The organism is Streptomyces sp. NPDC006602, assembly GCF_042870385.1.
GTDB lineage: Bacteria > Actinomycetota > Actinomycetes > Streptomycetales > Streptomycetaceae > Streptomyces.
The window spans coordinates 1-94,464 of record NZ_JBIAHG010000025.1 but is presented as its reverse complement, the minus strand read 5'-3'; the positions used below and the strand labels follow the sequence as shown (position 1 = coordinate 94,464).

The following is a 94,464-nucleotide window of genomic DNA, read 5'->3' as shown; positions in this document are numbered from 1 at the left end:
CGCCCGTCGAATACGAGACCAACCACTACATGCAATCCACGAAACCCCAGGTCACAACCACAATCTGAGATCTCTACCGAACCCGGGGCGGTTCAGTTCCTAGAGATCAACGAAGCCAAGTCCAGCCAGTCGGGAAACGCAGCCTGGCGTTCGGCGTCTGAGGTGTAGGGCTGGTGGTAGGCCCACTCGTCGAGCAGAGTTCGGTGGAAGCGTTCGACTTTGCCGTTGGTCTGCGGACGCCAGGGCCTGGTCCAGCGCAACGCGGCTCCATCCCACCGACCGTAGGCAGCGCGCCGCCGGCCTCCTCGATACGCATCACACCCGTTTGTATACCCCGATGGGTATACTGCAGGTTGGATTCGAGAATACCCCCAGGGGTATTTGAGCAGGAGATGAGCATGGCGACTGCCCAACCGGCACTGACGGAGACGGATACCTCCACCCCCCATCAACTCCCCGGAGCACTGGGGAGGTTGGGGGGTCTGGGCCACGACCCGTCTGCGACTTGTGCTGGAGCTGTGGCCGGCCGTGATCGCGGGCCTCGGCGCGTTCGCGCCCCAGGTGACCTCCGCACTAGCGGGTGCCGGCTGGCAGGCCAACGGGTCGCAGTCGGTGCGGGTGCGCGAAACTGGCCCAGCGGCACTTCGGGGGCAACGCGTCGTCGGCGCTGCAGGCGGTCGTCACCACGGACAAGACCACGGACCAGCAGCTCTCGGATCCGGCGGTACAGAAGACGATCGCGAAGGCGACGGACCTGCTGAAGGCTGACCCGCGGATCTCCGATGTCGTCGCACCTCAGCCGGGCGCGACCATCAGCCGCGACGGGAAGACGGCGGTCCTCCTGGCGGGGCCGACGCCGATTCCAGCGACATGGTGCGTGCCGCCGACGACCTGAAGAAGTCGCTCGCCGCCCTGTCAGGCCATGGAATCACGGTCAACGCGACCGGTTCCTCGGTCATGTGGAGGGACTCCCCTCTCCGACTCCCTGCCGCCCAAGGAGATGCGCATCGTCCTGTCGTCGCCGTCCTGCTCGACGCCGCCCTCGTCCGCCTGATCCTGCTGCCCGTACTGCTCCGGCTCACCGGCCGCGCAGCCTGGCACACCCCTGCCTGGCTCAAGCGAGTCCTGCCCGACATCCCCTTCAGCCACGAGTAGCGAGCCGGGCATCCCCGGCCCTCACATGTCGGCGCACGACACCGCCGACCCGTAAGCCCACCCCGACAACACAAGGAGCGAGAACCATGTGTCAGAAGACCCTATGCCGAAAGTGCCAGAAGGCCACCTACCGCGGCTGCGGAATGCACGTCGAGCAAGTGCTCGCCGGAATCCCGCCGTCCCAACGCTGCACCTGCGCCAAGGACTCCGCACCTGCCGGGAGTCTCTGGAAGCGCATCCTCGGCCGCGGCTGATGGGTGTGTCAATTTAGCGGCTGATCTTGGTTGTTGAGTGGTCAGTTGTGCTCGGGCTCAGGCGGTCCTCGAAGGCGATCTGGAACACGTTCAGGGGTGCCTTCCAGCGCATGGTCCACCGCTTGCGGCCCTAGAGCTGTCGGCTACTGCTCGCCCAGACTGGTGGCGCGTTGATCCACCTCAATGTCCGAGCGCCGTACGCCGGTGAATCGTGTGGGCCGGAAGGCCCCAAGGAGGTCCTGCTCCTGATCGGTTGTGATCTCGGCCGCGACCAGACGTCCCAGAATCGGCGCCAGGGTGACCCCGCTGTGCGAGACGAGGCAGTAGACGCGGGACTGCGGGGAGGCATAGCCGGCGACGGTGTGGCCGTCCGCGGGCAGTGACCGGAAGCCGATGCGCAGGTCGATTTCCGGTGCCCGGCCCGGGTCGGGCAGCAGTGCGGAGAACCGTCGGGTGAGAGTGCTTGCGATGTCCCCGTCCGCGGACGGCGGGTCTGCCGGATCGACGTGAGCGTTCAGATCGAGAGCCTGCAGGACGGTATGCCCGCCAGCCTCGGGGCGGAGGTTGAGGCCGGGGCTGTGGATCACGCAGCGCAGGTCGAGTTGTGGTGACCTGGCGTACCCGAGCAGGCCGACGGTCTGCGCTCCGCGACCGGCATCCGTCACCATGGGAACGTCGATCCCGGCCCGTGCGGCGAGCCGTTCTGTCCAGCGGCCTGCCGCCAGGACGACTCGATCGCCCGTGCAGACCTCGCCTCCGGCCAGGGAGACGGATACTCGGTCAGGCCCATCGTTGATGGCTACGACCTCGCCGATCGAGAACGTGGCTCCGTGCTGCTCGGCGTCCGCCAGCAGGTTGTTCACGAAACGGTCCGGCAGAACGTATCCCTCGCTGGGGAAGTGTGCGATGGACGTGACGGTCGCCGGGATGCGGAGGCCGCCTGCGGTCCGCGCCGCTTCGTTGGGGGTGACCCAGCGTGCGGGGTAGCCGAGTGCCTGCAGTCGTTCCACGTTGTCGGCGAGCCGCTGCTCGTTTGCGGCGTCCGCCCACTGCAGCGCTCCGCTGGGGAAGTACGACGGTGCGCCGCGCAGTTGCCCGGCGAGCCTGGCGTGCTCCTCCATCCCTGCGAGGTTCAGCCGGTGGTAGTCCGGGTCGGGCTTCCGGCTGGAGTTGGTCCAGGCGAAGGTGGTCGCGGTCGTGCCGGTGCCGGCTCCCCGCTGATCGAGCAGGAGAACGTCCTCGCCGGCGACGGCAAGCTGCCTTGCGACGCTCACGCCCAGCACGCCGGCACCGACGATGATGACCTTCATTGTGTGTGCGCATCCTTTCTGGCAGCGGCACGCTGCTCACTTGGCGGGGACGGGAAGCTCCAGGAAGAACTCGGCGGTTCCCGGACGGACGAGGGTAGTTACCACCTCGACGGTGCTGCCGTCATCGGCACGCAACTCCCTGCGCCTCATCAGCGCGGGCGTTCCGGTCTCACTGTGCAGCAATGCGGCGTCGTGCTCGTCGAGGGCCACCGGGTCGAGGTAGAGCCGCATCGAGTCGATCGGTACTCCTTTGCGCTGCAGATACGGGAGGGTGACGAGGTCTTCGAGGTTCTCGTTCAGCAGGTCGGGGGCGGCCGCGAAGAGGACGACGTGCCGCTCGATCGACTGCGGCTCCTCGCGTACGTTCAGTTTGCGGCGGACCAGTTCCACTACGGCCGTGTCGGCGGAAGCGCCAGGGAGGGGCAGGATGGCGTCGGTGGCCCTGACGATCCGCGCGGAAACGACTTCGTGTCTGCCCGGCGCGCCCTTTGTGGCTGCCGCAGGGGTGACGAAGTTGAGCAGATTGATCTGCCGCGTCACGTCCGCCACGAACGATCCGTGGCGCCGCTGGCGGATGGCGAGCCCCGCCTCGGCCAGGTCGTTGAGGACGCGTTGGGCCGTGGCACGACTGACGCCGTACTCGGCGGAGATATCCATCTCGCTTGGCAGACGCGAGCCAGGCGAAAGGGCCCCGGAAAGGATCTTCGCCTCGAACTCTCGCCTGATCTGTACATAGAGTGGCACGGTCATGGTTAGACCGTACATTTACTGGATTGACTGGTCGGAGTGAGCTGACCAGCCCAGTCTTCAGCGTCCGAGCCCCATGGGCGGGGTGCGGTTCCCGACCTGTCCCGCGCGGTTGCCGGGCAGGTTCGACGGTGACCACGGAGCCGAGCCGACGACGGTACGGGCGCGGCTGCGCCTGAAGCCTTCCGGACCGCCGATGATGGGCGATCGGCCCCGCCTTCCACCGATTCGCTGAAGACACGCTGGGCCCCGTACCGGCCGGCGCCGTTCCCACGGTGGAGATCCGGCAGTCGAGCGCCAGAGGGCCGGACCCTTGCCTGATTCGTCATGTCGGTCTCCCGCCTGATCTGCCCTCTAGACCGTACAATTAGGCAATTGACCGGTCAATAGTGCCGGTACCGCGGCAACAAGATCCCAAATCCCTGGACCCTGGCCAACCACGCCTGACGGCACAGACCGTGGAGAGCCCGGTGCGTGGAAACGCGCACGCCGGGTTCGGCGAGCGGCCCGCAGAAACGGACCGGTGGCGACACCGGCACCGCGCTGCGGCCGACTCAACCACCCCGGTGCCCAGTTGCGCTTCACCGAGTCGACGGGCTGCGGCTGACTTGCTTCGCGACCAACACGAAGGGTGGCCAGCTCGCCGATCTCGAACTACGTCACCGCAGGCGGGCCCGCTGCGAGGACCGCATCCGAGGCTGACTGGAGATCGTCTCCCTCGCACTCGACCTCCTCGCCTGGATGCCGATGCTCGCCCTGACCGGCAAGACCCGCCGCTGGGAGCCCAAGAAGCTCCGCCTGCGGCTGTTCTCCGCCGCTGCCCAGCTCGTCACCATCAGCCGTCGCCACCGGCTCCGCTTCACGACCCGATGGCCCTGGACCGACGAGATCACCCGGGCAATCGACCGGCTCAACGCCTTGCCGAGCCCGGCTGACCCGCCCCACCGACCGCCCCAACCCGCACCACCCCACCGGGAAAGTGGAACCCGGCGCCCACCCGACGCGACGACCGGGCCGTCAACCTGCCCCAGCATGGAGAGACCGCACCTCGCAAACACAGAGTCCCCGTCAGCACACCAACGAGGACTCATGAACGTTCTGCGTTTGACGATGGCCCGCCACGGGGCTGCACTGGATTCATGGATGCTGCGCGACTCCGTCCCTAGGGAGAGCAGCGATGACAACCATGGAGACGTTCAACCTTCTGCAGCCGTACAAGATCGCCGAGGAGACTTTCGTCATCCCGTGGGCCCTCGAGGCCCCGCCGGTCGGCCACTTCCCGATGAACTCGATGGTGATCCGGGGAGCCGAACCGGTCCTCGTGGACACCGGGGCGCCCGCAGTGCGCGCCCAGTGGCTGGAGGCAGCCTGGTCCGTCGTGGATCCCCTGGACGTACGGTGGATCTTCCTCACCCACGACGACCGCGACCACGCCGGCAACCTCCTGGCGGTCCTCGCCGAATGCCCGAACGCGACCCTGCTGACGACATGGTTCTCCATCGGCCGCATGGCCGAGGAGTGGGAGACCCCCGTCAACCGGTGCCGCTTCATGACCGACGGCGACACGATCGACGCGGGCGACCGCACCCTGGTCGCCAAACGACCGCCGCTGTACGACAACCCCACAACCCGCGCCCTCTTCGACCCGAAGACCAACGTCCTGTGGGCCGTCGACACCTTCGCCACGAACGTACCCACCCCGATACCGGACGTAGCGGCGCTGTCCGCGGACGAATTCCACGACGGCCAATTCTTCGGCGGACGCCTGGTCTCGCCCTGGGTCGCGTTGCTGGACACCCAGAAGTTCCGGACGGTCGTGGACGACTTCCAACGCCTGAACGCCGAGGTCATCGCTGGCTGCCATTCCCCGGTTCTCCACGGCCCCAAGATCTCCGAGGCCTACGACCTCCTCCGCCAGCTCCCCGAGATCCCCCCGTGGGCAGAGTTCACCCAGGCCGACCTGGACCAGTGGATGGCGGTCGCCGAGAGCTCGGTACCACCGGAACAACCACGACCGTCGGGGACGTGACTGTGGCCGTGGCCCTCTAGATGTGCTGTCCGGACAGCTTGGTGACGCGGCTGGCTCGGGTAGGGCTGCAGGACGCTTTCCTCGGGCGCCCCGCAGCCGCTGTAGCTGCTCCGGGGTCCTCGGGTCGTGCCGTCTTCCCGCTCACCCCTGACGGTGCGATCGATGAAGAACAGCAGGCCCGTCGCACGGTCGCCTACCAGCTTGCCGCCTACGACGGCCTGCCGTGCCGTTCGCTTGTCGGCGGCCGGCGCTCTGGAGACCCCCGACGAGGGCTTGGACGCGGAACGCGCCTGGGCCCCGCACAGCGCCGCACTCTTGTCCAGCCCTGGTCTTCACCGCGTGTGCGCTGCGGGCCTGCGCCGGGGCCGATGCGTCGAGAGCGGTGTGGCGTTGGGTGCCTCAGGGTGTGACGGCCCGGCGCTCCAGGGCGCTGTAGGGGGTGGGGCCCAGGACCAGGGGTCCCATGGCACCCGCTCGCCCCCCTTTCGAGTGGGTGGCCGCGCAATGAGGGGTAGGCAGGCGAGTCCCCCGTCGTCTGCCTACCCCATGCGTGCTCCCCGAGAGGCGTTCGGTCCGAGGGGGTGTGCGCACTGGACTGGGCACTCGCGGCCCGAATGATCACAATCCGCGATTCAGGGCTGGGGGACATGCGAGCATCGTGAGTCTTCGCCATCTTCGAACATGCAGTTCGGAGGCTTCTGGCGTGGCGCTCGCTCGGGATACTCATGCTGATCTCGGGCGGGAGTCTGCGGTCTTGATCATCCGTTATGTCATCGGTCGAGGCTGTCACATTTGGGTCATTGAACCCAACCCGGCCAGCCGGGTTGTTAATGTCAAACAGCCGCTCGCGGCGGCGCGGCCCGAAGGGCATATCAGCCCCCAGCGTCATCTCCCGGTGCGGTACGCTCTCGCGGCCCACGGCCGGCGACGGCGTCCGCGAGGGACGCAGCCAGGTCTCCGTTTGTATGTAGCGTGCGGAAATGACAAGAAGCGAGCGCATCGCGGACCAGCTGGACCGGCACTGGCACAAGAACCTGCGGCCGCGGCTGCACGGTCTTGCCGATGAGGAGTACTTCTGGGAGCCGGTGCGTGGCTGCTGGAGCATCCGCCCACGGGGCACGTCGGCCGCACCGATGTCGGCAGGTTCGGGGGAATGGACGATGGACTCCGCGTCCCCTGACCCGGTGCCGGCGCCGGTGACCACGATTGCCTGGCGGCTGGCGCACATCATCGTCTCCTGCCTGGGCTATCGGGTCGGATGGCACTTCGGCGGCCAGGACGTCGACTCCCAGACATTCGCCTACGCGGGGACCGCTGACGAGGCGCTGAAACAGCTCGATGAGATGTATGGGAGATGGAACGCGGGGGTCCGCGAGCTCTCGGACGCTGACCTGGAGAATCCGCCCACGGTGGGTCCCGAGCGGTTTCCCATGGAGGGCATCGTCCTGCACGTCAACAGGGAGCTGATCCATCACGGCGCCGAGATGTCCCTGCTGCGCGACCTCTACCGCTGGCAGGACGGAGCCGTACCGCGCCGAATATGACTTTCCGGTAACCGGCGATCGAGCTTCGGAAACCTACGTGGACTCCGTGACGCTTCGTGGCTGCGAGCTTCAGTGATGATCGAGGTGGGTGTGCGGGGTCTGCTGGCGGACCGCTACCAGTTGCAGGAGCCTCCGACCAGATCCTCGGGCGCCCTGTGGCGGTCAGACTGCTGCGTGCCGAAGAGGCAGCGGACGAGCGATTCCGCCTGGAGGCGCAGACCGCGGCCCGGCTCAATGGATTCGGTCGGTCTCCGATGGTGAGGACAGCGTGATGCCTGGGCTCCTCCAACCGCCTCCCCGCCCAGACTCTGAGCGGGGTCGCCTCCCTCGCGCTGCTGGGGATGCTGTTCGAGGTGGGCGCGGTGGCGGTACAGCCGTAGCAGTGGCTGCCCGGCGTGCAGCATCAGGCCGATGCCCACCACCGGCAGCCCCGCCGCGGCGATCCGCGGCGCGCGGAACCGTCGTCGTGTACTTGGTTCAGCCGATGCGCTCCAACTGTCCGTCAGCGCCCGGCGGGAACGGCCTTGGCCAGGCGGGCATAGACCACAACGTTCGCCTGGTAGCCGGTCGCCTTGGTGTACCTCCCGCCGCAGGTGATGACGCGTAGTTCCGGCTGCTGTGTGGCGCCGTAGACGAGCTCGTTGGGGAAGGCGTTCTTCGAGTGGACCTCGACGCCGTATACGGAGAACAGCGCCGTGCTGCGGTCAGCACGTCTGACGGCGATGGTGTCGCCCTTGTGCAGAGCGCCCAGGGCGTAGAAGACTGCCCGCCCCCGCGGGGTGTCGACGTGCCCGGCGATGATGGCGTTCCCGGTGCTTCCGGGACGTGTGCCGTCCTGGTACCAGCCGGCCAGGTTGTTGTCTCCTTCCGGCGGTGTCTGCAGATGCCCGGTCTGGTCCGCCTCCAGGCCGATGACCGGTGCGTCGACGCCGATGCTCGGGATGCGGATGGCCGTAGGCGGTGAGGGTGCCATCGGCATCACGGACGGTGCTGGCACCTGGATGGATCGCACGACGGCCTGCGCGGCATCGGGCAGGGGTGGCGCCTCGGTACGTGTGCCCGCGTAGATCGTCCAGCTGCCGGCCGTGAGCGCGGCGGCGGCCGCAGCGAGGCCTGCGCGGGTGCCGTGCGAACGTGGCCTTGCGCGCAGGGGGCGCCTGTCCGATCGCGCCCCCTGTCCCTGGCCCGTCAGAGCCGGGCGCCGGCGGCACCGCGGCGGCGCAGCAGAACCGCCCCGCCGACCAGCCCAGCCGCGGCAAGCCCTCCGCCGCCTACCATCTCGGCGGTGCTCAGTCCGGACACCGCGCCACCGGCGCCGGCCTTCACCCCGTCTTTGAGACTGGTGGTTGGCACGAACGCGGTGGTGGTGGGGAAGAGTTCCTTGCCGCACGTAACCTCGGCGCTGATCCGGTCGACGGTCACGTTTACGGTTCCCTGACGGAGCGTCACGACTCGAGTGCCCGCCGGCGTCGTGAACGTTGTACCGGCGCCATCGGCGTCGCGGATGACGCCGTTCGTCTGGACGACCTGCAGTTGGCCGACATCCGCGCAGGCGATGATGTCGCCGTCCTTGAGTATGAGGCTGCCGCCCTCGGTACGGCCCGTGAACGGTGTCGCCCTCGTGCTCGGGGTTCCGTCCGCGTATGCGGGGCTCGCGAACGTCACGGTCGCCGCGAACGCTCCGGCCGCTGCCAGCGTGGCGGTGTACCTCGCTGTCTTCCTCATGGTCACCGCGGACATTGGTCCTCCTTACGTGGCGAGGTCAGCGGGCTTTCGCTGACACCTTCACCCCCATGAATCCCCCGGGCATATCTGGATGTATATAGACCGATCGGGTGTTTCTGCTTGCCACTTCCGCATGTCGCGGTGACATCGCGGTCAGGGTCCGTCGGGTCCGCTCGTGTCGGCTGCCGCCCTCCAGGGTGCTCGCCGAAGCAAATCGGTCAAGTGCGTGGCGCGTAACCGCGCTGATGCCCAGGAGTGGCGGATGACGGTCCCCAGGCCGCTACCATCACGGCATGATTACGGCTTGGTCACCCCCGCGCATGGTGCGGGCCCGTGCATCTGCGGGTCCGTTGCTGCGCATGCTGGCCATGGCCGTACTGCTGTTCGGCGTCGTGTTCACGCACGGACTGCACGTCGAGAACGTCAAAGGCCACCTGGTGACCAGCGCGGCAGCGCCCGCGCAGGTGCTGTCCGAGGGCGCCTTCGACGCCACGGACCCACAGGTCCTGTCCCAACGTGCCGCGATAGGCGAGCGGCATGGAGGTCATGACCCTGCGCATCACGGTGAGTACTGCCTATCCGGCCAGCCACAACAGGGACCGGTGCTGACACCGCCCTGCTTTGCAGCGTCGGTTAGCGAATCCACTGCCGTCGGGCCTGCCTCGGTCAAGCGCGGCCAAGGCGAGCCGGTTCAATCTGCCGCGTCGTCGGCGGCCCTGAGACTGTCCGTGGTCCAGCAGGTCTAGAAGCCGCAGTTCTCCCCTTCCGGCTGCCCGGGCCACGCCCCTCTGACGGGCGATGAGAACGGTTCGCCGACTCGCGCGACACGACCACCAGTACCCCGCACACCTCGACGGGGACCCGGCGCTGCTTGGTCGACGCCCCTGCCCCCCACCCATGCCTGCCCGCTTCCCTCTGCCTTGGCTGCCGCCGGGCCGACCCCGGGCGCACGGAGGACCTTTGCCGACCAGCTCCCGCATGCCCACATACGCCCCACGGACCGTGGCCGACACGCGCCGACCGCGCCCACTCGCCCGTCTGCTGCGGGCCGCCCTGCTGTTGCGGGCCGCCCTGCTGTTGCTGATCGGCCTGTGCGCCGGCGTACACGGACCTACCGGCGATCCGCACCAGCCGGCACCTGCCGTCACTGTGGCCTCGGCGCCGGTTGCGAGCGACGGGGCGCCCCACGGCCCGCACCGCCACCACGGGGACGCGGAGTGTGCCGACGAAGCCGTCCGTACGACCGACCACGTTGCTCAGCAGCCACCTACCGGGGCCGGAACGGCAGCGCTCGTCGGCCTCTGCGTGGCGCTGGGACGGCCGCGAACACACCGCCGTCCCTACCGATTCCGCACAAGACATACGGGCAGGACCGCACTCGCCCGCACCTCCCGCTGGCGCATCTAGACCTCTCGCCCGCAGCCGATCCCGTACAGGCTGCCGCGCCACGGCTCCACACCCCCGGACGGGACCGACCGTCCCGCGTGTGGCCGTAGCGCGAGATGAAACACGCACCGCGCATTCATCGAGCGAGAGCGAACGAGATGCAGTCACTGACGAACACCGCCGCCACGCCCGACCGGTCCGCCCTGTCGGCACTGGTGGGCAACACCCCGCTGCTGCGGGTGTCCAAACCGCTGACACCGGCAGACCGCGGCTTCTGGGCGAAGCTCGAGGGCTTCAACCCCGGCGGCATCAAGGACCGGCCTGGCCTGCACATGGTGGAACGGGCCCGCGCCCGCGGCGACCTGCGCCCCGGCGCCCGGATCATCGAGTCCACCAGCGGCACCCTTGGCCTCGGCCTCGCCCTGGCCGCAATGGTCTACGGCCACCCGGTCACCCTGGTCACCGACCCCGGTCTGGAGATGTCCATGACCCGGCTGCTGACCGCCTACGGCGCCCAGGTCAATGGGGTCTTCGAGCCCCATCCCACCGGCGGCTGGCAGCAGGCCCGTCGCGAGCGCGTTCAGCAGCTGATGGCGCAGCACCCAGGCTCCTGGTGCCCGGACCAGTACAACAACCCGGACAACACCACCGCCTACACCCCGCTCGCCCTGGAACTGGCAAGCGAACTCGGCCACCTCGACGTCCTGGTGTGCAGCGTGGGCACCGGCGGACACTCCGCCGGCATCTCCCGTGTGCTGAAGCAGCTCTACCCCGACCTGAAGGTAGTCGGGGTCGACACCATCGGCTCCACGATCTTCGGCCAGCCGGCCCGGCCGCGGCTCATGCGAGGTCTGGGATCGAGCATCTACCCCCGTAACGTCGCCTACGACGCCTTCTCCGAGGTCCACTGGGTGGCCCCGGCCGAGGCGGTGTGGGCCTGCCGTCAACTGGCCACCTCGCACTACGCCACCGGCGGGTGGAGCGTGGGTGCGGTCGCCCTGGTCGCCGGATGGCTGGCCAGCACTCTGCCCGCGGACACCCGGATCGCGACGATTTTCCCCGACGGACCGCAGCGCTACCTCGGGACGGTCTTCGACGACGCCTACTGCGCCGCCCACGGGCTGCTGGACTCACCGCCCGCGCCTGAGCCCGAGGTGATCGGGCGCGTGGACGAGAAAGAAGTCGCTCGCTGGACCCGGTGCACCAACGTGGTCGACCCGCTCACCCTGACCCAGCCGTCACAGGAAACCGACGTGCTCGACGTACTCGACCGGGAGGAAGGGGCCGGCGAGAGCGCCGGGCTCGGTCACCGCGACGCTGTGGAGGAGAGCCGGTGAAGGGCACCCTCGCTCAGGTACGCACCTACGAACGCAGCGTCCAGCTGCTGATGGTCAATCAGTTCACCATCAACCTCGGCTTCTACATGCTGATGCCCTACCTGGCCGCCCACCTGTCCGGCACCCTCGGACTGGCCGGCTGGGTCGTCGGACTCGTCCTCGGCGTACGCAACTTCAGCCAGCAGGGCATGTTTCTCGTCGGCGGGACGCTCGCCGACCGGTTCGGATACAAGCCGTTGATCGTCGCCGGATGCGTGCTGCGCACGCTCGGCTTCGCCACACTGGGGCTGGTCGATTCACTGGCCGCGCTGATCGCCGCCTCCGCGGCGACGGGGCTCGCCGGGGCGCTGTTCAATCCGGCGGTCCGGGCGTACCTCGCCGCGGATGCGCGGGAGCGCAGGGTTGAGGCGTTCGCGCTGTTCAACGTCTTCTACCAGGCCGGGATCCTGCTGGGCCCGCTCGTCGGCATGGTGCTGACAGGAGTCGACTTCCGCGTCACCTGCCTGGTCTCCGCCGGGATCTTCGCACTGCTGTCCATCGTCCAGATCCGGGCGCTGCCCACCCGCCGGGCCGACGACAGCAAGGCCAAGGAGAACGACCGGGAGGGCGTACTGGCCCAATGGCGCGGCATCCTCGCCAACCGGCCGTTCCTGCTGTTCTCCGGCGCCATGATCGGCTCGTACGTCCTCACCTTCCAGGTCTACCTCGCGCTGCCACTGGAGGTACGACGGGTCGGCGGTGACGGCGAGTTCGGCACAGCGGCGGTCGCAGGGCTCTTCGCCGTCTCCGGACTGAGCACCATCCTCGGCCAGACGAGGGTGACCGCGTGGTGCAAAGCTCGGTACGAGCCGGGCCAGGCACTGACCCGAGGTCTGGCGGCCATGGGCCTGGCCTTCGTGCCTCTGCTGCTGTCTACCGCCCTGCCCGCCCTCGATTCCGGTGTAGGCCTGTGGCTGTTGGCCGCGGTGCCGCCCACGCTCGCCGCGCTGCTCCTGGCGGTCGGCACAATGATCGCCTACCCCTTCGAGATGGACACCATCGTCCGCCTCTGCGGTGACCGTCTCGTGGCCACGCACTACGGGCTGTACAACACGATCTGCGGCATCGGCATCACCCTCGGGAACCTGCTCACCGGCGCGGCCCTCGACGCCGCCCGCGAGGCCGGGATGCCGGCGCTGCCGTGGATCTCGCTGTGCGCGCTTGGCCTCGCCTGCGCGGCCGCCCTCTACGCTCTGCACCGCACCGGGCGACTGGCGACCCCGGCGCCCCAACCGCAGCCGGCCGTCGCCTGATCCACAACCGTTGCGGGACCAGGGGCGGGCGCCGCACGGCGCCCGCCCCTGCCGGGACGTGCCAGGTCGCCGGCGCACAGGAGGCATGCAGCCAACAAAGCTTCCGACGGCAATCCTTGTGGCTAGGACTCGCACGCGGCACCGGCGGACCGATCGGCGAATACCTCGGTGCACGCCTTCGTGCTGGAGGGCGACTACTCCCGGGGCGTCCGCGCCGCTCAACTTCTTCGGCCCGCTGATCTTCCTCACGGACTCCTCGAAGTTCACGCTGCCCGTGGGAATCCGCTTCTTCCAGAGCCTGTACCAGACCGACTACGGCACCCTCATGGCAGCCAGCTGCCTCACTGTGGCCCCGGTGATCCTGCTCTTCCTGGTCGCCCAGAAGTTCTTCGTCCAGGGCATCGCCACGACGGGTGGCAAGGCCTGAAAGGAAACGCTCGGTAACCGTGTTGCCGTCACGGGGCAGCTAAGTCATCCGATCACTCGCTCAACTTTCTTTGCTGTACGCCCCGTTGACAGTAACTAACGGTCCATCGGACCATCAGACATCCGATGAATGGGAGCCGCTCATGAGTACGTATCCAAGACGGCAGGTTCTGGGGGCCGTGACGGGTGTGACAGCCGTGGCCGCTCTTCCCATCGCCCTGGGTACCCAGGCGCAGGCCGCAGAGCCGGTCGCCGGGCAGGCGGGGCAGTGGGTTCCCGTTCCCGACCCGGTACCCGTCCCGCTCGACGCCCTCTTCGACAACGACGGCATCGACACCGCCACCGCACGCGGCGGCGACTTCGACGGCTCGGGCTACACGTTCCCGGGCGAGGAACTCCCCGCCGGCCGGGTCGAGGTCGACGGCGTCCCCTTCCTCTTCCCGTCGTCCGCCGCGGGCGCCAAGAACAACGTGGTCGCGCTCGGCCAGCGCCTCGAGCTGCCCAAGGGCCGCTATCTGTCGGCCCTGTTCCTCACGGCGGGCAGCTACGGCAACGCCTCCGGTGCGGCCACCGTGCACTATGCGGACGGTTCGAGCACGACCGCCGGACTCGGCGGTTCCGACTGGTACTCGGGGGGCGGCTCACTGTCGGCCGCGTACCGCTACGCGCCGGACGGCACCAAGGACGAGCACCGCGTCGGGATCGGCACCTCGGAGTTGTGGATGGATCCTCGACGGGAGGCGATCGCGCTCACGCTGCCGACGACCAACCCGGCGGAGGCCGGCAAGTCGTCCCTGCACGTCTTCGCGCTCTCCCTCCAACCGGTCGCCCAGGGGCGGGCACTGGCACTGCGGGACGCGCACTCCACGAACTCGCTGCTGGAGTCCACGGGCGCCCAGAGCGTCGAGGCCACCGTCGTCAACGCGGGCACGGTCGCCGTCCTGGCGGCCGACGACGTGTCGGTGGGCGTGGAGGTGCCCGGAGCCCGCACCGTCGAGCCCGCCCGCGTCCGCCGCCTCGACCCCGGTGAGCAGTCCCGCGTCCGCGTCGGCATCCGCAACCGCACCGGCACCGCGCCCGGCACCACGCAGGACGGCACGGTGACCGTCAGCGGACGGGGCGCGCAAGTCGCCTCCAGGAAAAACAAGTTGACCCTCGGTGTCGCCGACTACCAGCCCACCGACGCTTCGCTCACCGGCCATCAGGCGCCGTACTGGTTCCAGGGCGCCAAGTTCGGCATCTTCATCCACTGGGGCGTCTACTCGGTGCCCGCCTGGTCGCCCGTCGGCAAGCAGTACGCCGAGTGGTACTGGAACCACATGCAGGACCCGGCGAACGCCGTCTACGCCTACCACCGGGAGAAGTACGGCGAAGACTTCGCCTACGACGACTTCATCCCCCAGTTCACCGCGGAGAGGTTCGATCCACGGGCGTGGGTGGAGCTGTTCCGGGACGCGGGCGCGCAGTACCACGTGCTGACGTCGAAACACCATGAGGGCTTCGCCCTGTGGGACACGAAGGTCTCCGACCGCAACTCCGTGAAGATGGGACCGAGGCGCGACCTGATCAAGGAGCTCTTCGACGCCTCCAGGCGCTACACGCCCGAACTCCACCGCGGCCTGTACTTCTCCATGCCCGAGTGGTTCAACCCGGACACCCCGTGGATGGGCCACGCCCCGCGCAACCCGTACACCCTTCAGCCGGAGCCGTACACCGGATACACCGCGGGCAAGGATTTTGTGCGGGACTATCAGGCCCCGCAGATGCTGGAGCTGATCCACGGCTACGACCCGCAGCTCATCTGGTGCGACATCGGCGGTGCCAACGACAGCCTCCGTGTGCTCGCGGAGTACTTCAACCACGCCAAGAACCGCCGCCGGCCCATCGAGGTGACCGTCAACGATCGCTCGGGCATCGGCTTCCACGACTTCACGACCCCCGAATACACGACGTACGAGAACACGGTCGTCGCGAAGTGGGAGTCCAGCCGCGGCCTCGACCCCTTCAGCTACGGCTACAACCAGGCGACGCCCGACGACGCCTACATGACGACCGAGGAGGTCGTGCACAGCCTGGTCGACATCGTCTCCAAGAACGGCAACTTCCTCCTCGACATCGGGCCGCGTGCCGACGGCACCATCCCGGAGATCATGCAGACCCGGCTGCGTGAGACGGGCCGCTGGCTGCGCACCAACGGCGAGGCGATCTACGACACGACGTACTGGTCCCGCATGGCACAGCTGGGCGAGGACCTGCGGTTCACGGTCCGGCAGAACGAGGCGTTCTACATCCACTCGCTGGCCCGGCCGGGCGCGAAGCTCACCGTCGAGGCCCCGGTGCCGATCCGCGGAGGCGACAAGGTGACGATGCTCGGCCACGACCGCCCGCTGACCTGGACGGTCAACAACGGCTCGCTCGTGATCGACGTACCCGAGTCGGCCCGGGGGGCGGGGCAGTACGTGTGGGTGTTCAAGGTGGAGTGGCAGGGTTGAAGTTCCCCGTGATCGTGGACAGCGGGTGGTTACGCTGCGGGGGCGAACGACCGCTCAACCATTCACGCGTCGCCGACAGGGACCGGCAGTCAAGAGCCCTTGGGGAAGGCGCAGTCCGGGTGCCTCCCGGGCTTATTGTTCGGCTGCCTCCGCATGGCGGTCGCTGTCCATCGTCGGTGCTCCAGTGACGGCCCGGCATCCACGCACCCGACGGGACAGCAGCCGCTTGCCTGTGTCGTCGATCAGCACGCAGTGGTGATGGGTCTTCCCGGCGTCGATGCCAAGCCCAGATCACTGTCACTCGCTTCTCCGGCGGTCGTACTCGTACAGGTACCACGGACGACCTCGCGGTCGAGTCCCTACTGAGCGATCAGTGCCGCAATTCCTAATGAGCAGCTTCGTCGTCGTGGGGGCCGGGCGGCGAATCCTGGGCAGCCACAGACGGCAGAGAACTGAAAGCCACACCCGCACCCCCTGGGTGAGCCAACCCTACGAATGGCTCGCTCATCCCGATCAACAAGGTAGGGAGAACTGAGTGGCCGTTTGACAGCCTGGCATGGCCTACGCCGACTTCAGGCCCCGGTACTGCGAATGTATGGTGTCGCGGTGGCATGCCTCTTGCGGTCTTTGCCGCCTTCCACTTCACTGTGCGCGTCTTCTGGTTCTTGGTTTCCCGCTGTTCGGATGCAGCGCACCCCATCGTGCGGGTCTGTGCTGCGCGCTCACACCGAAGGGAGCAGTCGCGATGGGTGAGCATCAGTTCGGTCGCTTGCAGATCCCTGAGGAAACCCAGCTCCAACGGCCTTTGCCAGGAGAGGGCTCGACCGCTGATCTGACTGCAAGCCGTACTGCCGACGCGCGGTACGAGATCTACTGGGTCCCCTTCCCGTTCCGGGGACGGCACGGGCCCAGCAAGGATGCGTGAACTTCTTCACGGCGGCGCCGCCCCCCACCAGTTCCCTCGACAACCAGAGGAGCGCGACTCCATTAAGGCCTTGCTGAGGCGGCGGGTTCCGCAGCGTGAGGTTCCCCCGCTGCGCGGGAGTGGCTGACTAGGGCCTGTCCGGCGGATCTTGCCGGACAGGCCCCTGGTCCCTGGGGAAGGCTCAGCGTTTGAGCGTGAAGGTGAAGTCGCCGGAGAGCTTGCCGCTTAGCCGGACTGCCGACACGAGTTTCCCCTCCGTGATCAGTTTCTCGACCTCGGCCCGCGAAAGACCGCAACCTTCAGCGATCAATCGCGCCGGCCGGACAGGGATCCGCGCCGCAAAGCGGACCGAGACGTCGATCGCCTCGCGGTCCAGGTGGTCCGATCCGCCGGTGTCGAGGCGCCAGGCGTTGTCCCAGTCGAGGGCGATGCGATTACGGCGCCGCACGGCCGGATCCTGGAGCAACTCGGCTGTCAGGCCAAGGTCGTTGGCGTGCAGGCGGTCCAACAGCTCAGGCCGTACGGAGCGCACATTCACCCGCTCCAGGACCGTGAGCTTCGCGGTCTCCCCGCAAGACATACAGAGCACGAGGAGCCAGGCGTCGAGGAGCTTGTGGTGTGCGTTGACGCGAAACTTACCGTTTGCCCGGAAGCGTTCGGACGCGCACGTGTGGCAACGGCGGAGGACGAGAGGCAGGCAGGTGGGCATGACAACCCAGTTGTTGAGCACAGAAGTACACCGGTTTCAGTGAGAAGACCGCAGCAGAAAGGAGCGCGGCGCACATGTGCGACGCGCGACGAATCAGCACTCGGGAGGTCTCACAGGGTGTACAACGGCACGTCCTTGCCTAGACGACTGGTTCGGCAGCACGGTAACGGCGCATAGCGGCGCTGCTCCACTGGATTTTCGGGCGCCTCACCGCCAGGTTCTGGCCGGCGGATCATGGGCGGAGCCAGAGTCGGATCGAGGCAATGGTGACGGTGCCGTGGAAGACGTAGGCGCGCTTGTCGAACCTCGTCGCGACGGCCCGGAAGTTCTTGAGGGCGTTGATCGTCCGCTCAACTTCGTTCCTCCGCTTGTAGATCGTCTTGTCGAAGCCGGCGGGCCGACCGCCCCTGCTGCCCCTTCGCTGCGCATAGGCGGCAGAATCCACGATCTGAGCAGCTGGTGTCGTCATGCCCGTCATCCTGCCTGCCACCACTGACAACACCCCGGGCGAGCTGCCGCCCGGATCCCTGCCGAGGGGCTGCGGCCGGTCCTGAGCGTTGGGTTGCCAGATCACCGGCTCGCTGCTCACCAGCCGTGCCGAACGCATGCACCGGTCTCGCGACAAGCAGATCGAAGCGTGTGCCGCCATCCTGGCTGGACCCGGCCGCCGCAGCGGTCGGGCGCACCCGGGCAACCGCCTACTGAGGCTTGGTCGCGATCTGGATCAGGTTGCCGCAGGTGTCGTCGAAGACGGCGGTGGTGACGGGGCCCATCTCCAGGGGCTCCTGGGTGAAGCGGACGCCGAGGCCGCGCAGGCGCTGGTACTCCGCGTTCACGTCGTCGACGGCGAACTGGGCGAGTGGGATGCCGTCCATGACCAGCGTGTCGCGGTAGGTCTTGACGGCCGGGTGGCCGGCGGGCTCGAGTAGCAGTTCGGTGCCGTCGGGCTCGTCGGGCGAGACGACGGTCAGCCACCGGTCCTCTTCGCCCACGGGGACGTCGTGCTTCTTCACGAAGCCGAGGACCTCGGTGTAGAAGTGCTCGGCCTTGGCCTGGTCGTCGACGAAGACGCTGGTCAGGTGGATCTTCATGGTGTGCTCTGCTCCGGTCCGGATGTGTTGCGCACGGGCCATCGCTCGGCGATCTGTCGCAGCGGGTCTGTGTTGAGGTCGTGAAACTTGTAGCGGCCCTCTCGCCTGGTCTCGACGAGCCCGGCGCCCTCGAGCACGGCAAGGTGCTGGGAGACCGCCTGGCGTGAGATGCCGAGCTGGTGCTTCATGCTCAGTCGGGAGCAGATCTCGAACAGTGTCTGTCCGGACTTCTCCGTGAGCTCGTCGAGGATGGTGCGGCGGGTGGGGTCGGCCAAGGCTCTGAAAAGGTCATCGGCCACAACCACTTGATAGGCAAGTGTTCACTTGCCTATCAAGTGGGAGATGCTACGGCGCCCCGAGGTGGCCCCGTCCAGCCCCCTTCGCGAGCGCACTCAATCGTCCGCACTCAATCGTCGGTGACATGGGCGCGCACGGCCGGAGGGCTCGTCTCACCGCTGCGTGGATGCTTGGGGCTTCCGGCACGGGGGAGGGCTCCGGCAGAGGTGGCCAGAGCCGGCACCGGTTCCGAATCGGGCGACCTGGGGTCGGCGGGAGCGTGACCGCTGCCCTTCGGCTCCCGCCGACGAGGCCCCGGGCGTATTCGTAGCCTCAGCGCCAGTCGGGTACGCCCGCGACGGGCGGCAGGTGGGCTTCGATCTTCGCTCGCACCTCCCGCATCACGGAGACGATGCGGACCTCGTGTTCCCGGGTCAGCCGGGCTACCGGGACCGAGCAGCTGATGGCGTCGGTGGCCGGTGCGTCGTACCGCAGGGCGAAGCCGAAGCCGGCGATACCGGTCACCGTCTCCTCGCGGTCGATGGAGTAACCGCGTTCGCGCACCTGGGCCAGGTCGGAGAGCAGCGCGGCACGGTCGGTGAGCGTGTTCTCCGTGAGGGTCGTCAACGGCCCGTCCGGGATCGGCAGTTCGTCGTCGGGGCGCTCGGCGAGCAGCGCCTTGCCGAGGGCGCCGGCATGGGCAGGGACGCGGCGGCCGACGCGGCTGATGGTGCGCAGGTACTCGTGGGACTCACGAGTGGCGAGGTAGACGACGTCGGGGCCGTCGAGCCGTGCCAGGTGGATCGTCTCTCCGAGCGCGTCCGACGCCTCGTCGAGGTACGGCCGGACCGCACGGATGCGCCGGTCGCCGTCGAGATAGCTGGTGCCGGTGAGCAGGGCGCGGATGCCGATGCCGTAGAGGGAGCCGGTGGCGTCGGTGCGGACCCATCCGCAGTCGACCAGGGTCTGGAGCAGCTGGTACATGCTGCTGCGCGGCACGCCCAGTTCCTCCGCGAGCTGGTCCAGGCGCGAGGGGTGCTCGCCCCGCGCGGCGAGCAGTTCCAGCAGCGCGACGGTCCGGGCCGCCGACTTCACACCGCGGACACCTCTCACCTCCGACATGGGCCCATCGTAAATCCGCGTCAATCCGGGTCTGCCCGACCATTGACCGACTTCGTTCACCAATCTAACCTCCATCTGCATACGTAGACGCCATCTGCATACAGGGATGAGACATGACAGGGATCAGCGCGGAGGTCGCAGGGGTCGCCCAGCGACTCCGTGACGGCATGGCGAGCGGGGTGCTGTCCTTCCCCCTCACGAGCTTCCGGACCGACGGCAGCCTCGACCTGGACGCCTACCGGGCGTACCTGGCCGACCGGTTGGCCACCGCACCCGGCGCGGTGTTCCCGGCCTGCGGGACCGGAGAGTTCTTCTCGCTGGACGAGGACGAGTACCGGGCGGTCGTGCGGACCACCGTCGAGGTCGCCGACGGACGGTTGCCGGTGGTGGCGGGCATCGGCTACGGCTGGGCGCAGGCGCTGCGCTTCGCCCGTATCGCGGAGGAAGCCGGCGCGGACGCCGCGCTGGTACTGCCCCACTACCTGGTCGGGGCCCCGCAGGACGGTCTGGTGGAACAGCTGCGCCGGATCGCCGAAGGCACCCGGCTGCCACTCATCGCCTACCAGCGCGGCCAGGTCGCGTTCACCGCCGACGGCCTGCGCCGGATCGAGCGCATCCCGACCGTCATCGGCCTCAAGGACGGCCACAGTGACCTCGACCGGCTCCAGCGCCTCACGCTCGCCGCCCCCGAGGACTTCCTCTTCTTCAACGGCGCCGCCACCGCCGAGATCCAGGCCCGCGCCTACGCCACCGTCGGCGTCCCCGCCTACTCCTCCGCCGTCCACGCCTTCGCCCCCGAGATCGCGAACGCCTTCTTCGCCGCGCTGCGGGACGGGGACGACGCGGGCGTGACCAAGCTCCTGCGTGAGTTCTACGTCCCGCTGGTCGAACTACGTGACCGGGTGCCGGGCTACGCCGTCTCCCTGGTCAAGGCCGCCGCCCGGCTGCGCGGCTTCCCCGTCGGGCCGGTTCGCGCCCCGCTCACCGACCCCGGCGCGACCGACCTCGCCGACCTGGAGAAGGTGCTGGACCACGGCCTGAGCCTGGTCGACGCCCTACGACGACCCGCTTGACGAACAGGGGCACCCCTCGCGCCCGTCCGACGAGCCCCGCGGGTGCGCACGTCGTGCCCGCACGATGACCGATGTCCAGGACCGGACGGATGTCCCGGACCGGGCCGGGTGCAGAGAAGCCTGTGGTCCCCAGCAGCCCCCGGGCCGCCACCCAACCGTCTCTCCTCGCTCCTCCCGTGGGCCGGTACGGCGACAGTCCGCCGCCGTAAACCGCCCACACCACCCCTCCCGCACAGCCACGCGGCAGCGCCCTGCCGCTCCTCCGTGGCGTGCTGCCGATCACGCCGCACACCGATCGGACCGCCCCCACAGTCGGCGCCGCCTCCGACTGCTCACTCAACAGTTCAAAGGGGAACTGCATGCCTCTCCTCGTAGTCGGGATCAGCGTTCTGGTTCTGCTTCTCCTCATGACCAGGCTGAGGCTCAACGGCTTCGCGGCCCTCCTGCTCGTGGCGGTCGGTGTCGCACTGGTCCGGGGAATCCCGGTGGCCACCATCCCCGACGTCCTCTCCGAAGGCATCGGGGACCAGATCGGTGACACCATGCTCACCATCGGACTCGGCGCCATGGTCGGCCGTGTCATGGGAGACTCCGGCGCCGCACAGCGGATAGCCGGCAAGCTCCTCGACGCCTTCGGCCCGCGTTGGGTCCAGGTGGCCATGGTGGTCACGGCCATGCTGATCGGCGTGACCATGTTCTACGAGGTCGCTTTCATCATCATCGTGCCGATCGCGTTCACCCTGGTCAGGGTCACCGGAACGAAGCTGCTGTGGGTCGGCCTGCCGATGTCCATCGCCCTGTCCACCATGCACAGCTTCCTGCCGCCGCACCCCGGCCCCACCGCCGTCGCCGCCACCTTCCACGCCTCCGTCGGACTGACGCTCTTCTACGGTCTGTTCATCGCCATTCCCGCCGGCGCGCTCATCGCCCTCACCTGGCCCCGCCTTCCGTTCATCAAGGCGATGAACCCCTCCATCCCCAAGGGCCTGGTCAGCGAGCGCGAGTTCACCGACGAGGAGATGCCCGCACTGGGCTGGTCGCTGTTCGTGGCGCTCTTCCCCGTGGCGCTGATCGTGGCCGCCGCCGTGACCGACATGGCCACCTCCGGCGAGAGCCCGTTCCTGCACTTCGTCGCCTTCATCGGCTCGGCACCGATCGCGCTGCTGCTGACGCTGTGCCTGGCCATCTGGGCGTTCGGGCCGCGGATCGGCCGAAGCCTGGAGGACGTCGGCGCCTCCTGCACCTCGGCGGCCCAGGCGATGGCGATGATCCTCCTGGTGATCGGCGCCGGCGGGGCCTTCAAGAACGTCCTCGTCGAAGGCGGGATCTCCGACTACATCAAGGACGCCACGGACGGCTGGTCCATCTCGCCGATCGTCCTTGCCTGGCTCGTCGCCGTCATCCTCCGCATAGCGCTCGGCTCTGCGACGGTCGCCGTCGTCACGGCCTCCGGCGTGGTGCTGCCGCTCCTGGCGGGCAGCGGGGTCCACCCGGAGATGATGGTGCTTGCCGTCGCCTGCGGTTCCATCGCGTGCTCCCACGTCAACGACCCCGGTTTCTGGCTGTTCAAGGAGTACTTCAACCTCTCAGTCATCGAAGCGATCAAGGTGCGTACCACGTATACGACGGTGCTCGCCGTCCTCGGCCTGGGGGGCGTCCTGGTGGCCGAGTGGGCCCTCGACGTCCTCAGCCTGTAACCCGACTCATCCATGACACAAGGGACTTCGACCATCATGAGCAGTCAGCCGACCGTCACCGAGTTCGCCGTCTACCCCGTCGCCGGCCGCGACTGCATGGAGCTGAACCTCTCCGGCGCCCACGGCCCGTACTTCACCCGCAACGTCGTCGTCCTCAAGGACTCCGAGGGCCGTACGGGACTGGGGGAGGTGCCCGGCGGCGAGAAGATCACCCAGACCCTCCGGGACGCCGAACCCCTCGTCCTCGGGGCGAAGGTGGGCGACTACAAGCGCGTCCTGCGCGAGATCGGCGACCGTTTCGCCGACCGCGACGCCGGTGGTCGGGGCGCCCAGACCTTCGACCTGCGGACCACCGTCCACACGGTCACCGCCGTCGAGTCGGCGCTGCTCGACCTCCTCGGGCAGCACCTCGACGTCCCTGTCGCCGCGCTCCTGGGCGACGGCCAACAGCGGGACGCCGTACGCGTGTTGGGCTATCTCTTCTACGTCGGCGACCCGGACCGCACCGACCTGGAGTACGTCCGCGAACCGGACTCCCCTGTGGAGTGGTACCGCATCCGGCACGAGGAGGCCCTGACCCCGGAGGCGATCGTCCGTCAGGCCGAGGCGGCCTACGATCACTATGGGTTCCGGGACTTCAAGCTCAAGGGGGGTGTCCTGGAGGGTGCCGCGGAGGTGGCGGCCGTACGCGCCCTCAAGGACCGCTTCCCCGAGGCCCGGATCACCCTCGACCCGAACGGCGCGTGGTCACTGCGCGAGGCGATCGAGCTGTGCCGACCCCTGGTCGGCACGCTCGCCTACGCCGAGGACCCCTGCGGAGCCGAAGGCGGCTACTCCGGACGGGAGATCCTCGCCGAGTTCCGCCGCGCCACCGGCCTTCCCACCGCAACCAACATGATCGCCACCGACTGGCGCCAGATGACCCACGCCCTGGCCCTCCAGTCGGTCTCCATCCCGCTGGCCGACCCCCACTTCTGGACCATGCAGGGCTCCGTACGCGTGGCGCAACTGTGCAACGCCATGGGCCTGACCTGGGGCTGCCACTCCAACAACCACTTCGACATCTCCCTGGCCATGGTGACCCACTGCGGCGCCGCGGCCCCGGGCGAGTACAACGCCCTGGACACCCACTGGATCTGGCAGGAAGGGCTGGAACGGCTCACCACCGCCCCACCGCGCATCGTCGGGGGAGAGATCGCCGTCCCGGACGGCCCGGGACTGGGCGTCCGCCTCGACATGGACCGGCTCCTCGCGGCCCACGACCTCTACCGGGAAAAGGCGTTGGGGGCACGCGACGATGCCGTCACCATGCAACACCTCATTCCTGGCTGGAAGTTCGACAGCAAGCGCCCCTGCCTGGTGCGATAGACACCTGCCGAGTACCCGTACGTCGTTCCGGCATGGTGGCCGGCCGGGCCGACCCCGTTTTTTGTCTTGCGGTCCGGTCAGCCAGAGCTCCTCGGCCTGCCCGAGGGCATGGGCACGTATCGCTGGAACTGAGCCCCCGAAGTCCGAGGAGCACCCGGACCGTCCACCTCCCCGAGATACTCCGCCCGGAGTCGCGCCCACACTTGTCCAGTCAGCGCACAAGGAACCAGGCGGCTCCTCGGCGGCCGGCCACGGCTTCGAAGCCGCTGTGTCAGTCCCTCCCATCCACATCGGCGCAGCCTTGCTCGGCCACCTCGATGTTCAGACCACCCGCGGCTACGTAGCCGTCTTCGACGAGGACGTCATCGCCCACTACACCGAGTTCCTCGACCGCCGCCGGGCCATGCGACCGCCGGCGGAATACCGGCTGCCAACCGGCGAAGAGTGGAGCGACTTCCAGGAACACTTCGACAAGCGCAAGGTCGAGCTCGGCTCCTGCGGACGCCCCTACGGCACGCCCTGCGCGCACGAGCGCGCGTGCATCCGCTGCCCGATGCTGTCGATCAACCGCAAGATGCTGCCCCGCCTCGACGAGCTGGAGGCCGACGTGCTGGCCCGCCGCCAACGAGCGGTCGACAAGGGCTGGCGTGGTGAGGTCGAAGGACTCGACCTCACCCTGAGGTTCCTGCGCAGCAAGCGAGCCCAGGGCCACCGCACCGCCAGGATGGGCAGGGTGGACCTGGGTATGCCCACCCTGCCCCGGCAGCAGGTCGGCTCTAGGCGGCCCACTGGCTGATCGCCTTGGCGCTCTCAACCTGACGAGCGGTCTCGCCGGACAGGTCGGCGGTGAGCGTGCGCTGCTGCGCGCTACAGGCCCGTGGCACCGTTCGATGAGGGCGCCGGATCGATCCGCATCGTCGCGGCGTGTGCCGCGGGGCTCGCGGCGAGGACGCCGGCCGCCTGTCCGTACTTGTTCCGGTAGGCGGCGTCGATCTCGGAGGTGGGCCTGGTGTCACGGGTTTCCAGGAGGACGTCGCGGGTGACGGCCCCCACCCGGATCTGTCCGTGGCTGTGCTTCTGGGCCGCCTGGTACCAGCGGGAGCGGCCCCCTCGGTAGGCGCGGACATACAGCTCGCCACCAACCAGGACCATACCGATCTCCACGCCAAGGTGACCGTCGTCCCCGGCGGATAGGACGAGGGATTCGGACCCGGTGAAAAGGGCGAGATCCTCGGGTGTCCAGGTGGTCATCGCGGCACGTCCTCCGTCCGGTCGGTGCTCGGTTGCTGGGTGGTCCATGAGGTGAGGATGCGCAGGGCGTCGTGGGAGGGGCTGCCGGGTTCGGCGGTCAGGATCATCAGGCGCTGTCCGGAGCCATCGGGGCTGGTCCAGGTGTCGCAGTCGAGAGTGAGGTCGCCCACCAGGTGGTGGCGGTAGTGCTTGGTGCTGTAGCTGGCACTGTTGACGCGGTGTTCGGCCCACCAGGTGCGGAAGTCGGGGTCCTGGAGGGACACTTCGCCGACGAGCTGGGCGAGGTCGGGATCGTCGGGGTCGGCCGCGGCCTCCATACGCAGCGCGGCGACGGCTTCCCGGGCGTCGTGGGCCCAGTCCTGGTGCAGCTGCCGGACCACCGGGTTCGTGAACAGCAGCCGCATGTAGTTGCGCCGGTTCGCCGGGAGGGCGGCGAAGTCGGTGTAGAGGGCTACGGCTGCGGGGTTCCAGGCCAGGATGTCAAGGCGTTTGCCAAGCACGAGCGCGGGGGTTTCGATGAGCTGGTCGAGCAGACGCCGCATGGCGGGACGCAGGCGCTGGGCGGGTCGGCGGCGGCGCGGGCGGGCGTCGCTTCGGCCGGCGAGTTCGTAGAGGTAGGTCTCCTGGTCGCCGTCGAGGCGCAGGGCGCGGGCCAGGGTGGTTAGCACGGGTACCGATGCCCGGACGCGGCCCTGTTCCAGTCGTGTGTAGTAGTCCACGCTGATGGCGGCGAGCTGGGCGACCTCCTCGCGGCGCAGTCCGGCGACTCTGCGTGCGGAGTCCGGCTCGGGAAGGCCGCACTCCTGCGGTGTCAGCTGGGCCCGGCGGGCCTTGAGGAAGGCGCCCAGCGCCCGGGAGTCGGAGTCTGCAGTCATGCTCTTAAGTGTCATTGCGCCGCGACGGTCACGGCACATTTGTGAGGGGGCAAGTTCTTTCCCAGGCAGAAACCTGGCTCTCCCGCTCGTAGGGAGACTGACAGAACGTGGATGTGTGCCCGGCAGGGTGCGGGCCCCCGGAGTCCGCCGCGCCTGTGCGTTACGACACGTCATCACGTCCCAGGGAGAGTTCCTCATGGCCCAGACCACCGTCAGCTTCGATAGCGCCGGCATCCCGCTCGCCGGCCACCTCTACACCCCCGACACTCCGGCGTCGGGTCCGTGGCCGGCGCTAGTGGTCGGTCACCCCGGCACCAGCGTGAAGGAGCAGACCTCCGGCACCTACGCGCAGCGGATGGCCGAGCGCGGGTTCGTCACCCTCGCCTTCGACGCCGCCTACCAGGGCGAGTCCGGCGGCCTACCCCGTGGCCTGGAAGACCCCGCCCAGCGGGTGGAGGACTTCAAGGCCGCCGTCTCCTACCTCACCACCCGCGACGACGTCGACGCCGACCGCGTCGGCCTGCTGGGCATCTGTGCCTCCGGCAGCTACTCGCTGGCCGCCACCGGCGGCGACCACCGCGTCAAGGCCGTGGCCACCGTGTCCACCGCCGAGCCCGCCCGCCAGTTCCGTCTCGGCGCCGACGGCACCCAGGACCCGGCCGTCTTCCAGGCCCTGCTGGACACTGCCGCAGCGGCCCGCAGCGCCGCCGCACGCGGCGAGGACCCCGGCACGATGACAATGTTCCCAGAGACTGCCGAGCAGGCCCGCACGCTTGGCGGCCAGCACGGTGTCGAAGGCTTCGAGTATTACTGCACCCCGCGCGGCCAGCACGAACGCTCCGCGAAGACCCTCGCCTGGGAGAGCATCGACAGGATGGCCTTCCACGACGCCTTCTTCGCGGTCCCGCTGATCGGTCCCCGCCCCCTCCTCCAGATCATCGGCGAACGCGCCGTCACCGCCTGGATGGCCGTCGAGGCCCACCAGCGCGCCACCGGCCCCAAGGAAATCCACTGGATCAAGGGCGCCAGTCACGTCGACCTCTACGACAAGAAGGAGTACATCGACCTCGCCATCGACAAGCTCACCTACTTCTACACCACCCACCTCATCACCGGCTGAGGAGCACTCCTCTGCGGTGGATAAGGACCTCGAGGGCGTACGATCTGCGCGCCCTCTCGGCGAGCCGCCTGATTACACGAGGTCGCCAGTTTCACACCCCTCCACGGCCGCCGTGGAGGGGTACTCATCCCAGGTCCGGCCATCGAGTAGACGGCCGCCTGCCTTCGGGGCCAGCCCGCCGACCTGCTTGAAGAACAGGGCCACCCGGAGATCGACACACCGGTCTCGAATGTCGCGGACCCAGGCCAAGTCCAGCGATCGGTGAGCCGAGCCGCTCTCGCCGCCGACGATCACCCAGTCGATCCCCGACAGCTCCAGGGACGGCACCGGCCCCTGGCGCACGCCGCCTGATCACTGCGCCGGTCGGCCCCCGGCAGTTGAACAAGGTCCGCGTCCCGCGTCTGGGACCGGGAGACCGCGCACCCGGCCCGATCGCGTGCGCGCGGACAAGTCCGCCACACCCACGACCTGGTCCGCCAGTTCGCCGGCATGCTCGACGCCCGCGATGCCGCACCGCTGCCCGGCTGGCTCGACCAGCTCGCTTCCAGCGGGCTGGCACCCCTCGCCGGCATTGCCACAGCCCTGCGCGAAGACCAGCAGGCGGTCGCCCAGGGGATCACCACGCCCTACAACTCCGGGGGCCTGCGTGGTCAGCAGCCGGTCCCGGTGTCCATTGCGTCAGGTCGTGCGCCTCGCGGAGTGCTCGCGCGGCGCGGCACCGATCACCTCGGTGGCCTCGGTCTCGATCAGCTCAGGGAGCATGCACCGCCATCGGACGCACGCCCCGGGCAGACGCCCGCGCGTTCCGGGACCCTGCCCGGCTACACCACTTCATGGGACGCGAGCCCAGGTGCCGGCGCAGCGAGAAATCCCCTTGCGCAATGGTCAAGAGTCGTTGACCATTGCTCGCATGCCTGCCGATGAGCTTCCCGAGACGTTTCACGTCACCACGGACGAGCAGTTACGCGCCGTCTCCAATCTCACGCGTCACCGGATCATGGCCGTGCTCCGCTTCGAGCCGGCGACGATTACGCAGATCGCCGAGCGGGTGGGCCTTGCGAAGGGGAGTTCCAGCTATCACGTGCGGCTGCTGGAGCGGGCCGGCTTGGTGAAGGTGGTGCGGACGCGGAAGGTGCGGGGGGTCACCGAGCGGTACTACGCGATGGCCGCGCGGGCGATCGTGCTGCCGGACCCGGGCGAGGGAGGGCCGGATGTGCTGATGCGGCATGCGGTGGCGGATCTGGAGGCGTCGCCGGTGGATGGCGAGCGGCATGTACGGATGGCGCATCTTCGGCTCACCGAGGAGCAGTTCGCGCAGCTGGGGGCGCGGCTGCAGGCACTGGCGGACGAGTACCGGGAGCTGTCCGATCCGTCGCTGCCGGACGCGTCACTCGTCTTCGCACTGTTCCACCCGGCACCGCGCGACCAGGCGGACGGGGACGCCAAGTGACCTCAGACGTTCGAAAGTTCCCGACCGGGTTCGGACGGCTGTGGACTGCGCAGACGGTGTCCTCGCTCGGTGACGGGGTGTCGCATGCCGCGCTGCCCCTGCTCGCGTTGACATTGACGCGGGATCCGATGGCGCTCGCCGTCGTCACGGCCGCGGGGACGCTGCCGTGGCTGCTCTTCGGGGTGCTCGGCGGTGCGCTGGTGGACCGCTGGGACCGCCGACGCACGATGTGGGTCGCGGACACGGCTCGCGCGGTGCTGCTCGCGATACCGGCGGCGGCGGCCGTGCTTGACGTGCTGAGCATTCCGTTGCTCGCGGCCGTCGCCTTCCTGCTCGGCCTCGGCGGACTCTTCTTCGATACGGCCGCCACGGCCTATCTGCCGGATCTGCTCCGCCGCGACCCCGCACTCTTGGAGCGCGCCAACTCCCGCTTGCGCGGCGCCCAGACCGCCATGTCCGGCTTCGCGGGGCCCCCTGCGGGCAGTGCGCTGCTCGCGCTCGGGCGGGCGGTTCCGCTGCTCGCCGATGCGGCGTCGTTCGTGCTCTCCGCACTGCTCGTTCGTACGCTGCCCGCCATGCCCCGGCCCGTGCCGGAGGTCCGCGAGTCGCTGCTTCGGCAGGCGCGGGCCGGGGCCTCGTACGTCTTCCGGGACCGGTTGCTGCTCGGGCTCGCGCTCCGCCCGGCGGTCGGGAACGTCGCCTTCCTCGCTGTGGAGACCGTCCTCGCCCTCTTCGCGCACGACCGCCTCGGCATCGACACCTACGGCTTCGGCCTGCTCCTCACGGCGGAGGCCACCGGCGGCCTGCTCGGTGCAGGCATCGCCTCCTACCTCGGCCGACGACTCGGCACCGGCACCGCACTGACTTGCACAGCCGCCGTCGAGGGGCTTGCCATCCTGGGCCTGGCCGCTGCCCCGAACCCGTACGTGGCCGGGCTGGCGCTCGCCGTCTGCGGGGCCGGCATGGGCGCCACGATGGTGCTCGGGCCCTCCCTCCGGCAGGCGATCGTCCCGGCCCACCTCATGGGCCGGGTCGCTTCCACCTCCCGCATGCTGGCCATGTGCGCCGCCCCCATCGGGGCCTTCCTCGGCGGCTGGCTGGCCACCACCTACGACATCCGCACCCCGCTCTACGCCGCCGCCGTCCTCCTCCTGGCGATGACGGCCATCACGGCATCCATGACCAGCAACCGCCGGGTCGAAGCGGCGCTGCGTGCCGCCGCCCCGGCCGACCGTCCAGATCACCCGGCATCCAAGGATCCCGCCCAGGAGAGTGCACCCGACTTGTTGTGACGCCTGCCGCGAAGGCGACACAACAAGTCGGGAGCCAGGCCCCGCGGGGCGCAATGAGAGGCCCGGTCGGTCGGGTGTGCTGGCCGTCATCCTCATCGTCCTCGGCGTCCGGATCCCGGGACGAACTCCTGCCCGGCCACCTCTGCCCAGGCGTGTGCTCTCAGCCGTGCTGGTTGAGAGCACGGGTCAGGTCCCGGTTCGCCGCCCGTGCAGTGTCGAGTTCGGCCCGCCGTTCCTCCAGGGACCGGGCCAGCTCGACGGCGTGCTGTTCGAGGTAGGTGATGAAGTCGAACTGCGAAGCGACTTGTCGCGGGGAAAGCCGGCGGCCGTGATGCGGCGCTCTGAGCGGCGCCGGGCGCGGTCGTCGCACTCATGAGGGGAGGGGGTCGGGGCGAATCCGGGTCGAATTCGCCGCAGGCTGGGGAAGCCGGGTTCGTCCCGCGCCAGGGTGACGGCCACCGGCGGCGGGGTCGCCCCAGTGGGCATAGGGAGGACCGCAGGCCCTCACCACGGCAGGCGTCAGCCACCGTGCCGAGTGCTACACGGACGCCGACCGCCGCAACGCCGAAGCCGCCCGACGCCACTGGGCCGGAGTGCCCGGCGTCCGGAGGCGGACGTCGGGCACTGTCGGACTCCGGCGGAGGGATTACCCCGCGAGTTCCTTGGTGATGCGGTCGAGCATGAACGCGGAGGACTCGAGGGCGCGTTCTTCCCAGGCGAAGACGCAGGCGGTGGCCACGCCGTCGAAGTTGAGTTCGCGGAGTGTGCTGAAGAAGGCGTTCCAGTCGACTTCGCCCTGGTCGATGTCGAGGTGCTGGTGGATGCGGGCGGTGGTGCCGGGCGGGTTGAGGATGTAGCGCAGGCCGGAGGAGCCCTTGTGGTTGAAGGAGTCGGCGATGTGGACGTGCTGGAGCTTGTCGCCGGCGTGGCGCATCATCGCCGCTATGTCCGCCGTGGGGTCCGCGCCCGAGAGGTGGAAGGAATGGGGTGCGCAGTAGAGGTAGTTCACCCAGGGCTTGTTGATCGCGCGGACCAGGTCGACGGCGGGGGTGTTCTCCTCGCAGAAGTCGTCCGGGTGCGCCTCCAGGTTGAGGGCGATGCCCTCCCGCTCGAACAGCGGCAGCAGTTCCTCCAGCGAGCGCCAGAACGCGGCCTCGCTCTCGGCGGCCCGCTCGGGGCGGCCGTTGAACTCCGAGTTCATCAGGGGGCATTCGAGGTCGGCGGTGATCTCGATCATCCGCTTCCAGTAGCGGACGGCGGCCTGCCGCTCGGTCTCGTCGGGCGAGGACCACTTGTACAACGGCAGTACGGAGGAGAGCTTGACGCCGTGCGTGCGCAGGGAGTTCTTCAGCTCGGCGATCCGCTCGTCGTCGGCGCGCGGGTGCAGGAAGAACGGCATGAAGTCGTCGCGGGGCGACAACTCGATGTATTCGTAGCCGAGTTCGGCGACCGTGCGGACCATGTCGTCGATGGGCAGGGCGCGGAACATGTACGGGTCGAGGGCGATCTTCACGCGGCACCTCCGTAGAAGGCGGGTCGGGGCTTGAGGTCGGTGGCGATGACGTGGCCCGACTCCAGGGCCTCGACGGTCGCGCCAGTGATGACGGTGGCCGCGTAGCCGTCCCAGGCCGACGGGCCCGTGGGTTCGGTGTCGGCCGTCAGGTTCGCGATCCACTCACGGAACTCCGTGTCGAAGGCGTCCGCGAACCGGCCCACCCAGTCAGTCAGTACCTCCGTGCTGTGCTGACCGGCGCTGCGCAGGCCGACCGTGGCCGGGTCGGGCAGCCGGACCAGCCCCTCCTCGCCGACGGTCTCGCATTGGATGTCGTAGCCGTACTGGCAGTTGACGAAGACCTCCAGGTCGATGCGGACGCCCTTGGCGGTCTCGAAGAGCATGATCTGCGGGTCCTTGAGGTGCGCGAACCGCTTGCTGGTGGCGCGCGGGGTGATCACCTGGGTGGAGATGATCTCGTCGTCGAGCAGCCAGCGCAGTACGTCCACCTCGTGCACCGCCGTGTCCAGGGCGGCCATGGAGGACGTGTACGACTCGGGGACGGTCGGGTTGCGGTGGGCGCAGTGCACGATCAGCGGCTCGCCGATCCGACCGGAGTCGATGACCTGCTTCATCTTCCGGTAGCCGGCGTCGTAGCGGCGCATGAATCCGACCTGGACCAGGCGGCGGCCATGGGTCGTCTCCGCCTCGACGATCCTCAAGCAGTCCTCGGCGGTCGTGGCCAGCGGCTTCTCGCAGAAGACCGGTTTCCCGGCGGCTATCGCGTTCAGCACGTGCTCGGCATGGGTCGGGCCCCAGGAGGTCACGAGCACGGCGTCGACGTCGTCCGCTGCGATCAGGGCAGCGCCATCGGGCAGCACCCGGGCGCCGACCGGCGCCGCTGCCTCCTCGGCGCGGGCGGCGTCGATGTCGGTGACCGCGGTGACGCGGGCGCCTGTGACGGTGTCGGTGAGGCGCCGGATGTGCTCCTTGCCGATCCAGCCGGCGCCGATGACACCTACACGTACAGTCATGATCGTTTCCTAACTGGTTCCGACTAGGAGAAGCGCGCCCGGAGTTCGGCTTCGAGGGTTTCGAGGGTGCGGCCCTTGGTCTCGGGGACGTAGAGCTTCACGAAGGTGAGCGAGAAGACGCCCGCCACGACGAAGAGGAAGAAGGTGTTGGAGACTCCGATCCCGGAGACCAGGGACGGGAAGACCAGGCCGATCGCGAAGTTGGTCAGCCACAGCACCACGGCCGCGACCCCCATCCCGAACCCGCGCATGCGCATCGGGAAGATCTCCGAGAGCATCAGCCAGGTCACTGGGGAGATCGCGCCCTGCTGGAAGGCGAGGAAGGTGACCGTCATCGCGAGCACGGCGTACGCCCGGCCGTCGCCGGACGGCAGCGCCAGCGAGAACACCCCGATCAGCAACAAGGCTGCCGTCGTACCGATCTGACCGGTCATCAGCATCGGCCGACGGGGCACGCGGCCCAGCAGCCAGATGCCGACGAAGGTGGCCAGTACCGAGATGACGCCGTTGGCGATGTTGGCGGTCAGCGCGCTGTCGGCGGCGAAGCCCGCGTCGGTGAGGATCTGGGTGCCGTAGTACATGATCGTGTTGACGCCGGTGATCTGCTGCACGATCGCGATGCCGAAGCCCATGAACATCAGCTTGCGCAGCCACGGCGTGGACCTCATGTCCTGCCAGCCGCCGAGCTTCTCCTGCTCCTCCTTGACCGCGAGCGCGGAGACCTCGGCGAGCTCGGCCTCGGCCCGCTGCTGGGAGCGCACCTGCTTGAGCACGTCGAGAGCCTCGGTGAAGCGGGTCTGGGAGGCCAGCCAGCGCGGGCTCTCCGGCATGATCAGCATGCCGAACCACAGCACCACGGCCGGGATCGTGGCGAGCACGAGCATCCAGCGCCACACCCCGCCGGACTCTCCGCCGACCTGGGCGATGATCGCGTTGGAGGTGAAGGCCAGCAACTGCCCGCTGACGATCATCAGTTCGTTACGGGTGACCAGCGCGCCGCGCCGCTCGGCGGGGGAGACCTCCGCGAGGTAGACGGGCACGGTCACCGAGGCGCCGCCGACCGCGAGGCCGAGCACGAACCGGGCCACCACCATGACCGCGACGTTCGGCGCGAGTGTGCAGCCCAGCGCGCCGACGAAGAAGATCACGGCGAGGGTGAGGATCGTACGGCGCCGTCCTCGCGCGTCCGACAGCCGGCCGCCGGTGATCGCGCCCAGCGCCGCGCCGAGGAGCAGTGAGCTGGTGACCATGCCTTCGGTGACCGCGGTCAGACCGAGGTCGTCCGTCATGTACGGCAGGGCGCCGTTGATGACGCCGGTGTCGTAGCCGAAGAGCAGGCCGCCGAAGGTGGCGATGACGGTGATGACGCGCAGCCGCCGGGAGACGGCGGGCGGGGCGTCGTTGGTGAGGGTGGGGGCCTGAGTCGCGCCGTCCCTGACGTCCATGGTGGCCTCCTAGCGGTCGAGGTTCGGGCGTCGGGTACCCGTCAGCCCGCAGCCGGCCAGGTGCTCACGCGTGCTGACCGCGATGGGCAGCGGCACCTCGGGAGCGCACGGGTACAGGTCCTGCTCGACGATCACGAACAACTGGGCGTCCAGCTTGGCCAGTTCGGTCACCACGTCGGCCGGGTTCGGCACACCGGCCGGGGGTGACACACAAACTCCGCCCTTGACGGCCTCGCCGAACGACAGGTCCTCGGCCGCCACTTGGGCCAGCACCGCCGGATCCATCTGCTTGATGTGCACGTAGCCGACGCGCTCGCCGAAGCGGCGGATCAGGTCGAGGTTGTCACCGCCGCCGTAGGCCACGTGCCCGGTGTCCAGGCAGAGGTTGGTGTAGCGCGAGTCCGACTCGTTCAGCAGCCGTTCGATCTCCGGCTGGGTCTGGATGTGGCTGTCGGCGTGCGGGTGGATGACGAGGCGTACGTCGTACTCGTCGAGGAGCAGCTTGCCGAGCCGGTCGGCGGCCTTGCCGAAGCCGGCCCACTGCTCGGCGGTCAGCTCCGGCGACTCCGTGAACGCGCCGCTCTTCTCGTCCCGGTACATCGGCGGGATCAGGACCAGATGGTGGGCGCCCGCGGCAGCCGTCAGGGTGGCGACCTGGCGGACGTGGGTGAGCATGTCGCCCCAGGCTTCCGGCCGGTGCAGTGCGCCGAAGGCGGTGCCGCCGGAGACCTGGAGCCCACGGGCGTCCAGCTCGGCCTTCAGCCGCTGCGGGTCGGTGGGGAGGTAGCCGTAGGGTCCGAGTTCCAGCCACTGGTACCCGGCCGCGGCCAGCTCGTCGAGGAAGCGGGTGTACGACACCTGGTGTTCGTCCTCGGGGAACCAGACTCCCCAGGAGTCGGGGGCGGAGCCCAGGCACAGGTTGCCGGCGGTGGTGCGGAGCGGGGATGGCGCCGTTGCCATGGCGTGTCCTTTGGGGGGAGGGACGGGGGTCAGTGGGAGGTGGGGAAGTTGAAGCCGGCGGAGATGATCTGGGTCTGCTGGGGCCAGCGGGTGGTGACGACCTTGGGGCGGGTGTAGAAGCGGATGCCTTCGGGGCCATGGATGGGGTTGTCGCCGATGAGGGAGTCCTTCCAGCCGCCGAAGGAGTAGTACGACATCGGGACGGGGACGGGCACGTTGATGCCGATCATGCCGACGTGGATGTTGCGCTGGAATCGGCGGGCGGCCTCGCCGGAGGCGGTGAACAGGGCGGTGCCGTTGCCGTAGGGGTTGGCGTTGATCAACGCGATCGCTTCGTCGAGGGACTCGGCGCGCACGATGGCCAGGACCGGCCCGAACAGCTCCTCCTTGTACGCCTCCATCTCGGCGGTGACGTGGTCGAGCAGGGACGGGCCCGTGAAGAAGCCCTCCTCGTGGCCGTCGACCTTCAGCCCACGCCCGTCGACGACCACGGAGGCGCCCTGGGCGGCGGCGGTGCCGACCGCGTTCTCGACACGTTCCTGTGCGGCCTTGGTGACCAGCGGGCCCATCTCCGTGCCGGGCACGTCACCGGGGCCGACCTTCACCTCGCGGGCCTTGCGCTCCAGGACCTCGACCAGCCCGTCGGCGGCGTCGCCGACGGCGACGGCCACCGAGACGGCCATGCAGCGTTCGCCCGCGGAGCCGTAGGCGCCGGCCGTGATGTGGTTCGCGGCGAACTCCAGGTCCGCGTCCGGGAGAACGACGGCGTGGTTCTTGGCGCCGCCGAGGGCCTGCACTCGCTTTCCCTGCGAAGTGGCCTGCTCATGCACGTACTTGGCGATCGGCGTCGATCCGACGAAGGAGACGGCCTCGATGCCGGGGTGGGTCAGGATCGCGTCGACCGCGTCCTTGCCGCCGTGCACGACGTTGAAGACGCCGTCCGGGAGACCTGCCTTCTTGTACAGCTCGGCGACGAAGTTCGCGGCGGAGGGGTCGCGCTCGGAGGGCTTGAGGATGAAGGTGTTGCCGGTGGCGATGGCGATGGGGTGCATCCACAGCGGGACCATCGCGGGGAAGTTGAAGGGGGTGATGCCGGCGACCACGCCAAGCGGCTGGCGGAAGTTGTGCACGTCCACGCCACGCGAGACCTGGTCGGAGAAGCTGCCCTTGAGGACGTCGCCGAGGCCGCAGGCGAACTCCACGACCTCACGGCCGCGGGTGATCTCGCCGCGCGCGTCGTCGACGGTCTTGCCGTGTTCGGCGGAGATGATCCGGCCGAGTTCTTCCTCGTGGTCGACGAGGAGCTGGCGGAAGGCGAACATGACCTGGGTGCGTTGGGTGAGGGACGACTCCGACCAGGTCTCGAAGGCGCGGGAGGCTGCCTGGACCGCCGTGTCGACGTCGGTGGCGCCGCCAAGGACCACCTGGGCCTGCTCCAGTCCGGTGGCCGGGTTGAACACCGGCTGGGTGTTGGAGGCGGAGCCCGGGGTGAGGGAGCCGTTGATCCAGTGCTCGATGGTCTTCACGGTGCGGGTTTCCTTTGCGGGGACGGGGTCTTACAGGTAGTGGCGCTGGGTCTGCTTGTGGCCGGCGTAGGTCTCGTAGGCGGCCTGGGTGGTGCCGAGGGCGGAGACCTCGCTGACCGGCACGTCCCACCAGCCGTGGCCGGGCGGGTTGGGTCCGTAGAGGTCGGTCTCGACATGCACGACGGTGGTGCGGCTCGACGCCTTGGCCTTCTCCATCGCGGTGCGGAAATCCTCGACGGTGGCGGCGTGCAGCACGTCGGCGCCGAGCGATGAGGCGTTGGTGGCCAGGTCGACAGGGAGGACGTCGCCGTCGAGCTGGCCTGAATCGCCGTTGCGGTAGCGGTACTTGGTGCCGAAGCGCTGTGAGCCGAGCGACTCGGACAGGGCGCCGATGGAGGCGAATCCGTGGTTCTGGACCAGGACGATGATGACCTTCAGGCCTTCGGAGACCATGGTCACGATCTCCTGCGCCATCATCAGATAGGAGCCGTCACCGACCAGGACGACGACCTCGCGGGAGGGGTCGGCCATCTTGGCGCCGACGCCGGCGGCGACCTCGTAGCCCATGCAGGAGTAGGCGTATTCGACGTGGTAGGCCTTGGGGTCCCGGGCCCGCCACAGCTGCTGGAGATCTCCGGGCATGGAGCCGGCCGCGTTGATGACGACGGCGCGGTCGTCGAGGACGTCGTTGAGGGCGCCGAGGATCTGGGTCTGGGCGGGCAGGTCACCGGTGTTGCGGTCGGGGGCGAAGCACTCCTCCTCGATCTCCCGTGTGCGGGCGATGAGGTGACGGGTGCGCTCGCGGTACTCCGCTGGGACCTCCCAGTCCGTGAGTGCTCCGGCGAGGGCCTGGATGCCGAGCCGGGCGTCGGCGATCAGCGGTTCGGCGGCGTGCTTGACGGCGTCCAGGCGGGCGACGTTGAGGTTGACGAAGGTGACGTCGGGCCGGCCGAAGACGGTGTGGCTGGCGGTGGTGAAGTCGGAGTAGCGGGTGCCGATGCCCAGTACGACATCGGCCTCGCGAGCCAGCTCGTTGGCGGCGTAGGAGCCGGTGGAGCCGATGCCGCCGACCGCGTAGGGGTGGTCCCAGGGTACGGCGCCCTTGCCGGCGTGGGTGTCGGCGACCGGGATGCCGGTGGCCTCGGCGAACGCCCGCAGGGCGGTCTCCGCACCGGAATACACGGCACCCCCGCCCGCCACGATGAGCGGCTTGCGGGCGCCGCGCAACAGGCGGGCGGCCCGCTCGACGGCGGCCGGCTCCGGCACCGGGCGGCCCACGTGCCACACCCGCCGCCGGAAGAAGGAGAGGGGCCAGTCGTGGGCCTCGGCCTGCACGTCCTGCGGCAGCGCCAGCGTCACTGCGCCGGTCTTCACCGGGTCGGTCAGCACCCGCATCGCGGCCAGCGCGGCCGGGATCAGCTGCTCGGGGCGCGAGATGCGGTCGAAGTACTTCGACACGGCGCGGAAGGCGTCGTTGACGGTGACGTCGCCGCCTCGGGTGTCCTCCAGCTGTTGCAGCACCGGGTCGGCGGCGCGGGTGGCGAACATGTCGGACGGCAGTAGCAGCACGGGCAGCCGGTTGGTGGTGGCCAGCGCCGCGCCGGTGATCATGTTGGTGGAGCCGGGGCCGGTGGAGGCGGTGCAGGCGAAGGTGGCCAGCCGGTCGCGCATTTTCGCGTAGGCGACCGAGGCGTGCACCATGCCCTGTTCGTTGCGGGCCAGGTAGTAGGGCAGGTCCGCCTCGCCGGTGGTGGCGGCCTGCAGGAGGGCCTGCCCGATCCCGGCCACGTTGCCGTGGCCGAAGATGCCCCACACCCCGGGGACGAGGCGCTGTTCCTGGCCGTCACGCTCGCTGTACTGATTCGCGAGGAAGCGCACCAGGGCCTGCGCGGTGGTGAGTCGGACGGTGTTCATCGCTGCGTGAGTCCTTCGAAGGGAAGCCGGTCGTCGATGTCCTGGGACTCCCAGGTGGTGCGGACCCAGCCGTGGGCGGGGTCGTCGCAGATCAGCCAGGCGCGGTCCTGGCCGGGGCCGGCCATGGCGTTGAGGTAGTACAGGTCGTAGCCGGGCGCGGCGATGGACGGTCCGTGCCAGCCATGCGGGATCAGGACGGTGTCGCCGGAGCGGACCTCGGCGAGCACGTCGATGGGCCGCTCTTCGGTGCCGTAGACGCTCCCCCACGCTCGGCTTCGCTCGCGCGGGGGCACCCCCAGGTATCCGAAGCCGTTGCCGTCGCCGGCGACCTGGAAGTAGTAGATCTCCTCCAGCTCCGATTCGATGCCGGGGCGGGCCGTATCGTGCTTGTGCGGCGGGTACGACGACCAGTTGCCGCCGGGTGTGAGGACCTCGCAGACGAGCAGCTGGTCGGCTTCGAAGGAGCCGGGCAGGCAGTAGTTGTTGACCTGCCGTGAGCAGGCGCCGGCGCCGCGCAGTTCGACGGGGACGTCCTCCTTGGGCCCGTACCGAGCGGAGAGTGAGCTCCGCTCGGTACGGGCGGAGGGCAGCGCGAACAGACCTCCCTGCGCGCTGCTGATCAGGGCCGCCGACTCGGGCGGCAGATAGGCGAAGTCGGTGACCGAGGCGAACACGCCTGTCCTGCCTTCGAGTTCGAAGGTCCCGCCGTCCGTGGTGACGGCGCAGGAGCCGGTCAGCGGCAGGACCAGGAACTCGGAGTCGTGGGTGGACAGGGCGTGTGCCTCGCCCGGCTTCAGGGTCAGGATCCTGAGGCCGGAGTATCCCCAGCCCGCCGACTCGGGCGTGACCAGGACGTCGTAGGGCCCGTCGGCCGAAGTGCCCCTGGGCAGGTGGTATTTGTTGCTCACAGCAGGCTCACCGCCTTGTCCACCGCACCGGCCACGTCGCCGCCCGCGGGGTAGAGCAGGGAGCGGCCCACGACCAGGCCCTGCGCGGTGGGCTGCTTGAGCGCCTTGCCCCAGGACGCGAACGCCGCCTCCGGGTCGGTCACCTCACCACCCAGCAGCAGGGCCGGGAGGGTCGAGGAGGCCAGGACGCGCTCCATGCCGGCCACGACCGGGAGCTTGAGCCAGGTGTAGGCGGTACGTCGGCCCAGCCCGGACGCGATCGTGACGGACTTGACGACGGCGTCCGTCGACAGGTCGTTGCGGATCCTGCCGTCCTGCCATGCCGACATGAACGGCTCGACCATGGCGATGAGGTGACGGTCATTGAGCTCGTTGACGGCACGCGCGGTCTCGGACAGGGCGGCCGGGGTGGCCGGGTCGTCGAGGGCGATGCGGGTGAGCATCTTGCCGCCGTCGAAGCCCATCGCGGCGATGGTCTCGGCGTCGTAGCCGGTGAATTGGTCATCGATCTCGAACACCGAACCCGCCAGCCCGGCCCGGTTCATCGAGCCGAAGACGCTCTTGCCGTCCAGGACGCCGAGCAGGAGGAGGTCTTCGAGGATGTCGGCGGTGCCCAGCACGCCGGTCACGCCGGGGCGCTCCAGGGCGGTGCACAGGCGGTCCAGGAGCTCGGAGCGGTCGGCCATGGCGTTGGGGTCGCCGCCCACACCGTTGGCGCCGCGCGCGGGGTGGTCGGCGGCGATGATCATCGCCTTGCCCTGCTCGCCCAGCAGCGAGGTGGCCTTCACTCGGCGGGCGGCGGCGGCCGTGATGGCGCCGGGGTCGCCCACGCGGGCGGACACGATCCGGCTCAGCTTCTCACACTGCACGGGTCACCTCATCGAGCCTGGTGTTGACTTCGGCCTCGGTCGGCATGGCGTCCGAGCAGGACAGACGGCCGGCGACGAGGGAGCCGGCGGCGTTGGCGAAGGACACCGCGCGGCGGGTGTCCCAGCCGGAGAGCAGGCCGTGGCACAGGGCCCCGCCGAAGGCGTCACCGGCGCCGAGGCCGTTGACCACGTCGACCGGGACCGGGGGGATCTCGGCGACCGCGCCGCTCTGGTCCATGGCCAGGACGCCCTTCGGGCCCTGCTTGACCACCGCCAGCTCCACACCGGCGGCCAGCAGCGCCTTCGCCGCCGCGTAGGGTTCGCGCTCGCCGGTGGCGACCTCGCACTCGTCGAGATTGCCGACCGCCACCGTGCTGTGCCGCAGTGCCTGGCCGTACTGGGTGCGCGCGTGGGCGGGGTCGGACCAGAACATCGGCCGCCAGTCCAGGTCGAACACCGTCACCGCGCCCTTCGCCCGGTGCTCCAGTGCCGCCAGGGTGGCCGAGCGGCTGGGTTCCTCGCTCAGCCCGGTGCCCGTCATCCAGAACACCGCCGCGTCCCGGACCGTGCCCAGGTCCAGCTCACCGGCGGTGATGTCCAGGTCGGGTGCCTTGGGCAGGCGGTAGAAGTACAGCGGGAAGTGGTCCGGCGGGAAGATCTCGCAGAACGTCACCGGGGTCGGCGCGATGTCCGACGTACCGACGAAGCGGCTGTCGACGCCGTAGCCGGCCAGTGCGGTGCGCACGAAGTCGCCGAACGGGTCCCGCCCGGTCTTCGTGATCACCGCGGCCGTACGGCCGTACCGCGCCGCGGCCACCGCGACGTTGGTGGGGCTGCCGCCCAGGTACTTGCCGAACGAGGTGACCTCGGCCAGCCCCACGCCCGTCTGGAGCGGATACACATCCACTCCCACGCGGCCCATGGTCAGCACTTCGAACGGCATGACGCTGGTTTCCCTTCGTTCCGGAGACGCCGGTGAGGGCTCCGGGGAGCTGTCGCGGAAGAATTCCTGCCGCGCTCTACTAGCGCGCTCTAGTGCGAGTACGATGACCCCAGTCCAAATGTCATGTCAATAGGTTGTTGCCAGAAGATTTCGCGATCATCGCTAAGGTCGCGGGCGTCGGAGGGTGAGTTCACGGTGGATGCATCGGGCAAGCAGCGGCCCACGATGGCGGACGTCGCCGAGAAGGCGGGCGTCTCGCGGGCGCTCGTCTCGATCGTGTTCCGCAACCAGCCGGGCGCGAGCGAGGAGACCCGGCAGCGGGTGCTGCGGGTCGCCGACGAGATCGGCTACCGGCCCGACAGCGCGGCCCGGCTGCTGGCGCGTGGCCGCAGCCGCACGCTCGGCGTGATGTTCACCGTCCAGCAGACCTTCCACACGAACCTGATCGAGGGGATCTACCCCGAGGCCGAGCGCCTCGGCTACGAGGTCCTGCTGTCCGGCGCCACGTCGGGCCGCAGCGAGGAGAAGGCCGTGGAGGCGCTGCTCAGCCACCGCTGCGAGGCGGTGATCCTGCTCGGCTCCTTCGCCGAACCCGACTTCCTGGACGAGCTGGGACGCCGCACGGTCGCGGTCTCCGTCAGCCGCCGGGTCCCGCACGCGCACGTGGACTTCGTGCACTCCGCCGAGGCCAAGGGGGTGCGCCAGGCGATGGACCACCTCGTGGAGTTGGGACACCGCACGATCGTGCACATCGACGGCGGCCGCGGCCCCGGCTCGGCCGAGCGGCGGCGGGCCTACCGGGCGGCGATGCGCCGCCATGGCCTGGAGGCCGAGGAACGCGTCATCTCCGGCGAGCACACCGAGCAGTCCGGCATCGAGACCGGGCGTCTGCTGCTGACGGAGCGCGAGGAGGGGCGCCCGCTGCCGACGGCGGTCCTCGCGGGCAACGACCGCAGCGCGATGGGCCTGTTGATGTCTCTGACCCGTGCCGGCGTCGAGGTTCCGCGCGACATGTCCGTGGTCGGTTACGACGACAGCCATCTCTCCCACCTGATGCCGATCGGGCTGACCACCGTCCGCCAGGACGCGGGACTCATGGCCGAGCACGCCGTCCGGTACGCGGTGGAACGGCTGGAGGACCCCCAACGCGAGCCGCGGGAGGCCGTGGTGGAGCCGAAGCTGGTGGTACGGGGGACCAGCGGGCCGCCACCGAAGCGCTGACGCCGAGCGGCGGTCAGGCCGTCGTACGGGCCTGGGGTGCCGCCTCTGCCCGGACCGTTCCTGAGTCCTCGCCGGGGAAGGAGATGCCGCACAGTCGGCGGATCTCGTCCATCATCCGGAGCGTGGACACGGAGTCGTCCAGCGGCCGCAGCGGCGTCTGGAGCCGTCCGGCGCCGATGCATCGGGCCACCTCCGCGGCCTCGAAGTGCAGGGCGTCGTGGGCGGTGCGCGCTTCGCCGTACGACAGCGGTGTCCCGCCGCCCGCCGGGGTGAGGAGCACCTCGCCGGGTTGGTAGAAGGGGCCCGACAGGCTCAGTGGCGTGGGTTCCGGCGACCGTGGCCGTGGTGGGCGTGTCGCTGAACAGCGTGGTGTGGACGATGCCCTGGCCGCCGTCGGCGTCGCGGAGGAGGGCGGCGATCTGGCCGTTGACGCCCGCCGGGTGGGGCTGGGCGAAGGCCTGTACCTCCACCGGCTCGCCGAGGACCGACACGGCGAAGGAGAGCGGGTACGTGCCCAGGTCGAGGAGGGGCCCGCCGGCCAGGTCAGGGCGGAGAATGCGGTGGCCGCCCGCGAAGTGCTCGCCGTGGTCGGCCAGTACCGTGCGGATGTCACCGAGGACGCCCGCGTCGAGGATCTGCCGTACGACGTCGAATCTGGGCAGGAAGAAGGTCCACAACGCCTCGGCGCAGAACAGGCCGCGCTCCGTGGCCAGTCGGGCGATCTCCGCGGCCTGGGAGGCGTTGGGTGCGAGGGGCTTCTCCACGAGCGTGTGCTTGCCGGCCGTGAGGGAGATCCGGGCGCAGTCGAGGTGGGCGGTGTGCTCGGTGGCGACGTAGACGACGTCGACGTCCGCCGCCGCTGCCAGCTCCTCGTAGGAGCCGTACGCGCGCGGGATGCCGTGGCGGCCCGCGAACTCCTTTGCGCGGGCGCCGTCACGCGACGCGACGGCCGTGAAAGTCTGCCGGGTGTGGCGCTGCACGGAACGTACGAAGCGCTCGGCGACCCAGCCTGTGCCCAGAACACCCCAGCGCAGTATGGGCGCTTCCATCGAGGCCGGAGTGCGCGGGGAGGGAAGGGCGGTGGGGAAGACGGGCATGCTCAGACCTCCGGGACCTGGACGGCGACGCTGCGGCCCCCGTTCTTCATGGACGTGATGACAGCCTCGGCCACCGCGCTCGCCACCAGGCCGTCGTCCGCGGTCGCGAGTGGAGAGGGCGTGCCGGAGGCGACCGCGTCGGCCCAGGCCTGGAGTTCGAGGCGGTAGGCGTCGGCGAACCGGGGGCGCCAGTCGGCCGGGTAGCCGAGGGAACGGGCGCGGGCGGAGTCGGTGACGACGCGCGCGGGGTGGGCCAGGGCCAAGGTGCCGCGCTCGCCCACCACTTCGCAGCGGACGTGGTAGCCGTTACCGGCGTTGAGGAACACCTCGACGGTGGTCAGCGCGCCGTCAGCGGTGCGCAGCAGCATCAGTTGCGGGTCGCGCAGGCCAGTGGCCGTGCTCGTGGAGCGGGTGGCATGCCAGCTCACCTCTTTGATTGTCGAGTCGAGCAGCCAGGGCACAGTGTCGAACTCGTGGACGGCCGACCCGGTGATGCTGAGTTCGTCGGTGGCACCGGAAGCTGAGAAGAGGCCACGGCTGACACAGTGCAGCAGCAGTGGCGCCCCGCAGACACTGTCCGCGATCGCATCCCTGAGCTCGGTGTACGCGGGGTCGAAGCGGCGCATGAAGCCCAGTGAGATCAGCCGTCCGCCCGTCTGCCGCTCCTCTCGTACGACACGGACACATTCGGCCGGTGTGGGGGCGAGGGGCTTCTCGCACAGTACGGGTTTTCCGGCCCGTACGGCCGCGACGGTCAGATCGGCGTGGGTGGTGTCGTGCGAGGCGATGACGACGGCGTCGACCTCCGGATCGCCTATCAGGGCATAGGGGTCATCGGTCGCACGCGCCCCGGGGACGGCGTCCGTGACGGTGGCGGCCCGCTCCACGTCGATGTCCGCGACCATGGTGACCACGGCCCCGGAGACATGACGGTGCAGGGTGTTCACATGATCGGCGCCCATGTTGCCGGCGCCGATCACTCCGATGCGTACGGTGCTCCTGCGAGGCTTTCCCCATGTTGGCTTGGATGCCGGTGGGCGCCTTCGGCCAGGCGTCCTGGGAGCGGGGGCCTATGGCCGGACCGTGGACGCCCACCTGGCATGTGTGGACAGTTGACGCGTGCGCCGTTGTCAGGACGCGGCCGCCTCGCCCGTGGCCGCCACGGGTGCGGTGAGGTCGACCTCTTCGGGGAGTTCTTCGACGTCCACGCCGCGGACCTGGGCCAGTTCGTGTTTGAGTGCGGCGAGTTCGGTGCCGCCGGCCATGTGGTTGGTGAGTTCTTCGAGGGTGATCTCCCTGCGTTCGGCGGACAGTTCGAGGGTGCCCAGGCGCAGCACGCTGAAGTGGTCGCCGACCATGTAGGCGTGGTGCGGGTTGTGGGTGATGAAGATGACGCCCAGACCGCGCTCGCGGGCGGCGGCCACGTATTTCAGCACGACACCGGACTGCTTGACGCCCAGCGCGGCGGTCGGCTCGTCCAGGATCAGCACGCGGGCGCCGAAGTAGACGGCGCGGGCGATGGCCACGCACTGGCGCTGGCCGCCGGAGAGAGTGCCGATGGGCTGGTCGAGGTTGTCCAGGACGATGCCCATGTTGCGCAGCTCTTGGTCCGCGGTCTGTTTCATCTTCTCGATGTCGAGGCGGCGGATCGGCCAGGGGCCCTTGGTCATCTCGGAGCCGAGGAAGAAGTTGCGCCACACCGGCATCAGGGGCACGGTCGCCAGGTCCTGGTAGACGGTGGCGATGCCGCGGTCGAGAGCCTGGCGCGGGGTGGTGAAGTGCACCGGTCGGCCGTCGACGAGGAACTCGCCCTCGGTGTGCTCGTGCAGCCCCGAAATGATTTTGATGAGGGTGGACTTGCCGGCGCCGTTGTCGCCCAGGATGCAGGTGACCTGGCTGGGGCGCACGGCGAGGTCGACGCCGTGCAGGGCGCGGATGTTGCCGTAGGCCTTGCCGACGTTGCGCAGCTGGACGATGGGGCGGTCGGCGTCGTCGGGGACGGTGTCGGCGAGGACGGCACCGTGGGTGCCGCTTGCGTTGTTTGTCATAGAGGTCACCTCCGGGTCGCGGTGCGCTGGACCCACAGATTGATCAGGACGGCGCCGAGCAGCATCAGGCCGAGGAAGGCCTTGAACCAGTCGGGGTTCCAGCCGGCGTAGACGATGCCCTGCTGGACCATGCCGAACATGAACGCGCCGAAGACCGGGCCGATCGCCGAGCCGGCGCCGCCGGTAAGCAGGCAGCCGCCGATGACCGCGGCGGAGATGTAGATCAGTTCCTGGCCCACACCCTCGCCGGACTGGACGGTGTTGAAGGAGAACAGCTGGTGCATGCCGACGAACCAGGCGCCGAAGCCGACCAGCATGAACAGCGAGATCTTGGTGAAGGCCACCGGCACGCCGACGGCCCGCGAGCTGTCCTTGTTGCCGCCGACTGCGAAGGTCCAGTTGCCGTAGCGCGTGCGCAAGAGCACCCAGGTGGCGATCGCGGCGAACAGCAGCCACCAGAAGATGGTGATCTTCACCTGCACGCCGCCGATGTCGAAGCTGGAGGCGAAGACCTTCCTGGCGCTGTTGAAGCCGTCCATGTTGCTGATGTCGTCGGTGGCGACGTTGCCGGTGACCAGCTTGGTCACCGCGAGGTTCACGCCCTGCAGGATCAGGAAGGATCCGAGGGTGACCAGGAAGCTGGGCAGTCCGGTCTTGACCACGAGCCAGCCGTTGAGGAAGCCGATGCCCAGGGAGACGACCAGGGCGGCGATCACGCCGACCCAGACGTTCGTGGTCAGCTGGTAGCTGAGCATGCTCGCGGTGAGGGCGGAGGTGATCACGGCGACGCCGGCCGACAGGTCGAACTCGCCGCCGATCATCAGTAGTGCCACCGGGACGGTCACGATGCCGAGGGTCGAGGACTGGTAGAGAATGTTCGCCATCGAGCCGGCGTCGCGCACCGGCGGCGCCGAGATCAGGAAGAACACGTAGACGGCTGCGGCGCCGAGGAAGACGCCCACATCGGGCCGGGCCAGCGCCCTCAGCGTCAGGGTACGTTGCACAGTCCGGCCGTCGGTTTCCTTCGGGCCGGGGGCCGGCGGTGTGTTCACCGCCGGCTCGGCATGCTGGGCCGTGCTCATCACCGTGTCCCGTTCGCGGCGAACTTGGCGACCGTGTCGACGTTGGTCTTGTCAATGAAGGCCGGGCCGGTGAGGACGGGTGCGGTGCTGCCGCCGCTGAAGTTGCCGTTGGTCTTGTACAGCCACAGCGAGTCGACCGCCAAGTAGCCCTGCAGATACGGCTGCTGGTCAACGGCGAACTCGACGGTGCCGTCCTGGACGGCCTTCACCAGGTCCTTGTTGAGGTCGAAGGTGGCGAGCTTGGCCTTGCTGCCGGCGTCGGACAACGACTGGACCGCCGTCAGCGCGATCGGGGCGCCGAGGGTGACCACCTGGTCGATGGAGGAGTCCTGCGTGAGCTTGGCGGTGATCGTCGACTTCACCGACGGCATGTCGGTGCCGTTGACGTAGAGGGTGTCCGTCTTGCCGCTGAAGCCCTTCCTCAGGCCGGCGCAGCGGGCCTCCAGCGCGACCTGCCCCTGCTCCTGGATGACGCACAGGGCGTGCTTGGCGCCGAGTTGGTTCAGGCGCTGGCCGAAGGCCTGGCCCGCGATGTTCTCGTCCTGGCCGAAGTATTCGAGCATGCCGAGCTTCTTCCAGTCGCCGACGCCGGAGTTGAAGCCGACGACAGGGATGCCGGCGGCGGTGGCCTTGGCCACGACGTCCTTCATGGCGGCAGGCTTGGCGGCGGTCAGGGCGATGCCGGCGACCTTCTGGTCGATGGCGTTCTGCACCAGGTTGGCCTGGTTGCCCGCGTTGGGGTCGCTGGAGTAGACGAGCTTGATGTTGTCCTTGGCGGCCGCCGCCTGGGCGCCCTTGCGGACCAGGTCCCAGAAGGTGTCGCCGGGGGAGGCGTGGGTGACCATGGCCACTGTCATGCGCGGGGTAGTGGCCTTGCCGGCCGAGGCGGCCGCGTTGCCCTCCTCGGACTTCTTTCCGCCCGAGCTGCTGGAACAGCCGGCGGCCAGCAGGGTTCCGGCGAGGACGGTAGCGGTGAGAGCGGCGGCTCGATGGTTTCTGTGCATGTCCCTTGCACCTCGCTGTGCTTGTCGGGGTGAGTCTGTGATGAGCGGAAGCGTGTCCGGCGTCGGCGGTCGATGCCTGATCACCGAGAGACGACGCGGGTGCGCGGATGGTGTGTATGTGCCGTGCGTGGCGGCGCGTTCTTCTGCGGCGGTCCTAGGTGTGGACCACCTGTTCACGGCCTGGAGCGCTTTAGTAGCGCGCTCTAGTTGGAGAGACTATGGAGCCGCTCCGCAGGGATGTCAACAGGTATGTCAGGACGTACCAACAAAGTGTCCCGAATGAAATTGAGCCGCGGATCCGGCCACCGGGCGAGCGGCACCGACCACGCGGGTGGTCGTCTCGGGGAGCCGAGTACCCCATGTGTTCAGTAGGGCGGCGGCATCCCGCAGGCAGCCGGGGCGACTTCGGCGGCGAGTTCCGGTGCCGTCCAGCTAGGGCGCATATCGAGTCGTGATCAACTACCTGCTGCGTGGGCCGGTGGCGGCCGCCTGCGGCGACTCGCGTGAGATCATCCGTCCATGAGCAGCGACCTGGAAGTAAGCGCTCTGGCGATCAATGTTGTGATACCGCAGGCCCTCCGCTGGACGGACACCCGACGCGGTGAAGCGTTCACGCTGACCACACTCAACGTCCGGCTTCTTCCGGACGGTCACCTAGCCGTGAAGGCCTATGGCAGACCAGTCGGTGGTGGTCGGGGCGCATACGTCTCGTTCCCTGTCCCCGATAAACCCGAGCTGGCGGCCCTGGTCTCCGATGCTGCCAGCCGTGCCGGGGCGTTGTGGGCCGCCCATCGTGGTCTCGGCTGAGCCCAGTTCGACTCGACAGCGAACGGTGTCAATCCCAGATTTCGCCCTCACGGCGAGACCTGGGCCGGTAGACCTTCTTGCGTGATGCGAGTGCAACTGAAGGATGCAGAGTGGGAGTTCATCGGGCCATACCTGCCGATCGGCGAGTACGGCCCGTATCCCGAGCGGCTGCGGCAGCAGTTCGAGGGCGTGATCTGGCGGTTCAAGACGGGCGGGCAGTGGCGGGAGATGCCGACGGAGTTCGGCGCCGGGTTGACCGTCCACAACCGCTTTAGGCAGTGGCGTGACGCCGGGGTCTTCGAGGCTCTGCTGGAGGGCCTGATCACGGAAGCCGCGAAACGCGGTGAGGTGGACTTGTCCCTGGTCAGCGTCGACTCCACCACCGCCCGGGCCCACCACGACGCGGCCGGTATGCACCTCAACGAGGCCGTCGTCACCGCCCTGGAGAAAGCCGCCGCCGAGGAGGAGGAGAAGGCCAGGTCAAAGGGGCAGCCTCGGAGAACAAAGCGGGCAGGAGGCCGAAAGCGATCCCGTGCGGGAAGAACGAAGACGCGTCCGGCGTCGGCGGAAACTCCGGCTGAGGGCTGCCCTCCTCGGACGCTCCAGGGGCGGGCAGACCAGCAAGGTCCACCTCGCCGCCGACCGCAAATGCCGCCCGCTGGCGTTCATCCTGACCGCGGGCCAGGCAGCGGACAGCCCGCAATTCATCCCCGTCCTGAAGAAGGTGCGGGTACGCGGGCCCGTCGGCCGCCCCCACACACGGCCGAACGCGGTCGCCGGGGACAAGGTCTACTCTTCCCGCGGCAACCGCGCCTACCTGCGCAGACGCCGTATCAAGGCGGTCATCCCGGAGCCCTAGTGTCATTCGACGCGTCAGCCCTGCGCATGTCGACGCAGTGTCGCCGGCCGCGACAGCGCAGCACCTCCTCCAGTACGGATCCTCCCGTTCCGGGCGAGGTCGTCCTGGGCGTGGACACGCACGGCGAGGTTCATGCTGCCGCGGTGATCTCCCCGCTGGGGAAGGTCCTGGGCGCCGAGTCCTTTCCGGCCACGGCGGCCGGCCACCGTCGGCTGCTCCAGCCGCCGTCCCCGCCCCGGCCGCCGTCCGGTCCTCCGCCGGCGTCCCGGTCAGCGGGCCGCCGGAGCACAGTCGGCGCAGGCGGTTGGCGGCCAGACTCACAGCTCACCCCCACATGTCCACGCGCCCAGCCGCGCGCCGCACGTCCCGAGGACAGCTCACACAAGGCCACTGAGGGGGGCGCCCACTCTGAAGAGCCTCTCAGCGGCGCGTGCTTCCGCCGTCCGCGACGACGATCTGCCCCGTGATGAACGCGGCGTCGTCGGAGGCGAGAAACGCCACGACGCCCGAGACGTCGGCCGGCATCTGCACACGCTTGATGTTCTGCATCCGCACGGTCTGCTCGAAGAAGAACTCGCTCGTGTTCTCCGCGGCCGTGGCGGTCCGGACCAGGCTCGCCGCGACGCCGTTGACGGTGATGTGGTGAGCGGCGAGGTTGGCGGCCAGGACAGAGGTGAGTCCGTTCAGCGCGCCCTTGGCGGAGACATAGGAGACGAAGGGAGGCGGCGGAGTCCAGTAGCTCGACGACGTGATGTTGATGATCCGTCCCGCCCGCCCCGGACTCCTTCAGATCCGGCAGGAACGCCCTGGAGGCCAGGAAGGGACCGTCCACGTTGACGGCGAAGGTGCGACGCCACTCGTCGAAGGTCACGTGGTCGATATCGGCCGACAGAACGTTTCGCTCATCACCGGGCTGATCCAGCAGGATCTCGCGCCGTCGTCGGCCCAACTGACGTGGGTCGCCGACGCCTTCTTTCTTCCTGTCGCCGCGTTGGAACTGGGCTTCGGCGTGTTCGGCGACCTGTTCGGCCGTAAGCGTCTGCTCGTGGGGGGCGCCGCGCTCATCGCGGTCGGCTCGACCGTCGCGGTCCTGGTGCCGGGTTCGGGATACTCGACCGACACCCGGGTGTCGTTGCTGATCCTCGCCCAGCTTCTCAGCGGCATCGGGGCCGCGGCCATCTTCCCGACGAGCCTCGCCATGGTGGCGGCCGGCACCCACACCACCGCCACCCGCGCTCACGGCGTGGCGATCTGGGCCGCCGCGCTGTCGATCGGCGGTTTCCTCGGACCGCTGCTGGCGGGTCTCTCCACCAAGATCCACAGCGGCTGGGCCGGGAACGCGAACTGGCGCTGGGCCTACGTCGGTGTTCTGGTCATCGCCGTGGTGAGCGCGCTCCTGTCGCTGGCCATCGCCCGCAACTCCTCCGCGCCCGAGGGCCGGTCCCTCGACTGGCCGGGGCAGATCACTTCCGCACTCGGCCTGTTCGCTCTGCTCTACGCCGTGATCCAGGGCTCCGAGAGCGGCTGGGGGAGCCCGCAGATCGTCATCGCGTTCCTCGCTGCGGCCGTGCTCCTCGGGCTGTTCGTCTTCGTGGAGAACCGCGCGGACGCGCCGCTTCTTCTCCTGAGCGTCTTCAAGAACCGGGCGTTCGCCGTGAACTCGGTGGTCACCGTGATCGGGATGTTCGGCTTCCTCGCGATCATGTACTCCACCAGTATCCGTCTCACTATCGTCCAGGGAATCAGCCCGCTGAAGGCCACTGTCGCCTACCTCTTCTTCGGAGGCATCGGCCTTGTGCAGCTGCCCCTCACCTCCAAGCTGCTCGAGCGGTACAACGCCCGGAGGGTGCTCTTCACCGGCCTGGTCCTCATCGGCGCCAGCGGGCTGTGGTTCGCCGGCGTTCCGACGAGCGATCGGACACTGACCGCCATCGTCGGGCCGCTGATCCTCGCCGGCGTCGGCTCGGCGCTCGCCTTCGCCGCCATCAGCGCGGTCGCGGTCAACACTTTGCCCAACCACCTCGCCGGCATGGCGAGCGGCGCCACGAGCACGTTCCGGGACCTCGGGTTCGCGCTCGGCCCCGCGATCATGGGCGCTGTCGCGCTGAGCCAGGCCGCCAAGGAGATCTCCCGCAACCTGGCGGACAATCCGACCCTGAGCAAGGCCTACGCGGCTTTCCAGGCCGCTCCGGCCCATGCTCCCGCGGATCAGAAGCCGCAGCTGGAGGCGGCGGTGCACGCTGTGGGCTCGGGCCCGCTCGGCGCCAACTCGGTGCCGGGCAGCATCACTTCGCCGGACGGTCACGTCATCCCCTTCAACCCGCTCAAGGACGTCGCTTTCCACGCCCTCAGCAGCAGCTACTCCCTGGCGTTCGTGTTCGGTGGCGTAGGCCGCTCTGGTGGCGGCGGCGCTCACCCTCGTGGGCGGGCCCGGTGGCGTGGACCAGGCTCATCTCGACGACGACCCGCACACCCTCGACGGCTGACCGCCCGACGGGCACGCCGGCGCCGGGACAACCGGAGCGCTCGCCGCGACTCCCCGAAAGCGGTAGTCGCGGCGGGTTATGGCGTACAAGAGGCAACGATCGACAGACACACTCGGACAGGAGTCGCACCATGACCACGACACACCCGGGGACGAGCAGGAACGACATTCGCATACCGGCCACGGTCGCCGAGGCGGAGGCCGCTTGGCTCGTTGCGATCACGAAGGGAGACGAGGAACAGCGTGAACTCATGCTCCCCGACTGCGTGATCGTGCACGGCCCGGTCGGGAACGTCCATGAACGCGAGCGCTTCCTCGGCTACAACGCGTCCATGGGACCCACCGTCGAGGCCGAGACCAGCGAGGTGACCTGCCGGGAGCGGGGCGGACGGGCCATCGTGACGTGCTTCCAGAAGATGCGCATCCGGCGCCTGCCCGACCTGCCGCCGTTCCTGGTTCAGGCCGTGGCCACCCGGGTGTGGTTCTCGACCGACGAGGGATGGCGCCTCGGTCACATGCAGCTCTCCCGGCGGCAACCGCCGGCATGACGCGCATGACGCGCATGACGCGCATGACGTGCCGCTTTCCTCGCCCCGCGAGAGGTCACGAGGTGCGAATGGGGATGCCCGGCCTCCACCCGAGACTCCTGGACAACCCCAGTCCGCTCGCGACGAGCGAGGGAACGGCCGCCTGCAGTTTGATCGAGCCCGAGGCCACCACGACGGAGAGGGCCGCGACGACTTTGCCGCGGCCGTCGACGATGCGCGTCGCGACCGACTCGGCCCCTTCGCTCAGCTCTTCCTTGACGACCACCGTTCCCGTCGAGCGACAGGACGCCAGCTGGCCACGGAGTTGGGCCGGGTCAACGATCGTTCTGGGAGTGAAGCGTCGCAGCCTTCCGGCCAACACCTCATCGATGAACGCCGGACTGCTGTGGCTCAGCAGTACCTTGCCGACGCCCGAGCAGTGCAGGGGCAGCTGGCCGCCGACCTGTGAGGTCAGACCGACGGCGTTGACGGCCGACAAGCGCTCGATGATCACGGCCTGGTCGCCCTGGAGGACGGCCAGCTGCACATGCTGGCGAAGAGCCGTGTACAGGTCCTCCACGAACGGCTGCGCGGCGCTGCGCAGCGTCTCGGCGCGTGGTGCGAGGGTGCCGAGGCGCCACAGCGGCAGGCCGATCGCGAAGCGGTTGTCGCTGGTGCGTTCCAGCGCGCCCGCCTCCACGAGTTCGAGCGTCAGGCGTCTGGCGGTGGCGTGCGGCATGCCGGTGCGCCGGACCAGGTCGGCGAGGGTCAACTCGGTGTTGTTGGGGTCGAAGGCGAACAGCAGATCCCAGAGTCGGGAGCTGACAGTGCGTCCTGGCTCGTTCGCGCGAGGCATGGGCCTCTCCTTCATCCGGTGTGGCGCAGGTGACTCTACCTTCTATGTTCATTGGATGAATAAAGGTGTTCTTTCAGTGCGTACGTTGCCGGACTCTTGCAGGCAGCCAGTCACCACCTCGCCAGAGGTCAACGGGAGTGAAAGAGCATGATGACTACGGAAGCAGGCCCCAGGATCGCGATCCTCGGTGGCGGCATCGGAGGCCTCGCTGCCGCGGCCTTCCTCCGCGACAAGGGCTTCCACAGTGACGTCTACGAGCAGGCCGCAGCCCTCACCGAGGTCGGTGCCGGCCTGGTGATCGCCCCCAACGCCGCCCGCCTGCTCCGGCGTCTCGGCGTGCTGGACAGGTTCATCGAGCGCGCGGTGCAGATGGAGATCGGCTGGGAGTTCCGGCGCTGGGAGAACGGCACCGTCCTCTCCGCGGAGAACCTCCAGGACGGGTGCAAACGCCTGTACGGCGAGCACACCTACACCGCCCACCGCGCCGACCTGCTGAATGCCTTGAGGTCGGCCGTCCCCGAGGACTCGCTCCACCTCGGCAGGCGCTGCGTCTCGGTCGAGTTCGAAGGCGACCAGGCGGTGCTGCGGTTCGAGGATGGCGAAACAGTTCGCCCGGACATCCTCATCGGTGCCGACGGAGTCCACTCACGCGTGCGCAGCGCGATCGTCGGGCCGACTCAGGCCAGGGAGTCGGGCATCTGCGCCTACCGGGCCCTCGTGTCGGCGCGCAAGGCACCCGCATTCGCCAGGCGGCGCGCTCAGACCCTCTGGATCGGCCCCGACCGCCACCTCGCGCACTACCCGGTCTCCGGCGGGGAGTACGTCAACCTCGTCGCCTTCGCACCGGCCGGCGCGAGCAGCGTCGAGTCATGGACGGCCACCGCGACACTCGGGGAACTGCTCGACGAGTTCGACGGCTGGGATCCGCGTCTGGTGGAGCTGATCAGGTCGGCCGACACACCGGGACGCTGGGCGTTGCTCGACCGCGAACCTCTCGACAACTGGAACCGCGGCAACGCGACCCTGCTGGGCGACGCGGCTCACCCGATGTTCCCGTTCTTCGCCCAGGGCGCTGCCCAGGCGATCGAGGACGGCGCCGTCCTGGCTCTCTGTCTCGCGGAGGACCCGGACAGCCCGTTGACGGCCCTGGGACGCTACGAAGAACTCCGCCGACGCCGCACGGCACGCCTGCAGGAGATCTCCCACGGACGGTCCCACATCAACCACCTTCCGGACGGCCCCGAGCAGCAGGCCCGCGATCTGGCGTACTCACAGGCCGACCCCCTCAGGGCGAACGGCTGGATCTACGAGTACGACCCCGAGGTCGCCGTCTCGGCCTCGGTGTGAATCAGCCGCGACGCTCCGACCCGGCGGTCCCGGTCGACGGGTCTCGACCTTCCCTCGTCGAACAAGGCGTTGACCATCCAACGAACACGGCCATTGTCGTCCCCCGGGCCACACCCGAGACTCCGGTACGGACGGCCCGCGACATGGCCCTGGTCCCCATGACTCCAGTCGAACCCCTGCGTACGTCCCGAAGGGCGGATCACCCAATGGCACCCGCAACCGGTAGTGGGCTCGTCGTGCGAACCCTGCAGCGAGCCGGAGTCAACGTCGCCTTCGGCCTGAACGGAGCACACGTCGACGGCATCTTCCAGGACGCCATGGACGCCAAGCTCCGCATCGTCGACGTGCGCCACGAGATGAACGCCGGCCACGCGGCCGAGGGTTACGCACGGGTCACCGGGGACCTGGGTGTCGCCGTCGTCACGGCCGGAGGCGGCTTCACCAACGTCCTGACCTCCATCGCCAACGCCCATCTGGACCGGACCCCCGTCCTCTACATCGCCGGCTCCGGCCCCCTGGAGACCGACCAGATCAACGACCAGCAGGCCGGCTTCGACCAGGTCGCCATGGCAGCCCCGGTGACCAAGTTCGCGCACCGCGTCACCCGTACCGAGCTGGCACCGGCATCGCCCCGGCCGGTGGCGTCGACCGGATCATCGAGGCGCTCGCCACCGCCCGGCGGCCGATCGCTCTGGTCGGCAAGTCCTTCGTCACCGCCGAGGCGCGGGCCCACCTGCACGAGTTCGCCGCGCTTACGGGAGTGCCCCTCTTCTCCGACTGGGAGGGACTCGGGGCGATCGTCGGCTCAGAGCACCATGTCGGTCTCGTCCAGACCCTGGCCACTGTCCCCGAGGACGAGCGGCCCGACCTGGTCCTGCTGTTCGGGCTGCGCTTCGGACTGGCCACCCAGTTCGGCACGGGCGGACTGCTCCCGAAGAGCGCGCGGATCCTCCAGATCGACCCCGACGGCCGTGAACTCGGCCGCCTCCAGGAGGTCGAACTGGGCATCCAGGCCGACCCGGTCGGCACGATCGGCCTGCTGAACGAGCGCCTGGGCGACAGCCCCGTACCCACAGGGCGCGACGACTGGCTCACGACCCTGCGGGACGTCTCGGACACCCGGCGGTCCGCACTCGCCGCCGAGACCGAGGACCACGAGGACGCCGCGATCCACCGTTCCTAAAGACTGAGCGGGAGTGAGTCCTGTTGCCAGGACTGCTGCTCAGCCGGGTGTCCCGAACGGTGTTGGGCACCCTGGTCGCCCGCTTTCGCTCCACCACCGGGCGGCGCGCATCTGGTGCGGGGTCCGGGCGGGTGGGGGCGGGTTTCCTCACGCCTGCGGGTGTCCGGTCGGGCCTGGACGGTCCGATGCCCCGCACCATCACTCTGGTGATGCGGGGGCGGTGTCGTCCGTCGCCTGATCGGATGCCCGAGGGCGCGTCGCCCGACCGCGATGCTCGCCGCATCGTGCCGGGAAATCTTGCGAGTCGGTGTGGTCAGGGGCTTTTGCCAGTGCTGGGCACCCCAGCGGCTGGTGTAGGCCGGGTCGACCGCGACGACCGCCACGTTCTGTTCGGCGGCCATCGACACCAGCCGGGCCTTGAGCTTCGCGGTCGGGAAACGGGACAGCAGCCGCCTGAAGCGTTTGTTGCGGCCGTGCTGCTCACGGCCCTTCTCCGCCGCGAAGTCGAGGTCTTCGATGGCGATCGCGGCGGCCCCGCAGCGGCGGGTGTGGTGCAGCAGCCGGGTCAGCGTGTGCCGGATCTGCGCGTCCCGGTGCTCGGTGCTGCCCGACAGGTCGTAGAAGAACCGCTGGGGTTCGCCGACCGGGTTGCCGTGCACGTCCAACTGCCAGGCGGCGAGGTGGTCGTCGTTCATGTCCACCCCCACCACCCCCCGCGCCAGGACCGCCTGAAGCGGCAGGACGGGGGCGGCGGCGCGCTGCCAGGACGCGGTGACATACCAGCGGCCCCGGAGCACGTCGTGGTGGATGCGGTAGGCCACCGCCCGGTTCGCGGTGATCCGGTCACGCCACTCCTGACCGCGGTGCTGGAACCGTACGACCGCGTCGAGGAGGTAGCGGCCGTGCGGGGCGTTGGCCAGGTGGGCCAGCGGGGCCGGGAGCTTGACCGAGAGCCGGCCGGTGTCGGTGACACGGATGGTCTCGTTGCCGAACCGCTTGCCCGACTCCCCGTCCGCGGCCAGAAACATCCGCTCCGCCCGCCACCGCCGACGCCACGCCGCTGTATCCAGTCCGGCCGCCTCAAGGTGGTGGCGGGTGTTCGCGAGGCGTCTGCCGCCGCGCACCACCCGCACCCGGCCCGCCGCCCGGTCCGCCTCCACCACCACCAGCCGGTCCTTCAAGGTGTGCAGGCGGCGGGACTTGGCATGCCACTCACCCCGCGAGGCATACCCGCGCACCAGCCCCTCCCGCCTGTCGGCCTTGGCACCCAGCGCCCGGCGTCTGAAGGCCGAGCAGGTCCGCGAGCCGGGCGAGCGCCGCACGCCCGACGCTGCCCGCGATCGCGAGGACCGCGAGGCCGCCGAACAGCGGGCCGAGCTCGCCCTGAATCTCGTGCAGGAACGACGCTTCCTCAACGCCAGGGCCATGGCCGGCCGCCGCACGCTGTTCGCTAGCATCCCTGCCTATGACGATGCGGGGGTGGCGACTGGGTGTCGTGGCGGTGCTGGCAGCGATCTGTGTCTCCGGTCCAGAACGTCCGGCGGTCATCCGTACGGCGTCGGACCTCGGCCCCCTCCCGGCGGACCGCTACGACTTCACGCCGCAGGACCACCAGCGATCGCAGCGGGCATCGGCGTTGCTGGTCCGGCAGTGCATGGAGGAGCGTGGCCACCCGGACTTCCCGCTCGACCCCCGCTACCCCAGCGACCCCTTCGTCATGACCGTGGTGAGCACCGACTACGGCGCCCTGGATCTCGCCACCGCCCGCCGCTGGGGCTACGGCTGGGACCCGGAAAAGTCCCGGGCTTTCCGGCCGAAAGGCCGCCGGATGACGAACGCCGAGTATGCGGACTTCCCCGCCTGCAATGCCGAGACGAACCGGCGGCTGATGCGCGGCATCGACCTCAAGCGGGACTGGCTCTACGCAAGTACACGGGCGATCGAGGTCGACAAGGCGGTCAAGCGCGACCCGCGCCTCCGTGCGGCATGGGATGTGTGGTCCCGCTGTGTGGCAGAACAAGGATTCAAGCGCTATCCCGACCCCGTCGCGGCGTACACGGACACCGCCTGGCAGCGGGGCAGTGACGGCAACACCCGCCATACGCAGCGGGAGCGGGCCACCGCCGCCGCGGACGTCACCTGCAAACGCCGCCACCATACAGCCGAGCTCTGGCACGCTGCACGGGCGCGGAAGCAGGCCGTGGACATCACACGGCACCGCGACCGCTACGCCGCCGGACTGCAGGCGCTGCAGACATACCGATCCAACATCACCGAGGTGCTGCGAAAGCTCGGCCAGCGGGGCGCCGACGCAGGACGGTGAGTCCCGCGAGAGTCGACGGATACGTGGCCACCGCTCAGCCGACTGACCTTGAGCCCCACGCCCCCAGCGGCGCCAGCCGGCTGGGCAAGCGTGTGGCGCCCCCCATCCGTGGAACGGGACGGGCAGCGCCACACATCGAAACCGGAAACTTATCCGGGGAACGGCTTGCTCGCGTCGTCGTCAGCCTTGATGCACGCGTCGAGCTTCTTCTGGAGGGCGGCCGCGTCGTTGAGCGCCTTCTTGGCCGCCGCGATCTCCCCCAGCTGCTTCAGCTTCGCGGCCTTGGTCTTGAGGTTGGCGATCTGCTGGCGCAGCTGGCTCGTGTTGCAGGTGACGGAGGCCTTGACCGATACCTCGCCCCGGTCGGCCGACGTGGCGGCGTGAGCGGGCACAGAGGTGATGAAGAAGCCTCCGACGATGGCCGCAGAGACGGCCAGGACGGAAAAGCGCTTGGTCATGAGTTGTTTCCCCCAGGTAGGGCGTGCGTTGGTCGGAGTGGATCTTACAGACCGTTGTGACCCGCCAGTAACCGGAGGGGGTGAGGTACTCGACGCCCGTCTCCACAACGGGAGTTGCGTCACCGGCGCGGATTGGACTTTCGGCAGTGGTCGGACGGCGCCCGATGTCCGTACCGTCACCTCCGTGGACATCGCAATGATCAACGGTGAGACGGCGACCGGAACCGCCGTATCACGGCGGGTACTTGATCCCGGGGCCGCTCTCACAGCGGCTACCGCGGTGGCTGCCGGTCTGAGTGTGATGAACCTTTCGTGGGCCGTCCCGGCTGCCATCGCCGCGTTCCTGGCAGGACGACGACCTGGACGGACGGCGCCGACAGCGCTCGCGCTGGTCGCGATTCTCGCGGCCAGTGTGGTGGTCTTATCCGTCGTTCCTGCTTGGCTGCCCCTGGCCGGCCGGTTTGTGGCAGTGGTGGTTGCCGCCACGATGCTGCCATGGTTCGCGGGCCGGTTCTGGTGCCAGTATCAGCAGCTTGTCCGGGCCGGGTGGGAGCGTGCCGATCAGCTGCAACGCGAGCAGCAACTGATCGCTGATCAAGCCCGGTTGCGTGAACGGGCGCGTATCGCCCAGGACATGCACGACGTACTCGGCCACGACCTCAGCCTGATCGCCCTGTCGGCCGGCGCACTCAAACTCGCGCCGGACCTTGAAGAACATCACCAAAGGGCCGCCGGGGACATCCGAGCCAGAGCCGCGGCCACGGTGGAGCGTCTCGGCGAGGTGATCGGTGTCCTGCGGGAGGCGACCGACACAACGGCGATGGCCCCCAGCAACTCCAGCATCCCAAGTCTGACCTCCGAGGCTTCCGCGGCCGGCCTCACGGTGGAGTTGCGCATCGACGGCGAGGCGGACGACCTGCCGCCCGTGGTCGAACGGGCGGCTCACCGAGTCGTGCAGGAAGCTCTCACCAACGTTGCCAAGCACGCGTCCGGCGCGACCGCGACTGTCCGACTGACGCATACGGCAACAGAAACAAAGGTCGTCGTGGTGAACGGCCCGCCATCGTCTGCGGCCGACCAGCGGCTCCGGCCTCCCAGTGGAGGGCGTGGCCTGATCGGTCTCGAAGAACGTGTGCGGTTGACCGGCGGTTCGTTCGACCACGGCCCGCGCGACGGAGGTTACGCAGTCGTCGCGCGTATCCCGCACGCGCCCTCGCCGCCACCGCCGCTCACGCCGTCAGCCTCTCGTGGTGACGAGTTGCCGCAGGAACATCGCCGCGCTCGGCGCAGGGTCGGCCGGGCCCTGGTCGCCGCGGTCATGGTGCCCCTCGTGACGGGAGCGTTGCTGAGCGGGGCTCTCATGGGCTGGGAGACGCTGTCGGCGGCACAGTCGGTCCTGGACCCCCGCGACTATGCCCGCCTTCATGTGGGGCAAGATCGTGCCGAGGTGGAGCGTGTCCTGCCGGACCGGCAGACGAACCACCGACCGCTGACTGCCGAGCCGACGGGAGACGGCACAACGTGCGAGTACTACGCAATGACGGCCAACAGGTTCGACGACCGGTCCGGCGACGCCTACCAACTGTGCTTCCGGAAGGACACCCTGGTGTCCCTGGACACGATCACCCCGTGAGCGTTCGATGATCCGGGTACTGATCGCCGACGACGAGCCGATGATCCGTGCAGGGGTACGCGCCGTTCTCGCCACGGATCCGGACATCGAAGTCGTCGCCGAGGCCGTCGACGGGCACGAGGCCGTGGAGCTGGTCCGACGTCATCGTCCCGCGGTGGCCGTCCTCGACATCCGTATGCCGGGAATCAACGGCATCGACGCCGCCGCGGAGATCCACAACACAGTGCCGACCACGAGCGTCATCATGCTGACGACCTTCGGTGAGGACGACTACATCCTGAAGGCGCTCGGTGGTGGTGCAGCGGGCTTCCTGATCAAGTCGGGTGAGCCCGAGGAACTGATCACCGGAGTCCGTGCGGTGGCCGAAGGCGCCGCCTATCTGTCACCGAAGGTCGCGGCCCGGGTCATCGCGCACCTCGCCGCGACGGGCGTGGGCACCCTGGCCGGTCGGCGCTCCGCCGCCCGTCATCGGGTCGCCGCCCTCACCGCCCGGGAAAGAGAGGTACTGGCCTTTGTCGGAAGCGGCCTGTCCAACGGGCAGATCGCCCGGCGGCTCCACGTGGTGGAGGGAACGGTCAAGGCCCATGTGAGTTCCATCCTGGCGAGGCTGGGCGTCGACAACCGTGCCGCTGCCGCGGTGGTGGCCCACGAGGCCGGGATCATTCCGCCTCAGCCTTCCCAGCCGTGATGCCGCCGCCTGGGCAAGGGGCATGAACGCAAGCAGCACGGCCGCCACGATTGCGCCGCCGAGCGTCGCGCCGGCGAGCACATCGTGCGGGTAATGAACCCCCACCAGCACGCGCAGCAGCGCAGCGGCCCCGGCCATGGGCAGCGTGATCCAGGCGAGGCGGGGCCGCAGCACGGCAAGACCGATGGCCAGGCCGGCGGCCAGGGTGGCGTGGTTGCTGGGGAATGACCAGTCTGCTGCCCCGGGGCATTCCGCGACGGGTTCGGCGCCCGCGTGTACCGCACGGCAAGGACGCTCCTCGTCCACTACGAGCTTCACCGCTTCGCTCACCGCATAGGCAGCGAAGGTGCCTAGGCCGGTCAGTACGGATCCGGCGACCTCCCGCGTGTCTTTGCGGCGGATTGCCGTCCCCCACATCCAGACCAGCAACATTCCGAGGATCACAAGAGTGCCCTCGGTGGCCACTTCCAGGAGAGGGCCGAGCCACGACGGTGCATCCTCCGCCGCCCTGGTCACCGACCGGTACACGGACGCCGAAGCGCCACCCGTGACCTCGACAGGACCGGCCTGGCCCAGCCCTCCGGGGGACAGCCAAGTGACGACTCCTGCACCCACGCCCAGGACGGCCAACGCGCCGAGCAGCCGACCGGTTCGGACTTTCCTTCGCGGTTCTCGTTCCACGAAGCCCGAACGTAGAAGCGGGGACCCGTGAGGAACCCGAGCCGAACGGCAACAGCGGACCTTGCCGATCGTCAGGGTTGACCGCGACGGTCAGGCAGTCATGCGCCCGCGGGGGCGAGGACGATGTCGAAGCGCACCCGGCTCCACGTGCCGTCGAGGACGCGGCCGTCGGGTGTCGGCGTACCGGCGGGCTGCCGTTCGAACCGCTTGATCAGTGAGTCCTTCACGCCGAAGACGGTGTCCTTGCGGCCGATGGGGTCGCCCTCGGGGAAGATGTGGGTCACCAGCGTGCGCCCCCCTTCGTGGGACACCATGAAGTGGAGGTGGGCTGCGCGCAGCGGTGAGCGGCCGACCGCGTCGAGCATCTGGCCGACGGGTCCGTCGTCGGGGATGGGGTACGGCGTCGGGGTGAGGCCCCAGAAGCGGTAGCCGCCGTCGGCCGCGGAGAAGAGGTGCGCCCGGCCTGCGCGCTTGCCGGCCTCGTACTGCACGTCGTACAGCCCGTCCTCGTCGGCCTCCCAGACCTCGATGAGCGCGCCGGCGAGCGGGGTGCCGTCGGTGTCGGTGACGGTGCCCTCGACCCAGCAGGGCTCGCCGGGGGCACCGAAGGCCAGGTCACCGCCGAGTTCGATGGCGGGGGAGTCCTCGACGAAGAACGGCCCGAAGACGGTGGCCTCGGTGGCGCCCTTGTAGGCCTGGTTGTTGACGTTGATGGTCTGCATGCTCGCGCCGAGGGTGTCGGAGAGCAGGATGAACTCCTGGCGGACCTCGTCGGTGATGTGGCCGGCCTTGGTGAGGAAGTCGATCGCCGTCCCCCACTCCTCCTCGGTCAGCCGGACCTCCCGGATGAAGGAGTGCAGGTGCTTGACCAGGGAGGTCATGAGCTCTTGCAGCCGCGGGTCCTGGCAGGCGTCGAAGGAGGCCACGACGGTGTCGACGAGTTGCTGCTCGACCGCCTGCTGCTCCGGCGACACCTCGCGGTAGATGGTGCCGTGTGCACCGGCCTGGGCCGAGCCGGGGTTGACGTAGGTAGCCATGACGGCCTCCTTCAGATGATCGGGTCGCCGGCCCAGGCCGCCTTCAGCAGCGCGGTCAGGTTCTCGTCGGTGACGGGGGTGGGATTGTTGGCGGGGATCGCCTTCTTGATCGGCCCCAGCGCCTTGGCGCTGCCGCCCTCGGGCATGCCGTAGTCGCGCAGCGCCCTCGGCGCGTCCAGCACCTCGCGCAGGGTGGCCAGGCCGGCGCCGGCCTCTTGGGAGCCGAATGCCTGGGCGATACGGGCTTCCGCCTCGGGGGCGTGCGGGGCGTTGAAGGCCAGCACGTAGGGCAGCACGACCGCGTGGGTCTGTGCGTGCGGGAGGTTGAACATGCCGCCGAGGACGTGGCAGATCTTGTGATGCATCCCGGAGCCGACCGAGGCGAACGCGACGGCGGCGAGGTAGGCACCGTACAGCGTCTGCTCGATGCCCTCGACGCCGGTCGAGTCCTCGGCCACCGCCGGCAGACCGGTCGCGAGTGCGCGGATGCCCTCCTGCGCCAACGCCCGGTCGATCGGGTCGGCACGCGGTCCCCACATCGAGTCCACGCAGTGCGCCATCGCGTTCAGTCCGCTGGCCACGGTCATCTCGCCGGGCAGGGAGGTGAGCAGACCGGCGTCGTAGACGACCGACGCGGGCAGCACCTTGTCGTCCACGCCGGTGGTCTTGGTCTCGCCTTCGGTCAGGCCCCACACGTTGGTCGCCTCGGAGCCCGCGTAGGTGGTGGGCACCGCGACGATCGGCAGCCCGGTGGTCAGCGCCACCGCCTTGGCCAGACCCGTGGTCGAGCCGCCGCCGACGCTGACCAGGATGTCCACGCCCGCGTCGACCGCCGCCCGACGAGCTCGCCCGGCGACCTCGACCGGCACGTGCATCACGACCTCCTCGTGACGAAGGACGACCGGGATCTCCTTGGCGATCGGGTCGGCCAGCTCCTTCTCGCGGTCCGACGCGATCAACATGACTTTGGAGCCGCCGAGTGCCGCGACCTCCGCCGCCACGGCGACGGGTGACTCCCCGGCCGCGAACACCACGCGCTGGGGAAGGGTTTCGTGGGTGAACTTCATCAGGCCTCCGCCAGCCATTGCTTGCCTTCACCGTAGAGCTGCTCGACTGCTGTGCCGGTGAGGCCGGGAAGCCCGTCCTTCACCGTGAACCCCGCCTTGGTCTGCAGGTAGGCCAAGTGCCGATAGCCGGTCGGGAACCGGTTCAGGAGTTCCGGGGCCAACGTGAGCGAGGCAGCGGGGTCTACGACGTCGAGCCGGTCCTTCTCGTAGATCGGCTGCCGGCGCACGAGGGTCCAGCGCCCCTCGTGGCGGGAGAGGAAGTCGTAGAAGCGGCCGGTGCAGACGACATCGACCTCGACGCCGTCGACGCTCGCGCGCTGGTTGATGGTCATCTTCGTCTGGGCGATGGCCCGGTCGCCGACGATGTCCGCGGTGTGGCCGCCCAGGAAGTGGAGGATGCTGACGCCGTTCTCGAAGCCCTCGCGGCTGGCCTTGATGAAGTCGGTGGCGTTTCCCTGGAACCAGGTGGCGCTCATCCAGCCGTCGCGCGGATGCCAGACCGTGGCGAAGCGGTCCCAGTCCCCGGCGTCGCGCCACAGCGCCCAGTTCTCGAGGAGCTGCCGGATCTCGTGGCGGTCGTTGTCGGCCTGCGACATTGTTGACTCCTCGGAGGGGTGGAGATGCTGGTACAGGGGCGTCGTCAGACGGACCGGAAGAACTCCTCCAGCTCCCGGTCGAGTTGCTGAGAGGCCTCTGTTTCTCGGGCGTCCGCCAGCCATGCCGCTCCCACCGCCGGGCTGAAGGCCGCGGCAAGGCCCCACAGCCATGGGAGCACGGGCCGGGGGCGCGGCGCACGCCGTGTCACGTGCGCCGTACGGCCTCGCCGCATCTCAGATGGGGTAGTGGCGGGAGCCGGACTGGATGGTGATCCAGCGCAGCTCGGTGAACTCCTCCAGTGCGGCGCGGGAGCCGAAGCGGCCCCAGCCGCTGGCGCCGACACCGCCGAACGGCATCTGGGGTTCGTCGTGCACGGTGGCGCCGTTGATGTGGCAGATGCCGGACCTGATCCGGCGGGCCACGTCGAGGGCGGCGGCCGCGTCCTTGCCGAAGACCGCGGCGGAGAGTCCGTAGTCGGTGTCGTTGGCGACCGTGACGGCGTCGTCGGTCGAATCCACCTCGATGATCGAGACCACCGGTCCGAAGGTCTCCTCGGTGTAGATGCGCATGTCAGGCGTGACCCCGCGCAGCACGGTGGGGTGCACGAACAGGCCGTCGGCCGTGCCGCCGGCCAGGACCTGCGCGCCCTTGGCGCGGGCGTCCTCGATCAACTCGACCACGTGGTCGCGGGCGGCGCTGTGGACCAGCGGGCCGATCTGTGAGGCGGGGTCGCTCGGGGGTCCGACGACGAGCTTGGAGGCACGCTCGGCCAGGCGGGAGGAGAGCTCGTCGGCGACCGTTATGTCCACGATGACGCGCTCGGTCGACATGCAGATCTCGCCCTGGTTCATGAAGGCACCGAAGCTGGCCGCGGCGGCGGCCTCCTCCAGATCGGCGTCGGGGAGAACCAGGAAAGGCGCCTTGCCACCGAGTTCGAGCACGACACGGGTGAGGTGGCGACCGCCGAGTTCGCCGATGATACGGCCGACCCGGCTGGACCCGGTGAAGTTCACGCGCGTCACGGCGCGGTGGGCGATCAGCGCCTCGACGACGCTCGGACCGTCCTCGGGCGCGTTGCTGATGAGGTTGACCGCTCCGGCGGGCACGCCGGCGTCGTGCAGCACCTGGACGATGGCGGCCTGGGTGAGGGGCGTCTGCTCGGAGGACTTCAGCACCACGGTGTTGCCCCACACCAGCGGCCACACGATGGAGCGTACGCCGAGGATCAGCGGCGCGTTCCAGGGTGCGATGCCGACGACGACGCCGACCGGCTGACGCACGCCGAGGGCGGTGAGGCCGGGCACGTCCGAGGGGATGACCTCGCCGACGGCCGCGTACGCCTGGGCGGCCGCCTCGACGAGCATGCCCTTGGCGACGTGCACGTTGAAGCCGCACCAGGGGAGGGTGGCGCCCATCTCGCGGCTCATCGTGGCGACGATGTCGTCGGTGCGCTCGCCGAGCAGGACGGCGGCCCGCTCCAGGACCGACCGGCGTGCCGGCGGGAGGCTCGACCACTCCGGAAGGGCGGCCGCCGCCGCGTCCACCGCGAGGTTGACGTCCTCGACGGAGGCCGCCGCGACCCGCGCGATCGGTTCACCGGTCAGGGCCTCGGTCGTCTCGAAGTAGCGGCCGTCCCTGGCCGCGACGTGCTCGCCCGCGATGAGGAGGTCGCTGGTCCGGACCGCGCCGGACGGGGGAGCCTCGGTCTCAGTGGCTGACATGTGTTGCCTCATCTCAACAGCAGCGGCGATCGCCGCACGAACCCTGCGTGTCGAACTCTCCGCCCACGGCGGCATGCCCTGAACCCTCATGTCCGTTCATCGAACAGCCGCATGAGGGTTCAGGGCGGTCGGCCTTCCCGGGCCTCGGGCCTCTCGTGTCTCAGGCCGGCGGCATGCGCTTGGCCTGGTGCAGGTGCGCCAGGCGCCAGCCCTCCGCGGTCTCCTCCCACACCCGCGTCACCGCCTCCTGGACCGGGAACGGCGGGAGGTTCTCGTCGAAGATGATGTGCATCTCCTGGAGGCACGTGGTGATCGCGGTGGTGCCGTGCACCGTGATGCTGAGATTCTCGGCCTTCGCGAACACGTGGCGGCGGCGGGTCCAGGTGAAATGGGCGAAGGCCTTGCCGTCGTCGATCTTCCCGACCGGGCCGTGGACGCCCCGGAAGTCCGCCAGCATGAGGGCGGTCATCGCTTCTTCGCCCTCGGTGAGGGCCACGAGCCAGGCGGCCTCCGCCTGCTCGACCGCCTCGATGGTGCCGGTGGGTGCGGTGGATGTGGTGGACGTCGTTGTCGTCATAGGTCCAGCTCCAGGATCGGTGAGAGTGCTCGTGACGAGCACGTGGTGAACATGCCGTCGGCGCGCTCACGGTCGGTCAGGACGTCGTCGCGGTGATCGGGCTCTCCGGCGATCACGCGCACGATGCAGTAGCCGCAGATTCCCTGCTGGCAGGAGTAGGGGGCGTCGACGCCGGCCGCGAGCAGGACATCGAGGATGCTCTCGCCGTCCTTGATCTCGAACTCGCCGCCGGTCTTGGCGAGCCGCACCGTGAAAGCCCCGCCGGCCGTGTGGGCGGCGGCGTCCTCCACGGGGGCGAAGCGCTCCTTGTGAATCGCTTCGGCGGGCCATCCCGCTCCGAGTGAGGACGAGATCACGAAGTCCATGAAGCCGCCGGGACCACAGACGTAGACCACCGTGTCGGGGTCGGGCGGCCCGATGTCGGTGGCGGTGCTGAACCGCTGGTCGTCCGGGCCGTCGTCGAACCGGAGCCCGTTGGAGTCGGCATGGCCGTTCGTGGTGATGCAGGGCATCACACCGCTCATGGGGCCGCTGCTGGTGCGCCTGCTCGGCAAGGTCGCTCCGCGGGTGATGCTCGCCGCCGGTCTGGTGCTGACCGCGGCGGGGCAGCTGTGGCTGGCGTCGCTGCCCGTGAGTGACACCGGTCTGCTGACCCTGACCCCGGCGCTCATCCTCAGCGGCATGGGCTTCGGCCTGCTGATCGGGGCGCTGACCGCCGCAGCGGTGAACACCGTGCCGGTCGAGCTCAGCGGGATGGCAAGCGCCGTCACGACGTTGCTGCGCGGCTTCGGCCAGGCTCTCGGACCGGCCGTCATCGGCACCGTGGCGCTGACCTCGGCCGGGAACGCGCTGGCCCAGGCCTTGCCGCACGCCGGTCTGGCCGCCGCGCAGCAGCACGCGGTGCAGGCCGTTGCCGCCGAGGGAGGCCCGCTCGCCGTGGCCTCGGCGCCCATGGGACCGCGGGTAGGCGCGCTGGTGACGGAGGCGTTGACACATGGCTACAACCTCGGGTTCCTGGTCACCGCCCTCGCCTGCCTGGTGGCCGCCGCGATCAGCGTGCTGTTCCTGCGCGGCGGCCGCAGATCAGGCCTGGCCGTCCCCCTTCCCTGAGCAGTGCCGCGCGCACCTCGCTGCTGTGCTCGGCGGCCATGACCCTTCCGCAGATCGGCAACGGCCGGGCGGCGTGGGCCCGTCGGATCCCCCTCGGAGACCGAACAACGGTTACCGGCGACGGCCGAGCAGCAGCCCGCCGGCCGTCAGGGCCGAGGCGAGACCGAGGACGCCGACGGCGTGGGCCATGCTGCCGGTGGCCGATTCCAGGCCGATCAGGACGAGCGGGCAGATGAACTCGCCCGCGAAGAAGGCAGCCGTCCACAGACCGGTGCCGCGGCCCCGGTCGGCGTAGCTGAGCCTGGACATCGCGATGGTCAGCAGCGAGGGCAACAGCATGCCGGTGCCGAGGCAGTTGAGCACCGCACCGACGATCACGATCAGCGGGCTGTTCGCCAGAGCGATCACCACGAAACCGGCCGCGCACAGGGCGAACACCAGGGGCAGCCTACGGTCCGGGCTGCCGGACAGTCTGGTGAAGGCGATGGAACCGACCACGGTGGCGGCGCTGGCGACCGCGGTGGCCAGGCCGATGACGCCGGTGGACTTCACGCCCAGGTCGTCGAGCAGGTAGGACATCTCGACGGGCACGGTGTAGAAGACCATCGCGCCGAACACGGTGAGTGCGCAGATGCCCGCCAGCAGGCGCACGGGGAACGGCCTCTTCTCGCCCGCGGGTTCGGCTTCCGCGGCGCCGGCCGGCCTGGGCCTGGACAGGGTGAGCGCCATCGCGGGGGCCAGCAGCAGGCCCACGGCGTAGATCCAGAAGGGCGCGCGCCAGCCCGCCGAGCCGAGGGCGCCGCCGATGACGAAGAACGCGGTGGCGGAGATGGAGGCGCACATGGTCTGCAGAGCCAGGTAGCGTTCCCGCGTCCGACCGCTGTAGTAGTCGCCGATCAACGTGGTGCAGCAGGTCATGATGGCCGCCTCGGCGATGCCGACCAGCACCCGGCTGATCACGATGGCGCCGAGCGAGTCCAGCCACAGCGGGGCGGTACCGAGCAGCGCGTACAGAAGCGTCGCCGCGACCAGCAGCCGTACCCGGCCGAGGCGGTCCACGATGACGCCCGCGAAGGGGGCGAGCAGGGCGAGCGCGAGCGCGGGGATGGTCAGGACGACCGGGACGAGGGTCTTCACTCCGGGCACGATCGCGAAGTGTTCCTGCATCTTCGGCAGGACCGGCGCGAGGAGGACGGCGCCCAGCACCGGCAGACAGCTGCCCGCCATCAGGAGCACGGCGCGCAGCGGCCCCGCGCTCTCGGTATTCGGGCGGAGGCTGTCGGCGGGCGCGGGCGGGGAAATGGGTCTGGACATGCCGAACTCCACGGGTGGTGGCAGAGGTGCGGCGCCGAACCGCTGCGGCTGGGTCACGCAGCGGGGCACCGGCGCACCAGGGGGGACGCGCCCGGGACAGCGGGCGTCGGGGACTGCCCCGACTATGAGCCAGGCCGTTCCCGGCGACTACCCCTCACGTGATCGCACTGCCGGATCCTCGTCATCCGTGCCGCGGATGGGGTCTGCCCGCACGGCCGATGCCACGCGGGCGGCCGTGTCCCGCAGCCAGATGTGCCCGGTGTCGTGGGTGTGGACGGGGTGCCACCACAGCGCCTCGCGCAGGGGGACCGTCTCGTAGGGCGGCGTCATGATCCGTACCGGTGCGGTGCCGCGCAGGCGTTCGGCGAGGAGTGCCGGGACGAGGGCGATCCGGTGGGTGCCGGCGACCAGGAAGGGCAGCACCGTGAAGCTGTCGACGGAGACGCTCACCCGCGGTTCGATGCCGAGCATGCCGAGCTGGTGGACCGCCGGGGTGTCGTAGGCGCGCAGGTATGTCACCCACGGCAGGCGCGCCAGGTCGTCGCGGGAGAGGCGGTCGCCCACCTCGGGGTTGTCCTCGGCGACGAGGAATACCCAGCCGTCCTCGTACAGGTCGGTGACGGGGAAGTCGCTGATGATGCCGTGTGGCATGACCACGCCGTCCAGGCTGCTCAGCACGGCACCGGCCACCTCGGTGATGCGGGGCGGGATCTGGACGAAGCGCACGCGGACACCGGGCGCCTCACGGTCGAGGATCCGGGTGAGCTCGGCCCCGAAGACGGCCACCGCGTAGTCGCTGACGGCCAGGGTGAATTCGCGGGACTCCGTCGCCGGATCGAAGTCGGCCTGGCTGGTGAAGAGGCGTTCCAGCTGGTCGCAGACGGTGGAGGTGCGGTCGAGCAGTACTTGGCCGAGGGCCGTCAGTTCGTAGTGGCCTCCCACGCGGGCGAGCAGGTCGTCGTCGAAGTGCCGGCGCAGCCGGGCGAGCGCGCCGCTCATCGCGGGCTGGCTCAGACCGACGCGCCGGCCGGCCCTGGTGACGTTGCGCTCCTCCAGCAGGGCGCGCAGGGCGACGACCAGATTGAGATCAAGGCTTGCCAGGTTCACGGCGGCACTCCAGCGTGCGATGGCGTCGACAGGATAAGTCCGACGGATGACTGTCATCCGGATAATCGATTTCCCTTATCCCAAAGGCTGCGGCCAGATTAGTCCCATCGCAATCAGGAGGACACGTTCGTGAAACCCGCAGCCACGTCCGTCCCTTTCGCGGGACCTTTCGCCCTCGGTACTCTCTCCGCCCCTGACGGTATGCTGTTCCCCGCTCTCGTCACGCCGGACGGCCGCGCCCTCGACCTGCGCGCCGCCCTGGGTGAGCGGGAGCTGACCACCCGCACGCTCCTGGAGAGCTGGGCCGAGGCCACACCCCGCCTGCATGCCCTCGCCAGGGACGACAAGGCTGCCTGGCAGCCTCTCGGGGACCTGCGGGCGCACGCTCCGGTGGAGCCCCGGCAGGTCTTCCAGTCGGGTGCGAACTACCGGCAGCACGTGATCGACCTGGAGGTCGCTCACCGCGCCCCCGACGACCCCCGCACCGTCGAGGAGGCTCGGGAGGAGATCGCCGCTCTCATGGACCGGCGGGCGGCCGAGGACCTGCCGTACGTGTTCATCGGCCTGCCCAGCGCGATCACCGGGCCGTACGACGATGTACACCTTCCCGACTGGGCCGAAAAGCCGGACTGGGAACTGGAGTTGGCGGCCGTCATCGGTAAGCCCGGCTACCGGGTGTCCACGGACGAGGCGCTGGAGTACGTCGCCGGCTACACCATCGCCAACGACCTCACCGACCGGGCCACCGTCTTCCGCCGGGACATGCCCGCCATCGGCACCGACTGGCTGCGCAGCAAGAACGCCCCCGGTTTCACCCCGCTCGGCCCGTGGATCGTGCCCGCCGAGTCGATCGCCGATCCCGGAGATCTGCGGGTCACGCTCAAGCTCAACGGCGAGACCATGCAGGACGAGTCCACCAAGGACATGCTCTTCTCAGTCGCCAGGCTGGTGTCGTACATCTCCCGGACTTCCCGACTCCTGCCCGGCGACCTCGTGTTGACCGGCAGCCCGGCCGGCAACGGCATCCACTGGGGGCGGCTGCTGCGCGAAGGCGACGTCATGGAGGGGTCGATCACCGGTCTTGGCGTGCAGCGCACCCGATGCGTGGCCAAGGAGACGGGTTCATGAACCGGAACGACCCTGAGGGCGCGATCGCCGAGGCCGCCAAGAAGTACTCCAACTGGGGCCGCTGGGGCGAGGACGACGTGCTCGGCACCCTCAACTTCCTCGACGAGGGCAAGCGCCGCGAGGGCGCCGCGCTCGTCCGGCGGGGCATGAGTTTCTCGCTGTCGCAGCGGTTCGACATGGACGGCCCGCAGAAGGGCTGGCGGCGCCGCACCAACCCGGTGCACACCATGCTCGACACCGGCACCGACGCCGCCCTCGGCAACCAGGGCTTCCCGCACGGTATCGGCGGCGCCGACGACGTGATCGCGATGCCGCTCCAGTGCTCCACCCAGTGGGACGGCCTGGGGCACATCTTCGACCACGGCAAGGCGTGGAACGGCCGGGCGGCCGAGAAGGTCGTCACCTCCGACGGCGACCTGGTCACCGGCATCGAGCACATGGCGCCGCACGTCGCCGGGCGCGGTGTGCTGCTGGACGTCGGCCGCGTGATCGGCGACGACGGGGAGCTGCCCGACGGGTTCGCCGTCACCGAGGAGCACCTCACCCAGGCCGCCGCCGCCCACGGGGTGCGGGTCGGCCGCGGGGACATCGTCATCGTACGCACCGGACAGCTCAGTCGGGTCCGCCGCGACGGCTGGGGCGACTACGCGGGCGGCGCGGCACCCGGCCTGTCGTTCACCACGGCCGGCTGGCTGCACCGCACGGAGATCGCCGCGATCGCCACCGACACCTGGGGTTTCGAGGTCCGGCCAGGCGAGTTCGAGCACGCCTTCCAGCCCCTGCACCAGGTCGTCATCCCCAACATGGGCCTGCTGATCGGCGAGATGTGGGACCTCGACACGCTCGCCGCGGACTGCGCGGCCGACGGCGTGTACGAGTTCTGGCTCACCGCCGCCCCCCTCCCGATCACCGGTGCCGTCGGCTCGCCCGTCAACCCGATCGCCGTCAAGTAGCCCTCGCCCAGAGCGACATGAGGACAAAGGACTTCCCCATGAGAACACCCCGCACCGTCCTGGTCGTCGGCGGCGGATCGGCCGGCAACGCCGTCACGATCCTGCTGCGCCGGGCCGGACTGACCGTCGACCTCATCGAGGCCAGCGAGGACTGGAACGCCACCGCGGGTTCCGGCATCACCGTCCAGGGCAACGCCCTGCGGGTCCTGCGCGAACTGGGCGTGTGGGAGCAGGTGCGGGCCTCCGGGTTCGGCTTCGGATCGCTCGGCATCACCGGCCCGGACGGCACCGTCCTGCACGTCGTCGAGGACATCCGCACCGGCGGTGACGACCTGCCCGCCACCGTCGGCATGCAGCGCCCGCAGTTGCAGTGCATCCTCATCGACGCCGTCCGGGCGAGCGGCGCCTCGGTGCGCCTCGGCACCCGCGCCGAGAGCTTCGACCAGGACGCCGACGGCGTGCGGGTGCGTTTCAGCGACGGCAGCGAGGGCCGCTACGACCTGGTGATCGCCGCGGACGGCATGGGATCGAGCACACGAGCCGCGATCGGCATCGCCGACCGTCCCGTGCCGACCGGAATGGCCATCTGGCGCATCGCCGCTCCCCGTCCCGAGGGCCTGGAACGCACCGACCTCGCCTACGGCGGCCCCGCCTACATCGCCGGCTACTGCCCCACCAGCCGGGACACCATCTACGCCTACGCGGTCGAGGACAACCGCGATCGCGCGTCCATACCTCCCGAGAGCTACGCCGACGAGATGCGCAGCCTCGTGCAGGCCTACGGCGGCCACTGGACCGAGATCGTCAAGCACATCGACGATCCGGCGAAGGTCAACTACACCTGGTACCACCGGCTGCTGGTGGAGGGCTCCTGGCACCGCGGACGGGTCGTGCTGACCGGTGACGCGGCCCACAGCTGCCCGCCCACCCTGGCTCAGGGCGCTGCGATGTCCCTGGAGGACGCGCTGGTCCTCGCCGAGCTGCTCACCGGCACCGACGACTGGGACGACCAGCTGTTCCAGACGTACTACGAGCGCCGTATCTCGCGGGTGCGCCCGGTGGTGGACGCCTCCATGCAGATCGGGCAGTGGCAGCTCGACGGGGTCCACGACGCCGATGTGCCCGGCCTGGTCAACCGTATGTCGACCATGCTCAGGGACCTGCCGTGACCTCCCACCCGCCACCCGGCCACCAGCCCACGGCGAGCACCGAGCCGTACCCGTGGGCAACGGTCGATGTGCACGCCCACGTCCTGCTGCCCGCGATCGAGGCGCTGGTGGACGGCTTGCCGGGCCTCGCCGAGGCGAGAGCGCTCGACGCCCGCCGCAACGGACCCGCCGCGCTCGCCGTCAACGGGCCCATGGTGCGCGAGCGGATCCCCCGGCTCACCGACGCCGGTGTGCGGCTGGCCGCGATGGACGCCCAGGGCGTCGATGTGCAGCTGGTAAGCCCGTCCCCGTCGCACTACCACCACTGGACGGACGAGGCGACCGCCGACAAGGTGTGTCGACTGGCCAACGAGGGCACGGCTGCGCACTGCTCGGCCGCGCCGGACCGGTTGAAAGGGCTCGGCCTGGTTCCGTTGCACCAGCCCGACCTGGCCGTCCCGGCGCTCGAACACGCCCTGGAAGTTGGTCTGTTGGGCGTGGAGATCTCCAGCCACGCTCCCTCCTTGCCCGCCCTCGGGCAGGAGGGACCCAGCCGCGAGCTGTCCGACCCGGCCTACGAGCCCTTCTGGCGGCGGGCCCAGGAAACCGGCGCGGTGCTCTTCCTGCACCCGTTCGGCTGCACCCTCGACGAGCGGCTGGACCGGTGGTACCTGTCCAACACCGTCGGCCAGCCCACCGAGAACGCCGTCGCGCTGTCTCACCTCATCTTCTCCGGGGTCCTGGACCGCCATCCGGGACTGAAACTGATCGCGGCGCACGGCGGCGGCTACCTCCCCACCCACATCGGCCGCGCCGACCACGCCTGGTCCGTCCGCTCGGACGCGGGCGCGGACTGCGCCCACCTGCCCAGCAGCTACCTCAAGCGGCTCCACTTCGACTCCCTCGTCCACGACCCCCACGTCCTGCACGCGCTGATCGCCGCCGCGGGCGCGGACCGGGTACTGCTCGGCTCCGACTTCCCCTTCGACATGGGCACCGAGGACCCCGTCGGGGCACTGCGCGCCGCCCACCTGCCCGAAGCCGACTTCCACGCCGTACGCGGGGGCAACGCGGCAGCGCTGCTGCGGCTCGCCTGACCCCCACACAGGAGGAAACCCATCATGAGTGCACGTCTGCTGACCCACCTCCGCCACGTCGACCTCGCCGTACCCGACTACGACAAACAGCTCGACTTCTATGCCGGCGTCTGGGGCCTGAGCAAGGTCGCCGAGGACTCCGGCATTTCCTTCCTCGCCGCCGAGGGCAGCCCGGAGCAGTACGTCGTCCGGCTGCGCAAGGCCGAGGAGAAGCGCCTCGACCTCGTCTCCTACGGCGCCGCGAACCCGGCCGACGTGGACACCATCGCCGAGCAACTCCTCACGGGCGGTGTGCAGTTGATATCCCAGCCGGGCAAGGTCGACACCCCCGGAGGCGGCTACGGCTTCCGCTTCTTCGACGTCGACGGCCGCACCATCGAGGTCTCCGCGGATGTCGAGGCCCGGCAGCACCGCAGGATCGAGGAGAAGGAGTCGATCCCGGTCAGGCTGTCCCACGTCGTCCTCAACTCCCCTGATCTGAACAGGACTCGGGAGTGGTACGAGCGCCACCTCGGCTTCCGCCTGACCGACACCCTCAGCTCGCCGCACATGGGCGAGGTCATGCACTTCATGCGGATCTCCAACCAGCACCACTCGATGGCCGTCGCGCAGGGACCGCACACCTCCGTGCACCACGTCTCCTTCGAGATGCGCGGCATCGACGAGTACCTGCGCGGCACCGGACGCCTGCTGCAGGCCGGAGTCCACAAGGTCTGGGGTCCCGGCCGGCACACGGCGGGCGACAACACCTTCACCTACTTCCTCGACCCGCACGGCAACACCGTCGAGTACACGACCGAGCTCGAGGTCGTCGACGAGGACACCTGGCACCCGCATGTCTACGACTTCTCCCAGCCCGAGATCGCCGACCAGTGGGGCACGGCCAACCCGATGAACGAACTCGTCGCCAAGGAGTCGTTCAACGACGTCGACCCCGGCGTGTTCGTCGCCCCGCCGGTCTGACCCCCTTCGGTTCCGGGGGCGCGGCACGGCCTGTCCTGCCCTGACTGCCCGCCGCGCCCCCGGAACTTCCCGCCCCCGAGAACCCCGTAGCAACAGAGCCTGGAGCCGCACATGCGTTTCGCCGCGTACGAGCACCGACACCAGCGCCAGGTCGCCGTCGTCGGCGAGAACGGCCGCCTCCATCCGGTCCCCGGCGAGCGCACACTCACCGAACTGATCACAGAAGGCGCCCTCTCAGAAGCGGGGGCCACGGCCCTCGACGCCCCGGCCGGACCGCACGTCTCCCAGGTGCGACTGCTGGCGCCGCTGCGACCGGCCTCCGTACGGGACTTCGTCACCTTCGAGGAGCATGTCGAGGGCGTACGACGCTCGGTCGACGGTGCGAGTGGCGTGCCGGACGCCTGGTACACCGCGCCGACCTTCTACTTCACCAACCCCCACGCCGTGTTCGGGCCGTACGACGACATTCCCATGCCCCCGGGGTCCCAGGTACTGGACTTCGAACTCGAAGTCGCCGCCGTCATCGGCCGCGAGGGCCGTGACCTCACTCCCGAGCAGGCACGTGAGCACATCGTCGGCTACACGGTCTTCAACGACTGGTCCGCGCGCGACCTCCAGTCCGCCGAGATGAAGGTCGGCCTCGGACCCTGCAAGGGCAAGGACACCGCCACCACCCTCGGTCCGTACCTGGTCACGGCCGACGAACTGGAGCCGTACCGGGACGCCGAGGGCTTTCTGCGGCTGGCCCTGACCGCCGAGGTCAACGGGCAGGTGGTCGGCAAGGACCTGCTGTCCAACATGAGCTGGACCTTCGAGGAGATGGTCGCCTACGCCTCGCGCGGCACCCGGGTCGTGCCGGGTGACGTCCTGGGCTCGGGCACGTGCGGGAACGGCGGCTGCCTCGCCGAGCTGTGGGGGCTGCGGGGCGAGCGGACTCCGCCGCCGCTGGGTCCCGGCGACACCGTCACGCTCACCGTCGAGGGCATCGGCACGCTCACCAACACCGTCGTCCCCGGCGTCGATCCCGTGTCCCTGCCGGCCGGTCGGCGCCGCAGCCGGGAGCGGCCATGACGGGCCTGCGCTCCAAGCGGCTGCTGGGCAAGGTGGTCGTGGTCACCGGCGCGGCTCGCGGCCAGGGTGCCGCTGAAGCCGAGGCACTGACCCGCGAGGGCGCCCGGGTGATCGCCACCGATGTGACCGAGGCACCCGGCTGCCGCCGTCTCGACGTCACCAGCGAGCAGGACTGGGCCGATCTCGCCGCCGAGTTGAAGGAGGCGTACGGGCAGGTCCACGGCCTGGTCAACAACGCGGGCATCACCTGGCGGGCCCGTCTCGGCGACGTACGCCCCGAGGACTTCGACCGCGTCCACGCCGTCAACGTCACCGGCCCGCTGCTCGGCATCCAGCACCTCGCCCCGCTGATGCCGCCCGGCGCCTCGATCGTCAACGTCGGCTCCTCCGCCGCGCTCACCGCCCACTACCCGGTGGCGTACACCGTCAGCAAGTGGGGCCTGCGCGGGCTGTCCCAGACGGCCGCGCTGGAACTCGGACCGCGCGGAATCCGCGTCAACACGATCCACCCCGGCTACATCGAGACCGAGATGACCGCCTCCGCCGCCCCCGCCTTCCGCGAGGCCAACATCCGCGAGACCCCGCTCGGCCGCACCGGCACGGTCGACGAGGTCGCCCCGCTGATCGTCTTCCTGCTGTCGGACGAGTCGTCGTTCATCACCGGCGCGGAGATCCCCGTCGACGGCGGCCTCACCGCGCACGGCGGAGTCAAGTCCGTCTCGGACGCCCTGCGACCGGAAACCCCATGACCGACACCCTGGGCCGTGCCGCCACTAGAAGGGACCTTCGCAAGTGAACAAGGTCAGCGCCGGCGCCGCGGAGGCGGTCGCCGACATTACGGACGGCGCCTCGCTGGCCGTCGGGGGCTTCGGCCTCAGCGGCGTGCCCGAGGTCCTCGTCCGGGCGCTGTACGCACAGGGCGCGGACGGTCTGAAGGTCGTCTCCAACAACTGCGGGGTCGACGGCCGCGGCCTCGGCGTTCTGCTGGCCGCGGGCCGCATCGCCCGGGTGACCGGCTCCTACGTCGGCGAGAACAAGGAGTTCGCCCGCCAATACCTGTCCGGCGAGCTCGAGGTGGAACTGGTCCCGCAGGGCACGCTCGCCGAGCGGCTGCGCGCGGGCGGCGCGGGCATCCCCGCCTTCTACACCCCGGCCGGGGTGGGCACCCAGGTCGCCCGGGGCGGACTGCCCTGGCGCCATGCGGCCGACGGCTCGGTCGCCGTGGCCTCGCCGCCCAAGGAGACCCGCGACTTCGACGGCCGTACCTACGTCCTGGAGCACGGCGTCACCACCGACTTCGCCCTGGTACGAGCCTGGCGCGGCGACCGGCACGGCAACCTCGTCTTCCGTAAGTCCGCCGCCAACTTCAACCCGCTCGCCGCGATGGCCGGCCGCATCACCGTCGCCGAGGTGGAGGAGCTCGTGGAGCCGGGTGAGCTGCGGCCCGACGAGGTGCACCTGCCCGGCATCTTCGTCCAACGGGTCGTGGCCCTCACCGCTGGAGAGGCAGCCGACAAGCAGCTTGAGAAGAGGACGGTACGCACCTGATGGCCTGGACCCGCGACCAGATGGCCGCCCGAGCCGCCGCAGAACTCACCGACGGCTCCTACGTCAACCTCGGCATCGGCCTGCCGACCCTGATCCCCGGGCATCTGCCGGTCGGCGTTCATGTCGTGCTGCACTCCGAGAACGGCATCCTCGGCACCGGGCCCTACCCCACCGAGGACGAGGTCGACCCCGACCTGATCAACGCCGGCAAGGAGACCGTCACCCTGCTGCCCGGCGCCTGTTTCTTCGACTCCGCGCTGTCCTTCGGGATGATCCGCGGCGGGCACATCGACACCGCCGTCCTGGGCGCCATGCAGGTGTCGGCCGCAGGCGACCTGGCCAACTGGATGATTCCCGGAAAGATGGTCAAGGGCATGGGCGGCGCCATGGACCTCGTCCACGGTGCCCGGCGCGTCATCGTCCTGATGGACCACACCGCCAAGGACGGCACCCCAAAGATCGTCGGGGAATGCTCCCTGCCGTTGACCGGCGAGCGGTGCGTCCACCGCATCATCACCGACCTCGGCGTCCTGGACGTCACGCCTACCGGCCTCGCGCTCGTCGAGACGGCACCCGGGGTCACCGTCGAGGACATCCGCGCCCGCACCGGCGCGCCGCTGCACACCGACGCCGTCACGGCCGCCTGCTGATCCCCCCCGTCCCTTCATCCCGCACGGAGCCCCGAGATGACCGTCTTTCTCACCGACGCCGACGTCAGAGCCGCCTTCGACTGGGCCGACGCCATCGCGGCACTGCGCAGCGCCTACGCCGCACCGCCCGACGAGTCCCGCTTTCCGTCGCGCACGATGGCTCGCGGAGACGGCCTGTGGCTGCGCACGCTCAGCGGCGTGCCCGGCGACGGCGGCCCCATGGGGGCCAAGCTGATCGCCGCCTCACCCCGGCACCGGCGCGCCTCGTATCTGATCCCGTTGTTCGACCAGGAGAGCATGGAGCTGACGGCGCTCCTGGACGGCCACTCCATCACCGGTTTCCGTACCGCCGCCACCTCGGCGCTCGCCGCCGACCTGCTCGCCCCCACCGGCCCCCTGCGGGTAGCTGTGATCGGGTCCGGCTTCGAGGCGCAGAACCACGTCCGTGCCCTGGCGGCGACCCGGACGCTGTCGTCCGTCACGGTGTTCAGCCCCAACCCGGCCAGCCGCACCCGCTTCACCGGGGAACTCGCCGACCTCGGGCTGCCGCTCGCCGCCGCGGAGAGCCCCGAGGCGGCCGTCGCCGGTGCCGACCTGGTGATCTGCGCGGCCCGTTCCCGGGACGAGCAGCCGACCCTGCGGGAGGCTCCGGCCGGCATCACCGTCGTGTCGATCGGGTCCACCCTTCCCGAGCAGCGCGAACTGGCGACCGAGCTGATCGCCCGCGCCGAGGTGATCGTCGCCGACATGGTCGACGAGGTCACCGAGGACACAGGAGACCTGATCGCGGCGAGGAAGGCGGGCGTCGACCTCGCCGGGAAGGTGGTCCCGCTCGCCGACGTCGTCTCCGGTCGGGCGTCCGGCCGACCGGCGGACGACCCTGGCGCGGTCGTGATCTACAAGTCCGTCGGCTCGGCGGCGCAGGACCTCGCCGTCGCCGCGATGTGCGTCCGGCGGGCCGCCGGACTGTCCCTGGGCACCGAACTGCCCGTCACCATCTCCCCGGTCTCGAAGTGAGCGACCCCGTGAGCAACGCCGTGCGCAGAGAACTCGACGACCCGTCGCTGCTGAAGAGCGCCGCGTACGTCGACGGCACCTGGATCACCACCGACGCCACCCTCGCCGTACACAACCCGTCCACCGGCGACCTGCTGGCCGAAGTGCCGCTCCTCGACCGGGCGTGGACCACCGCGGCGATCGACGCGGCACACCGCGCGCTGCCGGCCTGGCGAGCACGTCCGGCCAAGGAGCGGTCCCGGCTCCTGCGGCGCTGGTTCGACCTGGTCACCGAGCACGCGGAAGACCTCGCCCGGTTGATCGTGCTCGAGGAGGGCAAGCCGTACCCGGAGGCCGTCGGCGAGGTCGCGTACGCGGCGTCGTTCCTGGAGTGGTTCGCCGAGGAGGCCAAGCGCATCCGCGGTGACGTCATGGAGGCGCCGGAAGCCTCGCGCAGGATCGTCGTCCTGAAGGAGCCGGTCGGTGTGTGCGCGGCGATCACCCCGTGGAACTTCCCCGCCGCGATGATCACCCGCAAGGCGGGGCCCGCGCTGGCCGCGGGCTGCACGATGGTTCTCAAGCCCGCCGAGCAGACTCCGCTGACCGCCCTGGCGCTCGCCGAACTCGCCGACCGGGCGGGCATCCCGGCGGGCGTGTTCAACGTGGTCACCGGTGACCCGCGCGAGATCGGCCCCGAGCTGACGGGCAACCCACTGGTCCGCAAGATCACCTTCACGGGCTCCACCGAGGTCGGCAGGCTGTTGCTGGCGCAGGCGGCGCAGACCGTGAAGAAGACGTCGATGGAGCTGGGCGGCAACGCGCCCGTCCTCGTCTTCGACGACGCCGACCTCGACGAGGCGGTCGAGGGCCTGATCGCCACCAAGTACCGCAACACCGGCCAGGCGTGCATCAGCGCCAACCGCGTCTACGTACAGGACGGGATCCACGACGCGTTCGCCAAGAGACTCGCCGAACGGGTCGGCGCCCTCGCCGTCGGCGACGGCTTCGACGAGGGTGTCCAGCAGGGCCCGCTCATCGACGAGGACGCGGTGGCGAAGGTGGAGTCCCACGTCGCCGACGCCGTCGCCCACGGTGCCGTGGTCCTGCACGGCGGCAGGCGCCACGCACGCGGCGGTCTCTTCTACGAGCCGACCGTGCTGACCGGCGTCACCGCCGAGATGGCCGTCACCCGCGAGGAGACCTTCGGCCCGGTGACCCCGTTGCTGCGGTTCACCGACGAGAGCGACGCGGTCCGCATGGCCAACGACACCGAATTCGGCCTCGCCGCCTACCTGTTCGCCAAGGACGCCGAGCGCGTCTGGCGCGTCGCCGCCGCCCTGGAGGCGGGCATGGTCGGCATCAACACCGGCCTGATCTCCAACGAGACCGCCCCCTTCGGCGGGGTCAAGCAGTCCGGCATCGGCCGTGAGGGCTCGGTCTACGGCCTCGACGAGTTCCTGGAGCTCAAGTACCTCGCCTGGGAAGGCGCGAAGACCCCCGCCCCCGCCCACGATCCCAACTGATCACACCCGAAGGAGCGCACCGCCATGGCCCGCTACACCCGCGCCGAAGCCCGCGACTGGGCGCGCGAGAACCTCGTCGGCGTCGTCAACTGCACGATCCCGTCCTTCACGGCCGACCTGACGGCGATCAACGAGAAGGCGATCCGCCACGACACCCGCCTCGCCATCGAGCACGGCTTCACGGGCACCCTCGGCGTCTCGGAAGTCTCCATCCAGCTCCCCGAGTACCTGGACTTCCTGCGCGTCATCAAGGACGAGGCCGGCGACCGGCTGCTGCTCACCCACCACGCCAGCTGGAACAACCTGGAACAGAACATCGAGGCCGTGAAGGGCGCGGAGGAGGCGGGCGCCGAACTGGTGCTGCTGTCGTACCCGCCGAACTTCTACCCCGAGTCCGAGCAGGAGATCTACGACTACACCAAGGCCGTCTGCGACGCGACGAACCTCGGCGTCATGCTCTTCCCCATGTACCTGTGGGGCTTCAGCCCGCGCATCCACCCCTCCGACATCCCCGTACGCCTGATCCGGCGCCTGCTCGACGACTGCCCCAACATCGTCGCCATCAAGGCCGAGGGCGGCTTCCCCAGCATCCAGAGCGTCATCGAGTGCCACCGTCACTTCGGTGACGAGGTCGTCATCTCGATGCCCATCGAGGGGGAGTTGATCCCGCTGTCGCAGATCATGCCGCTCCAGTTCTCCGCCACCAGCGACCACGAGTACTACGGCCCGATGATCCCGCGCGTCTTCCAGCTCCTGCGGGAGGGCAAGTACGACGACGCCGCCGACATCTACTGGCAGCTCCACCCCGCCCGCAAGATCAAGGGGGGCCTCGCCCCGGCCCTGCACGGCGGCGCGTTCATCAACCGCCAGGCATGGAAGTTCCAGGGCTGGCTCCAGGGCTACAACGGCGGCCCGCTGCGCATGCCCACCCAGCGCATCCACGACGCCCAGATGAACGCCCTGCGCAAGGGCCTCGTCGACGCAGGTCTCGAACCGAGCACGGACCCGTTCCGCGAGTTCTTCATCGGCCGCAACCCGGCCTGAGCCGCCCGAGACTGCCGTGCCCCCGCCGCGAGCCGTCTGCGGCGGACGCCCCCTCCGGTGCCGGGAGTGATCGCCACACCGCCGCGCGAGCATGAGCCTTACCTGACGGTCGCCCTGTCGACTGTTTCCGGCGGCGTGCGGCTGTCTCCCGGAGGCGAGACATCACTGGCCGCGTCCCCAGTATTCCACCACCGGCTCGGACAGGTAGCGCCGCGCCCGCCGGCTCGTCCGTTCCTCATGGCACATGTACCCGGTCGGCATCCCCTTCCGTCTCGGCCCGGAGACCGCCAGCGAGATCACCCTGCTCGCCCTGTTCGCCAGCGCCGGCACCCACGGTTCCGGCCTGCCCATGCCGACCACTTCGAACTGCTCGGTTATGTCGTGGCCGCCATCTTCACGGTCTCCTGGCTCACCGCCGCCGCCATCTGGCGCTACCGCGGACTCGCCGAGAAGTACGGCGACCGGCAAGGTGCCGCCGACGAAGTACCCCTGCGCTCCTGAGTTCCAGGTACCAGCTCACGGCCGCCTCGTTTCCACGCCGTCCCGACAGGCCGGAAGGCGTGCCAGAACGCCATCAGCCGACCGCCGGGCCGGAGCACCTGGGCCACCCTGGCGTGCCCGCGATCGGATCCACCCAGTGCCAGTCCTGCTTGGAGATGACCGCGTCGAAGGCCCGGCCAGCGGGGTCCCAGGACTCAAAGGCCCCCACCTCGGCCGCGATTCCATTGAGCCCCGCGAACGCCCCAGTGCGCCCTTCGGGCTCGACACCGGACACCCGACAGCCGGCACCCGGCGGCCTGGAACTGCTGGGTGGCGATGCCGGTACCGGAGGCAATACCAAGGACGGCGGGCGCAGACCGGGGCGGCGACCTGCCGTACACGTTCCTGACAGCCCTGGGGCCCAAGTCCCGCCCTTTACCAGGGCGTTCAGTAGGCCAAGATCGCCTATGGTGGCCCGTACCAGAGCAACACCGTCGCGGAGTCCTGACATCGTGGGGCTGGATCTGAACCTGTTGGTGCCGTTGGACGCGCTGTTGCAGGAGCGCAGAGTGACTCGGGCGGCCCAGCGGCTGGGTTGAGCCAGCCCACGGTGAGCGCGGCGTTGGCCCGGCTTCGCCGCCACTTCAACGACGAACTGCTCATCCGCGTGGGGAACGCCTACCAGCTCACCCCGCTGGCCGAGCGCCTCGCTGCGCACACGGCGCAGGCGCTCGGCTCGGCGGACTGGGTCTTCCGGCCCCCACGGCTTCGAACCCGCCCACGCGCGGCGTGAGTTCACCCTGGTCGTGACCGACATGCATCTGGCAACTTTCGGCCGGGCGCCGGCCGCCCTGGTGCGCGACGCGGCACCGGGGTGCGGCTGCGGTTCGAACACAACACCCCGCACATCGTCCACCGCGCCGCGAAGCATCTGCGCACCGTCGACGGCATGCTGCCGGCGCTGGGACTGCTGGCGAACTACGACTGGGCCTTGACCAGCCCGGTGTCGTACGCCGTGATCACGGCCTGGATGCGGTCGCGGGCGCCCATCTTGGCGAGGACGCGGCCCACGTGTTTCTTGACGGTGGATTCGGTCAGGACGAGGGGTTCGGCGATCTCGGTGTTGGTCCAGCCCTGGCCGATGGCGACGAGGACTTCGCGTTCGCGGTCGGTGAGGGTCTGCAGGCGGGGGTCCTCGGCGGGCGGGGTGTCCGCGGGGGCCAGGACCCGGTGGGTGTAGGCGTCCAGGAGGCGGCGGGTGAGGCGAGGGGCGACGACGGCGTCGCCGGTGGCGACGGCGTGGATGCCGGCGACGAGTTCCTCGGGGCGGGCGTCCTTGAGGAGGAAGCCACCGGCGCCGGCGCGAAGGCCTTCGTAGGCGTATTCGTCGAGGTCGAAGGTGGTGACGATGAGGACGCGGGTGCGGCCGCCCGCGGCGACGATCCGGCGGGTCGCCTCGATGCCGTCCATGCCGGGCATGCGGATGTCCATGAGGACGACGTCGGGGCGGAGTTCGGCGGTCATGCGGACGGCTTCGGCGCCGTGTTCGGCCTCGCCGACAGGGGTCAGACCGGGGGTGCCCTCCAGAAGCATGCGCACGCCCATGCGTTGCAGGGGCTGGTCGTCGGTGATGAGGACGGCGGTCATGGCTGATGATCTCCCGGGGGTACATCGAGCACGACGTCGACGAGCCAGCCATGGCCGATAGTGGGTGGGCCGAGGGTGACGGTGCCGCCGTACATGGCGGCCCGCTGGCGGATGCCGACGAGACCGTGCCCGGCGGCGCCGGACCGCGCCCCGGCGGCGGGTCCGCCGGTGTCGGCGACCTTGATGTGCACGGTACCGGCCTCCTTGGCGACGGTGACGTCGGCCGTGGAGCCCGGGCCGGTATGCTTGAGGGTGTTGGTGAGGGCTTCCTGGACGATGCGGTACACGGTGAGCTGAACACCGCTGCCGAGGGCGTCGAGGTCGCCCATGGTCCGGTAGGTCACGGGCAGCCCCGCCGCGCGCACGCGCGCCAGCAACGGGTCCAGGTCACGGATGCCGGGCTGCGGGCCGAGCGGCCGTTCGTCTTCTTCATGTCCCCGCTCCTCGCGCAGCACGCCGAGGACGCGCCGGAGTTCGCTCATCGCCTGGCGGCCGGTGTCGGCGAGAGTGTGCAAGGCGTCGGCGGTTGTCTCGCCGCGGTTGGTGGCGAGGGTGGCGGCGCCATCGGCGACGGTGACCATGACGGAGAGGTTGTGGCCGATGATGTCGTGCATCTCGCGGGCGATGCGGGTGCGTTCGGCGGCGGTGGTGAGCCGGACGCGCTGGTCGTGCTCGATCTCCAGACGTGTGGCCCGGTCCTCCAGCGCCGTCAGGTAGAGGCGGCGGATCCGCAGGGTCAGGCCGATGGCGATGGCCGCCGTCGCCGTGCCCAGCAGGAAGAAGAGGCCGAGGAACGGGTGCTTGACGGGGGCCAGGAGCCAGACCGCCAGGGTCAGTTCCGCCGCGGTGAGAGCGGCGGCCCAGCCGAGCACGCGCAGTGATCCGTGCAGGGCCAGGCTGTAGAGGGCGATGAGCGCGGCCATGCCGGTCTGCTGCCACACCCCCAGCGACCACTGGGCCAGGGACACCGCGGAAATCAGGAAGTACGTGAGGGCCGGGGTCCTGCGGCGCCACCACAGCGGTACGACGAGCGCGACGGCGAAGGCGACCAGCAGCGGGGCCGGCAACTGGCTGGGGTCCGTCGTGTCCCCGAAGGGGCCGTGGCGGTCGTCGGAGAGCAGGTCGGGGAGGCTGAACAGGGCGACGACGAGGACGACCGCGGTGTCGAGCAGCCACGGATGCCGCTGGTCCAGTCGGCGCCGGGCGCTTTGACCGCGCAGCATACGGCCCAACAGCGGATGCGCCCAGGCGTCGGCGAGTCCGGGGGACGGCGCGGTGGCCGTCCCCCGGGCGGCAGTCGCAGGGGCCCGTCTCATGATCCCCAATGGCTCAGGCGTCGCTCTTGCGCAGCCGCCAGGCGGCTGCGGCGAGGGTGAGGGCCACCCAGCCGGCGAAGACGGCGAGTCCCGCCCCGGGGGAGAGGGTGTCGGAGGACTGGTGCAGGGCGTACACCGCCGAGCCCGCGTTGCTGGGGAAGTAGGGGTTGATGTTGTCGTAGAGGGAGTCGGGCAGCAGGGAGGCCAGGCCGGGGAGGATGAGCAGGACGCCGACCAGGACCGCGATCGCGCCGGCGCTGGAGCGCAGCAGCATTCCCAGGGCGACACCCGCGACAGCGACCAGGGCGAGGTAGAGCCCGGCACCGGCCAGGCTGCGCAGCACACCGTCGTCGCCCAGGGACAGGGCGATCTTCTCGCCGTCCAGGCCCAGGGTACCCAGCTGGAACGCGGCCAGGGCGCCGAGCGCGGTCAGGACCAGGGTGATGGGGCCGATCACGGCGGCCTTGGACCACAGGACGGGCAGGCGGCGGGGGACGGCGGTAAGGGTGGAGCGGATCATGCCGGTGGTGTACTCGCCGGCCGACAGCAGGACGCCGAGCACACCGACGGCCAGCGACGCGAAGGTGACCCCGAGCAGGGCGAGGCTGACCGCGTCCTGGTCGCCGGAGCCGGGTCCGGGCGGTCCGCCCTGGGCGGTGGCGTCGGGGCTGTACGTGGCGGAGGCGATCGAGCCGAGGGCTATCAGCAGGACCACGGCGACGCCGAGGGTGATCCAACTGGAGCGCAGCGACCAGAACTTGGCCCACTCCGAGCGCAGTATCCGCGGACCGGTGACCTTGTAGGCCCGGGAGGGAGAGAGTTCGGTGACGGTCATCAGGCTGCCTTTCGCCCGGTCTCGACGGGATGACTCTGGTACTCGACGACGTCCCTGGTCAGGTCCATGAACGCCGCCTCCAACGAGACGGCTTGCGGGGTGAGTTCGTACAACGCCACCCCGTGCTCGGCCGCGATCCGCCCGATCTCCCGGGCGTCGCGTCCGGAGACCAGGAGTTCCTCGGCGGACGAGGAGGAGATCGTGACGTCCGGGGCCGCCAGCAACGAGCGCAGCCGGGTTGCATCGGCGGTGGCGACCCTCACACCGCCGCCGCTCGCCTCCCGGGTGAAGTCGTCGACGGTGGTGTCGGCGAGCAGCCGACCGCGTCCGGTGATCACCAGGTGGTCGGCGATCAGCGCGGTCTCGCTCATCAGGTGCGAGGAGAGCATCACCGCCCGGCCCTCATCGGCCAGCTGGCGCAGGAGGTTGCGCACCCACAACACGCCCTCGGGGTCGAGGCCGTTGACCGGCTCGTCGAGCATGACGATCGCGGGGTCGCCGAGCAGGGCCGCCGCGATACCGAGCCGCTGGCCCATGCCGAGCGAGAAGGCCCCGACCCGTTTGCCGGCCACGCTGGTCAGCCCGGCCAGTTCGATGACCTCGTCGACCCGGCGGCGCGGAATGCCGTGCGTGTACGCGAGCGCCATCAGATGGTTGAACGCGCTGCGGCCGGGATGGACGGACTTGGCCTCCAGCAGGGTGCCGATCTCGTGCAGCGGTGCCGGGTGCTTCGCGTAGGACGTGCCGTTGACGGTCACCGAGCCCTTGGTGGGGGCGTCCAGACCGACGACCATGCGCATGGTGGTGGACTTGCCGGCACCGTTGGGGCCGAGGAAGCCGGTGACCTCACCGGGCTTGACAGTGAAGCTCAACCCGTCGACGACGGTCTTGTCGCCGTACCGTTTCGTCAGCTCACGCGCTTCGATCATGGTGTACGCCTTTCGCCTCGGACTCGGCCGGGCGAGCGCCGCGACCTCTACAGTCGACGTTAGGAGCGCGGTCGGCCCGGACCCTGGGACTACGGGAGACACTTCGCCGCCCGAGTGGTACCGCGGTGCCACTCGGCGCCGATCACCGGTACGCCTCAGGTATGACGCGTCGGCGAGTGAGCGTCGGCCTGCGGCCGCACACCGATCAGCCGCAGGACGTGCACCGCGCTGTCCACGTTCTTCAGCGCCGTGACCATGGGCTTGCAGTTCTTGTGGTCCGACATGGGAGATCCTCTCCAGTCGGATTCGTCGACCCGTCGTGGGGAGTGCTTGTCGCGCAGGTGTCCAGGAGTCCGAATAATGCGGAGGTGAAGTTTCGCCGGGTAGTTGGCGTTTCCGCTGGTCACGCAAGGGGCGTTGGAGGGTTCTTGATGTGGAGCAACGGAGCTCGTTGGTACAGGCAGTCGTCCAAGGCAGCTTGTCCCGCAAGGAGCTCCGTTGCCTGTTCATTGGGTCTCGCCGCCGGCGCTGTCAACGTGACCCCGAGCGATACCGGCAGATGCGCGACGAACACGGCGCGCGTGAGCACCGCTTGGTGCAGTTCAGCGCCAAGCGGGTCGGCTGGTCCCGGTCAGGCTGCCGGGGCGGTCAGGACGGTCTTGGCAGCCAGCCGGAGATTCCTGATCATCGGATTCGGGTCGCCCTTGCGGCTGACCAGGACGACCTGGCTGGGGGGAGCGTCCTCGATCGGGACGGTGACGAGGTCGGGACGCAGTGAGCTACGCCGATCGCCGACCGGTAGTACGGCGATCGCCCTGCCACTCGCGACGAGTTCGAGCTTGTCCTCGTAGCTCTCGATCGGCGGCACGCCGGCCCCGAGGATCCGGTAGGACGTCCAGTCCGTGGTCTCGAACGCGCACGGCGCCGCCTCCTCGCCGGCCAGTTCTTTCGCGGTCACCGACGCGCGGTCGGCCAAGGGATGGCCGCGTGGGACCGCGAGCATCCGGGGCTCCTCGTACAGCGGGGTGGTGAACACGTCGTCGGCGGCGAGTGGTAGCGGGGCCCGCGCGATCAGGGCGTCGACGCGCTTGTCGGTCAGCGCCCCGACGTCGCGGCAGCTCAGGTACCGGGTGGCGATCTCGGCGTCCGGGTAACGGCGGCGCAGTTCCCGTACGGCGGCAGTGATCACCAGGTCTTCGACGTAGCCGATGGCGATTCGTTCGGTCTCGGCTTGTTCACGCACGGCCAGCTCGGCCTGGCGGGCGGCCTGCAGCAGGGCTTGGGCCCGGGGGAGGAAGCTCTGGCCGGCCGGAGTGAGCCGGGTGCCCTGGGGTATGCGGTCCAGCAGCCGTACGCCGAGATACTTCTCGAGCCGTTGGATCTGGCGGCTCAGCGCCGGCTGGGCCACGTGCAAGTCGGCGGCGGCCCGGCCGAAGTGCTGGTGCGCCGCCACCACGGTGAAGTAGCGCACCAGCCGCAGTTCCAGGTCCTGTCCGAGATCGTTCACCCTTCCAGCGTACGCGTCATGCTGTTTCGGAATGATCAGGTTGCCGAACCGGTCTTGGACGGCCATGCCGTCCTGGGCCTTGACTGAAGGAGCAACGTTTCCCCAGGAAAGCGACAGGTGCGATGAAGGCGATCCAGTTCCACGAAGCGGGCGGGCCGGAAGTTTTGAAGTATGACGAGGTGCCGGTTCCCGAGATCGGCCCGGGCGAGGTGCTCGTCCGGGTGCACGCGGCAGGCATCAACCCGCCGGACTGGTACCTGCGTGAGGGGATGAAGGTCATGCCGGCCGAGATGAGGCCGGCGCTGGAGTTCCCCCTGATCCCCGGAACGGACATGTCGGGCGTGGTCCAGGCGGTCGCTCCGGACGTGCTGGGGTTCGCCGTCGGTGACGAGGTCTTCGGCATGCTGCGGTTCCCTGGATTCGACGGCCGGACGTACGCCGAGTACGTGGCCGCGCCGGCTTCGGACCTGGCTCACAAGCCGGCCGGTATCGACCACGTGCAGGCGGCTGGGGCGCCGATGGCCGTGCTTACGGCCTGGCAGTACCTGGTTGATCTCGGCCACGACGTGCCGTCTCCTTTCACCGGGCAGGTGCACCAGCCGGTGCCGATCACGCCAGGGATGACCGTGCTGGTCAACGGGGCCGCCGGTGGAGTAGGCCACTTCGCGGTGCAGCTGGCGAAATGGAAGGGGGCACACGTAATCGCCGTGGCCTCGGGCCGGCACGAGCAGTTCCTGCGAAAGCTCGGCGCCGATGAGTTCATCGACTACACCAGGACGCAGGCCGCGGACGTGGTCAGCGGTGTGGACCTGGTGATCGACACCGTCGGTGGCCCGGACAGCTCACGCTTTCTGACCGTGCTCAAGCGCGGCGGCACCATGCTTCCGGTGTTCTTCGCCGAGTACGACCCGGAAGAGACGGCGAGTCTGGGCATCACAGTCTCGAACATTCAGGTGCGTTCCAACGGTCCCCAGCTCGCCGAGATCGGGCGCCTGTTCGACGAGGGCAAGCTCCAGGTCGGGGTGGACAGCACCTACCCGCTGCCCGAAGCGGGCAACGCACACACGCGAGCCGCGCAGGGCCACCTCCAAGGCAAGATCGTGCTGACGGTGGCCTCGTGATCGCCGAACTCCAGCAGGCGGTGGCGAAGTACGCCCACGCCCTGGACGAACTGAATGTGCCCGAGCTGGAAGCGGTCCTGACCGAAGACACCACCTGGACCTTCACGATGCCCGGACAAGGAGTGCTCGGCTCGGTCGCTGGACGCGCGGCGGTGCTCGACTTCGTCCGTGACGGGCACACGGTCCAGACCGGAACGGTGCGGCACCACCTGGCCAATGTCGTGGCCACGACGACGGACGCCACCACCGCTGAGGTGCGGGCCTATCTGGTGCAGACGAGGAACACCGGCGAGAGCATCCAGATGATCTCGACCGGGGTCTACACGTTCGGCCTGCGCCGGTCCGACGGCGGGTGGCGGATCGCCGAGCTCACCCTGACGCTGGACAACGCCCTTTAGGGCGGGGTTAGGCAGTGTGTCCGGCGGATCATCGGGTGCCTGCCGGCGGCGCCCGGTTACCGATTGGGCCGACGACGAACAGCGCGGCCCTTTGTAGGGAGATGGTCAGCCGGTCGACGCGTTGTTGAACGCCAGCAGGTTCGGCTGCCCACTGGCAGATCGAGCAGGCGGCCGGGGTGTCGTCGTACTCGCAGCCGCAGGGGTGATCCGGGTGCGGGGCTGCTCGCCCTGCGGGCGAATACTGCAACTCTCGAATACCGACACTCCACCAGTGGCATGTCGACACGGTGGACACGGAGATCGTGGCAATCGCGGGCTCCCCGGCCCGCCCCGCCTACCGCGTCGTCCGGCTCCCGGACGGCACCCTCGCCCAGACCGCGCAGCTGGACAGCAGTCAGCGCGCCGCCGTCGGCCAGGCGCTCGCCGCCGGCGTCCGGGAGGCGCTGCCCGGCGGGGGCCACCGGGTGGTCACCCCGCTGCTCGCTGAGATCGAGGTGGGCACCACCCGGCACCGCACCGTGCGGTTCGTTGCCTCCGCGAGGACCTGGGCCCCGCCGAGCCGGGGCCGTCCGGGCGAACAGGGCGGTACAGCGGCCCCATCGGAGCCCGGCTGCTACCGACTTCATTCGCAGTGCGCCGGGCTTCAGCCCGTGGTCTGACCTCAGCCCGGCGCACGGATCCGCACTTTTCAGTCGCCCAACTCCGTTGTCAGTCCCTCCAGATAGCATGATGATCAGGCAGCTTCGGTACGCCTTGCGCCTGTCGGAGGAATGGCGGGACGGTGAGCGGAAAGGAGGAAGGCCCATGGAGGGGCAACCGCTGATCGTCCTGCTGCGGGACCTCATGCCGCCGCACGAAACGCCTCCTCGCGGCCGGCGTCGACCCGGACACGGGAGAGCCCAATCCGTACGCAGACATGTTCGGCCCGCCGCCCTGACTGTCCCAAGGCGAATGACGGGAGCTGTCCTTTGCGATATCTGACCGGCGGGTCAACCGGCCGGGACGACCCCGCTCGTTGAAATCGATCTGCGGCCCCGGCCGACGCACATACTCGCCCGAACCGCCGCCCCGCGGGGTTGGGGACATCGCCCCCCCGAAAGGCCAGGTCAGATCACCGGCCAGGGTTTGTGGAAGGCATCACCCGTAGGTTCGGATTTCATAGGTTTTAGATGAATGAAGGTCCACTGCCGGGCTCCGGTCGCTGCTGAGCATCATGATTCAAGGGTGGCCGTCGGTGAAGAACCCCGTTCCACCCCGTGATCGTCCGGCATGATCCTCTGCTCCTGGCCGCGCCGGTCTTCCCGCGACAAGTCCGCTCTGCCGATCAGTGCCGATGTCGGCGAACGGCTGACGCGCGACGGTCGGTGTGTCATCACAGGTCCTCGCTGCTCCGGCCTCGGGGGTCATTGGAGCCGTGGTCGGCACTGAGATTGATCCCTGTTGGTCCAGCTTGGCGACCGGGGCCGCGCAGAGGTTCCTGGGAAGGTTGTCAGCGAGGAGAGCGATGAGTTCGGGCGGCGTATCGGGTCTGCCCTGACATGACTCGAATCACCGCTGACATCTCGGTCTCCCTCGACGGCTTCGTCACCGGGCCCGACCCCGGACCGGACAACAGGCTGGGCACCGACGGCGAGGCCCTGCACGCAGAGCTTCCCCGACGATGGCCGGATCCTGCGCGAGGCGACCGCCCGCTCGGGCGCCGTCGTCCTCGGCCGCCACCTCTTCGACGTGCTCGACGGGCCGAACGGCTGGAACGACACGACCGGCTACGGCGCCGGCGAGGTCGGCAAGCCCGCGTTCGTTGTCGTGACGAGTTCGCCGTCCAAAGTTGGTGCGGCTCACCGACCTCGACTGGACGTTCGTCACCACCAGTCTGTCCGATGCCGTCACCGCCGCGCGCGACCGGGCCGAGGCGGCCTCGTCACACAGCGGCATGGACCTCGACGTCGTCCTCATGGGCGGCGGCGCCACGATCGGTTCGGCGCTCGGCGCAGGGCTGGTCGACGCACTGACGCTGCACCTTTCGCCCGTAGTGCTGGGTGCCGGGACGCCACTGTTCACGGGCGGAGCGCCGCGCACGCTGGTTCAGCGGAGCGCGGCGAGGCACCTGAGCTACGACGTCCTGTGACGACGAGCACACTGGCGCCTGACGGACCCGGCGAAAAGCGCCCGCCAGAAGCCGCGAGCGGCCCGTGGAGCGCCCAGCAGCCCACGAGAGCCTCAAGCCTGTCTCATCAGTCCTGACCAGCAGAACGAAAGGGGTCGCCGGCCATGTCACTTGCCCGCGTCCACAACTTCTCCATCTCACTCGACGGCTTCGGCACCGGCGAGGGTCAGAGCCATGACACGCCGTTCGGCCACGCCGGCGAAAGGCTGCACGCGTGGATGTTCAGCACCCGGTTCTGGCACGAAGTGATCGGCCGGCCCGGCGGGACCGGCGGCCTCGACGACGCCTTCGCGCGGCAGTTCACGCCCGGGATCGGCGCCGAGATCATGGGCGCCGGGAAGTTCGGCCCGCCCGGATGGCACGAGGACCCGGAGTGGAAGGGGTGGTGGGGGCCCAACCCGCCATTCCACACACCGACCTTCATCCTCACTCATCACCCGCGCCCGTCGATCGAGATGGAGGGTGGCACGACATTCCACTTCCTCGACGCTTCGCCCACCGCGGCGCTCGAGACGGCCAGCGACGCTGCGGGCGGCGAGGACGTACGCATCGGCGGGGGGCCCACCTTGATCCGCGACTTCCTCGCCGCCGGGCTCATCGACCGCATGCACGTCGTGGTGGTCCCGGTCCTGCTCGGCCGAGGCGTACGCCTCTGGGACGGACTGGCGGGCCTCGAGAAGGACTACGAGGTCGAGACCGCCTCCTCGCCCAGCGGAGTCACGCATGTGACGTTCACCCGTGTGGGTCTCTGAGCGGAGCTGCTGCCTCGATCGAGGACCCGGCGCGCCGGTGGGTGTCGAGGCGCGTAGCGCACAGCGAGTTCGCGTCCCGGTCTGGCCTCGGTGCACGCGGCGACCTCTTCCTTGTGCCGGCCCAGCCGCCGCAGTCGCGGCGGGTGATCTCGTCCTGGCAGAGGACCTGGAGGAAGTCGAGGTGGCCGAGTTCTCCGCCGTGGGCCTGGGCCAGGCGGGCGTCGAGGGTTTCCAGCATGCCGGACAGTCGCAGGGCCTTGAGTGACTCCCGCAGGGCGGCGTCCATCACGGTCATCGGGTTTCCATCACGGTCATCGGGTTTCCACCTCGGTTTCGTCGTGGACCTGGTCGTTGTGGTCGTCGTCCGTGGTGTCGGGGGTCGCGACGGTGGCGAAGAGTCGAGCGGGGCCGTGGAGGAAGGCCGCGGCTCCGGCGTCCTCGCTGGTCTCGGGCTCGGGATCGGCCTCGGTGCCGGCGATGAGGATGCCCTTGATGGTGCGGTAAGACGGATCGCCGACCGCGATGGCCCTTGCGCAGGCGGCTTCCAGCCGCGTGTCGCCGCACTTCTTCCGCAGTCCGACAACTCCCTGGGCAGCGCGGAGCCGGTAGAGAACGTTGACTTCCAGCAGCTGGTCGACGACCTCGCGGCAGGCGTCGCCAATCTCGGATGCCTGGCCCCGACATCAGACCGGCGGGCGCATCTGGAAGGCGATCCTCTCTGGTGGGTAGTCGCTCTTATCAGTGCGTTTCCCCTGGTCGAGAGCCGGGTGGGTCTCGACGAGCTGTCCGTCGTGGAAGACCTGGATCATGGTGGCGGTGGGGCGGACGTCGACCTTGCGGCCGATCAGCTTCCAGGGCACCGAGTAGAGAGTGCGGCCGACCTTGATGTGGATGTCCGGTCCGACCGAGGCCGTCGACCAGCGGGCCAGCACGAACGGGGCCGGCGGCAGAGGCAGCAGTTCGGCCACCTCCAGCGCCTCGAACACGGTCATCGGGGCGGCCCCGCCCAGCGGCCGGCACTTCCGTCGGGCAGCGACCTGCTGACTCCAGGTCACGGCCTCGGCCTGCATGTGCTCGATCGAGGTGAACTCGCGTCGGCGATGGCCGCGACCAGGCTGGACAGGGTGCTGACGATGAGCGCCTTGAGGGATGCGCGCACTGCTTCCTCCTCTGCTTGTGCGGAGTGGTGCTGGGCTGGGATCCTGGGGAGCGGGCCCCGGAGTTGTTGTGAGCATCTCAGGGGGCCCTTCGTTTTCACCCCTTGCGGTGTCGGCCCTTCGGCTTGTGCTGCCGGTCCTTCCACGTGATGACCATCGATACGGTGT

At 69.5% G+C, this 94,464-nt stretch carries 88 protein-coding genes and 11 pseudogenes; 48 read left to right on the top strand and 51 right to left on the bottom strand.

Going from position 1 to position 94,464, the window contains the following annotated elements:
* Positions 1-122 precede the first annotated feature (122 nt).
* Positions 123-257: pseudogene (locus tag ACFYO2_RS38185) on the bottom strand (integrase core domain-containing protein); the annotation flags it as partial.
* Positions 258-870: 613 nt separating this feature from the next.
* On the opposite strand from ACFYO2_RS38185, the gene ACFYO2_RS38180 reads away from it, so the two are divergent.
* The gene (locus ACFYO2_RS38180; protein WP_388358871.1) at positions 871-1,155 is read left to right on the top strand and encodes a hypothetical protein; all 285 of its coding nucleotides are present in this window, start codon (positions 871-873) and stop codon (positions 1,153-1,155) included.
* A gap of 397 nt (positions 1,156-1,552) precedes the next feature.
* Here ACFYO2_RS38180 and ACFYO2_RS38175 read toward each other — a convergent pair whose 3' ends face one another.
* Together ACFYO2_RS38175 and ACFYO2_RS38170 are read right to left on the bottom strand one after the other, a co-directional pair.
* Entirely contained in the window at positions 1,553-2,719 is a 1,167-nt protein-coding gene (locus tag ACFYO2_RS38175; protein ID WP_388358868.1) for an NAD(P)/FAD-dependent oxidoreductase, read from the bottom strand.
* 36 nt (positions 2,720-2,755) lie between these two features.
* A complete protein-coding gene (locus tag ACFYO2_RS38170) occupies positions 2,756-3,469 on the bottom strand; it encodes a GntR family transcriptional regulator (protein ID WP_388358866.1) in 714 nt (237 codons plus the stop codon).
* 556 nt (positions 3,470-4,025) lie between these two features.
* Between ACFYO2_RS38170 and ACFYO2_RS38165 the strand changes: the two are divergent.
* The 4 genes and pseudogenes from ACFYO2_RS38165 to ACFYO2_RS38150 form a co-directional block, all read left to right on the top strand.
* Positions 4,026-4,390: pseudogene (locus ACFYO2_RS38165) on the top strand (transposase); the annotation flags it as partial.
* 253 nt (positions 4,391-4,643) lie between these two features.
* Complete coding sequence (locus ACFYO2_RS38160; RefSeq protein ID WP_388358863.1) at positions 4,644-5,495, top strand: MBL fold metallo-hydrolase; 852 nt, start codon at positions 4,644-4,646, stop codon at positions 5,493-5,495.
* A 980-nt stretch (positions 5,496-6,475) separates the two neighbouring features.
* Complete coding sequence (locus ACFYO2_RS38155; RefSeq protein ID WP_388358860.1) at positions 6,476-7,039, top strand: DinB family protein; 564 nt, start codon at positions 6,476-6,478, stop codon at positions 7,037-7,039.
* Between the two features lie 290 nt (positions 7,040-7,329).
* Positions 7,330-7,419: pseudogene (locus ACFYO2_RS38150) on the top strand (RidA family protein); the annotation flags it as partial.
* A gap of 122 nt (positions 7,420-7,541) precedes the next feature.
* On the opposite strand, the gene ACFYO2_RS38145 reads toward ACFYO2_RS38150, so the two are convergent.
* A complete protein-coding gene (locus ACFYO2_RS38145; protein ID WP_388358858.1) occupies positions 7,542-8,012 on the bottom strand; it encodes a class F sortase in 471 nt (156 codons plus the stop codon).
* Between the two features lie 215 nt (positions 8,013-8,227).
* Positions 8,228-8,779 (bottom strand): hypothetical protein, encoded by a 552-nt coding sequence (locus tag ACFYO2_RS38140; RefSeq protein WP_388358856.1) that lies wholly within the window; start codon positions 8,777-8,779, stop codon positions 8,228-8,230.
* Between the two features lie 344 nt (positions 8,780-9,123).
* On the opposite strand from ACFYO2_RS38140, the gene ACFYO2_RS38135 reads away from it, so the two are divergent.
* The 6 genes from ACFYO2_RS38135 to ACFYO2_RS38110 all read left to right on the top strand — a co-directional run bounded on the left by ACFYO2_RS38135 (position 9,124) and on the right by ACFYO2_RS38110 (position 15,697).
* Entirely contained in the window at positions 9,124-9,510 is a 387-nt protein-coding gene (locus tag ACFYO2_RS38135; RefSeq protein ID WP_388358854.1) for a hypothetical protein, read from the top strand.
* Positions 9,511-9,742: 232 nt separating this feature from the next.
* Entirely contained in the window at positions 9,743-10,171 is a 429-nt protein-coding gene (locus tag ACFYO2_RS38130; RefSeq protein ID WP_388358851.1) for a hypothetical protein, read from the top strand.
* A gap of 137 nt (positions 10,172-10,308) precedes the next feature.
* Complete coding sequence (locus ACFYO2_RS38125; protein WP_388358848.1) at positions 10,309-11,487, top strand: PLP-dependent cysteine synthase family protein; 1,179 nt, start codon at positions 10,309-10,311, stop codon at positions 11,485-11,487.
* The gene (locus ACFYO2_RS38120; protein ID WP_388358845.1) at positions 11,484-12,779 is read left to right on the top strand and encodes an MFS transporter; all 1,296 of its coding nucleotides are present in this window, start codon (positions 11,484-11,486) and stop codon (positions 12,777-12,779) included. The genes ACFYO2_RS38125 and ACFYO2_RS38120 overlap by 4 nt, the downstream gene beginning before the upstream one ends.
* 274 nt (positions 12,780-13,053) lie before the next feature.
* Positions 13,054-13,206 (top strand): hypothetical protein, encoded by a 153-nt coding sequence (locus tag ACFYO2_RS38115; protein WP_388358842.1) that lies wholly within the window; start codon positions 13,054-13,056, stop codon positions 13,204-13,206.
* 142 nt (positions 13,207-13,348) lie between these two features.
* Positions 13,349-15,697 (top strand): alpha-L-fucosidase, encoded by a 2,349-nt coding sequence (locus ACFYO2_RS38110; RefSeq protein ID WP_388358841.1) that lies wholly within the window; start codon positions 13,349-13,351, stop codon positions 15,695-15,697.
* A gap of 132 nt (positions 15,698-15,829) precedes the next feature.
* Here ACFYO2_RS38110 and ACFYO2_RS38105 read toward each other — a convergent pair whose 3' ends face one another.
* The 6 genes and pseudogenes from ACFYO2_RS38105 to ACFYO2_RS38080 all read right to left on the bottom strand — a co-directional run bounded on the left by ACFYO2_RS38105 (position 15,830) and on the right by ACFYO2_RS38080 (position 19,820).
* A complete protein-coding gene (locus ACFYO2_RS38105) occupies positions 15,830-15,946 on the bottom strand; it encodes a hypothetical protein (RefSeq protein ID WP_388358838.1) in 117 nt (38 codons plus the stop codon).
* An 857-nt stretch (positions 15,947-16,803) separates the two neighbouring features.
* Complete coding sequence (locus tag ACFYO2_RS38100; RefSeq protein WP_388358835.1) at positions 16,804-17,352, bottom strand: DUF1062 domain-containing protein; 549 nt, start codon at positions 17,350-17,352, stop codon at positions 16,804-16,806.
* 211 nt (positions 17,353-17,563) lie between these two features.
* Positions 17,564-17,758, bottom strand: a pseudogene (locus tag ACFYO2_RS38095) (IS5/IS1182 family transposase); the annotation flags it as partial.
* Between the two features lie 271 nt (positions 17,759-18,029).
* Positions 18,030-18,422, bottom strand: coding sequence for a VOC family protein (locus tag ACFYO2_RS38090; RefSeq protein ID WP_388358834.1), 393 nt, complete (start codon positions 18,420-18,422; stop codon positions 18,030-18,032).
* Entirely contained in the window at positions 18,419-18,721 is a 303-nt protein-coding gene (locus tag ACFYO2_RS38085) for an ArsR/SmtB family transcription factor (RefSeq protein WP_388358831.1), read from the bottom strand. Before ACFYO2_RS38085 ends, ACFYO2_RS38090 begins: the two co-directional genes overlap by 4 nt.
* A 310-nt stretch (positions 18,722-19,031) precedes the next feature.
* The gene (locus ACFYO2_RS38080; RefSeq protein WP_388358829.1) at positions 19,032-19,820 is read right to left on the bottom strand and encodes an IclR family transcriptional regulator; all 789 of its coding nucleotides are present in this window, start codon (positions 19,818-19,820) and stop codon (positions 19,032-19,034) included.
* Between the two features lie 113 nt (positions 19,821-19,933).
* On the opposite strand from ACFYO2_RS38080, the gene ACFYO2_RS38075 reads away from it, so the two are divergent.
* From ACFYO2_RS38075 to ACFYO2_RS38060, 4 genes are all read left to right on the top strand, one after another.
* Positions 19,934-20,893, top strand: a complete 960-nt coding sequence (locus tag ACFYO2_RS38075; protein ID WP_388358826.1) for a 5-dehydro-4-deoxyglucarate dehydratase — start codon at positions 19,934-19,936, stop codon at positions 20,891-20,893.
* A 359-nt stretch (positions 20,894-21,252) separates the two neighbouring features.
* Positions 21,253-22,590: a gluconate:H+ symporter gene (locus ACFYO2_RS38070; RefSeq protein ID WP_388358823.1), complete on the top strand. Its 1,338-nt coding sequence runs from the start codon at positions 21,253-21,255 to the stop codon at positions 22,588-22,590.
* A gap of 36 nt (positions 22,591-22,626) precedes the next feature.
* Entirely contained in the window at positions 22,627-23,958 is a 1,332-nt protein-coding gene (locus tag ACFYO2_RS38065; RefSeq protein WP_388358820.1) for an enolase C-terminal domain-like protein, read from the top strand.
* 268 nt (positions 23,959-24,226) lie between these two features.
* Positions 24,227-24,754: an integrase gene (locus ACFYO2_RS38060; RefSeq protein ID WP_388358817.1), complete on the top strand. Its 528-nt coding sequence runs from the start codon at positions 24,227-24,229 to the stop codon at positions 24,752-24,754.
* Positions 24,755-24,825: 71 nt separating this feature from the next.
* Here ACFYO2_RS38060 and ACFYO2_RS38055 read toward each other — a convergent pair whose 3' ends face one another.
* On the bottom strand, positions 24,826-25,209 hold the full coding sequence (locus ACFYO2_RS38055; RefSeq protein ID WP_388358814.1) for a DUF2255 family protein: 384 nt from the start codon (positions 25,207-25,209) through the stop codon (positions 24,826-24,828).
* Positions 25,206-26,084 (bottom strand): helix-turn-helix domain-containing protein, encoded by an 879-nt coding sequence (locus ACFYO2_RS38050; RefSeq protein ID WP_388358812.1) that lies wholly within the window; start codon positions 26,082-26,084, stop codon positions 25,206-25,208. Before ACFYO2_RS38050 ends, ACFYO2_RS38055 begins: the two co-directional genes overlap by 4 nt.
* A 196-nt stretch (positions 26,085-26,280) precedes the next feature.
* Between ACFYO2_RS38050 and ACFYO2_RS38045 the strand changes: the two genes are divergently transcribed.
* Complete coding sequence (locus tag ACFYO2_RS38045; protein ID WP_388358809.1) at positions 26,281-27,204, top strand: alpha/beta hydrolase; 924 nt, start codon at positions 26,281-26,283, stop codon at positions 27,202-27,204.
* Between the two features lie 72 nt (positions 27,205-27,276).
* On the opposite strand, the gene ACFYO2_RS38040 is transcribed toward ACFYO2_RS38045, so the two are convergent.
* Positions 27,277-27,546, bottom strand: coding sequence for a DUF5131 family protein (locus tag ACFYO2_RS38040; RefSeq protein ID WP_388358806.1), 270 nt, complete (start codon positions 27,544-27,546; stop codon positions 27,277-27,279).
* A gap of 568 nt (positions 27,547-28,114) precedes the next feature.
* Here ACFYO2_RS38040 and ACFYO2_RS38035 point away from each other — a divergent pair.
* Positions 28,115-28,654, top strand: a complete 540-nt coding sequence (locus ACFYO2_RS38035; protein WP_388358803.1) for an ArsR/SmtB family transcription factor — start codon at positions 28,115-28,117, stop codon at positions 28,652-28,654.
* A complete protein-coding gene (locus ACFYO2_RS38030) occupies positions 28,651-29,946 on the top strand; it encodes an MFS transporter (RefSeq protein WP_388358800.1) in 1,296 nt (431 codons plus the stop codon). Before ACFYO2_RS38035 ends, ACFYO2_RS38030 begins: the two co-directional genes overlap by 4 nt.
* 291 nt (positions 29,947-30,237) lie before the next feature.
* Here the strand turns inward: ACFYO2_RS38030 and ACFYO2_RS38025 are convergent.
* The 10 genes and pseudogenes from ACFYO2_RS38025 to iolC all read right to left on the bottom strand — a co-directional run.
* Positions 30,238-30,318: pseudogene (locus tag ACFYO2_RS38025) on the bottom strand (AAA family ATPase); the annotation flags it as partial.
* Positions 30,319-30,592: 274 nt separating this feature from the next.
* Positions 30,593-31,459 carry a sugar phosphate isomerase/epimerase family protein gene (locus ACFYO2_RS38020; RefSeq protein WP_388358797.1) on the bottom strand — a complete coding sequence of 289 codons (867 nt, stop codon included), beginning with the start codon at positions 31,457-31,459 and terminating at the stop codon, positions 30,593-30,595.
* Entirely contained in the window at positions 31,456-32,472 is a 1,017-nt protein-coding gene (locus ACFYO2_RS38015; RefSeq protein ID WP_388358795.1) for a Gfo/Idh/MocA family oxidoreductase, read from the bottom strand. The genes ACFYO2_RS38020 and ACFYO2_RS38015 overlap by 4 nt, the downstream gene beginning before the upstream one ends.
* A gap of 23 nt (positions 32,473-32,495) precedes the next feature.
* A complete protein-coding gene (locus tag ACFYO2_RS38010) occupies positions 32,496-33,917 on the bottom strand; it encodes a sugar porter family MFS transporter (RefSeq protein WP_388358792.1) in 1,422 nt (473 codons plus the stop codon).
* Between the two features lie 9 nt (positions 33,918-33,926).
* Positions 33,927-34,877, bottom strand: coding sequence for a TIM barrel protein (locus tag ACFYO2_RS38005; RefSeq protein WP_388358789.1), 951 nt, complete (start codon positions 34,875-34,877; stop codon positions 33,927-33,929).
* Positions 34,878-34,906: 29 nt separating this feature from the next.
* Positions 34,907-36,403, bottom strand: coding sequence for a CoA-acylating methylmalonate-semialdehyde dehydrogenase (locus ACFYO2_RS38000; protein ID WP_388358787.1), 1,497 nt, complete (start codon positions 36,401-36,403; stop codon positions 34,907-34,909).
* Between the two features lie 30 nt (positions 36,404-36,433).
* On the bottom strand, positions 36,434-38,317 hold the full coding sequence (iolD, locus tag ACFYO2_RS37995) for a 3D-(3,5/4)-trihydroxycyclohexane-1,2-dione acylhydrolase (decyclizing) (RefSeq protein ID WP_388358785.1): 1,884 nt from the start codon (positions 38,315-38,317) through the stop codon (positions 36,434-36,436).
* Positions 38,314-39,225 carry a 5-deoxy-glucuronate isomerase gene (iolB, locus tag ACFYO2_RS37990; RefSeq protein WP_388358782.1) on the bottom strand — a complete coding sequence of 304 codons (912 nt, stop codon included), beginning with the start codon at positions 39,223-39,225 and terminating at the stop codon, positions 38,314-38,316. The genes iolD and iolB overlap by 4 nt, the downstream gene beginning before the upstream one ends.
* Entirely contained in the window at positions 39,222-40,094 is an 873-nt protein-coding gene (locus ACFYO2_RS37985) for an aldolase (protein ID WP_388358780.1), read from the bottom strand. Before ACFYO2_RS37985 ends, iolB begins: the two co-directional genes overlap by 4 nt.
* On the bottom strand, positions 40,084-41,037 hold the full coding sequence (iolC, locus tag ACFYO2_RS37980; RefSeq protein ID WP_388358777.1) for a 5-dehydro-2-deoxygluconokinase: 954 nt from the start codon (positions 41,035-41,037) through the stop codon (positions 40,084-40,086). The genes ACFYO2_RS37985 and iolC overlap by 11 nt, the downstream gene beginning before the upstream one ends.
* 225 nt (positions 41,038-41,262) lie before the next feature.
* On the opposite strand from iolC, the gene ACFYO2_RS37975 reads away from it, so the two are divergent.
* Positions 41,263-42,258 (top strand): LacI family DNA-binding transcriptional regulator, encoded by a 996-nt coding sequence (locus tag ACFYO2_RS37975; RefSeq protein ID WP_388358882.1) that lies wholly within the window; start codon positions 41,263-41,265, stop codon positions 42,256-42,258.
* Positions 42,259-42,635: 377 nt separating this feature from the next.
* On the opposite strand, the pseudogene ACFYO2_RS37970 reads toward ACFYO2_RS37975, so the two are convergent.
* From ACFYO2_RS37970 to ACFYO2_RS37950, 5 genes and pseudogenes are all read right to left on the bottom strand, one after another.
* Positions 42,636-43,307: pseudogene (locus ACFYO2_RS37970) on the bottom strand (Gfo/Idh/MocA family protein); the annotation flags it as partial.
* 50 nt (positions 43,308-43,357) lie between these two features.
* The gene (locus ACFYO2_RS37965) at positions 43,358-44,335 is read right to left on the bottom strand and encodes a Gfo/Idh/MocA family oxidoreductase (RefSeq protein WP_388358775.1); all 978 of its coding nucleotides are present in this window, start codon (positions 44,333-44,335) and stop codon (positions 43,358-43,360) included.
* A 150-nt stretch (positions 44,336-44,485) separates the two neighbouring features.
* Entirely contained in the window at positions 44,486-45,403 is a 918-nt protein-coding gene (locus tag ACFYO2_RS37960) for an ATP-binding cassette domain-containing protein (protein WP_388358772.1), read from the bottom strand.
* Between the two features lie 5 nt (positions 45,404-45,408).
* On the bottom strand, positions 45,409-46,485 hold the full coding sequence (locus ACFYO2_RS37955; RefSeq protein ID WP_388358770.1) for an ABC transporter permease: 1,077 nt from the start codon (positions 46,483-46,485) through the stop codon (positions 45,409-45,411).
* Entirely contained in the window at positions 46,485-47,489 is a 1,005-nt protein-coding gene (locus ACFYO2_RS37950; protein WP_388358767.1) for a sugar ABC transporter substrate-binding protein, read from the bottom strand. The genes ACFYO2_RS37955 and ACFYO2_RS37950 overlap by 1 nt, the downstream gene beginning before the upstream one ends.
* Positions 47,490-48,008: 519 nt before the next feature.
* Here ACFYO2_RS37950 and ACFYO2_RS37945 point away from each other — a divergent pair.
* Positions 48,009-48,296, top strand: a complete 288-nt coding sequence (locus ACFYO2_RS37945; protein WP_138901717.1) for a hypothetical protein — start codon at positions 48,009-48,011, stop codon at positions 48,294-48,296.
* 81 nt (positions 48,297-48,377) lie between these two features.
* Positions 48,378-49,149: pseudogene (locus ACFYO2_RS37940) on the top strand (transposase); the annotation flags it as partial.
* Between the two features lie 426 nt (positions 49,150-49,575).
* On the opposite strand, the gene ACFYO2_RS37935 reads toward ACFYO2_RS37940, so the two are convergent.
* Positions 49,576-49,908 (bottom strand): SDR family NAD(P)-dependent oxidoreductase, encoded by a 333-nt coding sequence (locus ACFYO2_RS37935; protein ID WP_388358879.1) that lies wholly within the window; start codon positions 49,906-49,908, stop codon positions 49,576-49,578.
* A 118-nt stretch (positions 49,909-50,026) separates the two neighbouring features.
* Here ACFYO2_RS37935 and ACFYO2_RS37930 point away from each other — a divergent pair, with 118 nt between their 5' ends.
* Positions 50,027-51,775 (top strand): MFS transporter, encoded by a 1,749-nt coding sequence (locus ACFYO2_RS37930; protein WP_388358765.1) that lies wholly within the window; start codon positions 50,027-50,029, stop codon positions 51,773-51,775.
* Positions 51,772-52,188: a nuclear transport factor 2 family protein gene (locus ACFYO2_RS37925; protein ID WP_388358762.1), complete on the top strand. Its 417-nt coding sequence runs from the start codon at positions 51,772-51,774 to the stop codon at positions 52,186-52,188. The genes ACFYO2_RS37930 and ACFYO2_RS37925 overlap by 4 nt, the downstream gene beginning before the upstream one ends.
* 55 nt (positions 52,189-52,243) lie before the next feature.
* On the opposite strand, the gene ACFYO2_RS37920 is transcribed toward ACFYO2_RS37925, so the two are convergent.
* A complete protein-coding gene (locus ACFYO2_RS37920; RefSeq protein WP_388358759.1) occupies positions 52,244-53,023 on the bottom strand; it encodes an IclR family transcriptional regulator in 780 nt (259 codons plus the stop codon).
* A 147-nt stretch (positions 53,024-53,170) separates the two neighbouring features.
* Between ACFYO2_RS37920 and ACFYO2_RS37915 the strand changes: the two genes are divergently transcribed.
* The 3 genes and pseudogenes from ACFYO2_RS37915 to ACFYO2_RS37905 all read left to right on the top strand — a co-directional run bounded on the left by ACFYO2_RS37915 (position 53,171) and on the right by ACFYO2_RS37905 (position 55,553).
* The gene (locus tag ACFYO2_RS37915; RefSeq protein WP_388358757.1) at positions 53,171-54,370 is read left to right on the top strand and encodes an FAD-dependent monooxygenase; all 1,200 of its coding nucleotides are present in this window, start codon (positions 53,171-53,173) and stop codon (positions 54,368-54,370) included.
* Between the two features lie 143 nt (positions 54,371-54,513).
* Positions 54,514-54,879: pseudogene (locus ACFYO2_RS37910) on the top strand (thiamine pyrophosphate-binding protein); the annotation flags it as partial.
* Between the two features lie 116 nt (positions 54,880-54,995).
* Entirely contained in the window at positions 54,996-55,553 is a 558-nt protein-coding gene (locus tag ACFYO2_RS37905; RefSeq protein ID WP_388358876.1) for a hypothetical protein, read from the top strand.
* Here ACFYO2_RS37905 and ACFYO2_RS37900 read toward each other — a convergent pair.
* Positions 55,550-56,833, bottom strand: a pseudogene (locus ACFYO2_RS37900) (IS200/IS605 family accessory protein TnpB-related protein); the annotation flags it as partial. The gene ACFYO2_RS37905 and the pseudogene ACFYO2_RS37900 overlap by 4 nt on opposite strands.
* Before the next feature lie 185 nt (positions 56,834-57,018).
* On the opposite strand from ACFYO2_RS37900, the gene ACFYO2_RS37895 reads away from it, so the two are divergent.
* Positions 57,019-57,876 carry a hypothetical protein gene (locus ACFYO2_RS37895; protein WP_388358755.1) on the top strand — a complete coding sequence of 286 codons (858 nt, stop codon included), beginning with the start codon at positions 57,019-57,021 and terminating at the stop codon, positions 57,874-57,876.
* A gap of 149 nt (positions 57,877-58,025) precedes the next feature.
* Here ACFYO2_RS37895 and ACFYO2_RS37890 read toward each other — a convergent pair whose 3' ends face one another.
* The gene (locus ACFYO2_RS37890; protein WP_388358752.1) at positions 58,026-58,334 is read right to left on the bottom strand and encodes a hypothetical protein; all 309 of its coding nucleotides are present in this window, start codon (positions 58,332-58,334) and stop codon (positions 58,026-58,028) included.
* 196 nt (positions 58,335-58,530) lie between these two features.
* On the opposite strand from ACFYO2_RS37890, the gene ACFYO2_RS37885 reads away from it, so the two are divergent.
* Both ACFYO2_RS37885 and ACFYO2_RS37880 read left to right on the top strand, forming a co-directional pair.
* Positions 58,531-59,967 (top strand): sensor histidine kinase, encoded by a 1,437-nt coding sequence (locus tag ACFYO2_RS37885; RefSeq protein ID WP_388358874.1) that lies wholly within the window; start codon positions 58,531-58,533, stop codon positions 59,965-59,967.
* A 7-nt stretch (positions 59,968-59,974) separates the two neighbouring features.
* A complete protein-coding gene (locus tag ACFYO2_RS37880) occupies positions 59,975-60,655 on the top strand; it encodes a response regulator (protein ID WP_388358749.1) in 681 nt (226 codons plus the stop codon).
* Positions 60,656-60,694: 39 nt separating this feature from the next.
* Here the strand turns inward: ACFYO2_RS37880 and ACFYO2_RS37875 are convergent.
* The 8 genes and pseudogenes from ACFYO2_RS37875 to ACFYO2_RS37840 form a co-directional block, all read right to left on the bottom strand.
* A pseudogene (locus ACFYO2_RS37875) lies at positions 60,695-61,072 on the bottom strand (phosphatase PAP2 family protein); the annotation flags it as partial.
* Between the two features lie 362 nt (positions 61,073-61,434).
* Positions 61,435-62,373: a dioxygenase gene (locus ACFYO2_RS37870; RefSeq protein WP_388358747.1), complete on the bottom strand. Its 939-nt coding sequence runs from the start codon at positions 62,371-62,373 to the stop codon at positions 61,435-61,437.
* A gap of 11 nt (positions 62,374-62,384) precedes the next feature.
* Entirely contained in the window at positions 62,385-63,440 is a 1,056-nt protein-coding gene (locus tag ACFYO2_RS37865) for a maleylacetate reductase (protein WP_388358745.1), read from the bottom strand.
* Positions 63,440-64,036, bottom strand: coding sequence for a nuclear transport factor 2 family protein (locus ACFYO2_RS37860; protein ID WP_388358742.1), 597 nt, complete (start codon positions 64,034-64,036; stop codon positions 63,440-63,442). The genes ACFYO2_RS37865 and ACFYO2_RS37860 overlap by 1 nt, the downstream gene beginning before the upstream one ends.
* A gap of 44 nt (positions 64,037-64,080) precedes the next feature.
* Positions 64,081-64,215, bottom strand: a complete 135-nt coding sequence (locus tag ACFYO2_RS37855) for a hypothetical protein (protein ID WP_388358740.1) — start codon at positions 64,213-64,215, stop codon at positions 64,081-64,083.
* Between the two features lie 55 nt (positions 64,216-64,270).
* The gene (locus ACFYO2_RS37850) at positions 64,271-65,758 is read right to left on the bottom strand and encodes an aldehyde dehydrogenase (protein ID WP_388358738.1); all 1,488 of its coding nucleotides are present in this window, start codon (positions 65,756-65,758) and stop codon (positions 64,271-64,273) included.
* Between the two features lie 160 nt (positions 65,759-65,918).
* A complete protein-coding gene (locus tag ACFYO2_RS37845) occupies positions 65,919-66,335 on the bottom strand; it encodes a nuclear transport factor 2 family protein (RefSeq protein WP_388358735.1) in 417 nt (138 codons plus the stop codon).
* Entirely contained in the window at positions 66,332-66,859 is a 528-nt protein-coding gene (locus ACFYO2_RS37840; protein ID WP_388358733.1) for a flavin reductase family protein, read from the bottom strand. Before ACFYO2_RS37840 ends, ACFYO2_RS37845 begins: the two co-directional genes overlap by 4 nt.
* On the opposite strand from ACFYO2_RS37840, the gene ACFYO2_RS37835 reads away from it, so the two are divergent.
* The gene (locus ACFYO2_RS37835) at positions 66,858-67,445 is read left to right on the top strand and encodes a hypothetical protein (protein WP_388358730.1); all 588 of its coding nucleotides are present in this window, start codon (positions 66,858-66,860) and stop codon (positions 67,443-67,445) included. The genes ACFYO2_RS37840 and ACFYO2_RS37835 overlap by 2 nt on opposite strands.
* 111 nt (positions 67,446-67,556) lie before the next feature.
* Here the strand turns inward: ACFYO2_RS37835 and ACFYO2_RS37830 are convergent, their stop codons facing one another.
* Both ACFYO2_RS37830 and ACFYO2_RS37825 read right to left on the bottom strand, forming a co-directional pair.
* Positions 67,557-68,759, bottom strand: coding sequence for an MFS transporter (locus tag ACFYO2_RS37830; RefSeq protein ID WP_388358727.1), 1,203 nt, complete (start codon positions 68,757-68,759; stop codon positions 67,557-67,559).
* Positions 68,760-68,906: 147 nt separating this feature from the next.
* A complete protein-coding gene (locus ACFYO2_RS37825; protein WP_388358724.1) occupies positions 68,907-69,866 on the bottom strand; it encodes a LysR family transcriptional regulator in 960 nt (319 codons plus the stop codon).
* 129 nt (positions 69,867-69,995) lie between these two features.
* Between ACFYO2_RS37825 and ACFYO2_RS37820 the strand changes: the two genes are divergently transcribed.
* The 13 genes from ACFYO2_RS37820 (at position 69,996) to ACFYO2_RS37760 (ending at position 83,260) form a co-directional block, all read left to right on the top strand.
* Positions 69,996-70,994: a fumarylacetoacetate hydrolase family protein gene (locus tag ACFYO2_RS37820; protein WP_388358721.1), complete on the top strand. Its 999-nt coding sequence runs from the start codon at positions 69,996-69,998 to the stop codon at positions 70,992-70,994.
* Complete coding sequence (locus ACFYO2_RS37815) at positions 70,991-71,947, top strand: cyclase family protein (RefSeq protein WP_388358719.1); 957 nt, start codon at positions 70,991-70,993, stop codon at positions 71,945-71,947. The genes ACFYO2_RS37820 and ACFYO2_RS37815 overlap by 4 nt, the downstream gene beginning before the upstream one ends.
* Positions 71,948-71,985: 38 nt before the next feature.
* Complete coding sequence (locus ACFYO2_RS37810) at positions 71,986-73,116, top strand: FAD-dependent oxidoreductase (protein WP_388358717.1); 1,131 nt, start codon at positions 71,986-71,988, stop codon at positions 73,114-73,116.
* Positions 73,113-74,192 carry an amidohydrolase family protein gene (locus ACFYO2_RS37805; RefSeq protein WP_388358715.1) on the top strand — a complete coding sequence of 360 codons (1,080 nt, stop codon included), beginning with the start codon at positions 73,113-73,115 and terminating at the stop codon, positions 74,190-74,192. Before ACFYO2_RS37810 ends, ACFYO2_RS37805 begins: the two co-directional genes overlap by 4 nt.
* Positions 74,193-74,216: 24 nt before the next feature.
* The gene (locus ACFYO2_RS37800) at positions 74,217-75,155 is read left to right on the top strand and encodes a VOC family protein (protein WP_388358712.1); all 939 of its coding nucleotides are present in this window, start codon (positions 74,217-74,219) and stop codon (positions 75,153-75,155) included.
* A 111-nt stretch (positions 75,156-75,266) separates the two neighbouring features.
* A complete protein-coding gene (locus ACFYO2_RS37795) occupies positions 75,267-76,226 on the top strand; it encodes a fumarylacetoacetate hydrolase family protein (RefSeq protein ID WP_388358710.1) in 960 nt (319 codons plus the stop codon).
* Positions 76,223-76,975 (top strand): SDR family NAD(P)-dependent oxidoreductase, encoded by a 753-nt coding sequence (locus ACFYO2_RS37790; RefSeq protein ID WP_388358707.1) that lies wholly within the window; start codon positions 76,223-76,225, stop codon positions 76,973-76,975. Before ACFYO2_RS37795 ends, ACFYO2_RS37790 begins: the two co-directional genes overlap by 4 nt.
* 43 nt (positions 76,976-77,018) lie before the next feature.
* On the top strand, positions 77,019-77,774 hold the full coding sequence (locus ACFYO2_RS37785) for a CoA transferase subunit A (protein WP_388358705.1): 756 nt from the start codon (positions 77,019-77,021) through the stop codon (positions 77,772-77,774).
* Entirely contained in the window at positions 77,774-78,424 is a 651-nt protein-coding gene (locus ACFYO2_RS37780; protein ID WP_388358702.1) for a CoA transferase subunit B, read from the top strand. The genes ACFYO2_RS37785 and ACFYO2_RS37780 overlap by 1 nt, the downstream gene beginning before the upstream one ends.
* A gap of 36 nt (positions 78,425-78,460) precedes the next feature.
* Complete coding sequence (locus tag ACFYO2_RS37775) at positions 78,461-79,441, top strand: ornithine cyclodeaminase family protein (protein ID WP_388358701.1); 981 nt, start codon at positions 78,461-78,463, stop codon at positions 79,439-79,441.
* A gap of 8 nt (positions 79,442-79,449) precedes the next feature.
* A complete protein-coding gene (locus tag ACFYO2_RS37770) occupies positions 79,450-80,943 on the top strand; it encodes an NAD-dependent succinate-semialdehyde dehydrogenase (protein WP_388358698.1) in 1,494 nt (497 codons plus the stop codon).
* Positions 80,944-80,967: 24 nt separating this feature from the next.
* Positions 80,968-81,987, top strand: coding sequence for a dihydrodipicolinate synthase family protein (locus ACFYO2_RS37765; RefSeq protein ID WP_388358696.1), 1,020 nt, complete (start codon positions 80,968-80,970; stop codon positions 81,985-81,987).
* Positions 81,988-83,077: 1,090 nt separating this feature from the next.
* Positions 83,078-83,260, top strand: a complete 183-nt coding sequence (locus ACFYO2_RS37760) for a hypothetical protein (protein ID WP_388358694.1) — start codon at positions 83,078-83,080, stop codon at positions 83,258-83,260.
* 185 nt (positions 83,261-83,445) lie between these two features.
* Here ACFYO2_RS37760 and ACFYO2_RS37755 read toward each other — a convergent pair whose 3' ends face one another.
* From ACFYO2_RS37755 to ACFYO2_RS37730, 6 genes are all read right to left on the bottom strand, one after another.
* Positions 83,446-84,114, bottom strand: a complete 669-nt coding sequence (locus tag ACFYO2_RS37755; protein ID WP_388358692.1) for a response regulator — start codon at positions 84,112-84,114, stop codon at positions 83,446-83,448.
* A complete protein-coding gene (locus tag ACFYO2_RS37750; protein WP_388358689.1) occupies positions 84,111-85,430 on the bottom strand; it encodes a sensor histidine kinase in 1,320 nt (439 codons plus the stop codon). Before ACFYO2_RS37750 ends, ACFYO2_RS37755 begins: the two co-directional genes overlap by 4 nt.
* Before the next feature lie 13 nt (positions 85,431-85,443).
* The gene (locus ACFYO2_RS37745) at positions 85,444-86,265 is read right to left on the bottom strand and encodes an ABC transporter permease (protein WP_388358686.1); all 822 of its coding nucleotides are present in this window, start codon (positions 86,263-86,265) and stop codon (positions 85,444-85,446) included.
* On the bottom strand, positions 86,265-87,194 hold the full coding sequence (locus ACFYO2_RS37740; RefSeq protein ID WP_388358683.1) for an ABC transporter ATP-binding protein: 930 nt from the start codon (positions 87,192-87,194) through the stop codon (positions 86,265-86,267). Before ACFYO2_RS37740 ends, ACFYO2_RS37745 begins: the two co-directional genes overlap by 1 nt.
* A gap of 155 nt (positions 87,195-87,349) precedes the next feature.
* The gene (locus tag ACFYO2_RS37735; protein WP_388358682.1) at positions 87,350-87,478 is read right to left on the bottom strand and encodes a hypothetical protein; all 129 of its coding nucleotides are present in this window, start codon (positions 87,476-87,478) and stop codon (positions 87,350-87,352) included.
* Between the two features lie 347 nt (positions 87,479-87,825).
* The gene (locus ACFYO2_RS37730) at positions 87,826-88,701 is read right to left on the bottom strand and encodes a LysR family transcriptional regulator (RefSeq protein WP_388358680.1); all 876 of its coding nucleotides are present in this window, start codon (positions 88,699-88,701) and stop codon (positions 87,826-87,828) included.
* 122 nt (positions 88,702-88,823) lie between these two features.
* Between ACFYO2_RS37730 and ACFYO2_RS37725 the strand changes: the two genes are divergently transcribed.
* The 5 genes and pseudogenes from ACFYO2_RS37725 to ACFYO2_RS37705 all read left to right on the top strand — a co-directional run bounded on the left by ACFYO2_RS37725 (position 88,824) and on the right by ACFYO2_RS37705 (position 93,139).
* The gene (locus ACFYO2_RS37725; RefSeq protein WP_388358677.1) at positions 88,824-89,822 is read left to right on the top strand and encodes an NADP-dependent oxidoreductase; all 999 of its coding nucleotides are present in this window, start codon (positions 88,824-88,826) and stop codon (positions 89,820-89,822) included.
* Positions 89,819-90,220: a nuclear transport factor 2 family protein gene (locus ACFYO2_RS37720; RefSeq protein ID WP_388358675.1), complete on the top strand. Its 402-nt coding sequence runs from the start codon at positions 89,819-89,821 to the stop codon at positions 90,218-90,220. Before ACFYO2_RS37725 ends, ACFYO2_RS37720 begins: the two co-directional genes overlap by 4 nt.
* A gap of 287 nt (positions 90,221-90,507) precedes the next feature.
* The gene (locus ACFYO2_RS37715) at positions 90,508-90,879 is read left to right on the top strand and encodes a hypothetical protein (RefSeq protein WP_388358673.1); all 372 of its coding nucleotides are present in this window, start codon (positions 90,508-90,510) and stop codon (positions 90,877-90,879) included.
* Positions 90,880-91,758: 879 nt separating this feature from the next.
* Positions 91,759-92,348, top strand: a pseudogene (locus tag ACFYO2_RS37710) (dihydrofolate reductase family protein).
* Between the two features lie 143 nt (positions 92,349-92,491).
* A complete protein-coding gene (locus tag ACFYO2_RS37705; RefSeq protein ID WP_388358671.1) occupies positions 92,492-93,139 on the top strand; it encodes a dihydrofolate reductase family protein in 648 nt (215 codons plus the stop codon).
* Here the strand turns inward: ACFYO2_RS37705 and ACFYO2_RS37700 are convergent.
* Both ACFYO2_RS37700 and ACFYO2_RS37695 read right to left on the bottom strand, forming a co-directional pair.
* A complete protein-coding gene (locus ACFYO2_RS37700; RefSeq protein ID WP_388358668.1) occupies positions 93,120-93,434 on the bottom strand; it encodes a hypothetical protein in 315 nt (104 codons plus the stop codon). The two genes, ACFYO2_RS37705 and ACFYO2_RS37700, sit on opposite strands and share 20 nt — an antisense overlap.
* Before the next feature lie 388 nt (positions 93,435-93,822).
* Positions 93,823-94,209 carry a hypothetical protein gene (locus tag ACFYO2_RS37695; RefSeq protein WP_388358665.1) on the bottom strand — a complete coding sequence of 129 codons (387 nt, stop codon included), beginning with the start codon at positions 94,207-94,209 and terminating at the stop codon, positions 93,823-93,825.
* Positions 94,210-94,464 lie beyond the last annotated feature (255 nt).

Coding starts and splice junctions, on each gene's coding strand:
- ACFYO2_RS38075 (WP_388358826.1), top strand. CDS start 19,934: ATGACAGGGATCAGCGCGGAGGTCGCAGGGGTCGCCCAGCGACTCCGT.
- ACFYO2_RS37925 (WP_388358762.1), top strand. CDS start 51,772: ATGACCACGACACACCCGGGGACGAGCAGGAACGACATTCGCATACCG.
- ACFYO2_RS37830 (WP_388358727.1), bottom strand. CDS start 68,759: ATGTCCAGACCCATTTCCCCGCCCGCGCCCGCCGACAGCCTCCGCCCG.
- ACFYO2_RS38055 (WP_388358814.1), bottom strand. CDS start 25,209: ATGACCACCTGGACACCCGAGGATCTCGCCCTTTTCACCGGGTCCGAA.
- ACFYO2_RS37810 (WP_388358717.1), top strand. CDS start 71,986: ATGAGAACACCCCGCACCGTCCTGGTCGTCGGCGGCGGATCGGCCGGC.
- ACFYO2_RS37755 (WP_388358692.1), bottom strand. CDS start 84,114: ATGACCGCCGTCCTCATCACCGACGACCAGCCCCTGCAACGCATGGGC.
- ACFYO2_RS37945 (WP_138901717.1), top strand. CDS start 48,009: ATGAGCAGCGACCTGGAAGTAAGCGCTCTGGCGATCAATGTTGTGATA.
- ACFYO2_RS38065 (WP_388358820.1), top strand. CDS start 22,627: ATGAGCAGTCAGCCGACCGTCACCGAGTTCGCCGTCTACCCCGTCGCC.
- ACFYO2_RS38160 (WP_388358863.1), top strand. CDS start 4,644: ATGACAACCATGGAGACGTTCAACCTTCTGCAGCCGTACAAGATCGCC.
- ACFYO2_RS37725 (WP_388358677.1), top strand. CDS start 88,824: ATGAAGGCGATCCAGTTCCACGAAGCGGGCGGGCCGGAAGTTTTGAAG.
- ACFYO2_RS37815 (WP_388358719.1), top strand. CDS start 70,991: ATGAACCGGAACGACCCTGAGGGCGCGATCGCCGAGGCCGCCAAGAAG.
- ACFYO2_RS37885 (WP_388358874.1), top strand. CDS start 58,531: ATGATCAACGGTGAGACGGCGACCGGAACCGCCGTATCACGGCGGGTA.
- ACFYO2_RS37975 (WP_388358882.1), top strand. CDS start 41,263: ATGGCGGACGTCGCCGAGAAGGCGGGCGTCTCGCGGGCGCTCGTCTCG.
- ACFYO2_RS38015 (WP_388358795.1), bottom strand. CDS start 32,472: ATGACTGTACGTGTAGGTGTCATCGGCGCCGGCTGGATCGGCAAGGAG.
- ACFYO2_RS37800 (WP_388358712.1), top strand. CDS start 74,217: ATGAGTGCACGTCTGCTGACCCACCTCCGCCACGTCGACCTCGCCGTA.
- ACFYO2_RS37845 (WP_388358735.1), bottom strand. CDS start 66,335: ATGACGACAACGACGTCCACCACATCCACCGCACCCACCGGCACCATC.
- ACFYO2_RS37740 (WP_388358683.1), bottom strand. CDS start 87,194: ATGATCGAAGCGCGTGAGCTGACGAAACGGTACGGCGACAAGACCGTC.
- ACFYO2_RS38140 (WP_388358856.1), bottom strand. CDS start 8,779: ATGTCCGCGGTGACCATGAGGAAGACAGCGAGGTACACCGCCACGCTG.
- ACFYO2_RS37780 (WP_388358702.1), top strand. CDS start 77,774: ATGGCCTGGACCCGCGACCAGATGGCCGCCCGAGCCGCCGCAGAACTC.
- ACFYO2_RS37735 (WP_388358682.1), bottom strand. CDS start 87,478: ATGTCGGACCACAAGAACTGCAAGCCCATGGTCACGGCGCTGAAGAAC.
- ACFYO2_RS38035 (WP_388358803.1), top strand. CDS start 28,115: ATGCCTGCCGATGAGCTTCCCGAGACGTTTCACGTCACCACGGACGAG.
- ACFYO2_RS37700 (WP_388358668.1), bottom strand. CDS start 93,434: ATGACCGTGATGGACGCCGCCCTGCGGGAGTCACTCAAGGCCCTGCGA.
- ACFYO2_RS37920 (WP_388358759.1), bottom strand. CDS start 53,023: ATGCCTCGCGCGAACGAGCCAGGACGCACTGTCAGCTCCCGACTCTGG.
- ACFYO2_RS37955 (WP_388358770.1), bottom strand. CDS start 46,485: ATGAGCACGGCCCAGCATGCCGAGCCGGCGGTGAACACACCGCCGGCC.
- ACFYO2_RS37835 (WP_388358730.1), top strand. CDS start 66,858: ATGGGGCCGCTGCTGGTGCGCCTGCTCGGCAAGGTCGCTCCGCGGGTG.
- ACFYO2_RS37775 (WP_388358701.1), top strand. CDS start 78,461: ATGACCGTCTTTCTCACCGACGCCGACGTCAGAGCCGCCTTCGACTGG.
- ACFYO2_RS37870 (WP_388358747.1), bottom strand. CDS start 62,373: ATGGCTACCTACGTCAACCCCGGCTCGGCCCAGGCCGGTGCACACGGC.
- ACFYO2_RS37840 (WP_388358733.1), bottom strand. CDS start 66,859: ATGAGCGGTGTGATGCCCTGCATCACCACGAACGGCCATGCCGACTCC.
- ACFYO2_RS38080 (WP_388358829.1), bottom strand. CDS start 19,820: ATGTCGGAGGTGAGAGGTGTCCGCGGTGTGAAGTCGGCGGCCCGGACC.
- ACFYO2_RS38145 (WP_388358858.1), bottom strand. CDS start 8,012: ATGGCACCCTCACCGCCTACGGCCATCCGCATCCCGAGCATCGGCGTC.
- ACFYO2_RS37895 (WP_388358755.1), top strand. CDS start 57,019: ATGACGATGCGGGGGTGGCGACTGGGTGTCGTGGCGGTGCTGGCAGCG.
- iolC (WP_388358777.1), bottom strand. CDS start 41,037: ATGCCGTTCGAAGTGCTGACCATGGGCCGCGTGGGAGTGGATGTGTAT.
- ACFYO2_RS37950 (WP_388358767.1), bottom strand. CDS start 47,489: ATGCACAGAAACCATCGAGCCGCCGCTCTCACCGCTACCGTCCTCGCC.
- ACFYO2_RS37750 (WP_388358689.1), bottom strand. CDS start 85,430: ATGAGACGGGCCCCTGCGACTGCCGCCCGGGGGACGGCCACCGCGCCG.
- ACFYO2_RS37695 (WP_388358665.1), bottom strand. CDS start 94,209: ATGCAGGCCGAGGCCGTGACCTGGAGTCAGCAGGTCGCTGCCCGACGG.
- ACFYO2_RS37790 (WP_388358707.1), top strand. CDS start 76,223: ATGACGGGCCTGCGCTCCAAGCGGCTGCTGGGCAAGGTGGTCGTGGTC.
- ACFYO2_RS37915 (WP_388358757.1), top strand. CDS start 53,171: ATGATGACTACGGAAGCAGGCCCCAGGATCGCGATCCTCGGTGGCGGC.
- ACFYO2_RS38130 (WP_388358851.1), top strand. CDS start 9,743: ATGCCCACATACGCCCCACGGACCGTGGCCGACACGCGCCGACCGCGC.
- ACFYO2_RS38090 (WP_388358834.1), bottom strand. CDS start 18,422: ATGAAGATCCACCTGACCAGCGTCTTCGTCGACGACCAGGCCAAGGCC.
- ACFYO2_RS38010 (WP_388358792.1), bottom strand. CDS start 33,917: ATGGACGTCAGGGACGGCGCGACTCAGGCCCCCACCCTCACCAACGAC.
- ACFYO2_RS37705 (WP_388358671.1), top strand. CDS start 92,492: ATGTCACTTGCCCGCGTCCACAACTTCTCCATCTCACTCGACGGCTTC.
- ACFYO2_RS37765 (WP_388358696.1), top strand. CDS start 80,968: ATGGCCCGCTACACCCGCGCCGAAGCCCGCGACTGGGCGCGCGAGAAC.
- ACFYO2_RS38170 (WP_388358866.1), bottom strand. CDS start 3,469: ATGACCGTGCCACTCTATGTACAGATCAGGCGAGAGTTCGAGGCGAAG.
- ACFYO2_RS37865 (WP_388358745.1), bottom strand. CDS start 63,440: ATGAAGTTCACCCACGAAACCCTTCCCCAGCGCGTGGTGTTCGCGGCC.
- ACFYO2_RS38155 (WP_388358860.1), top strand. CDS start 6,476: ATGACAAGAAGCGAGCGCATCGCGGACCAGCTGGACCGGCACTGGCAC.
- ACFYO2_RS38110 (WP_388358841.1), top strand. CDS start 13,349: ATGAGTACGTATCCAAGACGGCAGGTTCTGGGGGCCGTGACGGGTGTG.
- ACFYO2_RS38180 (WP_388358871.1), top strand. CDS start 871: ATGGTGCGTGCCGCCGACGACCTGAAGAAGTCGCTCGCCGCCCTGTCA.
- ACFYO2_RS38070 (WP_388358823.1), top strand. CDS start 21,253: ATGCCTCTCCTCGTAGTCGGGATCAGCGTTCTGGTTCTGCTTCTCCTC.
- ACFYO2_RS38175 (WP_388358868.1), bottom strand. CDS start 2,719: ATGAAGGTCATCATCGTCGGTGCCGGCGTGCTGGGCGTGAGCGTCGCA.
- ACFYO2_RS38045 (WP_388358809.1), top strand. CDS start 26,281: ATGGCCCAGACCACCGTCAGCTTCGATAGCGCCGGCATCCCGCTCGCC.
- ACFYO2_RS37860 (WP_388358742.1), bottom strand. CDS start 64,036: ATGTCGCAGGCCGACAACGACCGCCACGAGATCCGGCAGCTCCTCGAG.
- iolD (WP_388358785.1), bottom strand. CDS start 38,317: ATGAACACCGTCCGACTCACCACCGCGCAGGCCCTGGTGCGCTTCCTC.
- ACFYO2_RS38125 (WP_388358848.1), top strand. CDS start 10,309: ATGCAGTCACTGACGAACACCGCCGCCACGCCCGACCGGTCCGCCCTG.
- ACFYO2_RS37745 (WP_388358686.1), bottom strand. CDS start 86,265: ATGACCGTCACCGAACTCTCTCCCTCCCGGGCCTACAAGGTCACCGGT.
- ACFYO2_RS37795 (WP_388358710.1), top strand. CDS start 75,267: ATGCGTTTCGCCGCGTACGAGCACCGACACCAGCGCCAGGTCGCCGTC.
- ACFYO2_RS38050 (WP_388358812.1), bottom strand. CDS start 26,084: ATGACTGCAGACTCCGACTCCCGGGCGCTGGGCGCCTTCCTCAAGGCC.
- ACFYO2_RS37890 (WP_388358752.1), bottom strand. CDS start 58,334: ATGACCAAGCGCTTTTCCGTCCTGGCCGTCTCTGCGGCCATCGTCGGA.
- ACFYO2_RS38005 (WP_388358789.1), bottom strand. CDS start 34,877: ATGGCAACGGCGCCATCCCCGCTCCGCACCACCGCCGGCAACCTGTGC.
- ACFYO2_RS37880 (WP_388358749.1), top strand. CDS start 59,975: ATGATCCGGGTACTGATCGCCGACGACGAGCCGATGATCCGTGCAGGG.
- ACFYO2_RS38135 (WP_388358854.1), top strand. CDS start 9,124: ATGCTGGCCATGGCCGTACTGCTGTTCGGCGTCGTGTTCACGCACGGA.
- ACFYO2_RS37960 (WP_388358772.1), bottom strand. CDS start 45,403: ATGACAAACAACGCAAGCGGCACCCACGGTGCCGTCCTCGCCGACACC.
- ACFYO2_RS37850 (WP_388358738.1), bottom strand. CDS start 65,758: ATGTCAGCCACTGAGACCGAGGCTCCCCCGTCCGGCGCGGTCCGGACC.